Here is a 115,343-nt window from a genome sequence, read left to right as displayed (position 1 = left end):
AAAAAAATAAAGTTGAATTATTATAATCAGATAAACAGAAAGGCTTAAGGTGGAAAGAACAAGTAAAGTATAATATTGCATTCTTACCTATCTCTGTTGAGCCTAAATTAAGAATAAGAGCTTTACGTTTATGAATAATTTATTAAATATATAGAGTTAGTCAGTTAGTTGCCGTTATTTTGTATTCTGTTTTCCAGATAATTAGAATCGACTTTTCTTTAAAAATAAATAAACAGATTAATTGAAGTCTGTAATTATGGATTAAAATTTATGTAAACACTTTTAAACCAAATGAAATATTAATTAAACTATATTACCTAAGCGTATAACTCAGTAAATATATTTGAAGCAAATAATCATACTATTAAGTTTGATTACAGTCGTTGTCATTGTTTTAACCCCTATAAAACAAGAGTATTCTTTTAAATTTCGATTATTAATTAAGCGGTTAATTTTTTCATTATAATTAGGTTTTTATCAGCATTCCATTTTTCCATTGGTGTTATTCGTCCCAATAAGCCGTTTAGCCTTCTATTGTTATAAAATTTCACATACCGTTTTAGTATCTGTTCTATTTCTCCAAAATATTGGTAGTCGAACCTTTTAAAAACTTCTTTTTTTAATATTCCGTGATAGGCTTCTATATGTGCATTTTCCTCTGGTGTTGCAATGTGTGTAAATTCAAGACCGTTGCAAGGAAGTGCCTAAAAAAAAAACAAAAATGACACGTAATTATTTATGTTAAATATTTAATTGTAAGTGTATTAATTTGTAAATTTAGTGTGTGAAAATACAAAAACAACCAACTTTAGCCGATAGCATTTGTGATTTACGAGCAAGAAAAATTAAAAAGACATTTTTCACCCAAATAAACACCCTTATCGATTGGGATACGATCTCTATCCTAATAAATAATGATTATTTAAAAGGAAAAAGTGCCACTGGCAAGCCTTCTTATGATGGGACATTACTTTTTAAAATGTGTCTTTTACAAAGTTGGTATGGTTTAAGCGATTATGAAGTTGAAGACCGAATAAATGACAGTCTTTCCTTTAGTTATTTTTGTGGGATGACCATTGAACAGGTTGCTCCAGATCATAGTACTTTAAGTAGGTTTAGAACCGCATTAACCAAAACACAAACCTTCGAAAAATTATTTACCTCCATAAACAAACAGCTAGAAGCACATAATATCATTGTAAAAACAGGTTTAATAATAGACGCTAGTGTAATAGATACGCCACTTAGACCAAAAGGAAAAACAAATTTTAAGGTAACCGAAGACCGCTGTGCAGACCAAGTAGAAGTACACAAAGAATATCCAGATAGTGTCGATAAAGAGGGTACTTGGTTAAAGAAAAGAGGAAAGTACCATTTTGGGTTTAAAAAGCATCATGTAACGGATAACGAAGGACTCGTTCTAGGAGTACTAACCACAACTGCCAGCAAAAATGAGATTGCAAATTTGGAGGAAGTTCTAGAAACTGTAAATGTGGTATTACCAAAAGACATCCCTCTAAAGGCAGATAAAGGGTACCAATCAAAGAAAAATGTTGCGATTTTAAAGAAGCGTAATTTAAAGAATCATATCCTTAAAAAGGCGGTAAAAAATAAACCGTTAACAAAATGGGAAACTAGATTCAATAAATTAATAGGAAAAACAAGGTTTAAAGTAGAACGTACTTTTGGAGGAATAAAATTATGGTTTAAAGGTGGAATTGCAAGATACAGAGGGATGAAAAAAATGCATACACAAAATTTGATGGAGGCAATGTGCTACAATTTATATCGAAGTCCAGGGATATTTGCGTCTAATTGTAAAAATTAAGGAAAAATGAAGCCTAAAAAAGGCATTTACTCACTTAAAATAGAAAAAAAATAGCATAATCGATGTTGTAGCTAAAAAAAAGGGAACTCTAAAAAGTAAAATTAATTAAGTTCGCTTTTTGCAACGGTGTTAAGTTAAGAGTTTACAACAACCCTAAAACACAAAAAAGCTACACCAGTTATCCCTGGGGTAGCTTTTTAGGTATCTAAACAATTCCTAATTTACTTAATAAGTACCTTTGATGTAGAGGTGTTATTATCTTGTGATACTTTAAGAAAGTAAATACCACTCTTAACAGCTTCAACATTTAATACATTCGATGTTAAGTTCGTTTGTAATACACTGCGTCCAGAAGTATCAAACAACTCCACTTTCTTTAAGCCGTTAGAGGCAGAAATGATTGTTAATTCTCCATTAATTACAGGGTTTGGATACATTGCAAAGACAGCGAATACATCTTCTTTAATATTTAAAACAGAACTCCCATCAATTTTAAGACCTGGCGAAAAGGCTACCCCATTTACCGTTGGATGTAAAATAAATTCACCTGTAATATCTGGACTTCTTGTTACAGAAACTTTAGCGCCCGTGCTTACGGATAAAGTGCTTGCATCTAGCGTAGCAATTGCTGTTCCTGATGCATCTCTTACAATAATTACTTCGAGAGAATTACTAAACCCTAAGGTACCTGAAGATGCTACAACCACAGTAGAAACTCCAAAACTTCCAGCACCAGTGCCAGAAGCAGTTGGTGTTCCTCCTCCAAAAACAAGGTAAACACCACCAGCCGGAAGTACTGTATTACCAGGAACTACGTGTCTTATTATGGTTGCGGTATAGCTGTCTTCAATAGTGTAGCCACTAATATCTAACGCAGTTGCCCCTGAATTTACTAATTCAATAAACTCATCATTGCTCGCGCTTCTAGTTCCGTCTCCATTTGCATCACCAGTGATATCAGGCGCGGGATCAAACAATACTTCATTAATAATTAACTGTGCAGACATTGTGCTGCTAAATAAAGCAATTGCAAGTAGTAAAAAGTAAAATTTTTTCATAATTGTTAGTTTTTAATAAACAGTTTTCCTGTCTATGGTTAAAGATTTATTGATTTGGATTATTAAAATTAGTTTTTAATAATTTTTTTTATAACGCTGCTATTACCTGTATTTATTTTAAGAAAATACATACTCTTAGCAAGGTCTTCTATATTAATTTGTACCGCATTTTCTTGGATATTATTGGTATAGATGTGCATCGATTTTCCTAAAATATTTATAAGCTCTACAGATTTAATTTTAGCGGCTCTTATTTCAAGAATAGTACTCACCGGATTTGGATATATGGTAATACTTGTCTCTAAAATATTTTCGTCGAGCCCTAATGTACTTGTAAAAACACTCTTTAAGGCATTGCTCATTTTTCTCCAGTCTTTTACGCTATCTCGTAACTTTTCTTTCTCTTGTTCAATATGAATAAAACGACCAGAAGTAGCCGTTGCATCGGTACTACAAGCATTAGAAGAGTTGTTAATAAATCGCCCTTGTGTATTTGTAAATGCGGTTAGGCGCGTCCAATCTGTATCAATATGCGCGAGTTTAAAGGTTAAACTAGGGTCTTCTTGTAGCAAGGCGTTTTTTATTTGTACCGCATAATCGACACTTGGTGTTTTATTCGTGCCATTGCTCATGATCACATAAGGATCATTGCTTTGTTTTGCAAAACCATGCAGTTGAACAAACACAGCATTAGCGATGCTACTATACAATACTTCTGTCGTTATTTGAAACATTGAAGTGGTATTGTGTGCTTGATCAGAAATTTTATAATTGCCCGTAGATCCGCAGACACTTGTTGTGCCATAACAATTGCTACTTGTAAATGAATTGCAACGATGTGTACCGTTTATAAATACAGCTTTGGCTAATGTATTTTTAAAACAGTATATCGCTTGATTGCCTGTATTCGTGTCAAATTTTGAATGAGGAGCCGCAATAATTAAATTGTTTCTTGCTGGATTTTTACTAAATATATATGTTCCCCAGTATCGATTTTGTATCGCTTTCTCCTCCAAAACATAAAATATCTTATTCGGATTTAAAGAAGTGTCTGTAAATTCTGTTATCTGATAGTTTATAGGACTGGCAATAGCTCTTGCATCTGTAAGATTATCCGATAAGATAAAATTAATTATAGATTTCCAAGTTGCTAGGTTCGCTGTTGTAGGTTGTATATAGTTATTAACAGAACTTCCAGGCATCCTATTAATAATACTTTCAGCATAATTTTCTATATCTCCCGAAGCTGTTTGCGCATGTAAGCTTAAAAAATTAAGTAATAAAAAAAGAATAAGTACTGTTTTTCTCATAATTTAAATTTAAAAGGAATGCATCGTATTGATAAATTTGAGCACAATTGGTCTCTTTTTTTTAAGTTAGCTATAAAGATTACTCTAAAGGCTCATAGAAAATAACATTGTCTATATAAAAATATTCTGGTGTTGCGCCACTAGAAATCTCAATTATAAGCTGATAAGAGCGAATATTTTTTAAAAACCCAGTGTTAAACTCGTTCCATTTTCCTGCTATATTTTCGATATCGTCATCAAAAAGACGCACGATTTCAATAACTTCATTTCCTGAATCTTTGGTTACATTTAAGTAAGCAACAATTCCGTCTTTTTCTTCCCATGAAGTATCTCCAAAAAAAGCTTGAAAAGAAACCCCAGAGTTTGCTTGTCCTGCAGGAACATTCACGGTATCAAATGTAATTTTTATGGTTCCATCTGCATCTTCTGAATGAAATCCTTGTTTACCATCTGGATACGCCACAAAATTTTCTAAGGATGCTGTTACTCCAATTCGTTCAGAAGAAAACCCTAAACTGCTAGAACTTATTCCTGGCGACGCAACATATTCTGAATTAAAACCTAATTCATTTTCAACAGAAGAACCGGCAGCCATAAAATCTACAAAAGGAGGATTTGTACCATTAATTAAATCTAAGGTTTCATCCTCACCTCCGTTTCTAGTATAGACTGCATCATTTGCGCCAACAGCAACTTCTTCAAAAGAAGTCCTTCGGATGGTTTTTGCAGGCGGAAGAAAAAAGGTAATATCAAACTCTACCGCGTTCATAAACTCAGGATTTTTAAGACGTGTTGAAGTATTTCCTCCTAAGCCACCATCAATAGGGGATAAGCCAGAAAATACGCCTGTTGGAGTAGTAATCGTAGCTACTAAAGTAAATTTAGTGCTTAAATTGATATCATTACTCGTAAGCCCTGAGGCAGCAATAATTGTACTTAACGGGATTTCTAATGCAGCCGGAAAAGAGGTTAAGACTACAATATTTTCTACAACGGTGCCATTGTAATGCAGCGCTAAAGAATAGTTCGTAATATTATTATTAGGATCTATTAAACTTCCAATAACTTTTTCATTATCTATATTTAATATATTGAAATTAAGAATTGGCTTTGTGGTAAACTGCGCATAACCGCCTCTAAAAGCAAAGTCATCGGGTAGGTTACTGTTTTCAGCACATGAAAATAAGAGTAGAAAACAAGCAGCGTATTTTATATATTTTATCATATTACTATCTTTTATTTATTTAATAAACCCAGCTGGATTTGTATCCCAAAACACTTTATCCGTATTTTGTTTTTGAGAAATTGAACTATTATTCATAACTGCAATCGCAGAATATGGAAAACTTCTTGGAAATGTTGGGTTTGAATCTGTAATAGGTATTTGAATATTTGAGGGATATCCTGTTCTTCGATACGCATTGTAAGCTTCTATAGAGTTTCCAAAACCTGCTAAATAATATTCTGTAATAATAACATCTAATCGTTCTTCGACTGTTGTAGCATTTTCATAGTTACTAAGTACTTCAGCAACATAGTTTTCAATATCTATAGCATTGGATGTATAAGGAGAACTTGAGTTTCTAAAATTTAAAACTTTGGCAATGGATGCTCTTACTGCTTCTTCTAACAATGTCTTTGGATTACCGTTTGTGCCGATAGTAAGTGCTGCTTCCGCTGCTAAAAACTTTGCAAACGAAGAGGTTAAGATTGGCATAATTCCGGCGCCTAATAATGAACTATTTTGAATCGTTGTGCTTGTTGCATCTTTAAATTGATCTTCATCAAAAACTCCACCAGCGGGATAAACTCCATAGACAGTTCTTAATAAATTATCTCCACGACCTGTTCTTTCTTCACCTTGGTCTAATCCCCAATACCCATCACCTACATAACAATAAGTTACGGTTGGATCTCCTTGGCAAGCAAGATAAACTCTTGGACTAAAAGGATCTATATTTGATTGACGATACAAATAATATCTAATTCTTGGGTCTCTTATGCTTTTAGAATCTTTAAGCATAAACATAAAATAGTTACAAATATATTGCGAGAAGCCTTCTACATAACTTCTTTGATAATAAGGATGTCTGCTTTCTGGGGATGCGGAATTTGAATAAGAATACACAAAATCTTCTGATGATGCATCTATTATTGGTCCTGATAATAAGGTGTTTATTTGTCCTTTTAAATCGGTAACTCCAATAGCAGAGCTATTAAGTCGCGTTTGAACTAATATTCTTAATTTAAAAGTATTGGCAAAAGCAATCCAATTTTCTTTATTCCCTTTGTAAAACAAGTCCGAAGAAACATTTACTTTAGCTGCATTTATAGCACTAATTGCTGCATCAATATCTGTAAGAACCATTTTATACAAATCTGCTCCAGTGTCTAATTTAGGGTTGCTAAATTCATTTGGTTGAGAAGCTTCTGAATAGGGAATATTACCTACATAATCGACCATCGTCACGGTTAAATATCCCATAAGAAGTTTGTTTACAGCATTATGAAATATTAATCCATCATTAGAACTTGCTAAATTTGTAATCGTTTTAGAAATGCTTAGCGCTTCAAAATAGCGTTCCCATTCTGCATCTAAAACATCGGAATCTACAATGTCTCCATAATTGCTAGTTAAGGCTTCATAGCGCATTACATCATCTGTATTTATATTCATGTCGCCCATAATATCTTGAAACAAATATTGTAATTCATTTAAAAGAAATTCTGGGTCTGCGCTACTCGGCGTTAGTAAGTTTGGGTTGTCTTGTAAATCAAAATTAGTGACTTCGCAGGATAAGAATAATGAAAAGATCATTATGCTTAAGCTAAAATATTTTAATCTTTTTTTCATGTTCTGTATTTTTAAGAAAGTTAAAAGGTTATTGATAAACCTAAAGAAAATCGTTTTGTAGAAGGAACATTTGTTCTTCCTAAACCTCCATCGCTTTCAGGATCAAAATTTACATATTTGGGAAAATTAGGTGCTCTGTGCCAAAGATTACGACCTATAAAAGTAATATCAAGTTTTTCAAATGGTAATTTTTGATCTTTTTTCGTTTTAAAAGAATATCCGAAGGAAATTTCACGTAAACGAAAAACAGAAGTATCCCACATGCTTAAATCTTTGGCATTATAATAGTTTCCAAATAAAGTTCTTATTCCGTTTAATTGTATGGTGTTCGGTATTTTATCGCCATTACCATCTAATAAAGGTTCTCCCGTTTGATGATTTGCTAAAAATCCAGGAATTACAAAAGAACCCGCTCTATTTTCTGTATCTCTGGTTACACCTCTTTCTAACATATCTTCTACAGCTAACGAAGATATTTCGCCACCATGTGTATATTCGATTTGGGCAGAAAGCCTGAAACTTTTATAAGTAAGACTATTTATTGTGGTTAACCTCCATTCTGGATTTGGGTCTCCAATCACTTTTGGATCTAAACCAATGTCGCCACTATTTAATAGTTTACCATAAGTGGTGCTAGAACCTGTGCCGTCGATAAGTAAATTACCTTCAGTATCTCTTAGTGCATAAATACCAATAATTGTATTTAGAGGATATCCTTCAACTGCAAAACGGTCTGCGCCTAATTCTATATTTCCACCAGTTGGTGTTGTTTCTACTACTAAAGATTTTTCTGCGGTAAAAATATTTCTAAGATTCCAGTTAAACTCATTATTTTTAAGGATATCAAACCCTAAATCTATTTCTAAACCTTGGTTGTCGATGCGACCTAAATTAATAAATTTACTATCAAAACCAGTAGAAGGAGCTAAAATGGATTCTACAATTTGATCTTTAGAAACTCTAGAGTAATAAGAGGCTTCTAAGCTTAATCGGTTTTTAAAAAGTTTGGTTTCGATACCAATTTCAAATTCTTGGTGTATTTCTGGTTTTAAATCCGGATTCCCAAAAACTCGGCTAAACCTGTTCGTAACGGGCTTCGTTCCGTCTGCCGCCACAAACCTGTTCGTATCTATAATTAATGCGTTTCTAGTTCTGTATTGATCTGGATATCCCGAAGAAGTAGCGTAGGCTGCTCTTAGTTTTAAATAATTTAAAACATCTCCTTTAATATCAAATGCAGAAGTTGGGATAAACGAGACAGAGGCGCCAGGATAAAACAACGATTGATTTTCCTTTTCTACACTTGCACCAAAATCATTTCTACCAGATAGGGTTGTATACAAATAGTCCTTATATGTTACTTGAACCTGTCCAAAAATACCTGCAATATTGCGATCTTCTGCGTAATAAAAACTTTCTGAAGCTGCGAAATTATTTGGATTCAGGAAGTTATATACAATTTGTTGATCAGAATCTGAAGATTGACTTTTTATTTTGGTCAGTTTAGAGTTGGCACCTATTTGAGCTTCTAAACTAAAGTCATCATTTAGATTTTTATTGTATCCCAAAAGAAAGGTTTGATCTACCGTTACTTCTTTTCGGTTAGATAAGTTTAAATATCCAATAATATAATCGCCATCTTTTCCTCCTCGGTTTGAGTAATTTAAATCATTTCTATGTTCACTATCGTATCCTACTCTGTAGGTAAAGTTTAAATTATCATTAAATACATAATTTGTATTGAAGGTTCCAAAAACTCTTGTAATATCATCTGTACTTCCAGCATTTTTTAACAACCATAAAGGGTTCGTTTCTGTATTTCGATAATTTACAGACTCTCCTGTAACCGTATTTTGATAAGGGAGTTCTGTTAAATCGATACTTCTGGCTAAGTAAAAAACGCGGTTAAAAACATCTCTTGCTTGTATGCGATTTACTTTTCTAGTGGAGTAGTTTAGGGTTGCTGAAATATTAAGTTTTTCACTTACTTGCGCAGCGCCACCTAAACCAATATTAAAACGTTTTAAATTATTGTCACCAATAATTCCCAACTCATCTGTATAACCTGCAGAGATATTAAAAGCTACTTTATCTTTAGAAGTTGCTATTGATAAGGAATGTATTTTACCAACACCCGTATTAAAAAGGTTTTTTACGTTATTTGGTTTTGCCTCGTAAGGCACCATAACATTTTCATATTCAGGAAAAATACTACTTAAATCAGCGTAAGGATGAGGTACTTCCGCTAAAGATGAAAATTCAGGACCACCATGAGAAAGGTTCGATAAAACATAAGATCCTTCTGCACCTTGACCTATTATATTTTGATAATCTGGTAATTGAGATACTATATTTAAATAACTTGTTGAAGAAAATGAAGCGGTAGTCTTACTTTTGCCTAAGGTAGCATTACCACTTTTAGTTTGAATAAGTATTACACCATTTCGACCTTCACTACCGTACAAAGCTGCTGCATTTAATCCTTTTAAGATATTCATGTTTTCAATATCATTAGGATCTATATCCGATAGAACACCGCTAAAAGGTACATTATTTAATACAATTAAAGGTGCATTAGATTGGTTTATAGACACAGACCCTCTAATTCTAATCGAAGAGGTTGCTCCGGTTTCTCCATTAGTAGCAGAAATACTAACCCCAGAAATTTTACCTTGTAATGTTCTTGCTACATCAGCTTCTGGTCTTTGTTCTACATCAGCACTATTTAAACTTGTTATTGCGTACCCTAATGCTTTTTTTGATTTTTTTATCCCTTGGGCGGTCACAACAATTTCTTCTAAGGCTTGGGCACTTTCCTCTAAAGTAACATTAATTATCTTTTGGTTGCCAACTTCTATTTCCACCGTTTTATACCCTAAATAGTTTATTTGTAAAATACTAGTGCTTTCTACTTTTAAACTAAATTTGCCGTCAAAATCTGTGGATGTTCCTGTTGAAGTTCCTTTAATAGTTATGCTAACTCCTGGTAACGGAATACCAGTATTGTCTTTTACAACACCTGTTATTGTTTGCTGCTGTTCCGCTTCCTCTTCTATCAGTTTATTAAAAACCTTTTCTTTAATAATGATGGTATTATTTTTAGCCAACTCAAATTGAAGATTGTTGCTTGCTAAGCATTTCTCTAATAATTTTGTTACTTTAATTTCACCAGCATTCAATTCTACTTTAGAAGCTTTTTTGAATAAATTTTTTGGGTAAATAAAGCGATAATCAGTTTGTTCTTTGATAATTTTAAACACTTGATCAACAGTAGCTAACTGAGTTTTATCAATAGTAACATTTTCTTGAGAAAATATGTTATCTGAATTCATACTAAATACAGATGTGCACAATAAGAATATAAATACTTTCATAACTGTAAAAACAAGCCGTTTCTTTGAAAGATAACGAATTTTAATTAGTTTAAATTTCATAAATTTGTTCAGTGTTAGTTAAAATTAATTAATACATATTTAATTGAGGGTACAGAAGTTAGATGCTACGAAATATCAAAACTTCTTGCCCTTTTTATTCTAATATTATTATTTTATCCCTTATAGTATAGCTTTTTACCAAACCAAAATTTTTAATACTTTTTAAAATATCTTCTATATTTTGATTTTTTGAAAGCACTCCAATAAATTCTTCTTCTTTTATTGCATCATCTTTAAACACAACTTTAACGTCATACCAGCGAGATAAAACTCTCATGATTTCAAAAAGAGATTTCTCATCAAAACTAAACACGCCATCTTTCCAAGATATTGCATTATACACATCTACTTTTTGAATTATTGCTGTTTTTGTTTCTAAATCAAGGTTTAATTGATCATTAGGTGATAAGTTTTTTTGAGTTTCTTTAAAGCTTACGGCAACGTTTCCTTCAACCAAAGTGGTGTAAATACTAGATTCGTCTTTGTAAGCTTTAATGTTAAATGTAGTACCTAAAACTTGTATATCTTGATCTTTATGATGTACTTTAAAAAGTGATCCTTGATGATTTGTACTTGGTGAAACATCAAAAAAAGCTTCTCCATAAATGAGTTCAACAACACGAATTTTACCTTTGGTAAAACTTACAGGATATTTTAATTGAGATTCTGAGTTTAGCCAAACTTGAGTTTCATCACTTAATTTTAGATAAAATTGACCACCTCTAGGCACTGTTAAATAGTTGTACGCAATTTTATTTGACTCTTTGTTAGTGCTATTTAAATAGATAAGTTTTTCACCATTACTTTGCGCATTTTTATTATTAAAAGAAGCGCCTTTTTCTAGAGAAACAATAGTTCCGTTTTCTAAGGTTAAGGTTGCTTTATCTTTACCTGTTTGAATACTTTCTACTAAAATTGGTGCATTTGTGCTTGTGTCTTTACCTACATTAAAAAAGTAACTAACCATTATTAGTCCAATAAATACAGCCGCATATTTTAAATAATTACGGAACCTTTTTACGCGAATAGTTTGTTTTTCTTGAGTAATAAATGCTAGCAGTTTTTTGCTAGAAAGGCTAGTATTATATTTATTTAATGAAGAATCAATTAAATAGTTCGTTTTAATAAACTCTTTAAAAACTTTCTCATTTTCACTATCTAAAAGCCATAATTCTAGCGCTTCTAATTCAGAAAAAGAGGCCTGATTTAGAAGGTACTTGGTAATGATTTTTTCTATTTTGTTAGACAACATAAAACTTGTGTATATTAGTAAGACGAAACAAATTTATATTACCCTAATGTTTTTTGTATTTTTTTTTATTTAAAACGGATAAAAAGTTTAATGAGCCCTTTTTAGGATGCTTTCAGGCCTAAAAAAGTCAGTATCTAGTTAATGGAATTAAAAAGAAAGCACTTCTAATGGATGTCATTTTTTGGTTTAAACGATAAAAAGACATCTTATTTTTTTTCTTTCAATAAAATTTTCATCATTTGCTCAGCAGATATTTCTCCTATTAATTGAATCTCATTTTTGGGTGTTTTGTCGCCAATTTCATAGGTTATACCAACCGCATTATAACCATATAAAAACCATCCTTTAGATACTGGTTTATTGCTGTTTCCAGCAGCTTCATTAACTTTATAATTAGGGATATTGACTTCTAAACCAGCAAACCAATCTTCTATAAAATTAGGTAAAGTGGTTTCAGTTCTGCTCTTGTTTGTATAAAAAACATCATGCCAAGTAGAATGAAAATCTAGTCCTAAAACTATTCTTGAATTGTTCTTTTTTAATGTTTTTTGAATGTACTTAACTGTTTTTTCTATTTCTGGTTGATGGTATTCAGACCAATCCCTGTTAGTATCCACACCATTCGAATTATGTCGCCAATTGCCTAAATCCACACCATCAGGATTTAGCAGCGGAAAAGCTAAAACATGGTAGCGATTTAGAAATTCTTTTGCTAAATCAGAATCACCTAAAATAGTTTCTAAAAAATACTGAAAGGCATAATAACCTGTAACTTCTGGTGGATGTTGTCTTGTTAAAAGCACAATAATATCTTTCCCTTTCGAACTGTTTTTATAGATATTTAAAACAGCTAATTTCTTTCCTAAAGGTGTTTTTCCATAATTTTTCAAGTGCACTTTATTTTCTTTTCCCTCAATAAGTTTCGTATACCAATGCTCCACATCTTTTGATGATTGTACTTCTTGGGCAGCCACCGTAATTGGTATTTTTGTTAACTGAAGTTTAATCGTAATAATACTATCTTTTATAAAAACATCAGTACTATCAATAATAGACCATTTGTTATTAATTTTTAATTTAGGAATGTATCTATTTTTAAAACCTGTTGGATATTTAAATGTAAAATAGAAAAATTTTGAAGTAGTAGACCAAGTTTGAAAAGCATAATAAGCACTGTTATTTATGGGTGTATTTTCTGGCGATATTGTAACTTGAGCTGTACTATCATTTACTTGCTCAAAACCGTTAAGTCGCGCACCTTCGAATGTATTACTGGCAAAAACTCCTGCTTCTTTTAGGCTGTATATTTTTTTAACTTGTTTTATTATTTTTCTGTTTGATGTATCTACGGGCGTTTTAAAAGGTACTTTTTCAACAGAATAACAACCTAAAAGTAAAAAGCAAAGTACAGCGTAAAAAAAAACTGATTTCATAAGAATGTAGTTTATTAAGTATTAAAAATATTTTTTGATTTTATTTTACCGAATGAAATTAGAAAAGGGAGAAAAATCAATCAACTTATTAAATATTTAGTTTTTTTTACTACTTTGAATAGTATCGAAATAAAAAAACCACTAATTATGAGGGTTTAGATTCTTCAATTGATATCATAAAATATAGTTAACTAATTATACTCAAACCTTCTTTAAATATTTGTTTTTTCTACCTTTAAAAATAAAATAAAATAAATTTTTCTTATTTATTACTTTTGTTTATATAGCTAAAACGTTATAATTTTAAGGAACCCTAACTGTTACAGTATTTTTTTCTACATTCGTCACGGATAAATTTAAAATTTATGATATTCTAGAATGAAAGCTACTTTTTTAAAGGATCTAGATTTAATAATTGCACTAAAAAAAGGAGATACCAATGGTTATACTTTTTTAGTGAATTTATATCATAAAAAATTGTGTACATATGCTTTTGGTTTAACTAATGATTATGATTTAGCCGAAGATATTGTTCAAAATGTTTTTATGAGTATTTGGAAAAATAGATTTAAACTAAAAGAAGAATTTGTAATTAAAAGTTACTTATATAAATCTGTTTACAATGAGTTTATCGATCAATATAGAAAAAATAAAAAAGTTTTAGTTCTCGATAAAAAATATATTGATGCACTCACATATATTGTCGAAGAGGAGGATGAAAACTCTTTAGAAAGATTAATGAAAATTGTAAAAAAAGAAATCGAAAATTTACCGCCTAAATGCAAACAAACATTTTTATTGAGTAAAGAAGAAGGTCTTTCTAATATAGAAATTGCAGAACATTTAAATGTTTCTATAAAATCTGTAGAAGCACATATTACAAAAGCTTTTTGTACTTTGAGAATTTCCCTTGGAGACAAAACCGAGGGTATCCTATTTTTATTATTTGGAAGAAGTATTAAGACTAAATCATTTAAATAAAAAAGTTGTGTTTCATTAACAAATTGATGGAAACCTCTATAACGAAACTTTAGAACTTAGTGTAAACCAGTTAAAAAAAACTTACGGTTTTTGTAAATTAGAAAGTGAATCTATTTCAATCGTTTTTAGAGGAAGAGTAAGAATAGAATCTGATAATTTAATACCGATATCAAAAATGGAATCCTTAAATCTTCGTTGCATTATATAAGTGCTATCTGTTTTTGCAAATTCAATAGCTTCCGAAGGACTCATTTCTAAAAAAGGCGGACAATCAAAGTAGTCTTTTTCATACACAAAGTTCGTAAGCATAGAAGTGTTCCAAGCGCTCATCGCTTTAAACACAGACGCAACCATAGGCAAGGCAGTGTTAGCACCAGAACCCATATTTGTGGTTTTAAACTGTACTCTCTTATCATACGTTCCTACCCAAGAACCCACTACAATCTCGGGAGAACAAGCAATAAACCAACCGTCTCCGTTATTTTGAGTGGTACCCGTTTTTCCAATTAAATTATTAGGAATTCCGTACCCTTGTATGCGACCTGCGGTTCCCTCGGTAAGCACACTACCCATCATTTGTTGCAAACGTTTGGTATTGACTTCACTTGCTACACGATCTCCATAAGGTGGTTTTGCTTGGTATAAAACGGTACCATTATTATCTTCAATGCGTTCAATAGCAAAGGGTTGCACGCGTCTGCCACCATTAGAAATACTAGCATAGGCAGTAACCATTTCAAAAAGCGATATATCGGCAGTTCCTAAAACGATAGAAGGCCAAGAAGGCAGGGTAGTAGTAATACCCATATTTTTAGCTAAGGCTTTTACGGGTTCAATGCCCGTTTCAATCTGAATTCTTACAGATACCGTATTAATAGAATTTGCCAATGCACCATGCATACTATAGCTGCCGCCATACTGCCCATTTGAATTTCGAGGTTTCCAATCTTTATAATCTGCGTAAGAAACCAAATTATTATCGTAATAATTACACGGATTTTTGCCTTTTTCTAGGGCAGCAAGATAGGTAATCGGTTTAAAGGTAGAACCTACTTGATTTTTTTCTAAAATATTATCTCTCTGGCTCATTCCGTAATCAATGCCCCCAACATAGCCCATAATTCTTCCGGTTTGACTGCTAATCGTAAGTAAACCAGTGTGTAATCTATTAATAGCACCCACAATAGAATCTTTTAAAGATTGTACTTTTGGTATGTTACCGTCTCTTAGCGTCCACTGAATTCTAGATTTCTTAACAGCAATCAGTTTTTGAATTTCAAGATCGCTTTTTCCTTGCGCTTTCCATTGTTTCACGGATGCAGTTTGATTCAATAATTTTTTAAGTAACGCTTCTTTACCACCTTCTGTGCTTAACGCATCCCAATGTTGGTTCATTAATTTTTGAAGGCTCTCCATTTGTCTCAACATTGCTTTTTCGCTAGATTTTTGTACGGAGGTATTTAGCGTAGAGTATATTTTTAAACCATCACTTTCTAAATTATAGATATGACCGTCTGCCGCCGGATTTTCTGCCGCCCATGCGTTAAACTCTTTTTCTACATATTCCTTAAAATAGGTAGTTAAGGAAGATAATTTTTTAGGTTCTTGGTACTTAAGTTTTAAAGGAATTTGAGCGGTCTTTTGTTCTTCTGGCGTTAAATAGTTGTATTTAACCATTTGTTGCAATACCACATCACGCCTTATAGTTGCTCTATCTGGGTGCACTCTTGGACTGTAATAAGTGGGTGCTTTTAGCAAACCAACAAGCGTTGCAGATTCAGAAACAGATAATTTTTTAGCTTTTTTATTAAAAAAACGCAGAGCCGCTTTTTCTATTCCGTATATGTTCTCACCAAACGTAACCGTATTTAAGTACAAGAGTAATATTTCATCTTTTGTATAGATTTCCTCTAATCTTTTTGCAATAAAAACTTCCTTGATTTTATTAATAGGCGTGGTTAACATAAAATGTCGCTCTCTACCAAAGGTGTTTTTTGCTACTTGCTGTGTAAGTGTACTACCACCACCAGCATTTTGTCTTAGAATTACAGTCTTTATAAAAACACGACCATAACTTTTATAATCAATACCGTTATGTTCATAAAATCGATTGTCTTCGGTAGCTATTAGTGCATTTTTTAGAGCTAAAGGTACGTCTATACTATCCACATTCGTCCTATTTTGAAGAAAGTACAAGCCAATTTGCTCTTTATTACTTGCGTAAAGCGTAGAGGTAAGCGGGGTTTTTAATTGTAATAAGAAATCTTTAGAAGGTAATTTACCAAACGCACCTACGTAAGTTAGCAAAACTAATAAGATCGTAAAAGACAAACCTGTTAGCATCGCATAAAAAACACTTTTAAAAGGATGTTTCCTTACAAATGAAACAGGTCCTTTAGACCTGTTTTTTAATTCTTTTAAATAGTTAGCCCACATACAATTTATTCTTTAATTGCTTTATTAATATATTCACTACTGGTAAGTAATTTCGTTTAGCGTTTTACTTTACACTTTTTTTAAAAACACATGCTATTTACGATCATCAGTAGGGTAAATAATTACCATATACTACTAATAATTGAACACTTTTGACTTTGCAGGTGCTACATTTTTTGTATGCTATTTTACAATTATATAAATGTACCTATTTGAAATACAAATGGTTATCAGCTACTTTTAAAACCTTAGCGCAACGTACTATTCGATTGCAATATACATCAAACCATTGATTTTTAAAATTGATTTATCATCTACTATTTTATTTTACGCAAGGTGCACTATCTATGTGTTTGTGTTTAATAATCAGTTAGTTAAGGCTTTATAAATAAAGTGTCTACTTATATAGTGTACTTCACCTTTATGTCAGACTCAGAAATAAATTTGTGTTTTTTGAAAACTATATACTGCAAACCTATTTAGTAGAAATATATAATAGAGTTAGATAGTTAAATAAATGCTGTCGAAAAGTTAAAAAGAGATAATCCTACTTTTGATAATTCATAATTTTTTATTTGAGCTCAAAATAAAAAGACTTCAGAAATATATCGTAAGTTTTTATCGGGGTGGTAGGATGATAAGAAGCATGAAATAACTTTTAAACGCTCACTGAAAAATATGATTCGCAGCATGCTTTTTTTATTTTTATAATTCAATAGCTATAAAATTATATTTCTTAAGAAAGAATGTGTTAATTTGTTTTTCTATTAAATAGTACAATATTTCTAGTTCTTATTGATTCTGAAATATTTTATGTAATTTACTATCAATTCCATCATTAATTAGGGAATTAATTTTTTTTATTTAGAATCAGATTGCATCAATTTGATATTTATTTTAACTTTAAAAAAAAACAAAAATAGCAAGAAAAGTATTCTAACTTATTTTATTTAATTCTTTTTAAGCAATTAATAATTTAAAGTGTCTAATTCATCATAAAAATGAGAAAATTGTTAAAAAGCAATATAAACATCATATTGCTATCAATATTATTTATAAGCACTGATTTAGTAGCGCAATACACGCCATACTTTAAAAACTACAATGTATCAGACTATAATGCTGGAAATCAAAACTGGGACATTTCTAAATCTGAAAACGGCAAAATATATGTAGCAAATAATAATGGATTATTAGAGTTTGATGGCATTAAATGGACTCTTTGGGAACTACCAAATAAAACAATTATTCGTTCTGTTTTATCTCATAATAATAAAATTTATACGGGTTCTTATAAAGAATTTGGCTTTTGGTCTAAAAACGAAAAAGGGCTTTTAGAATATTTTTCGTTAAGTAAAAAATTGAAAGATGAAATTTCATCTAATGAAGAAATTTGGCAAATAGAAGCGTATAATAACAGTATTATTTTTAGATCTTTTGGGAATGTTTATATTCATGAAAATGGAGATACTAAAAAATATAATTTACCATCTACCATTATTTCTTGCAATTTTATTGATGGTAATCTATATGCTTCCACTTTAAATGCTGGAATTTTTATAAAAAAGAACAATGAATTTATCCCATTTATAAACAATCCGGTTTTTAACAATACCAAAATTATAGCCATTTCAAATTTTAATGGTGGTTTTCTTATTTCTACTTCTTTAAAAGGATGCTATTTTTTAAAAAATGGTACACTATCAATTTACAAATCAGAAATTAATACAATTTTAAAAAAGCATCAATTAAACAGTTTTTTAAAACTAAAAAATGATGATATGGTTTTTGGAACCATAAAAAACGGTGTGTATATAACGAACAAGAACGGGAAGGTTTTATATAATATAAATAAAGAAAAAGGCTTGTTAAACAACACTGTTTTAGGAATGTCTTTAGATAGTAATAATGAGCTTTGGGTAAGCCTAGATCAGGGATTATCTAGCATTAGTTTTGATAATGTATTTACTTTTTACAATGATATTAGTGGAAAATTAGGGGCTGTTTATGATGTGGTTTTATATAAAGATGTTATTTATATTGGCAGTAATACAGGTGTTTATTATTTAAATTCTAAAAATGAATTAGAATTCATAGAGGGTTCTCAGGGTCAGGTTTGGGATTTAGATGTTATAAATGGCGAATTATTTTGCGGGCACAATAACGGAACTTATATTATAGAAAATAATAAACTAAAAATGGTTTCTAGCGAAACTGGTGGTTGGACTTTAAAGAAAGTGCCAGAATCTGATGATACTTATATACAAGGCACCTATTCTGGTTTGGTAAAGTTTAAGAAGATAAAGAATAACTGGCAAGTAAAGCATTTAAATAAAACAACAAGTCCTATTAAACATTTAGTTTTTGAAAGTAATAATACTGCTTGGGCTGCGGACGCTTATAAAGGACTTTATAGAGTAACCTTTAATGAAGATTATGAATCCATAAAAAATATTCAAGAATATAACGCAAAGGGGTTGTCATCAGATTACGGAATTCAAGTTTATAATTTGAATAATAATATTGTTTTTAAAACAAATAAAGGATGGCAGAAATACGAGTCTATATTAGATAGTATTATAGATTATCCGTTATTAAACCAAACTTTTGGTAAAGATTCCTACATAATTTCTGAACCAAATACAGAAAAATTAGCTCTTAAAAATAATCGACTAATCAACTTTTTTAGTTTATCAACTTTTGAAAACACAATTTCTATCCCAAATAAATATTTAGAGAATAGATTTATCGTAGACAATGAAAATGTTTCAATTTTAAAAGATTCATTATACACCTTAAGTTTAATGAATGGCTTTTTAATTATAAATGCTCAAAAAAAACAAGTAAGTACAGATTTAGAAAAACCCAACATAGAGAGCATAATTGTTGATAAAACAAGAATTAACATCAGTAATGCATCACCCATAGAAATACCTTTAAATAAAAATAATTTAGAAATTTCTTTATCTGCGCCTAAATCAGAAAATTATTTTTTTGAATATACTTTTGAAAATAGTGATAGTGCTATTTGGAATAAAATTGATAAAGAGAAACTAGAGTTGTCCAATTTAACTGATGGCAGCTATACACTATTAGTAAGAACTACTAATTTTCTAAACAAGCACTCAGAAACCAATCGTATAAAATTAAAAATTCTTCCTCCTTGGTATAAATCTAAAATAGGATTCTTTTTATATGCAGGAATTCTACTTTTTATTTTAGTACTATTTTTTATTCTTCATAAAAGAAAAATTAATAAAGAACAAAAAACGCTCGAACAAAAGTATCAAAAAGAACAAGAAAAACTTGTGAAAGAGCAGGTAATAGAAAATGATAAGCAGCTTATCAAGCTAAAAAATGCAGCTTTAAAGAACGAATTAAAATTAAAAAGTAAACAGTTAGCAAATACAGCAATGGCTTTGGTAAAAAAGAATGAATCTTTATTAATTTTAAAGGAGGAACTTCTATTAAACAAAAATAGTTTTGAAAATTCATATTCATTTAGAAAATTAGTTAAAAAAATTGACAGCTCGATTGGAGGTGATGACGAGTGGGAAATTTTTGAATATAATTTTAATCAAGTTCATGAGGAGTTTTTTAGTAGCTTATCCGCTGTATTTCCTATGCTATCAAAAAAAGATTTAAAGACAAGTGCTTACATCAAAATGAATTTATCTACCAAAGAAATAGCGCTTTTAATGAATATTTCTGTAAGAGGCGTAGAAACAATGAGATACAGGTTAAAAAAGAAGTTAAACTTGCAAAATGACAATTCTCTAGTTGATTATTTGCTAAACTTCAAAAATATACCTAGTTAAAATACGAAATCAGTATTTTAATTGTACGTCATAACTACGTCATTCTATCTTTAAAAGCCTTTTTTATCGATTATTCTTCCTTTAAAATATACGTCATTTATTGATTTTACCAACTTTTTTAAAGCTTGACGTATTTAAAAAGGGGTGTTAATTATTTGTTAATTAAAAAACCTTTGTAATTTTAACTCGAACAAAAAACTTTTAAATCGATATGAAAACTAGGATTATTTTTTTATTAACAATTCTTTTGTCAGTAGCTATTTCTGCCCAAGAGATTAAAATTACGGGAACAATTTCAGATTCGACTGATAATTTACCAATACCGGGTGCAAGTATCCTAATAAAAGGAACTAGTAAAGGGTTAAGTGCAGATTTTGATGGTAATTATACTATTAAAGCAAATAAAGGAGACGTTTTACAATTTAGCTCAATTGGTTTTAAAACAATGGAGGTTATTGTTAAAAATCAAACAATTATTAATGTTGTTTTAGAAGGAGATGTACAGTCTTTAGATGAGATTGTTGTGGTAGGTTATGGTTCTCAACGTAAGGCTGATTTAACAGGATCTATAACTACAATTAAAGCTCAAGAAATACAAAAAACTCCAACAGGTCAAGTAATGCAAGCCCTACAAGGTAGAGTTGCTGGACTTCAAGTAGTAAGTTCAGGAAGTCCTGGGCAAGGTCCAACGATACGTATTAGAGGTATTGGATCCTATTCTGGAGGTGCTTCAGGACCATTATATGTTGTAGATGGTATGTTTTTTGATAATATAGATTTTTTGAACTCACAAGATATTGCTACAATATCTATTCTTAAAGATGCTTCTGCTTCGGCAATTTACGGTGTTAGGGCTGCTAATGGAGTCGTTCTTATAGAAACAACTTCGGGTAAGAAAAATCAAAAAGCTCAAATTACGTATGAGGGTTATTCAGGAGCACAAGTTGCTCAGAATGTTTTAAAACTTGCAAATACAGAACAATTTACTACGTTAGCTTTAGAGTCTGGTTCAGCGCCAGATGCGCAATTTATTTTAAATGCTATGCAGCGTTATGGAAGAAGCCGTATAAATCCAAATGTTCCTGATGTGAATACAGATTGGTACAAAGAAGTTATTAGACCTGGTATTATTACAAGTCATACAATTGGTGCTTCAGGTGGTTCAGAGAAGGCTACTTACTCTGTAGGTGGGAGTTATTTTTCGCAAGAAGGGATTCTTAACATGAAAAATCAGTATGAACGTTTTAATTTAAGGAGTAAATTCGATTTCCAAGTAAATGATTGGATTAAAGTAGGTACAAATACTATTTTTAGTAATGCTACAAGATATGACGCACAAGGATCGGCTTGGAGAGGTGCTTATTTTGCGGTACCAACGATGCCAGTTTATGATCCTAACTTATTAGATTATCCTGCTGTTTTTCCTAAAAATTATTCAAATGCACAAGATTTAGGATATAGAGGTGGTCAAAATCCTTTTCCTACTATGGATTTAAATGAAACTAGAATTAAACTAAGAAAGACGCTATTTACATTTTACACGGAGTTAAACTTAATTCCTGAGAAATTATCTTTTAGATCTTCTTATAATCAAAATTTTGAAGCTACTGAATCTAGAAATGTAAGTCTTCCTTACTTTGTTGGAAACAATTTTCAAAACGTAAATGCTTCTTTAAATAAATCGAATGTTACGGTCTCTAATCAAATTTGGGATAATATATTAACGTATAATGAATCCATAGGAAAACACAAGTTAACAACTTTATTAGGTACTTCTTTTAGAGATGAATCTTACCAATTTTTAAGTGCACAAGGTTTAAATTTCCCACTTTCTGGTGAAGAATCCTATTATTTAAGTCAATCAGAAACAACTCCAGAGCAAGGTGTAGCAGATGATGGAGCAAGAGAATATGGTTTTTCTTATTTTACGAGATTGGCCTATAATTATGATGACACCTATTTATTATATGCTACTTTTAGAGCAGATGGTACCAATAAATATCAAGAAAAATGGGGTTATTTTCCTACAGTAGGTGCTGGTTGGGTAGTTTCAAATGAGTCTTTTATGGATGATTCAAATTTCTTTAATTACCTTAAACTTAGAGGAAGTTGGGGGAAGTTAGGAAATGATAAAGTAGCTTCTAGTAACGGATCTATTACTTCGCAAACGGTTACCACAGCGTTAGGAGACACTCCTTATAACGGAATTATTACTTCAAGTGATTTTACTGCTTTAAAATGGGAAGTTACAGATGAAACTACCGTTGGTTTAGAAGCAAGAATTTTTGATAATAATTTGTCTATTGAAGCAGAATACTATACTAGAGATACCGAAGATGCAGTTATTCCGGTCGAAAGACCTTTAATTCCTGGATCAACGAGACAAAATATTGGAAAAATAAGAAACGCTGGTTTCGAGTTAGCTTTAAATTGGGATAAAAGAATTTCAGACAAATTTAGTTATACTATTGGGGGAATTTTTCAACATTAAAAAATGAAATATTAAATTTAGGAAATGCTATTTATTTAGATGCTGGTTCTGCCGAATTTAGACAACGCTCTATGGTAGGAGAATCTATTTTTGCCTTTTTTGGTCGTGAAGTCGAAGGTGTATATCAAAACCAAGCAGAAATAGATGCAGATCCTGTGGCGGTTGCTAATAATTTAGTTCCTGGAGATTTTAAATATAAGGAAAATGGTGGAGATCCAACAACAATCGACGACGACGATAGAGTTGGCTTAGGCTCTTATTTACCAACATACTCTTTTGGATTTAACGTAGGTGTTACGTATGATAATTTTGATTTATCTCTAAATGGTTTTGGCCAAGGAGGAAACAAAATTTTAAATAGAAAAAGAATGGAAGTTATTTTTACGAGTGATACTAACTGGGATAGAGATTTTGCTATCAATCGTTGGCACGGTGAAGGAACTACAAATTCATATCCATCAGCAGCAGCAGTGAGAAAAAGTTGGAATCAAAAGTTAAATGATTATTATGTTGAAGACGGAGGTTATTTTAGAATTCAAAATATAACTTTAGGATATACTATTAAAACTAAAAAAGGATTTCCAGAAACAAGAATATATTGTACTGCAGAAAAACCTTTAACAATATTTAGTTACAACGGATTTAATCCAGAAGTATCTAACGGGGTAGATAACCAAACATATCCAGTACCTGCGACTTATATATTTGGTTTAAATATTAAAATATAAAAAATAATGTTAAAAAAATGAAGAAAACTATATTATTTGCAGCATTAATGATTTTATCATTAGTAGGTTGTACAGAAAAATTAGATGAACCACAGCTTAATAATAATTTTGCTGGAAGCACAGACTTTACAAAAACTGAAAATATGAAACTCTCTATTATTGGAGCTTATGAAGCTTTTCAATCTAGAGGATGGGAACAACCGTTGTTAATTTCTGTAAGAGGAGATGATGTGAACTCTGGTGGCTTAGGAGATCAGCAAGATTTTACAGAAACAGATCTTTTTAATTATAATAAAGATTATTGGATGTATAACTCTTTATGGGAAAACATATATGTAGATGTAGTTTCTACCCATACAGCTATGGATTTAATTAAAAAATATCAAGAATTTGCAGGCCCTACAGGGGTTGCACTTGGGGACCAATATATTGCAGAAGCAAAGGTTTTAAGAGCAATTATGTTATTTGATATTTCGCGTGTTTGGGGTGATGTTTTTTTAACAAAAACTTCGGATACATCAGAGTTGTTAAACGTTACAGTAGTTCCTACAAAGGCAGAGGTAATGCAGCATTTGTCAGATCAAATGGATGAAGCAATACCTATGTTACCAGATATGCACCCAAATCAAAGACAAGATTTGCCCGGTGGTGTAACTAAGTATACAGCGTTAGCAATTAAAGCATTAGCAAACCAGGAATTAAAAAATTATCAAGCGGTAGCAGAAGCTACTGGTCAAATAATAAATTCTGGAAAATTTGCTTTGTTTTCAGATTTTTACGAATTATTCAAAACTCCAGGTAAATTAGCGAATGAAAATATTTTAGAAATTCAATATTCAGATTTTAATAAGGGTACAGGAGATCGTGAAGCACATTTATATGCGCCTTATGGACCACAAGGATGGACTCCAATAATTGCAGGTTCAGAAAGTGGTTGGGGTTTTTACGAGCCAAGTATGAAATTTATTAAGTTTATGCTAGATCGAGGAGAAACTGTAAGATTAGAAACAAGTGTTTTATTTACCAATCGTGGAATTGCAGAAATTCAAAAAGATGCAGCATACGCCACTTTGCCAAGTTTTGTTAAAAATACAACAAGAGATGGAGATAAAATAAATGATTATGCGCGTGCTTTCTTCGCAAGCGGAAAACACTATTTACCATCTAAACAGTTAATTACTGGTAGAACTTCTTACGGAAGTAATAAAAATTATACTATAATTAGATATGCAGAGATTTTGTTAACGTATGCAGAAGCTTTAAAGCAAGGTGCTTCTCAAACGGCAATTTCAGCAGATCAAGCAGTAAATCTTGTAAGACAAAGAGCTGGTTTAATTCCTATTTCTGGAGTAACCTTAGACAATATTTTAGATGAAAAATTTGCTGAGTTAGGCATGGAGTGGGGCAAACGTTATTATGATATGATTAGATTAGAACGTTATTCTGAATTGAGCTATGATGGTAGAACTTTTACTGCGGATAAAAAATACTTACCATATCCTCAAGGACAAGTTGATCAATTTCCAGTTTTAGGTAAATAATAAATTTTAAAAATATATAAAATGAAAAAAATAAAATTCTCATACCTAAATGTTTTTATCTTTCTTCTTGCATTTATTTCTTGTAATGAAGGTATAGATCCACTTACACAAGTTGCAGCAGAACTAGATGCAACAGCACCTGTAGTTAAAATTTTGTATCCTACAGAAGGTCTTAAATTAAAAGTAAACGAACAAATAATACCTATCGATATAAAATTTGAAGTAACAGATGATATTGAAGTTGGCTCCATACTGGTTAAAATGGATGGAACTGAAATAGGATATTTTACTGATTTTAAAGATTATAGAAGAGTTCTAAACGAGTTTACATACAATAATGTAACTACAGGACCTCACGTATTAGAAGTAATAGCATTAGATTTAGATGGTAAAACAACCATATCTAAAGTAAATTTTGAAAAAGCTCCACCTTATCTACCTTTATTTTCAAACGAGGTTGCATTTTGGGCTTTTGATGGAGATTATACAGAGTTAATTAGTGTTACAAAATCAACAGTAGTAGGTGTCCCAGGTTTTGCGGGTGAAGCTGTTGTAGGCACAAATTCTTATGCTGGTGCAGCGGATTCTTATCTTACTTTATCTACTTCTACATTAAGTTTAGGCAACGAATTTTCTGCTTCTTTTTGGTACAAAGTAAATGCAAGTCCAGACAGAGCAGGCGTATTAGTAATAGGGCCAAAAGATGATGGTAAAGCCGATGACCAACAGAATAATAGAAAAAATGGATTTAGATTATTTAGAGAAAATGCTGGAGGAAAACAACGTTTTAAATTAAATGTTGGTAACGGAACTTCTGATACTTGGGTTGATGGTGGAGTTGCTGCAGACATAGATCCTGCTACAAATGACTGGGTACATCTATCATTTACAATTTCTTCAACGGAAGCAGTTGTCTATATTAATGGCCAAATGGCAAAACAAGTAACACTTGTTGGAGGTGTAGATTGGACTGGATGTGATATTTTATCAATAATGTCTGGATCACCACGTTTTAATGGATGGAATCATAAGTATGATAATAGTTCTATGGATGATTTACGCATGTTCAATAAAGCGCTTACTCAAACAGAGATTCAAAATATTATTGGTGTCACAAACCCTTACGGTCCAGCGGTTGGAGAAACTTTATACATGCCTTTTAATGATAATTATTCTAACTTAGTTACAGGTGCTTTGGCGACAAAAGTGGGTAATCCAGCGTATGCAAATGAATCTAAAAAAGGTAGTAATGCCTATGCGGGTGCAACGGATTCATATTTAACATTTCCTACAACAGGTTTGCAAGGAGAATCATTTTCAGCAACAATGTGGTATAAAGTAAATGCAACTCCAGATAGAGCAGGTTTATTAGTTATGGGACCTTTAGAGGTTGGGAATCCAGCTGATAATCAAAATAATAGAACTTCAGGTTTTAGACTTTTTAGAGAAAATGCAGGTGGTAAACAGCGCATTAAATTAAATGTTGGTACTGGTAGCTCAGATGTTTGGGTTGATGGAGGCTCTGCAGCGGATGTAGATCCTACTGCAAATGAGTGGGCACACGTTGCTTTTACAATTTCGCCAACAAAAGCCATTGTTTATATAAACGGAGAACTTGTTAAAGAGTCTGCTATTAGTGGAGTAGATTGGACTGGTTGTGACATCGTATCTATTATGTCTGGATCTCCGCGTTTTAATGGTTGGAATCATAAAGAAGATTTAAGCTTTTTAGATGAACTACACTTCTTTAACAAAGTGCTTACACAACAAGAAATTAAAGATATAATGTAGTTCTTAATTAATTTTAGAGCACATATTTCTTTTACTAAATATTATTTGAGTTTATGATTTTAAGCTGTATTTATAATGAATACAGCTTAAATGAATAAATATAACTCTAAGAATAACCTCTTTAATATGAAAATAATCTATTCATTTTTTTTACTTCTTTTCTTACTTAAAACTTGTAATATTAAAAAAGAAGTAAAAAAACGAGCACAGGAACCTGCAAAAAAAGAACTTTCTGATGAAAAATTATTAGACCTAGTTCAAAAACAAACTTTTAATTATTTTTGGGAAGGAGCAGAACCAAATTCTGCTTTAGCTAGAGAAAGACTTCACATGGATAATATATATCCTACAACTCCAAAAAATACAGTAACCATTGGTGGAAGCGGTTTTGGTTTTATGGCAATCTTAGTGGGTATAGAAAGAAATTTTATAACGAAAGGAGAAGCTATAGAACGCTATCATAAAATGGTAGATTTTTTAGCAAAAGCAGATAGGTTTCATGGTGCATGGCCACATTGGTTAAATGGTGAAACAGGAAAAACGGTACCTTTTAGTAAAAATGATGATGGTGCGGATTTAGTAGAAACAGCATTTTTAGTACAAGGTTTATTAACGGTTTCAGAGTACTTTAAAGGTGGTAGTCTACAGGAACAAGAATTAGTTGCTAAAATAGACAACCTGTGGCGAACCGTAGAATGGAATTTTTTTACTAAAAACGATGAAGATATTTTATACTGGCATTGGTCTCCAAACTATCAATGGGCAAAGAATTTTGGCGTAAAAGGCTATAACGAATGTTTAATTATGTACGTTTTAGCAGCAGCTTCTCCAACACATCCTATAAAATCATCCGTGTATCATAAAGGTTGGGCAAAAAGTGGAGACATTGTTTCGAATCAAAAATTGTACAATCATGATTTAGTTTTAAACTATTACGATCAGAAAACGGAACCTTTAACGGGACCTTTATTTTGGGCGCATTACTCTTACTTAGGATTAAATCCTACCGGATTAAAAGACAAGTATGCAGGTTATTGGAAGCTAGTACAAAATCATGCTAAAATTCATTACGATTATGCTGTGGAAAACCCTAAAAATTTCAAAGGATATGGAGAAGACTTTTGGGGATTTACGGCAAGTTATTCAATAAAAGGATACCACGCACACCAACCAAGTGACGATTTAGGAGTTATTTCTCCAACAGCAGCTTTATCATCATTTCCTTACACACCAAAAGAAAGTATGAAAATGTTGCGAAATTTGTACACTAATCACGATAGTTTAGTTGGTAAATATGGTCCCTATGATGCGTTTAGTTTAGAACACAAATGGTATGTAACTAGATATTTAGCTATTGATCAAGGGCCTATTCCTGTAATGATAGAAAACTACAGAACAGGGTTGCTTTGGAATTTATTTATGCAGAATACTGATGTAAAAAAAGGTTTAACAAAATTAAGCTTCAAAATTAAACAATAATAGTATGATAAAGAATTTAATTCTTTTTGGAGTATTTTCAATTTTATTTTTAGCATGTTCAGAGAAAGGTCCTGGATACCAAGAGCCTTATAATCCGGATCCCATAACTCCTACAATAGAAAAACTTTCAGATGAAGCCATGATGGATTTAGTTCAGAAAGAGACTTTTAAATATTTCTGGGATTATGCAAATACAGCTTCGGGCGCAGCAAAAGAAAGGTATCATCCTAATGATCCAACATTAAACCAAGAGGTAGTTACTACAGGAGGTACAGGTTTTGGTCTTATGAGTATTATTGTTGCCATAGAACGGGGCTTTATTACTAGAGAACAAGGTGTAGCTAGATTGCGTAAAATAGTTGATTTTTTAGAAACTGCGGATAGGTTTCACGGTGCATGGTCTCATTGGATAAATGGAGGTTCTGGTAAAGTACTTCCTTTTAGTGCAAAAGATAATGGAGGTGATTTAGTAGAAACTGCTTTTTTGGTGCAAGGACTAATCTGTGTAAAAGAATATTTAAAAAATGGTTCTACAACAGAAAAAGAAGTATCAACAAAAGCAGATGTACTTTGGAAAGGGGTAGAATGGGATTGGTACACTCAAAATAAAGAAGCTTTATATTGGCATTGGAGTCCAGATTTGGGTTTTGAAATTAATTTAAAACTAACTGGTTATAATGAAGTGATGACTAGCTATATTTTAGCAGCAGCATCCCCAAATCATAGCATCACAAAAGCCACATACGAAAAAGGATGGGCTAGTAGTGGAAATATTAAAAATACTAATTCGCAATATGGTTTGCCTTTAGTGTTAAATCATGCTGGTGGGTCAAATTTTGGAGGGCCATTATTTTTTAGTCATTATTCATTCTTGGGTTTAAACCCAAAAGATTTATCCGATCAATATGGCAATTATTGGAATGTTGCGGTTAATCACACTAAAATTAATCGTCAATACTGTATCAACAACCCTAAAAATTATGTGGGTTATAGCGAGAATACTTGGGGCTTAACCGCCAGTTATTCTAGAAATGCGGATGGTTCTAGAGGATATTCTGCTCACAGTCCAACAAATGATAAAGGTATAATCTCACCTACTGCAGCAATAAGCTCCATCGCTTACACACCCAAAGAATCATTACAAGTAATGCATTATTTATATCAAAATAAAGACAAAATGTTAGGTCCAGCTGGTTTTTATGACGCTTTTAGTCCGCATTATAATTTTTGGGTAACAGAAACCTATTTAGCAATAGATCAAGGGCCTCAAATTGTTATGATAGAAAATCATCGAACAGGTTTACTTTGGAATTTATTTATGCAAAATACGGATGTAAAAAAGGGATTAGACAAATTAGGATTTAATTATTAATTTTTTTTATGAAAAAATATTGCTACACTTTATTGCTATTACTTTGCTTTTCAAATAGTTTTTTTTCTCAAAAACATACAGATTTATATGATTCAAAGTCTTTGGTTTATAAAAACGACACATTGCAATATCGTATACTATTGCCTGAAAATTTTACAGAGGATAAACAATACCCTTTAGTTTTAGTTTTACATGGCGCTGGTGAACGTGGCAATAATAATAGTTCTCAATTAGTTCATGGAAGTAATTTATTTGCGTCTGACGAAAACAGAGAACAATTTCCTGCAATCGTTATTTTTCCGCAGTGCCCTAAAGGAGATTATTGGGCAAATGCCACGATCGATAGAAGTACAAAACCTATCAAACTAAAATTTTCTTTAGAGAGTAAACCAACCAAATCATTGGAGTTGGTAATGAACTTATTACAAACATATCTTCAGAAACCATTTGTGAAAAAGGAACAAATTTATGTTGGCGGCCTTTCTATGGGCGGCCTGGGAACTTTCGAAATTTTATATAGACAACCAAATACATTTGCAGCTGCATTTGCAATCTGCGGGGCAGGAAACCCAGAAGGAGCTAAAGAATATGCGAAAAATACCAATTTATGGGTTTTTCATGGCGCAAATGACGATGTTATAAATCCGCAAGAATCTATCAATATGGTGAGCGGAATTTTAAAATATGGAGGCAAACCAAATTTCTCTTTGTATGCAAACGATAATCATAATAGTTGGGATTCCGCTTTTGCAGAACCAGCACTTTTACCGTGGCTTTTTTCAAAATCAAAACGTATTAAAAATGACAAATAGAATCTTATCATTACTCTTAATTATAGTAACTTTTTTAATTACAATATCTTGTAGTAATTCAGAAAACACAGCAGTTAAAAAAAATAAATCGACGGTTTTTGATCAAAAAGTAGATTCTATTATGCAACTAATGACCTTGCAAGAAAAAATTGGTCAGACAGTAATGTTTAGTGGTAGTGGAGCCGTTACTGGTCCTACAGTAAACACGAACTTTAGAAAATTTATTAAAGAAGCTAGTGTTGGTGCAATGCTGAATGTGTATTCTGCAAAAGGTACCCGTGAGTTACAAAAATTAGCAGTAGAAGAAACACGTTTAGGAATTCCGTTATTATTTGGTTACGATGTAATTCATGGTTTCAAAACTATTTTCCCAATCAATTTAGGTTTGGCTGCAAGTTGGGATATGGCAAATGTAGAAAAAGGATCTCGAATTGCAGCAGAAGAAGCATCCGCAGCAGGAATTCATTGGACTTTTGCTCCAATGGTTGATGTTGGAAGAGACCCCAGATGGGGAAGAATTTCTGAAGGAGCAGGAGAAGATGTGTATTTAGGAAGCAAAATGGCGAAAGCATATGTAAAAGGTTTTCAAGGTGAAGATTTATCAAAAACAAACACAATTTTAGCCTGTGCAAAACATTTTGTTGGGTATGGAGCAGCACAAGCTGGTAGAGATTATCACACCGTAAATATGGGTGAAGGAGAATTAAGAAACGTCTATTTACCGCCTTTTAAAGCGGCAATAGATGAAGGTGTAGAAACTTTTATGACCGCTTTTAATGAGTTAAACGGAGTTCCTGCAACGGGTAGTAAATTTTTATACAGGGATATTTTAAGAGATGAGTGGAATTTTAGTGGCTTTGTAGTTACAGATTATACGGCAATTAATGAATTGGTGATGCATGGGTTTGCCAAAGACAATAAAGATGCAACACGCATAGCAATAAATGCTGGTATAGATATGGACATGATGAGTGATGCAAATCGTCTTTATTTGGCAGAATTGGTAAAAGAAGGGAAGGTTGATATAGCATTAATAGACGATGCTTGTAGAAGAATTTTATTATCAAAATACAAATTAGGTTTGTTTGATGATCCTTATAAATATGCTGATGAACAAAGAGAAAAAGAAGTAGTCTCTAAACCTGCGTTTTTAGAAGCGGCGAGACATTCTGCGGCCATTTCATCAGTTTTATTAAAGAATAATGACAAAAGTTTACCATTATCTTCAGATAAAAAAATTGGATTAATTGGTCCTTTAGCAAAAGATAAAGAGAATATTATTGGCAACTGGGCTGCAGCTGGTGATAGAGGAGGGGAAGCGATCAGTATTTTTGAAGGAATTCAAGAATATACAAAAGATGCGAATATTTTATACGTAAAAGGTTGCGAAATTGAAGGTGATGATGAAAGCGGATTTCAAGCGGCAATTAACGTAGCAAGAACATCTGATATTGTAGTAATGGTGATGGGCGAAGACTATGATATGAGTGGTGAAGCTGCTTCGAGAACAAATATCAATCTTCCAGGAAAGCAAACAAAATTAATTGAAAGTATCAGAAAAGCCGTGCCAAACAAAAAGATCGTGTTGGTGCTGATGAATGGGCGTCCGTTAGATTTATCGGCGGAAGATTTGCTAGCAGATGCTATTTTAGAAACTTGGTTTCCTGGAACTATGGGTGGAAATGGAGTTGCAGATGTGCTTTTTGGAAAATACAATCCTTCAGGAAAACTGACAGTTACTTTTCCTAGAAATATCGGACAGATTCCTATTTATTATAACATGAAAAATACGGGTCGTCCAATTCCTAAAAATAATCCGAAGGAAGATTATAAATCTAATTATTTAGATGTTGAAAATTCGCCTTTGTATGTTTTTGGCCACGGATTAAGTTATACAACATTCAAATATTCAAATGTTGAATTATCATCAGAAACTATAAGTTTTTCAGACACCTTAATAGCATCTGTAACCATTACAAATACAGGCGATTATGATGGGCACGAAGTTTTACAATTATACATCCATGATAGGTTTGCAAGTGCTACCAGACCTGTAAAAGAGTTGAAAGGTTTTGAGAAGGTATTCCTTAAGAAAGGAGAAAGTAAAACAGTTTCTTTTGAAATAAAGGTAGAAGATTTAAAATTCTACAATTCAGAAATGATTTTTGGTATTGAAGCGGGCGTTTTTGATATTGGTATTGAAGGAACGTCAGACTTTGAATTTAAAAAGACATTTACATTAACAGAATAAAACAATAACATGAAAAACTATCTTTTAATTTATGTCTTTTTCATTTCTTTTCAGCTTTTATCACAAGAAAAGACAACATATACGTATGCAGTTAAAGATGGAGATAGTTTACAATTGGATGTGTATTCGCCAATAAATATTTCAAAAACGGCAGAATTACCCGTTTTATTATGGATGCATGGTGGCGGTTTTTCTGGTGGAAAAAGAGATGACATAGACGAGATAAAGTTAATGGAATACATGACTACAAAGGGTTATGTAAGTATTTCTATCAGTTACAGTTTGTTAAGAAAAGAACAAGAAACTGGTTTTGGATGCAATTGCTTAAAAGAAGATAAAATGGAAACTTTTAAACAAGCAGCATTCGATTATTTAGACGCTACTAAATTTGTGATTGATAATAGTGAACTATTACAAATAGATACTTCTAAAATTATTGCTGGCGGAAGCAGCGCTGGTGCAGAAGGAGTTTTAAATGCAGTTTATTTTAGAGATTTTTTTGTAACAGAGCTAACAAAATATCAGAATATAAAATATGCAGGTGTATTTTCTTTAGCAGGTGCTGTTGTAAATGCAAATTATATCACTAAAAATAATGCCATACCAAGTGTTTTGTTTCATGGTACAGATGATCATTTAGTACCTTTTGCAACTGCGCCACATCATTATTGTAAGGAGTTAGAACCTGGTTATCTAATTTTAGACGGATCAGAAACTATCATTGAAAAATTAGATGATTTACAGACTTCCTTCTATTTTCGTAAAGTAATTGGTGGTAGACACGAGTTATCTTCTATTCCTTTTGATGAATTAGAAGATGTAGTTTCTTTTTTTGACAAAACGATTCTGAATTCAGAAATAATTCAAATCAAGAAAATAATCACTAAGAATAAAATAGAATAAGGATGAAAAAAATTATTTTGGCAACGCTTATTTTACTGGTTTTTCAAGGGGGTAAAAATCAAGATAAAAAAGAAGAAATCACAAAAATAAGACCAAACATCATCTTTATTATGGCAGATGATCATGCTACACAGGCAATTAGTGCGTATAGACATCCAATAAGTAAATTAGCACCCACACCAAATATTGATCGAATTGCAAAAGATTGCGCAATTTTTAAAAATAATTTTTGTGCAAATTCAATTTGTGGCCCAAGTAGAGCTGTTATTTTAACAGGAAAACACAGCCATATAAACAGATTACAGATTTTAATATTAGTAAAATTAATGATGAAGAAATTCGTTCTTATTGGGTTTCAGAAGCAAATAATGATTCCATTTTTGTAGCAATAGATTTGTTAAAAGCGATGAAAATTAGAGCACTTCAAATTAATTTTCAAAACTTTAATTCAGAAGTTTTTGGAAGACCAAAAGATTTAAAACAACAGTTTATTATTGAGGGTTCTTTGGATGGAAAAAAGTGGAATGTAATTGCAGATTATTCTAAAAATGAAAGAGATATGCCACACGCGTATATTGAGTTAAAGAAAACTGCGGAAGCAAGATTCGTGAGATATAAGCATGTTTATTGCCATAATAAATATTTAGCAATCTCAGAATTCAGAGTTTTTGGGAACGGGAACGAAGCAAAACCAGCAACTCCGAATAATTTTAAAGTGGCAAGACAAAAAGACAGAAGAAATACAAATCTTACCTGGGATGCCGTAAAAGATGCAACTGGTTATGTAATTTACTGGGGAATTGCAAAAGACAAATTAAATCTTTCTGCCTTGATATATAACAAACCAAACTACGAGTTAAGAGCGTTAACAACAGATCAAAAATATTATTATCAAGTAGAAGCTTTTAATGAAAACGGAATTTCAGTAAAAAGTGAAATTTTATCCACAGAATAATTTATAATTATGAAGCAACTTTTTTATTTTTTTTAGGATTTATACTGATAATTTCTTGTTCTTCGGATAAAGAAAATAGAACAACTGAAGTTATATCACCCAACAAAAAGGTGAAAGTTCAATTTTTACTTTCGGCAACCAAACAACCTTCTTATACCGTTCGTTTTAAAAACGAAACCGTCATTGATACTTCAAAAATGAGTTTCGATTTACAAAATGCACTTTCTCTAAAAGGAAATTTTGAAATTCTAAAAACCACCACAAATGCATTCAACGAAACCTGGAAAATGGTCTGGGGAGAAGATGAAGAAGTCGTAAATCAATACAATTCTTTGAAAATTGAGTTGCAAGAAACATCAACATTAAAAAGAAAAATCAACATTATCTTTAAGGTTTATGATGATGGAATTGGTTTTAGATATGAATTCCCAAAACAAGAAAATCTTTCTGAAGTTGTTATTACGGATGAAAATACCGAATTCAATTTAACAGGAAACCATAAAACCTGGTGGATTCCTGGCGATTGGGACATTTACGAATATCTCTATACAACCTCTCCTTTTTCTAAAATAAATGCATTTAAAGATTACATTCCGGGTTCTCATTTAGGGCAAACTTATATTCCAGAAAACGCAGTAAATACACCTGTTACTATGAAAACAGACAAGGGTTTGTATTTGAGTTTTCATGAAGCAGATTTAACCGATTATGCAGAAATGACTTTGGCTGTTGATACTGTTAATTATAATATGAAAAGTGAATTGGTTGGCAATGCAAAAGGAAAAAAAGTTATCCGAAAAACACCTTTTGAAACACCTTGGAGAACGATTCAAATTGCAGAAAAACCAGGGGATTTAATTGAATCTAAACTTATTGTAAATTTAAATGAGCCAAATACAGTTGATGATATGAGCTTTTTTAAACCTACAAAATATGTTGGTATTTGGTGGGATATGCATATTGGAACAGGAAATTGGGATTATGCAGGAGAAAACCACTCGGCAAACACAAAATATGCAAAAGAGTTAATAGATTTTGCATCAGAAAATAATATTCACGGAATGTTGGTAGAAGGTTGGAATATTGGTTGGGAGCAATGGTGGGACAAAAAAGCAAAGAAAGTTCATTTCGATTTTGTAACACCGTATCCAGATTATAATTTAAAGGAAGTTGTTGCGTATGGGAAATCTAAAAACGTAGAATTAATTATGCATCATGAAACTTCTGCGGATATAACTTTGTATGAGAAACAATTAGATACAGCTTTTGCATTGATGAAAGATTTAAAAATTCATGCGGTAAAAACCGGGTATGTTGGGAGTGTAATTCCTGAAGGAGAATATCATCATGGGCAATTTATGGTAAATCATTTTCAGAAAGTATTAGAAAAAGGAATTGAAAATGGCGTTGCTATAAATGCGCACGAACCAATAAAAGCCACAGGAAAAAGACGTACATATCCTGTCGCAATTTCTCGAGAAGGAATTCGTGGACAAGAATACAACGCTTGGTCTGAGGATGGTGGAAATCCCCCGGAACATTTAACTATTGTTCCGTTTACAAGAATGTTAGCTGGCCCTATCGATTATACGCCCGGTATTTTTAATACGTCATTAAAACCGTATAAAGAAAATAATCAGATCAATACCACTTTGGCGCATCAATTGGCGTTGTATGTTGTTATTTATAGTCCTGTGCAAATGGTGCCCGATTTAATAAAAAATTATAAGAACAACCCAGCATTTCAATTTATAAAAGATATTGGTGTTGATTGGAAAAAAACGAAGGTTTTAGATGCGGAAATTGGCGAGTTTATAACAGTTGCACGTCAAGAAAAATCCACAGAAAATTGGTTTATAGGAGGTATTACGGATGAAAATGCAAGGGTTGTAAAAGTGAAATTAAACTTTTTAGTTCCCAACAAAACATACACTGCTAAAATATATAAGGACAAATTAGATTCACATTATTTGCACAATCCAGAAGTCTATGAAATTTTAGAACAAGACGTAAATAGTAAAACTATTTTAGAATTAAACATGGCAGCTGGTGGAGGTTTTGCAATTTCTTTAATCCCAAAAAACTAAATCAATCAGATGAAAAATAATATTATTTTGCTCATTGTATTTTCTTGTTTTAACGTTTTAAACGCTCAAGATATTACGAAATTAATGACCTATAACATAAAGTTAGATTATCCAAAAGAAGGCGAAAATAATTGGGATAACCGTAAAGAGTTTATGATGAATCAAATTAAATTTTACGAACCTGATGTTTTTGGTGTTCAAGAAGCAATGCCTAACCAAATGACACATATGGATACTGCATTGGTTGCGTACAGTTTTGTTGGAGTTGGACGAGATGATGGGAAAAAATCTGGCGAATATTCAGCTATTTTTATAAAAAAGGAAAAATATCAGATTTTAAAAGAGGGTACCTTTTGGCTATCCGTAACACCAGAAGAGGTTTCTATGGGATGGGATGCAGTGTGTAATAGAATCTGTACCTATGTTCTTTTGAAAGAGAAAAAAACTAAAAAACAATTTTGGGTTTTTAATACACATTTAGACCATATTGGAAAAATTGCACGTACAGAAAGTCCTCAATTGATTTTGAAAAAGATACAGGAATTTAATGCCAAAAAACTTCCTGTATTTTTAATGGGCGACTTTAATTTAGAGCCACAAACTCCAAATATTAAATTTATAAAATTGCATTTTAATGATGCTAAAGGTGTTTCAAAGAAACCACCCTTTGGACCTTCAGGAACATTTAATGGATTCCATTTTGATAAACCTGTAACAACACGAATTGATTATATATTTACAAGTAAAAATAAAATTACAGTTCATAAATATGCCGTTTTAAGTGATTCTCAGAATTTAAAATATCCGTCAGATCATTTACCTGTTTATATTGAAGCAATAATTGAAAAGTAACGTATTATAACCATTCTGATTATTTTAAGATTCAATAATCGGTTCCATTCAATAACACACAATTAACACTAATTAGTATGCAATTTTTAACATTTATAGCATTTACAGTGCTTGTGGGCGTCATCTCTTACTTGGCGACAAGAAAAACAAAAGAATCAACATCAGACGGCTATTTTCTAGGTGGTCGAAGTTTAACAGCAGTAGTCATTGCAGGTTCATTACTTTTAACAAACCTGTCTACAGAGCAAATTGTAGGTTTAAATGGTTCTGCATACCAAAACGGATTGTCTGTAATGGTTTGGGAAACCTTAGCTGCGATTGCGATGGTGGTAACAGCTTTGTTTTTATTGCCCAGATATTTAAAAGGCGGACTAACAACTATTCCAGGTTTTTTAGAGAAAAGATATGATACATCAACAAAAACACTAACGTCCATTTTATTTTTATCAGGGTATGTCGTAGTGTTATTACCAGTGATATTGTATTCGGGCTCATTGGCTATTAGCGGTATGTTTGATGTACCTAAATTGCTAAATATTTCGCATGATCAATCTATTTGGATTTGTGTTTGGGGAATAGGAATTATAGGAGCTATTTATGCCGTTTTTGGAGGATTAAAAGCAGTAGTAGTTTCAGATTCTATAAATGCAATCGGATTATTAATAGGAGGAATATTAATTCCTTTTTTCGGATTATTAATTATTGGTGATGGTGACTTACTTAATGGATTATCTATATTAACTGCAGAAAATCCTGAGAAATTTAATTCCATTGGTACAAAAACAGATCCAGTTCCTTTTCATACAATTTTTACAGGGATGATGTTGGTGCAGTTATTCTATTGGGGAACAAACCAGCAAATAATTCAACGTGCCTTGGGAGCAAAAGATTTAAAAGAAGGTCAAAAAGGTCTTTTACTGGCTTCTTTTATAAAAATTTTAGGACCTATCATCGTTGTTTTGCCAGGTTTAATAGCATACCATATTTTTGAAGGGAATTTAGAAAATGTAGATAGTGCCTATCCAATGTTGGTTAAAGAAGTACTACCAAGTTCTTTTGTTGGTTTTTTTGCAGCTGTTTTATTCGGAGCAATATTAAGTTCTTTTAATAGTGTATTAAATAGTTCTGTTACCTTATTTGGAATAGATATTTACAAACAACATATTAATAAAAATGCAGAAGAGAAAACGGTTGTAAAGTATGGGAAAATATTTGGAATTTTTTTGGCAATTGCCTCAATGTTTATTGCGCCTCTAATAGCAAAAGCAGGAAGTTTATTTGATTATCTTCAAGAAATAAATGGTATCTACAGTATTCCTATCTTAACAATTATTGTGGTTGGTTATTTAACAAAAAGAGTACCTGCAATTGCTGCCAAAATAGGTTTAGCTTCTGGCTGTTTGCTGTATATAATTAGTCAGTTTATTCTGCAACCATATTTTGTTAGCAATGCTTTAGAAAGCGCTAAAAACTCTGGGATTACAGATAAAGCCGGTTTAGCACTCGTAGAAGCTCAGGCGTATCCTCATTTTTTAGATATTATGGCAATTCTATTTGTATTAAATATAATTATTATGTTGATTATTGGAAAAATAAAACCAAGAGAAATTGCCTATGTTGAACATTACACAGAACAAGTAGATATTACACCATGGAAATATGTAAAACAAGTTAGTATTGCAATTTGTGTTATTGTAATAAGCATATATATTTATTTTGCTTAAAGAAAAAATTAAATCATATTGAATCAACTCTTATTATAGCCTAAAAACCATAAAACCTTGTAAATCATACGATTTACAAGGTTTTAGTTTCTATTGGTCTTAATTTTAGTCGGGGTGGCAGGATTCGAACCTGCGACCTCCTCGTCCCAAACGAGGCGCGATGACCGGGCTACGCTACACCCCGAAAATGATTACTCATTTAAGGACTGCAAAGATACATTGTTTTTATACAAATGCAATTAATTGTTTCAAATATTCATCATTAAAAAACTTTAATTACATCTGCTTATGTTTTCATTATAAAAACTTATAAACATTCGATCTTATGAGAATCAAAAAACGATACTTTTGCGCTTCTAAATTGATACACAATAATTATGTCAGATACAATAGAAAAAATTAAATGTTTAATTATAGGATCTGGACCGGCAGGTTACACAGCTGCTATTTATGCAGCTAGAGCAGATATGAAACCAATAATGTATACAGGAATGCAAATGGGAGGTCAGTTAACAACTACAACAGAAGTTGATAATTTTCCTGGTTACGCAGATGGTACGGATGGACCAGCAATGATGGAAGACCTTAAGAAACAAGCAGAACGTTTTGGAACAGAAGTTCGTTTCGGAATGGTAACGAAAGTTGATTTAAGTGAAAAAGTTGGTGGAATTCATAAAGTGATTGTTGATGAAACCAAACATATTGAGGCTGAAACAATCATTATAAGTACTGGTGCAACTGCAAAATATTTAGGAATAGAAAGTGAGCAACGTTTAATTGGCGGCGGAGTTTCTGCTTGTGCTACCTGCGATGGTTTTTTCTATAAAGGGCAAGATGTTGTAGTTGTAGGAGCAGGGGATACGGCAGCAGAAGAAGCTACGTATTTATCAAATATTTGTAGTAAAGTTACTATATTGGTGCGTAAAGATTTTATGAGGGCATCTAAAGCAATGCAACATAGAGTTGAGAAAACTAAAAATATTGAAGTTTTATACAATACAGAAATTGAGGAGGTTTTAGGAACTAATGTTGTGGAAGGTGTTAGAGCAATAAATAATCAAACCAAAGAAGTCATTGAAATTCCTGTAACAGGAGTCTTTATTGCAATAGGGCATACACCAAATTCAGATTTATTCAAAGGTGTTTTAGAGATGGATAAAACGGGATATTTAATCACCAAAGGTAAAACTACAAAAACGAATCTACCAGGAGTCTTTGCTGCTGGAGATATTCAAGATAAAGAGTATCGACAAGCTGTAACAGCTGCAGGAACAGGCTGCATGGCTGCGCTAGATGCAGAACGTTATTTAGGTTCTTTAGAATAGCAATTTAGTTGCATTTTGATAAAAAAAAAAGAGATTACTATTAAAGTAATCTCTTTTTTTGCCTTATTGCCAGGAACAAAACAATCTTTATTTATGGATTCCTGCTTTTTGCAGGGAAGATAAAAGCTTAAACTTCTACAGAAGCTTTCATAGACTTTCGATAGATAAAAGAATTGAAAATATTTCTTTTACCAAAATTATTCATAGATTTAGCGTTCACAAACTTTCCGAATAAAATCTTACTAACTCCAAAATATTCGTATTTATTACCATCAGTAAATGTTACTTCTAACAACATACTTTTGTGATGCCAATCTGCTACTTGAAACTCTGTAATTGTAGTTTTGTATTCCTCTAAATTAGCGGCTTTAGTTTCAGGAGCAATACTTACCAGAAAATGATACCCATCTATAATTTGAGTGCTAACTATATCCGCCTCTTCTTTTTTAGCATCATCTTGAAATTTATCTGGATGCCATTCTTTAACTAAGCTTCTATAAGATGTCTTTAATTCTTTCAAATCAATAGCACCTTCTATTTTAAATAGTTTTTTGTATTCTTTTATACGCTTCATTTATGTATTTTCAAATTGCGTGCAAAAGTATTGATATTAAATGGATTGTGGTGCAAAAAATAAAAAATAAATTTTAAATAAAATTCTTTCCTTATTATTAGAATCTAAAAAATAATATTTTTAATAGGAATAATAAGAATTTGATAAAAATGAGATGTTCCAATTTTAAAAATCATCTTTTTTACTGATTAGGATCACTTTATTACTCCTTTTTAATGTCAATTTCAATCTCTTTAGGCTTGCTGGGGCTGCATAGAATTAATAAGGATGCAGCGATAGTTGAATAATATTTTTTCATTTTTGTTCTTTATTTGATGAACATTAAACAAAGATAAAAAAAAGACCATTTATTAAAATGGTCTTTTTGTACAAACAACTAATTTTAAAACTTTTATTAAGTTAAATATCGTTAAAAACAGTATTTATTTTCTGCTTTTAATTTTTCTGCAATGAAATTTCTTAACTCAATTACGTTAGGGTAGTTTGCGTATTTAGTAAAACGCTTTAAGCCCATTAATAACATTCTTTGTTCATCGCCCTCAGCAAAAGAAATAATACCTTCTTTACCATTTTTTGCAATAATATCTACAGCATTATATAAATACAGTTTTGCCATTGCAATTTGTCCGGCTTGTGCTTCTTCTCCAAAACGTTTTGCATTTTTCTCTGCACGTAAAAGTGTAGATTCGGCCATATAAACTTCATTTAAAATATCGGCAGTAGTCATTAATAACTGTTGATGACTATTTAATTCTGCACCATATTTTTGAATTGCAGAGCCTGCTACCATTAAGAAAACTTTTTTCAATTTGGCAATCATTTCTTTTTCTTCAGCAAATAATTGCGAATAATCTGGAGTATCAAAAGAAGGAATTCCCATTAATTCTTCGGCAACTGCAGTTGCAGGACCCAATAAATCTACATGACCTGTCATCGCTTTTTTAATTAGCATCCCTACAGAAAGCATTCTATTAATTTCATTAGTTCCTTCGTAAATACGTGCAATACGTGAATCTCTCCAAGCAGCTTCCATAGGTGTTTCTTCAGAGAAGCCCATTCCTCCAAAAATTTGAATTCCTTCGTCTGCACAAGCTTGTACATCTTCAGAAACTGTTACTTTTAGAATAGAGCATTCAATAGCATATTCTTCTACCCCTTTTAATTCTGCTTCTTGATGAGAGTTTCCTTGAGCTATTCTCATAGCAATTCTATCTTCAATATTTTTTGCAGCTCTATAACTAGCAGATTCACCAGCATACGTATTGGTTGCCATTTCTGCTAATTTTGATTTGATTGCACCAAAATCTGCAATGGCAGTATTAAATTGTTTACGCTCAGTAGCATACTTTAGTGCTGTTTCTAAAACTCTTCTTTGAGAATCTAAACAGGCTGCAGCTAATTTAATACGACCAACATTTAACGCATTTACAGCAATTTTAAATCCACCACCTCTTACAGATAACATATTCTCAGCAGGCACAACAGTGTCATTAAAAAATACTTGACGTGTAGAACTTGCACGAATTCCTAATTTGTGTTCTTCTTCGCCTAATGTAATTCCATTTGGATTCGCAGCATCATATTCCACGATAAAACCAGTAATATTTTTATCTTTTTCTATACGCGCAAAAACGATCATCAAATTACAGAAACCTGCATTTGAAATCCACATTTTTTGTCCGTTAATTTTATAGGATGTTCCATCCGCAGAAAGTTCTGCCATCGTTTTCCCAGAATTAGCGTCAGATCCTGCGCCTGGTTCTGTTAAACAATAAGCGCCCATCCATTCTCCTGTAGCTAATTTAGGTACATATTTTTGTTTTTGTTCTTCTGATCCATATAACGTAATTGGCATAGTACCAATTCCTGTATGTGCACCAAAAGCAGTACTTAAAGAACCGTTTCCACTAGAAATATATTCGCAAGTAATCATTGTAGAAACGAAACCCATTCCCATTCCTCCATATTCTTCGGGGACAGCAACACCTAAAAAACCAAGTTCACCTGCTTTTTTCATTACTTCTTCGGTAAGTGCATAATCTTTGGCTTCAAAACGATCTCTATGAGCAATGATTTCGCGTTCTGTAAATTCCTTAACGGCTTCTTTCATCATTATTTGCTCCTCTGAAAAATCTTCAGGAGTAAATACATCCTCACACTTTGTTTCAACTACAAGGAATTGTCCTCCCCTTAAGATTTCTTTATTTATTGTTTCCATTATATATGTTTTTAATCTTGTTTTTTTTAATTTAAAAATTCGAAAATACCTGCTGCACCTTGACCTGTTCCAACACACATCGTTACCATTCCGTATTTATTTTTCATATCACGCTTGCGCATTTCATCAAATAATTGAACCGATAATTTTGCACCTGTACAGCCTAAAGGATGACCTAAAGCAATAGCGCCACCATTTACATTTATAATATCAGGATTTAAATCTAACTCACGAATAACCGCTAAAGACTGAGAAGCAAAGGCCTCATTTAATTCAATTAAGCCAACATCATTTTGATGTAAACCTGCTTGTTTTAGTGCTTTCGGAATTGCAGCAACTGGGCCAATACCCATAATTCTAGGCGGTACACCTGCAGCAGCATAACTTACCATTCTTGCAATTGGTTCAAGATTTAATTCTTTTACCATGTCTTCGCTCATTACCATTACAAAAGCTGCACCATCACTCATTTGTGATGAATTACCAGCGGTTACACTTCCATCAGCAGCAAAAACAGGACGCAATCTTGCTAAACCTTCAAGGTTAGAACCTAAACGAGGACCTTCATCTTTATTTACAACATATGATTTTATTACTTTTTTCCATTCGCATCTACATACGTTTGATTTACAGTAATAGGTACAATTTGAGAATCAAAACGACCTTCTGCTTGCGCTTTTAATGCTTTTAAATGAGAATTTAAGGCAAACTCATCTTGGTCTTTTCTCGAAACATTAAATTCATTCGCAACTGCTTCTGCTGTATTTCCCATTCCCCAGTAATATTCTTCATGACCAGCGGCAACTGTATCATAATTTAATTCTGGTTTAAAACCGGTCATAGGAACAGAGCTCATGCTTTCTGCCCCACCTGCAATAATACAATCTGCCATTCCTGATTGGATTTTAGCAACCGCCATACCAATAGTTTCTAATCCTGATGAACAGAAACGATTTACAGTAACTCCAGGAACTTCTTCAATTTTTAATCCCATTAGAGAGATTAATCGTGCCATGTTTAATCCTTGAGCACCTTCTGGCATTGCATTTCCTACAATAACGTCATCAATTCTCTTTTTGTCGAAATCTGGCAATTCTTTCATCATATATTCGATGGTTTCTGCCGCCAATTCATCTGCTCTTTTAAATCTGAACAATCCTTTAGGTGCTTTTGCAACTGCTGTTCTATATCCTTTTACTATGTATGCTGTTTTCATTTTCTTAGTTTCTTAATGGTTTACCAGTTTTTAACATGTGTTGAATACGTTCTAAAGTTTTACGTTCTGTACATAAACTTAAGAAAGCTTCACGTTCTAGATCTAATAAATACTGTTCTGTAACTTTGGTTGGTTCTGATAAATCTCCTCCGGCCATTACGTACGCAAGTTTATTTGCAATTTTTTGATCGTGAGCAGAAATATATTTGCTATCATGCATAGAATCTGTTCCTACTAGAAACATACCCAAAGCTTGTTTGCCAAGAACTAAAACATCATCGCGTTTAACAGGTTGTGTATAACCAGCTTCTGCCATTATTAAAGCATGTTTTTTAGCCTCTGCAATTTGACGGTCTTTATTTACTACAACTACATCTTTTCCTTTTTGTAATAAACCTAAATCGAATGCTTCGTAAGCAGAAGTTGCTACTTTTGCCATACCAATTGTTAAGAAATGCTCTTGTAAAACGTTTAATTGAACATCGCCTTTGTGAAATAGATCGGATGCTCTTAAAGCCATTTCTTTAGAACCACCACCACCAGGGATTACACCAACTCCAAATTCTACTAATCCCATATAAGTTTCTGCTGCTGCAACTACTTTATCTGCATGTAATGATATTTCACAACCACCGCCTAAAGCCATTCCGTGAGGAGCAGAAATTGTTGGAATTGCTGAATAACGCATGCGCATCATTGTATCCTGAAAATACTTGATTGCCATGTTTAACTCATCATATTCTTGCTCTGCAGCCATCATAAATATCATGCCAATATTTGCACCCACAGAAAAGTTTGCTGCTTGATTTCCAATGACTAAACCTTGATAGTTTTCTTCAGCTAAATCAATGGCTTTGTTAACGGCAGCTAAAACATCACCACCGATTGTATTCATTTTAGATTGGAATTCTAAGTTTAAAATTCCGTCACCTAAATCTTCGATTACTGCACCTGAGTTTTTCCAAACTTCGTTTGATTTTCTAATATTGTCTAAAATGATAAACGAATCTTGACCCGGTTTTTTAACTTGTGATTTTGTTGGAATATCATAGTAATGAGTTGCGCCTTCTTTAATTGAATAGAAAGAAGTTTCTCCTTTTACTAACATTTCTGTTACCCAAGAGGCAATTTCATGACCTTCCGCTTTCATTAGCTCAACACCTTTGGCAACCCCAATGGCATCCCAAATTTGAAAAGGTCCGTGTTCCCAACCAAAACCAGCTCTTAAACCATCATCAATTCTATAAACTTCATCAGAAATTTCTGGAATTCTATTTTGAACATATGCAAACATTGCTGCGAAGCTTTTTCTATAAAATTCACCAGCCTTATCTTTTCCTGCAACTAAAACTCTAAAGCGATCAACAACATTATCAATCGTTTTCGTAAGTTCTAACGTTGCGAATTTTGCAGATTTTTTTTCTCTATATTCTAAAGTTTTTAAATCTAAGGATAAAATATTTCTATTTCCTTTAGCATCTTTGGTCATTTTATAAAAACCTTGGCCAGTTTTGCTACCTAACATTTTGTTTTCCATCATGTGGTTTACAAAATCAGGAATTACAAATTGGTCTTTCATTTCGTCATTAGGGCAATTGTCCTTTACACCGTTTGCTGTATGAACAAGTGTGTCTAAACCAACAACATCAATGGTTCTAAAAGTTGCAGATTTTGGGCGACCAATAACAGGACCCGTTAATTTATCTACTTCCTCTATAGTTAAATCCATCTCTTTTACAACATGAAATAAACTCATGATGCCAAAAATTCCGATTCTGTTTCCAATAAATGCTGGTGTATCTTTAGCTAAAACTGAAGTTTTACCTAAAAATGTATCACCATACATCATTAAGAAATCGGTAACTTCTTGCTTACAATTTGGTCCAGGAACCACTTCAAAAAGTTTTAAATATCTTGGTGGATTAAAAAAGTGAGTAACCGCAAAATGCTTTTGGAAATCATCACTTCTTCCTTCATTCATAAATTTAATCGGAATTCCAGAAGTGTTTGAAGTAATTAAAGTTCCTGGAGTTCTATATTTTTCTAATTTTTCGAAAACGACTTTTTTAATGTCTAATCGTTCTACAACAACTTCCATGATCCAATCTACATCAGCAACTTTAGCAATATCATCCTCTAGATTACCCGTAGTTATTCTACTTGCAAATTCTTGCTTATAAATAGGAGAGGGCTTCGACTTTAAAGAAGTCATTAAAGCATCATTTACTAAACGATTGCGGACTACTTTGTCTTTTAACGTAAGTCCCATTGCTGCTTCTTTGTCGTTTAATTCTCTTGGAACGATGTCCAATAAAAGAACTTCAACACCAATATTCGCAAAGTGACACGCAATACCAGAACCCATAATACCAGATCCAATAATTGCTACTTTTTTAATTCTTCTTGTCATTTGTTTATTGTTTGTTATACTACTTCTTATTTATCTTGGTTAACAGCTTCGTAAATCTCTTTATCTGCAATTAACTTGTTTATGGTAGAGATTACTTTAAAAAAGCTATCTAATTCTTTTTCTGTAATGTATTCTCTTACAACATTATTAAATTGGTACACATGGTTTTTAGAAAACTTACGCATTTCGAACCCATAATCTGTTAATTTAATGAGTACACTTCTACCATCATCAGGGTTTTTTTCTCTAGAAATTGCTCCTTTATCTTCCATCGATTTTAAAATTCTTGAAAGACTTGTAGGTTCCATTCCCATTAAAGGCCCTAAAGCTGTAGAAGGTGTTCCGTTTACTTTATCAATTGTTAATAATACAAATGCCATTGCCATAGTACTACCATAGTTTGCGGCCTGTTCATTATACATTTTTGCAACTGCTTGCCAAGTTGCTCTTAGTTGATGATCTATAGACTTATCTTTATCCATTTCCCAAAGATATAAAAATTTATTATGCGCGCATAGTAAATTTAAAAAAAGTTATGCATGCATAGTAAATTTTAACATTTTTTTAAAAAAGTAACCATTTAGAACTTATGCACACTAGTATTTATAAAATACCTAAATTTGTTGAAATTGAATTTTTATAAATAATCAAAAATTGTCAATGAAAAATTTACTAGAAATAAACAATGTTGTAAAAAATTATGGAGATTTTCGAGCATTGAATGATGTTTCTATCCATATTCCTAAAGGAAGTGTTTACGGGTTATTAGGTCCTAATGGCGCAGGAAAAACATCATTAATTAGAATTATTAACCAAATTACAATGCCAGATTCTGGCTCTATTATTTTAGATGGTGAGCCTTTGTCTCCCAAACACACCGCATATATTGGTTATTTACCAGAAGAACGTGGTTTGTATAAATCAATGAAAGTTGGTGAACAGGCTTTATATTTAGCACAATTAAAAGGTTTAAGTAAGTCTGAAGCAAAAAAACGCTTACATTATTGGTTTGATAAGTTTGATATTTCTGCTTGGTGGGGAAAGAAAATTGAGGAACTTTCTAAAGGAATGGCACAAAAAGTGCAATTTATCGTTACAGTGATGCACAATCCTAAATTATTAATTTTTGATGAACCTTTCTCTGGATTTGATCCTATAAATGCACAGTTAATTGCTAAAGAAATTTTACAACTGCGTGATGAAGGTGCAACTATTATTTTCTCTACGCATAGAATGGAATCTGTTGAAGAAATGTGTGATGAAATTGCGTTGATCAATAAATCAAATAAAATTTTAGACGGAAAGTTATCCGATATTAAGCGTCAGTTTAGAACGAACACTTTTCAAGTTGGTTTGCATACTGATCATCCAAAAGAAGTGGAAGCAAAATTGAAAGAAAATTTCGAGGTTTTTCCGGCGGATTTTAAATTGTTAGGAAATGAACTAACCTTAAATGTGAAGTTAAACCAAAATAACTCTGCAAATGAGTTGTTATCATTTTTAACAAGCAGGGGTCAAGTGCAACATTTTGTTGAATTGATACCAAGTGCTAATGATATTTTTATTCAAGCAGTAAATAAAAACAACTAAAAATGAGCAAGTTAAAATTAATTATACACAGAGAGTTTATTGCTAAAGTTCGTAATAAATCGTTTATAATGATGACTTTTTTAAGTCCGTTGTTATTAGTAGCTATGGGAGCTTTGGTATTTTTTCTGATGAAAAAAAATGACGAAAAAGTTAAAGAAATCGTTTATGTAGATAATTCGGGATTGTTTTCAAAAGACGATTTTGTAGATTCTGAATCAATTCATTATCAAGATTATACTTCATTTGGAATTGAAGAAACAAAGAAAAAAGTAGAATTAGGCGATTATTATGGAGCACTTATTATTCCTAAACAAGACAGTTTAGAGGTTTTAGCAAAATCAATCGAATTTTATTCGAAAGATTCTCCAGGAATGTCTGTCATAAATTCTCTAGAAACTAAAATTGAAACGAAAATCAGAAATGAAAAATTAAATGATTTCGGAATTGATCTTGCACAAATTAATGCGTCAAAAATCCCATCAAACATTAAGATGTATAATTTTTCGGGCGAAGAATCATCCAAATTAATAAATGGTTTAAAAATTGGAGTAGGCTTAATTGCTGGTTATTTATTAATGATGTTTGTAATTATTTATGGCACATCAGTAATGAGAAGTGTTATTGAAGAAAAAACAAGTAGAATTGTAGAAATTATTGTGTCATCCGTAAAACCCTTTCAATTAATGCTGGGTAAAATTATTGGTAATGCATCCGCAGGATTATTACAATTCTTAATTTGGGGAATTCTAATATTTATAATATCAACAATTGCGTCGGCTATTTTTGGGGTTAATATGATAGAAATGCAAACAGCAAATTTGCCAGCAGAACAATTAGAAGCTGCAAAACAAGCAGTAGGAGTGGATAAAATGCAATTGATAATTCAAGAAATTTTAAGATTACCAATTTTAAAAATGTTTGTGTTATTTATTTTTTATTTTCTAGGTGGTTTTATGTTGTACAGTTCGCTGTTTGCAGCCGTTGGTGCCGCGGTAGATAATGAAACAGATACACAACAGTTTATGTTGCCAATTATGGCGCCTTTAGTTTTAGGCGTTTATGTAGGTTTTGTAACGGTTATGAATGACCCTCATGGAGCAATAGCGGTGCTGTTTTCATACATTCCGTTTACGAGTCCTATTGTAATGTTAATGAGAGTTCCTTTTGGTGTTTCTTGGTACGAACTAGCAATTTCAATGACTTTATTATTAATAACATTTGTTTTTATGGTCTGGTTAGCCGCTAAAATTTATCGCGTTGGTATTTTAATGTATGGTAAAAAGCCAACCTATAAAGATTTATATAAATGGATAAAATATAACGGATAAATGCAGGATCAAATAGAGAAAGTTGCAAATAATATTGTTGATGAAGCAATATCAATTTTAGATTATTCCTTTACTTTTAGCGAAAAAATAAGCATTTCTGTAAAAGGTCTAATATTTATTATTGTTGCTTTAATGCTTTCAACGTTTTTATTAAAACTAGTGAGAAAAGTTAGCACTAGAAACATGCCTAAAAATGATCAACTTAAATTTGTAGGTGTTTTTAGTTACTTAAAATGGTTTGTATATTTAGTCATTTTTTTAGTTGGTATGCATACCTCTGGTGTAAATGTTACTGCTGTTTTTGCCGCATCAGCCGCTCTTTTAATTGGTGTTGGTTTAGCATTGCAGACACTTTTTCAAGATATTATTTCTGGAATCTTTATTTTGGTTGATCAATCTGTGCATGTTGGAGATATTATTGAACTAGAAGGAAAAGTTGGCCGGGTTTTAGATATTCGTCTAAGGACAACCAGAGCAGTAACGGTAGATAACAAAGTTTTGGTAATTCCGAATCATTTGTATTTAACAAATATTTTATTTAACTGGACAGAAAACGGAACGGAAACAAGAGAGTTTGTAGATGTTGGTGTTGCGTATGGTTCTGATGTTGAGCTGGTAAAAAGTATTTTATTGGATATTGCAAAAGCACAGCCTACCGTTTTAAAAAGCCCTGCACCAATGGTTTTGTTTACAGATTTTGCAGATAGTTCACTAAATTTTAGAGTAGCATTTACTTTAATTGATAGTTTTGATGTTCGATTTACACAAAGTAATATTCGTTTTGAAATTGATAAAGCATTTAAACAAAATAATATAGTAATTCCTTTTCCGCAGAGAGATGTGCATGTTTTCAAAGCGAAATGATAAGAATTGATTTAAGAAAAATAGATATTAATGGTTTTAATGAACTAATACTAGAGTTATTTGTTGTTTTTTTTCAACGGAAAACTTTAAAAATCGAAAACTTTAAAACTTTGAAACTAAAAACATGAATAGAATACTTGTTATAGAGGATGAAGCGTCGATACGAAGAGTGCTTAAAAAAATAATTTCTGAAGAAAATGAAGCCTATCAAGTAGAAGAAGCAGAAGATGGTTTGTTAGGTTTAGAAATGATTAAAAATAACGACTATGATTTGGTTTTATGCGATATTAAAATGCCCAAAATGGATGGTGTTGAAGTGCTAGAAAAAGCTAAAAAAATAAAACCTGAAATACCAATTGTAATGATTTCTGGTCATGGAGATCTTGATACAGCTGTTAATACAATGCGTTTGGGCGCTTTTGATTACATCTCAAAACCACCAGATTTAAACCGACTTTTAAACACCGTTAGAAATGCTTTAGAAAACAAAATTCTACTTGTAGAAAATAAGCGTTTAAAGAAAAAAGTTAGTAAGAATTATGAAATGGTTGGCGAAAGTGATGCTATTTCTCATATTAAAGACATCATAGAAAAGGTAGCAGCTACCGATGCAAGAGTTTTAATTACTGGACCAAACGGAACAGGAAAAGAATTGGTTGCGCATTGGTTGCATGAAAAATCTGATCGTTCTAAAGCACCAATGATTGAAGTAAACTGTGCTGCAATTCCATCTGAATTAATAGAAAGCGAACTTTTTGGACATGTTAAAGGTTCTTTTACAGGTGCGAATAAAGACAGAGCGGGTAAGTTTGAAGCGGCAAATACTGGAACTATTTTTTTAGATGAAATTGGTGATATGAGTCTTTCTGCGCAAGCAAAAGTATTACGTGCTTTGCAAGAAAGCAGAATTTCTAGAGTTGGTTCTGATAAAGATATTAAGGTAAATGTTAGAGTAGTAGCGGCAACAAATAAAAACCTAAAAGTAGAAATTGAAGAAGGACGTTTTAGAGAAGATTTGTATCACAGATTGGCAGTTATTTTAATTAATGTTCCTGCGTTAAACGACAGGAGGGAAGACATTCCTTTATTGGTAAATTTTTTCACCGCTAAAATATCTCAAGAACAAGGAACGCCTATAAAAACCTTTTCATTCGAAGCAATTAATCTTTTACAAGAATACGATTGGACAGGAAATATTCGTGAATTAAGAAACGTTGTAGAACGTTTAATAATTTTAGGTGAAAAAGAAGTGTCTGCAAATGATATAAAATTATTTGCTAGTAAATAGATTTTAGTAAAGAGGAGGTAAGAGAAGCAAGAGACTAGAAACGAAAACAAATCGTAAAAGCTAAACAGCCAAAATTATTTCTTTGGATAAAGAAATAATAATTGAAAACTAAAAAAGGGAATCAACATGTGTTGATTCCCTTTTTATGTATAAAATAGTTTTACTTATTTTTTAAGATCAAAGCGATCAAGGTTCATCACTTTTGCCCAAGCAGTTACAAAATCGTTTACAAAACGTTCTTTTGCATCATCTGCTGCATAAAATTCGGCAATAGCTCTTAATTCGGTGTTTGATCCAAAAATTAAATCGGCTCTTGTTCCTCTAAATTTAATTTCACCAGTTTTTCTATCAGCTCCTTCAAATAAAGCATCATCTGTAGAAGTTGCTTTCCATGTAAGACTAAAATCTAAAATATTTGTAAAGAAATCATTCGATAGCGTGCCAATATTTTCTGTAAAAACACCGTATTTAGAAGCGTCATAATTTGCTCCCAGAACTCTTAATCCACCAACTAAAACAGTCATTTCAGGAATAGAAAGTGTTAATAATTGTGCTTTATCAATTAATAATTCTTCTGCAGCTAATTTTAAATCTTTTTTGATAAAATTTCTAAATCCATCGGCTTTCGGTTCTAAATAACAAAAAGAAACTAGGTCAGTTTGTTCTTGAGAAGCATCTCCTCGTCCCGAAGTAAACGGAACAGAATTAGAATAACCTGCATTTTTTACAGCTTTTTCAACGCCAACAGATCCGCCTAAAACAATTAAATCTGCCATAGAAACGTTGCCATTAAAATCTTTCTGAATTCCTTCAAAGACTGTGATTACTTTGTTTAATTCGTACGGATTATTTACAGCCCAACTCTTATGTGGTTCTAAACGAATTCTTCCTCCATTTGCGCCACCTCTCATGTCAGATCCTCTAAATGTGGAAGCAGAAGCCCAAGCAGTAGTTACTAATTGAGAAATAGATAATTCTGAATTTGAAATAGCTTCTTTTAAAATTGAAACTTCTTGCTCAGAAAGCGCTGTTCCTTCAGGAATTGGATCTTGCCATAGCAATTCTTCTTTCGGAACTTCCGGACCTAAATAACGAGAAATTGGTCCCATATCTCTGTGGGTTAATTTATACCATGCTCTTGCAAAAGCATCTTCAAAAGCTTTGTGGTCATTATGAAAGTGTTTAGAAATTTTTAAGTATTCAGGATCTACTTTTAAAGCGATATCCGCAGTAGTCATCATTAAACCTTGTGTACCATTTGCATCACCAGCTTTTGGTGCTTTTTTAGCATTGGAAGCTGCTGTTGGTTTCCATTGATGTGCGCCAGCTGGACTTTTAGTTAATTCCCAATCATAATTTAATAAAACATCAAAATAATCATGATCCCAAGTTATAGGGTTAGGTGTCCAAGCGCCTTCTATTCCACTTGTAATTGCATCATCTAAAACACCGGATTTATAAGCGTTTTTCCATCCAGTGCTCATTTCTTCTATAGGAGCTCCATGTGGTGAAGGTCCAACATACTTATTAGGATCTGCCGCACCATGCGCTTTACCAAATGTATGTCCGCCAGCAGTAAGAGCTACTGTTTCTTCATCATTCATTGCCATTCTACCAAAGGTTTCTCTGATATTTTTTGCAGATCCCATTGGATCTGGATTTCCGTTAGGTCCTTCAGGATTTACATAAATCCAACCCATCATTACAGCGCCTAGCGGATCTTCTAACTCACCCTCTTTATAACGTTCTTCATTCTCTCCCATAACGGTTTCAGAACCCCAATATATATCTTGTTCTGGCTCCCAAACATCTTCTCGTCCCCCTGCAAAACCAAAGGTTTTAAATCCCATAGATTCCATGGCACAAGTACCAGCAAGTATCATTAAATCTGCCCAAGATAATTTAGCGCCGTATTTCTTTTTAATTGGCCAAAGCAATAAACGAGCTTTATCTAAATTACCATTATCTGGCCAACTATTTATTGGCGCAAAACGTTGTGAACCAGAACGCGCTCCACCACGCCCATCTCCAACTCTGTAAGTACCAGCACTATGCCATGCCATACGGACCATAAAAGGACCATAATTACCATAATCTGCTGGCCACCAATCTTGTGAATCAGTCATAAAATGGTTTACATCTTTTTTTAATTCTGCAAAATCTATGCTATTAAAAGCAGCAGCATAATCAAAATCTTTGGTCATAGGGTTCGACGCTTCTCCGTTTTGACGTAGAATATTTAATTTTAATTCATTAGGCCAAAAATCTCGTACAGAAGTTCCGTTACCGGCTGTTTGTTTTTGAGTACCACCCATAAATGGGCATTTATTGATATCGCTGTTGTTTTCCATGATTAATTGATTTTAATTTCTGATTACAAATCTACATTAATTAGTTCAATAATTTTTATCTATAGTTTTTATTTTAGAATAGTTAAATCTTATTGCTAGTTATTTTCTAAAGTTACGTAATTTTTAAAGTATTTATTTAAAATAGTATGGATCAAATTTTATGGAGGTAAACTATAAGTAAACTTGATAATAATATAAAAAGTTATCATAAACATTTTTAGTTTTTTTTGGTTTCGTTTTATCTTTGCATCAGTAAAAAGAGAATATTAATAATTATAAAATTTATATAAAATGGCAACAGTAGTTGGTAAAAAATTTCCAGATTTAAATGTAAATGCAATGAATGAAATGGGCGATACATTTAAGTTAAATGTATTGGAAGAAGCAGTTAATAACAAAAAGAAAGTGTTATTATTCTGGTACCCTAAAGATTTTACATTTGTTTGTCCTACAGAATTACATGCTTTTCAAGCAGCATTAGGAGCTTTTGAAAAAAGAAATACAGTTGTAATTGGTGCTTCTTGTGATACTGCAGAAGTACATTTTGCATGGTTAAGCACCGCTAAGGAAAATGGTGGAATTGAAGGTGTAACATATCCTATTTTAGCAGATAGCAACAGAAACTTATCTTCAGTTTTAGGTATTTTGGATATTACAAATGAAATTTTTAACGAAGAAACAGGAACTGTTCAAGTTGAAGGAGATAATGTAACTTACAGAGCAACGTATTTAATTGATGAAGAAGGAACTGTTTTTCACGAAGGAATTAATCATATGCCAGTTGGTAGAAATGTAAATGAATTTTTGCGTTTAATTGATGCGTATGCACATGTACAATCTCATGGAGAAGTTTGTCCTGCAAATTGGGAAGAAGGAAAAATAGCAATGGCGCCAAATGCCAAAGGAACAGCTGAATATTTAGCTGCTCATTTAAACTAATTAGTAAGTATGGTTCAAGAATTAAGTGAAGATAATTTAGCACAAATAATTTCTGATAACAAAAAAGTAGTAGTACAATATTCTGCTACTTGGTGTGGAAACTGCAGAATTATGAAGCCAAAATTTAAAAAATTGGCTTCAGAAAATGAACAAGTTGCATTTGTTATTGCGGATGCAGAGAAGTTTCCAGAAAGCAGAAAATTTGCAGATGTTAGTAATTTACCAACTTTTGCAACTTTTGTAGATGGTAAATTAGTAAACCAAACACAAACTAACAAGTTTGATGTTTTAATCGATTTAGTAAAAGAAGTTATTTAATCATGAAATTACCAGTTATAAAACATTTAACTTCTTTTATTGAAGAAAATGATCAAGATTACATTCTAGAAACGATAGAAACGTTAGAAGCATTAACGGAAGTTCCGTCTTTAAAAGATGAAGAATTAGATGTTATTGGTGAGTTAATTTCTAATATGTATGGTGCTTTAGAAGTTGATAAAATGATTAAAGAAGGTACGCCTAAAAAAGATGCACTAAATATCTTTATGAAACGTGTTTTAGGTTCTATTGATAAATAGTTTCTCTATAAATAGATCTTTAAATCCTAAGCGAGAGCTTAGGATTTTTTTTATTTACGAATAATGTATGGACAAGAGCAGTCAGGATTCTTCTAACCTTTTTAATTCCCTCGAGAAGATAAAGCTTATTGATAATTGAAATAAAATCTATTGAAAGCTGCTTTTTAATTGTTCTAAAACTTGGTTTCCCCTATAAATGGCGCCCTCCATATAACCACCATATTTAGGCGAAGTTTCTGATCCGGCAATTATTAATTTTCCGTTTAAGAATTCTTGCTGATAAATTACATGTCCATTGTTAAAATGAGGAGTTATAAAACTGTCGTCTTTAAAATTAACCAATTGATCTTCATTCCAAACTTTTTCTTCGTACGAAAGATATTTTTTCCCGTCTTCACCAAAAAATTTAAAAAGTTGTTCTTGAATTTTTTCTTCTCGGTATTCTTTGGTTTCATTTGCTAAACCTCCATTTAAAAATCCCATTAAGGCAAAATGAGTATTCTCAAAATCTGAATGATCGTACATTTCTGTAAATGGTCCAACATTGCTAAAACCAGTTCCAGACAATCCTTTTTCCTTCCAAAAAGGCGTTTTATAAACGAGGGCAAACTTTATAGAATCCTTCATCCAGGTATGCGTGTTATTTGCAATTTGTTTAAAATCTGAATCTAAATCCCAAGAAAAATGAACGGTGTTTACTAGTACTTGAGGCGGAATTGTAGAAATTACAAAATCGACAATAAAAGTGGAAGTTTTAGTAGTTACTTTTAAAGTAGTTTCTTCCTCGTCAATTTTTAATACTTTTTGGTTTAGTTCAATTTGATCTTCGGTAAAAGTTGCTTTTAGTTTGTTTAAAATTTCAAAGGTTCCACCAACAATTCGATAGCTAATTTCTTGGTTTTTTGGAACTTGAAAATGTTGAGGTGTACTACTTTTCAATGCTTCAAATAAAGCATCTCCATCCATGTTTTGTTCAAATAATGAAATATTTAAATCGTTGCACACCTTTAATAAAGCTGGGTTATATCTCCAAAGCCAAGTTGCGCCCAATTCTACGTTTGTAGTATGACTGTTTTTAGTGTAAATTCTTCCTCCTATTCTATCATTTGCTTCCAATAATTTTATTGAAAAGCCTTCTTTTTTTAGCAGATATCCTAAATAGATTCCAGAAAGGCCTCCACCAATAATTAGTATTTTTTTCTTCATTTTAGCAAAGCCTAACGTTAAAAATTAATAGTTATAACAGGAAATTTCTATTCTAATGATGTGTTAATTGTGCAATAATTTTTGCGTGTTTTGGAAACTCTTTTGAAAGATATTTACAACTCGGAAGTACAAAATCTTTAAAGTCAAAACCAGGAGAAACGGTGCATCCTATAAAAGAAAAAGAATGTTTTTCTAAAACTTCTGCAGCAAAATAATGTTGAGCAGGAACTGTAAATTGCGGAATTTCTCCTTTACTAAAATCGTTTCCAATCAATACAAAGTTGTAAACTCCTTCAGGTGAAATCATATGCAATTTTAAAGCAGTTCCTGTGTAGAAATGCCAAATTTCATCTTGATTTATTTTATGAAAAGTAGAGAATTTATCAGCAGTCAATAAAAAATAAATACTGGTGCAATAATTTCTATTTCCTTCAAATTGGTCTCCTAAATCTTTGGATAAAATTTCTCCTTTACTTCTATAAGTCTCTTTGTAATACCAACCTTCAGGATGTGCAATTAAATTAAAATGATTTATAATTTCTGTTGCTTTCATTGTTTAATTTTTTTTGTGTTCACAATAAATTCGCCAATTTCCTTTCCCCAAATTTGATAGGTTAATTTAGAAGGATGAACGCCGTCACTAAAATATATTTTAGGATTACTAGTATCTAAAGAATGCTTTTTACTCCATTCTTTTAAGGTAATAATTTCATCACAATAAAATACATTTTCTTTATTTTTAAGGTTGTTATGTAGTTCTTTACCTAATATTTCTACCAAATTACCAATCACAAATTTTATAGTTTTTGTAAAAGCAGGAAACTCTTTTATAGGTGGCATATTTGTGAAAAAAATAGGCGTTTTTGGATATTTATGTTGCAGTAAATCAATTAGATTATTGATGTCAGAAATCCAATTTTTTGGTGAGTTTAACGTAAATGCATCATTTCCACCCATTCCAACTACTATTATATCTGCAGAAGTTTCTTTAATTTTAGGAATAATTTTTTCGCAAACTTGTTTTACGGTGTAGCCACTTTTTGCATAAACGTGCCAATTTACGTTGCTCTTTAATGCCGTAGAAAGTGTAGTTGCTAAAGTACCTGTAAATCCGTTTTTATGAAAATCAATTCCAACTCCTGCAATGGTACTTTCGCCTATAGAAAGAATGTTTATCGTTTTATTAAAACCACCATTTACAACACCTTTTGGTTCTTTAGCTTCAGGAAGTTGAGGTACTTTTTTTCTAATATTTTTTCCCTGAAAATACATCAAAGGTAAAAGAGGAACAGTACCAATTACCCCTAAATAATATTTAAAGTTCATCACTATTTTGTTCGTTTTTTTGCTCGTTCACTTTTTTAATAAGCGCTTTTAAACGATCTTTAGTTCGTTGTTTTTCTAGTTTTACTCTATTGATTTTTTGAGTCATCAACTTTGTATGCTTCGCTTTATTTAGAGTGTTTTTAGCTTTTCCTTTTTTGGGCATTTTATATTTGTTATACTGCAAAATTAAGGAATTTTATCCCAAAAAAGGAATTAAGTAATTTTAAAAAGTTATGATAAATTTATCATTTTAGATCAGAAATGCTTGACTAAAATCAATTGAAACCAGACTATTTTTTTTATCTTTAAAGATTAATTAGATTGATGATGAATTTAGAAAAATATAAAGTTGTTGATGCAATTTCTTTGAAAGATTTTTCTACAAAAGAAGTTGTCGAGGACGCAAAAAAAAACCTTAAAAAAAGCAGAAAAAAGTTAAGTAAATTACAAGATGCTATGTATGCAGAGGGTAAATATAGCGCGCTAATTTGCTTGCAAGGAATGGATACCTCCGGCAAAGATAGCTTAATTAGAGAAGTTTTTAAAGATGTAAATGCACGTGGAGTAGTGGTGCATAGTTTTAAAGCGCCAACAGGTTTAGAGCTAAAACACGATTTTTTGTGGAGACATTATATTGCATTGCCAGCAAAAGGAAAAATGGGCGTTTTTAACAGAACGCATTATGAAAACGTTTTGGTAACAAGAGTGCATCCAGCATATGTTTTTGGCGAAAACATTCCTGCTGTAAAAAGTTTGGACGATTTAGATGCTACCTTTTATGAAAACAGAATGGAAAGAATTAACCATTTTGAAAATCATTTAGCTAAAAACGGAACCATCATTTTAAAGTTCTTTTTAAATGTATCAAAATCTGAGCAAAAAAGCAGGTTGTTAAGGAGATTAAACTTGCCAAGTAAAAACTGGAAATTTTCTGAGGATGACTTAAAAGAACGTAAATTATGGGATACCTACCAATTTTGTTACGAAGATTTGTTGAATAGAACCTCCAAAGAAAATGCGCCTTGGTATATTATCCCTGCGGATGACAAAGATTCGGCAAGAATTATTTTAGCAAAAATTTTAGTAAAAGAATTAGAAAAATATAATTTTAAAGAACCAACTTTGTCCGATAAATTAGTAGCACAATTAGACGATTTTAAAGCACAATTAAATAAAGAATAAAGAATAAAGAATAGTTGTAAAGTTGAAAGTTTAAAAGTTATAAAGTTTTGGAAACAGAACTTCAACTTTAAAAACATTAAAACTTTAAAAACATTAAGAATTAGCATAATGAACTTAAACCTAAAAAAACCAATCGTATTTTTCGATTTAGAAACAACAGGAGTAAATATTGCAACCGATAGGATTGTAGAAATATCAATTTTAAAGGTGTTTCCAAACGGAAATAAAGAAAGTAAAACTTGGTTGGTAAATCCAGAGATGGAAATTCCGAAAGAATCTTCGGAAATTCACGGAATTACAAACGAACAAGTGTCTACAGAACCTACTTTTAAAGAGCTTGCGCAAAAAGTAAATGAAATGGTTGTAGGTTGCGATTTAGCAGGTTTTAACTCAAATAGATTCGATATTCCTTTGTTGGCAGAAGAGTTGATGCGTGCAGGAATTGATTTTGATATGAAGAATAGAAAGGCGATTGATGTGCAAGTAATTTTTCATAAAAAGGAGCAAAGAACATTAGGTGCTGGATATCAATTTTATTGCGGAAAAGAATTAGAAGGCGCTCACGGGGCAGAAGCAGACACGAATGCGACCTATGAAATTTTGTTAGCACAGTTAGATAAATATCCAGATTTAGAAAATTCTGTAGCCGCTTTAAGTGAATTTTCAACACACGGTGAAAGAGCAGATTTTGCTGGTTTTATTCTGATGAATGACGAAAAACAAGAAATTTTTTCTTTCGGAAAATACAAAGGAAGAACCGTAGAAGAAGTGTTTATTGAAAACCCAGGATATAATAATTGGATTCAGAATGCAGATTTTCCATTATACACAAAAAAGGTGTTAAGAGAAATAAAAGAAAGAATGTCTGCGCCAAAAGACACGATGTCTGATGCTGAAAAATTACAAGCTTTACAGCAGAAATTTAATTTAAGATAGGTTTTAAACGCTTAGAAAGCTAGATGTGCAGAAGTCAATCGATATAAATATCTAAGAATCAAATAAACTAAAAAACATGTTTACAGAATATAAAAATTTACCAAACAATTCTCGTGTTTGGATTTACCAATCAGAAAGAGAATTCAATCAAAAAGAAATTGAAATTATATCTGCAAAAGCAGAAGAATTTATCAATTCTTGGACGCGACATGGGGATAATTTAAAAGGCTCATTTACTATTAAATACAATCAGTTTTTAGTGTTGGCTGTTGATGAGAGTTTTAATACTGTTTCTGGTTGTTCTATTGATAGTTCTGTGCGTTTTGTGCAGCAATTAGAAAAAGAATTACAGCTAGATTTAATGAATAAAATGAACATCACTTTTAAAGATAATGAAACCATTAATTTAGTAAAACTATCAGATTTTCAGCAATTTGCGAAAGACAAGAAGATTTCATTAGAAACTATTGTTTTTAACAACATGGTAAATACCAAAGAAGACTTTGAAAATAAGTGGGAAATACCGGCAAAACAAAGTTGGCACAAACGCTTTTTGGTATAAAAATTGTTTTTGATTACAAAAAAAAGTTAACAAATAAGCTGCGTTAAGGATTGAAATGACATCCTTTTTTGAGGTACGAAAAAAAGATACAATGGAAAGCCTGTTAAAACGCCCAAAAAAATATTCAAAAATTATAATGAAGAAAGAGTTACTAATTGTCCTTTTAATAGGTTTTGTATTTAAAGTATCTGCTCAAGGAGTCGATCCTTTAATTACAAAAGATTTTGAAGCCCAAGAAATTTGGGTGAATACTATTTTAAATAGAATGACTATTGATGAAAAAATTGGTCAGTTATTTATGGTACAAGCGTATTCTAATCTCGATAAAACACACGAAGATTTTATTACTGAAATGATTACAAAATATCATGTTGGTAATTTAATTTTTATGCAAGGAACTCCAGAAAAGCAAGCGGAATTAAATAACAAATATCAAGCTGCTTCTAAGATTCCTTTAATGATTGGTTTTGATGGCGAATGGGGTTTGGATATGCGTTTACAAAACACGTATCGATTTCCATGGAACATGACTTTAGGCGCAATTCAGGATAATACCTTCATAGAAAAATTTGGAGAACATTTGGGGAAACATTGCAAACGATTGGGAATTCATATTAATTTTGCGCCTGTTGTAGATATTAATACAAATCCTGATAATCCTATTATTGGGAATCGTTCTTTTGGAGAAAGTAAAGAAAATGTTACTCAGAAAGCAATTGCTTTTACACAAGGAATGCAAAAATACGGAGTGATGGCAAATGCAAAACATTTTCCAGGTCATGGCGATACTGCGACGGATTCTCATCATACGTTGCCCGTTTTAAATTTTGATAAAGCACGTTTAGATTCGGTTGAATTATATCCTTATAGAAAGATTTTTGATGCGGGAATTGGGAGTGTGATGACTGCGCATTTAAGCATACCAAGTTTAGAACCGAATGCAGCTTTGCCAACTTCGTTATCTAAAAATGTGGTCACCAATTTATTAAAATATGAGTTAGGTTTTAATGGTTTAATTATTACGGATGGTTTAAATATGAAAGGTGCTGCCAATTATGCAACATCCGCAGAAATTGATTTGGCTGCCATTCAAGCCGGAAATGATTTGTTGTTAATTCCGCAAAATGTGCCTGCAACTGTTAATTTGATAAATAAAGCAATTGCATTAAAAACGCTTAGTATAGAGCGAATAGATTTTTCTGTTCGTAAAATTTTAAAAGCTAAATATTGGATGGGTTTAAATACCTATAAACCTGTTGTTTTAGTAAATTTACAAGAAGATTTAAATACAATTGATGATGAATTGTTACACAGAAAATTAGTAAAAAATTCACTTACAGTTTTAAAAAATAGTCAGCAAAATATACCCTTAGCTAATTTAGAAAACAAGAAAATTGCCTATGTAAATTTAGGCGATGATTCTGGAGAATATTTTTTAGAAATGCTTAAAAATTATACAAAGGTTGACGAAATTTTTGATGAAAATTTAGACGGATTAATGCTGAAATTAAAACCATATACACAGGTAATTATAGGGTTTCATAAATCCAATTTACATCCTTGGAAAAGTTATAAGTTTAAAGAAAAAGAGTTGGTTTGGTTGCAAGAAATTGCACGTCAAAAGAATGTTATTTTAGATGTTTTTACAAGTCCTTATAGTTTATTACAATTAAAAACATTTACCAATATAGAAGGTGTAATTGTTTCTTATCAGAATAGTAAAATAGCGCAAGAATTGTCTGCACAACTAATTTTTGGAGCATTTGAAGCCAAAGGAAAATTACCAGTTTCAATAGGAGAAGAATTTAAAGTGGGGTTCGGTGCACAGACGTATAGTTTAGGTAGATTTGAATATACGATTCCTGAAGAAGCAAATTTATCATCAAAAAAATTAGCACAGATAGACCGATTCGCAGATACTATTTTAAAAGATAAAATGGCGCCAGGATTCCAAGTTTTAGTTGCAAGAAACGGTAAAATTGTTTTTCAAAAAAGCTACGGACATCACACGGATAAAAAATCACTCAAAGTCAAAAATTCTGATGTGTATGATTTGGCTTCATTGACCAAAATTTTAGCTTCCTTGCCTTTAATGATGAAGGCGGAAGAAGAGAAAGTAATAGCACTATCAGCGAGCGTAAAAGATATTTTGCCAAGTTTTGACAACTCTAACAAATCATCCGTTTCTGTAATGGAAATTCTTTCACATTATGGTAAACTAAAAGCATGGATTCCTTTTTATAAAGACACGCAAGATAGTTCTACACATAAAAATTTACCAATATTTTATAGAGATAAAGAATCTACTGTTTTCGATGTAAAAGTTGCAGATAATTTATACATCAATAAATCTTATAAAGATAGCATTTACAAGCACATTAAAGATGCAGATCAATTAGATATCAAAGGTTATAAATATAGCGATTTAGGATATTATATTTTTAAGGAAGCGTTAGAAACAGCATATCATAAACCTTTAAATAAATTGGTTGATGAAGAGTTTTACAAGTCTTTAGGTGCAGATAGAATGACTTATTTACCGCTTGAAAAGTTTAATAAATCAGAAATTGTACCAACAGAAATAGACGATTATTATAGAAATCAGTTAGTGCACGGTTATGTGCATGATATGGGCGCTGCAATGTTGGGCGGAGTTGGCGGTCACGCAGGATTATTTGCGAATGCAAACGATGTTGCAAAAGTTATGCAAATGTATCTACAAAAAGGGTTTTATGGAGGTCGACGTTATTTAAAAGAAGAAACTGTAAATAAGTTTAATCACCGTTATTACGCTAATCAAAAAGTAAGAAGAGGTTTAGGTTTCGATAAGCCAGAATTAAACCCAAGCGTAAAAGCAACTTGCGGTTGTGTTTCTGATGAAAGTTTTGGGCATTCTGGGTTTACTGGCACATATACTTGGGCAGATCCTAAAAGCGGAATTGTATATGTTTTTCTGTCAAACAGAGTGTATCCGCATGCAAGTAATATTGGTTTGATAACAAGCAATGTTCGTACAAAGATTCAACAAACAATTCAAGACGCAATTATAAATTAGAAGCTATTTCCTGCTTTCACTACTCGCTTTTTTTATTCCAAAAAGGGAATAAAAAAGAGCTCAAACAGACCGTTCAATCAGGGCTAAGTCTCTTTGCAAGCTTTTTTAAATACTCCTCATTTTCAGTATTTGTTGGCGAAAACTTTGAATAGATTAAAATTAATAAAAGAGAAATTATTAAATAAGAAAATGCAATTTTCCAATCGAAAAAGAAACTAAGAATCCAAGTTTGTAAACCATAAAAAATAGGAAAAGTAAGCACGTTTATTGCAAATCTAAACGTATCTACAAATTCAACTTCGTCAATTTTTTTAGCAATTTTTATCCAAATTAACATGGGGAAGAAACTGTTTAAAAGGATGATGTAATATAAAGTTTTTAAAAAGTTAGTTTTTCTTCTATTTTTGGCAGTAAAGTTGTTTTCTTTAATCATTTGGTTTACCAAATCGACATTCGTAAAATCGACATTTAAATTGTTTAACTTCGATAAAATTGCATTGTAATTTTCATCATCAGCAATATGAACACTCAGATTTTTTAACTGATTACTAACTTCTTCTTTTAAATTATTAATGGAAATATTGAGTTCATTGATGTTGTAAAACGTATCAACAGCAATTGGTTTTCCATAATTTACAGCAACTTTAGAAGGATAAAAAGAGGCATTTTGGTAGGTTAATCCAACTGGAATAATAGTAATTTTTAAATCGGAATATTTTTCTAAAGCACCAAAAACAATTCTAGTGAAACCCTTGCTCAGCGGTCTAATTGTTCGTTTTCTATTGTGACTCGCTTCTGGATAGATTAGCAAGGTTTCTCCTTTTTTAAAAAGTTCAAAACAGTTTTCAAAAATTTCTTTATTTTTTCCAACTTCACTAACACCGTCTTTCATTCGGTAAATTGGCATTAGGTTTAAGCTTCCCAAAAATCTCTTCACTAAAGGATTGTTAAAGGCTGCAGCTCTTACTAAATAATAACTTTCTCGCGGACAATTTGTGGTAATCATTAAGGGATCTATTAAACCATCTGGATGATTAGCACAAAACAAAACGGCTCCTTTTTTAGGGATATTTTTAGCGCCAGAAACGCGTATCTTTTTGCTGTAAAAATACAATCCTATTTTTACTAAAAGTCTAAATAAGTTGTACCAAATTTTTTGTAACATATCCATTATGATTTCGTTTTTCGTCCCCAAAAAGTAGCCAAAGCCATTCCAGAAAAAACATCCCAAATACCCCAAAAGGCTGCTAATAAAGCCATTCCTCCTAATCCATCAAAAAAACCAAAAATTAAGAGTAACCCTAAACCACCATTTTGTATTCCTGTTTCCATAGAAATTGTTTTGCAATCTTGTTTGTTTAATCCAAAGCTTTTAGCCGTGAAATACCCAAGAATAAATGCAAAAATATTATGAAAAATAACTAAAAATAAAACATTGTGAATATGATTTACAAACACCTCTAAATTTTGTGAAAATGCCACAAAAATTAAGACTATAAAAACCGTCATAGAAATTGGTTTCAGCAATTTTTCTATCTTAATAGCCATTTCTGTATGATAATGTTTGATTAACATACCTGCTATTAACGGAATTCCTAAAATTAAGGAAACCAGTTTAAATAAATCAAACGGATTTAAAGAAACCGTTTTTAAAATTTCGTTTGTTGGTTCATATAAACTTCCCCAAAACTGCAAATTAAGAGGCGTCATAAAAATACAAATTAGTGTTGCAAAAGCAGTTAAGCTCACAGAAAGTGCTGCATTTCCTCCAGCCATATTACTAAAGAAATTTGACACATTTCCTCCCGGACAGGCGGCGATCATCATCATTCCTAAAGCAAAACTTGGGTGAGGTTCTATAAGTAGGATTGCTAGAAAAGTAAAAGCGGGTAGCAAAATAAATTGCGATAAAACGCCTACAAAAAGTGTTTTCGGATTTTTTAGCAGCAGTTTAAAATCATCAATTGTAATGCCTAGAGCCACACCAAACATAATGATGGCAATAGCGATATTTAGAACCCACAAACCTTCTGTATCAAAGTTTATTTTAATGTCATCAATGTTTATATTGTTTTGCATGCTTATAGGTTCAGGATTTTAAGTTCAAAATTTATTGCCGTTTTTATCCTTTTAATTTTAGACTTAAGTCAATTTATCTTCAAAATTTCAAATATTAAGTTTGTTCTCTTCTCTCGTCTCTCGTCTTTCGTCTCTCGTCTCTCGTCTCAAATTCAATTTACTTCAAAAATCATCTCTTTTCAACTATATCAAAACTCAATTTGTAAACGCATATTCAATAATATTAGAACCCATTTTTAAGGCTTTTTCTCGCACTTCTTTAGGATTGTTGTGTATAATTACATCTTCCCAACCATCACTTAAATCGGTTTCATAATCGTAAAAAACGATTAAGCGTCCTTCGTAAAAAAGTCCAAAACCTTGCGCTGCTTTTTTATCATGTTCATGAATTTTAGGTATTCCGTTAGGGAATTTAAAAGTCTGATTATAAATAGGGTGATTGCTCGGTATTTCTTGTAATTCTAATTCTGGAAACATTTTTTTAAGTGCTGGTCTAATAAATTTATCTAAACCATAATTATCAGAAATATGCAAAAATCCGCCTGAAATTAAATAGTTTTTTAGGTTTGTTGCTTCTTCATCAGAAAATAGAACATTTCCATGTCCCGTCATAAACAACATCGGAAAGTTAAAAATATCTTCGCTTTCTGCGTTAATCGTTTGTGGATTTTTAGAAATAGTGGTTTTTATAGTTGCATTTGCAAAGGCAATTAAATTAGGAATTGCTGTAGGATTCGCATACCAATCTCCACCACCATTGTATTTTAAAATGGCAACATCTTGGGCGTTTATTGATAGAAAGGTTGAAAATGTAAATAGGATTAATAGTTGCTTCATAAATACGATAGAAATGAATTTGAGGCAAGATAGTAAAAAATGATTTTATTGATTGATAAAAGATACGTTTTGTACCGCAACTAAACCTGCAGTTTCTGTGCGCAATCTACTTTCACCTAAAGAAATAGGAATGAATTTTTTACCTAATGCTTTTTCAATTTCCTGTGATGAAAAATCGCCTTCTGGCCCAATTAAAATAGTTGTTTTTTCTGATGGATTTACAACCGATTTAAGTGTATTTTTCTGCTGGTCCTCACAATGAGCAATACAAATGGTACCGTCAAAATCCTGATTGATAAAATCGGTAAACTTAACAGGTTGATTAATTTTTGGAAGCGTAAACTTTAAAGACTGTTTCATGGCAGACTGAATAATTTTTTCAAAACGATCTAGCTTTATAATTCTGCGTTCAGAATTGCTGCAAAAAATTGGTGTAATTTCATCAATACCAATTTCTGTTGCTTTTTCTAAAAACCATTCTGTTCTATCATTCAATTTTGTAGGTGCAATTGCAATATGTAGATAGTATTGCCAAGGTTTTGGTTTCTCTTCAACAGAAATTATTTCTGCCAAACATTTTTTATCGCTGGCAATCGTAATTTTTGCCTCAAACAAAAATCCGAATCCGTTTGTAATATGCAAAATATCATTTTCTTTTTTTCTTAAAACACGCACAATATGTTTGCTTTCAACTTTATCAAAAGTTATTTGTGTGGTACTTTTTGTGATTTCAGGATTGTAAAATAGTTGCATGCTTAGGTGTTCAATGTTTAAAATTCTAAATTTTTATTTTGCAAATTGTTACTGAAAACTGAGACTGAAAACTATTTACACAATATCCTTTCGATAGGTTCTTCTTCTTTTATGCGTAATCGGTTTAAAATCTGCCCAAATTTTTCTGATTGATTCATTATCTTCTAATTCTGGAGTTCTAATACAATTTACAATACCTTTTTTTGTAAAAGTTTTGGTGTATTGATCAAAAATAATAGCAGTAACACCTTTGTTTTGATAATCTGGATGTACACCAATTAAATAAAAAGTTACGTCTTTTGCGTATCTCTTAGCTTGTAGCATTCTTAAAATTCCTAATGGAAATAATTTTCCTTTTGATTTCTGTAAAGCCTCTGAAAAAGAAGGCATTACAATGGCGAAAGCAATTATTTTATTGTTTTCATCCATCACGAATTTTATATATTCGGGGTTGATGAAAGAAATATATTTTTTCTTAAAATAGGTTACTTGTTCAGGAGTAATTGGTACATAAGTAGAGAGTCTTGAGTAGGTTTTGTCAAACACCTCAAACATTTCATCCACTAAAGGTATAATGTCTTTTGTTCTTTTAAAGTCTAGTGCTTTTAGCCTAAATCTCGATTTTAAAATTTTACTTACTCTATCATAATAAGCGGCATCAACATTTTGAAATTTAAACTTATTTTCTAGGTATTCTTTTTCTTTTACGTAACCTAATTGTTCTAAATGATCTTTATAATAAGGATGATTGTACCAAGTAATCATGGTTCCTAATTGATCAAAACCTTCAATTAAAACGCCTGTTTTATCCAAATTATTAAAACCAACAGGCCCTTCTATAAATTCAAGATCATTTTGTCGACCAATTTCATGAACTTTTTCTAGTAAAATTTTGCTCACCTCAAGGTCATCAATCATATCATACCATCCAAAACGAATTTTTTTAATATTTTGCTGATTAACTTCAGACCAATTGATAATCGCAGCAATTCTTCCAACAATTTTTTTGTCTCTATAGGCTAAAAAAAAATGAGCATCTGCACTTTTAAAAACTGGGTTTTTCTTTGGATTAAAATTATCTACTTCTTCCTTTATAATTGGCGGGACCCAAAATTTATTATTCTTATACAGCGAGAACGGAAACAATACAAATTGTTTCATTTCTATTTTATTAGTAACTTGTTTTAAGGTAATCATAATTACTTAGGGATTTAATTATTCCTTTTTCTTCGCTTTCTAGTAGTTTTTTGGAATTATTTTTTGTAAAAATACCAAAAAGTCTCTTAAAAAAACCGTTTTCTTTCTTATTGTATCGCTTAATAGGTGTGTCCTCTAAATCATTTCCACTTTCATTAATTTCTTTATACGAATCTTGATGCCTATTAATTCGATAAGAAATTCCTAAACCACCATAAAATCCTTGTGCTTTTCCTTCCAAAAGAAATCTTGCAGAAGTATTTACTTGTAAATCTTTACTGTATAAATAAGCCAAACCTGTTCCTAAATTTGTGTTATTTTGATGTTTTTGAAACACTGTTTGATTTTCAAAAAATGCAGACCATTGATTGCTTAAGGTATAGGTTCCTGTAATAATGTATGAATATTCAAAAAATTTTGTTCCGATTTTATCATAGAAAAAATTTGAAACTAAATTAAAATCAGTGCTTAAGTTTTGCTGAAATAATAAGCCTAATTTAGGAGACATATTTCCTGTTTTATAGATGTCGTTTATAAAATCAGTATTTATACCTACATAAATGGCAATAGAAGGTATTAATCTATTTGTATCAAAAGACATTCGTTTTTTCCAACTTCGTACTTCTTTACTTTTATCATCATATTCTTGCTGAAAAAATAAATATTTGGCTCCTATGGTAAATTCACGAAACTCTGCAGAAGAATAATCAGATGTGAAAATATTTTTAAAAGCAACTTTATCTCTTTGATAACTAATCTGGGTATTAAGCTCTAATCTTTCTATTAAAAAACCAGTTCTAAAAAGCAGATCAAAACCCAAAGATTGCGGAATGGAAAACGTAGGTTCTATAGATGTATTTCTTAAAAATAAATTACTTTCAAATTGATAAACACCTGTGCCAACACTATAAGGGCTCTCTGAAAAACCAGGTTTATTAGAATTTATAACCTCTGTATACTGACTGTAAATTGAAGAGAACCCAAGTAGAAATAACAAAAAGAAGAGTTTCAGTTTAGGGTTTTTCATTAGCCAAAAAAAGATTTTAAATTTTAAAATGATTTGTAAAACAAACATAGAACAAAAATGCTGTTTTTAAAAGTAATGTATACTTTTTTACTTTTGTTAAAGTTTTATAGTTTCTTAACGGTAAAATTGTTCTCAAATTGTTACTTTTGATTGATTTTTATAAATAAAACTATTATAAACAAAACTATGTTAGCAGGATTATTTAAGACAATTCTTTACATTTTAGTATTTTACTATGTCTTTACATTTTTAGCGCGTTTATTGGCTCCTTTTTTGATTAAAAAGGCTGCAGAAACTATAAAGAAGAAAGCTGAGCAACAATTTGGTAATCAGCAGCCTAAAAACGGTGTAAAAGAGGGGGAAACGATTATTGACAAAGCACCAAGAAAAGGTCAACAGAGTAAAGACTCTGCAGGCGAATACGTAGATTTTGAAGAAATAGATTAGCATTACTTTAGCATTTAGCATACTTGGCTAATTGATTTTCTTATAGAAAATTGTGCTGTTATTTTTTAAATTAAAACTAAAAAATGTGAAGTCAAAGAAAATTGTACCATATAGTATTGCAATCGCAATATTTATCATAGCATCTTTAATTTATTTTTATCCTGTTTTAAAGGGACAAAAAATAGGGCAATCAGATATTACACAGTTTCAAGGAATGGTTAAAGAAATTAACGATTATAGAGCTGATAAAAACACAGAACCTTATTGGACAGGAGCTTCTTTTAGCGGAATGCCAGCGTACCAAATAAGTGCGTATTATCCGAATGATTTTGTTAGATCTTTGGATAAAATAGTACGTTTTTTACCAAGACCTGCAGATTATACATTCTTGTATTTTTTAAGTTTCTTTGTATTGATGTTGTCCTTAAAAGTAGAATGGAGATTGGCAATTTTAGGCGCGCTTTCCTTTGGGTTTTCAACCTATTTAATCATCATTTTTATTCCTGGTCATAATGCAAAAGCACATGCAATTGCATATATGCCTTTAGTGTTGGCTGGAGTTTTATGGGTTTTCCAGAAAAAATATGTACTTGGTTTTTTTGTTACGGGTCTTGCAATGGCGCTTGAAATCTACGCAAACCATATACAAATGACTTATTATCTTGGTTTTTGTTTGTTGATTTTGGGAATCGTAGAACTCATTAACGCGATAAAAGAAAAGAAATTACCAGTTTTTATAAAACAATCGCTTGTAATAATTGCTGCAGTTATTTTAGGAATAGGAGCAAATTCATCCCGCTTGATGGCGATGAAAGAATATACAGACTTCAGCACTCGAGGAAAATCTAAATTAACAATAAATGCCGATGGAACAAACAAAGCAGCCACAAAAGGTTTAGATAAGGAGTATATTACACAATTTAGTTACGCAAAATTAGAAACATTTAATTTATTTATTCCTCGTTTTATGGGCGGAGGAACCGTAGAGAAATTAAATAAAAACTCTAATTTTTATCAATTAATAGAAAAAAATGCAGGTAAAAAAGTTGCTGATGATTATTCTAAGCAGGTGCTTACTTATTGGGGAGATCAGCCGATTGTAGAAGCACCGGCGTATATTGGTGCTGTAATTTTCTTTCTTTTTTTCTTAGGAATTTTCTTAGTAAAAGGAAGATTAAAACAATGGTTAGTTGCAGCAACAGTGTTTTCAATTTTATTAAGTTGGGGCAGAAATTTTGAAGGATTGACTAACTTTTTTATAGATTACATTCCGTTATATAATAAGTTTAGAGCGGTTTCATCGATACAAGTTATTGCCGAATTGTGTGTGCCAATTCTTGGTGTTTTAGCATTAAAAGAATTCTTTTCAGCTAATGTTACCGCAAAAAAGAAAAGAAAATCTTTAGAAAAAGCAGCCTTTGTTTTTGGAGCATTTATAGTTCTTGGTTTCATTTTGGCACATAGTTTTTCAACTTTTGAGGGTTTAAGAGATAGTAATTATAAAGATTTACCTGGTTTAATAGATGCGGTAATCGCAGATAGAAAAGCGATGTTATTGCGAGATACTTTGCGTTCTTTGGCTTTAGTTTTGGTATCTGCAATAACCTTGAGATTCTATTTAAATAATAGGTTAAAACAAAAATTTGTAATTATAATTTTCGTTGGGTTTATTTTGTTGGATTTAATACCTATAAACAAGAGATATGTAAATGCAACTGATTTTAAACCATCAAGAAAAGTAGAAAAACCGTTCACAGCTTCAAGTGCAGACAATTTAATTTTGCAAGATAAAACACATTTTAGAGTAGCAAACTTTACGGTAGATCCAATGCAAGACGGAGCTACTTCTTATTTTCATCAATCAATTGGTGGGTATCATGCTGCAAAAATGGGACGCTATCAAGAGTTGTTTGATTTTCAGATTGCAAAAAATAATTTGGAAACATTAAACATGTTAAATACCAAATATTTTATCATTGCTGATAATAATGATGAAAAACAAGCACAACAAAATCCGGATGCAAATGGTAATGTTTGGTTTGTAGAAAATGTAATTCTAGTAAATTCAGCGAACGAAGAAATGAAAGCGCTAGATTCTTTAAGTACAAAAATAACTGCTGTTTTAGATAAAAGTAAAGTATATGAAAATAGTAATTTTATTTTTGAGAAGGATTCAATAGCAACAATTAAATTAGTAAAATATGATGTTACTGAATTAATTTATCAATCAAAAACATCCAAAGAACAGTTTGCGGTTTTTTCTGAAATCTATTATAAAGATGGTTGGAATGCCTATTTGGATGGTGAATTAACGCCTCATTTTAGAGTGAATTATGTTTTAAGAGGAATGAAAATTCCGGCAGGAGAACATACAGTTGAATTCAAATTTGAGCCTAAAGTGATTCAGCAAGGAGGACTTATATCGCTATCTTCTTATATTATTTTGATTTTAGCTTCTTTAGTCGGATTTGTTTATAGTAAAAAGAAGACGGTAAAATTAGGATGAGAATAGGAATGATACTTGATGCATCTTTTCCCCCTGATCCAAGGGTGGAAAATGAAGCAGTTTCTTTGGTGAAATCTGGCCACCAAGTCTATCTTTTTTGTTTAAAATATGGGGATGAAAAAGTGTCAGAAATCATCAACGGAATTCAAGTTAAAAGATACAAATCGTCTAAATTGGAGTTTAAATTTTCGGCACTTGTTTACACAGTTCCTTTTTATACTTTTTTGATGCAAAAGAAAATTCATCAATTTATAACAGAGACAGAAATAGAAGCTTTACATATTCACGACATCAGAATTGCACAAGCGGTTTTTAATGCTAATAAAAAATTTAATTTACCTGTTGTTTTAGATTTGCATGATAATATGCCAGAAGTGATGAAATTGTATCCTCATCTTCAAAAATTTCCAGGAAAGTATATTATTTCGCCCAAAAAATGGAAACAGAAAGAAGAAGAATTTATTAAAAAGGCAACAAAAGTAATTTCAGTTTCACCAGAATTTATAGAAATATTACAAACGAGATTGCCATCAGAAAAAGAGAAGTTTATTTTAGTTCCAAATACCATTAGAGCTTCTTTTTTTGAAGAATATACGGTTGATGCATCAATTATAGAAAAGTACAAAAATAAGTTTGTTATTTTGTATTTGGGTGACACACATGTAAGAAGAGGTTTGCAAACTGCAATTTCAGCGGTAGAAAAATTAAAGGATAAAATTCCGAATATAAAATTAGTTATCGTTGGCAAAAACACTACAGATGTTGTTTTGAAACAACAAGTTAAAGATTTAAAATTACACGATTTTGTAGATTTCGAAGGATGGCAAAACGTTGCCCTTTTTCAGTCTTATATACTTTCTAGTGCCGTTTGTATTTCTCCTTTGCATAGAAATTTACAACATGATGTTGCCTATGCAAATAAAATTTTTCAGTACATGAGTTTAGGGAAATCTTTGCTGGTAAGTGATGCAATTGCTCAAAAAAGATTGATAGAAAGAATAAATTCAGGTTTGGTACATCAAGAAAAGGATGTTGAAGATTTTTCAGATAAAGTATTGAAACTATTTTCTGATGAAAAACTTAGAACTGAATTAGGCGAAAACGGAAAGAATTTTGTTAGAAATGAATTTTCTTGGGAACAAACATCAAAAAAACTCTTACATTTATATGATAATCTTCTAAATTGAAAGTATTAATAATTACATATTATTGGCCTCCTGCAGGTGGTTCTGGCGTTCAGCGTTGGTTGAAATTTGTAAAATATTTACAAAATTTTGATATTGAACCAATTGTATATACAGTTGATAACGCCAATTATCCAAAAGAGGATAAAACCTTGCTACATGAAGTTCCTACTAATATAAAAATTTTAAAACAGTCAATTTGGGAGCCAACCAATTTGTTGTTTTGGAAGAAAAAAGAAGCACAAAAAGGTGATGTTTCTAACGCTGTCAATAATAGTTTCTTATCATTTATAAGAGGAAACTTTTTTATTCCAGATCCAAAAATATTTTGGGTGAATTCCTCGGTGAAATTTTTGCATCAGTATTTAAAAGAGAACAAAGTGGATGTTGTAATTTCTACAGGTCCGCCGCACAGCATGCATTTAATTGCGCAGAAACTGAAGCAAAAAAACAACATCAAATGGATTGCAGATTTTAGAGATCCTTGGTCTAATTTGTATTATAACGAAGAGTTTAAGCAATTGCCGTTTGCTAAAAAGAAGGACGAAAAGTTAGAAAATTCAGTTTTTAAAAATGCGGATTGTATTTTAACGGTTAGTAACTCTTTAAAAAAGGAATTTGATCAAAAGGCAATAAGAGTAGAAGTGATTACAAACGGTTTTGATGATGAAGTAGTAACCAACACTTTGATAACATTAGATGAAAAATTCTCTATTTCTTACATTGGTTTGTTACCAAAACAAAGTAATCCAAAATTGTTGTTTAAGGTTTTAAGCACATTATGTTTAGAAGACGCAGATTTTAAAATCGATTTAAAACTCAATTTTATTGGTGATATTTCTGAGGATGTAAAACAAGAAATTATAAATAATAGCTTACTAGAAAATACTAATTTCATTGGTTATGTCTCTCATAAAGAAGCGATAGAATATCAGAAAAAAGCACAGGTTTTGTTGCTGTTAATTCCGAATGTAGCCAAATCCGAAGGTATTTTAACAGGTAAACTATTTGAATATTTAACAGCGAAAAGACCTATTTTAGCAATGGGTCCAGAAACGGGCGATTTATCAGAAATATTAAAAAACACAAGTTCTGGTGTTGTTGTGGGCTTTGATAATGAAGCGAAATTAACATCAGAAATTCGTAATTTATATCAGCAATATAAAACAGGAAATTTACAAGTCAATTCTAAAAATATTGAGCAATTTCATAGAAAAGAGCTGACTAAAAGTTTATCCGAAATCATTAAAAATCTATAAATTAAATGGGAATTGTATTAAAACAATCTGTTAAAAACACCCTCTTTATTTATTTAGGTTTTGCCGTTGGCGGTATCAATACCTTGGTTTTATATACTCGTTTTTTAGAAGACGAATATTATGGTTTGGTTACTTTTTTGCTAGCAACGTCTAATTTGTTAATGCCTTTAATTGCACTAGGAATTCATCATACAATTGTAAAGTTTTTCTCAAGTTATTTCACGAAAATAGATAAGGATAAATTTCTATCATCTGTATTGTTTTTGCCTTTATTGATTGCGATTCCGATTGGTTTTTTTGGAGATCTTTTTTACGAACAAATAAGCAGTTATATATCCGAAAAAAACCCAATAATAAAAGATTATACATTTGTAATTTACCTAGTAGCTTTTACCTGTGCATATTTTGAAGTGTTTTACGCATGGGCAAAAGTGCATTTTCAAACTGTTTTTGGTAATATTTTAAAGGAACTATACAACAGAGTTGCAGTAATGATTTTGCTTTTTGCTGTCTATTTAGAGTGGATTACAAAAGCCGAATTTATATACTATTTAACGGCTTCGTATTTTTTAAGAATGTTGTTAATGATGGTCTATGCGTTTAGATTGTATTTGCCGAAATTTACTTTTGAGAGACCAAATAACTATAAAGAAGTATTGCGTTTTTCGATTTACATTATTATGGCAGGGAGTGCTGGCGCAATTATTTTAGACATCGATAAATTTATGATTCCGGGTAAAGAATCTTTAGAAACAGCCGCTTATTATGCTGTAGCCGTTTTTATTGGATCTTTTATTGAGGCACCAAGTAGAGCAATGTTAAATATTTTACAACCTTTAACTTCTAAAACTTTAAATGAAGAAAATCACACAGAAGTTGCATCCTTGTATAAAAAAAGTTCTATTAATCTACTTTTAATTAGTGGTTTTTTCTTTGTTATAATTAATGCAAATATTAATGAGCTTTTTAGGCTACTTCCAATTCAATATGCTGGTGGAGCTTTGGTAGTTTTTATGGTTTCACTACTAAAAATGTACAACGGTTTTTTAGGAAATAATGGTGCAATTATTAATAACTCAAAATATTATAAAATCACTTTACCTTATAGTTTAATAATGGCTGTTTCTGTTTATTTTTTAAATAAACTATTTTACTATGAGTTAGATATGGGCACAGATGGATTAGCTTTGGCAACTTTAATTGTAATATTTGCAGCAAATACAGGTAAAATATTTTTTGTAAAAAGAAAATTTTCAATGACACCTTTTACAGATAAATCAGTAACTATGATTTTAATAATTGCTGTTTTGTATTTGGTATTTAACTTCTGGGATTTTTCTATAAGTAATGTATATGTTTTTAAACTTCCAATTCATCCCATCATAAACATTATTTTAAAAAGTATTTTAATCACTTTGATCTACTTGTTTTTGATTATTAAATTTAATGTGTCAAATGAAATAGCGAAGATTTTTAAACGATTTTATAAATAACAATCTATAAGATCTGTGAGCATATGAAACAATAATGCAACCGCAATTATTCTTGTTTTCTTAAAGAGCAGTCCTATAAAATAAATACTTATCGCAAAATAAGAATGCAATGGATGAAAATTTATACTGCATCTATTTTTCTGGAAAATAGGATTTGCCAGCAAATGATCTAAATCGACCAACATCGAGCACAAAAAAATTAGATAAACAATTTTCCATTTTTTTTTAAAAAACAGCCTGGATAGTAGTAAAGGAAGTAAAAAGTGAAATCCATAATGAACGGTAAATTTCAGCATTTAAAAGAGTTTTTTATAAATAACTAATAGCATTTGGCCCTCCATAAATAAAAGGTCTAAAATTGATAAATTAGGTATAAAACCATGTTTATCATCAAACATTTGAATGTATTTTTCTACTAATTTTTCTGGTTGTTGTTTTATTTCTGCCAACAATCTAAAGTCTTTTCCGGTAGGTTCAAATTTGTATTCTTGGGTCTTAGAAAAGGTAGTCTCTATTTGTAGCGCATCCGTTAAAAACAAAAAAGTATCGATATTTAAATCCTGAAGATAGGTGTATTTTTTTTCAAAAATAGGAGCAAGATCATCTTCAAAAAACTCAAAAAACGGGGAAGTTCTATAGGCAATTTGTAGCGATTTAAAATGTTGGTCTTGCCAAGGAAAATCATTTTCTACTAATGTATCTTTTGTTTTTTTTCGACTATCTTTTGTTAGATGTTTTACAGGCACACTTAGTAGTTGTTTACCATTACTATTATATATATAACAACGATTTCTATAGCTTTGCTTCTGGAAATTATCATCTATTTCAAAAATTAGTTTATCCGTTTTTACAATCTCTGAATATTGAGAAATAGGAGAGAAGTATGTTGGTATAAATAGTGACATGGTTTTTAGTTAGCAGTTTTCAGTAAACAGTCTTTAATTTGAAGTCAAAAAAAAGTTTAATTTTTTGTAATTAGTTCAATCAGATTTTAAAATTTTGCCAAAAGCCAAAAGATACTGAAACCTTCTATTGGAAACTATTTTTTAACTTTTTTTCCTTTATAAAAACTCCACCCAATATAAAGCGCAATGATTGCCAAAACAAAATATCTGTAAGAAATAGGCTCTCCATCTCCACCAACAGTTGTAAACATTCTATCCCATCTTATAGATTTTAACTTAGCAGTTAAACTTGGTGCATTTGCATCCCAACTAAACCAAATCATTACTGGTTTTCCTAAAACGTGGTCAAAAGGGGTATAACCAAAATAACGAGCATCTAAAGAGTTATGTCTGTTATCTCCAATCATATAAAAATAGTCTTGTTTAAAGGTATACGAATCTGCTTTTTCTCCGTTGATAAAAATATCATCCCCATTTACGACTAAATCATTGTATTCATAATTTTTGATGATTTGCCTGTAAAAAGGAAGAGATTCTGTATCTAATTTTACAGTGGCTCCAGCTTTCGGAATGTAAATAGGACCAAAATTATCTTGGCTCCATTGATTACTTTCTATGTGAGGAAAAATAGCATTGTCTGGCGCATGATTTATTTTTTTAACAGAAACGGTAAGAGGATATTTTTCAAGTCTTTCAACTTCCTCTTTTGTTAAATTAATGTTGATCTTATTATCAATATTAATCATTTTTAAACGCTGTGCAAATTGAGGATTCACACCCCCGGCAACTTCTGTATATAATGAATCTGAGCCAATTTTGGTAAGATTACCATTTAGTTTTATAGCTTCTTGCACTTTATCATTAGTCCAATATTCTGATAAAATCTTATAAACGCCTGTTCTTTCTTTATCTAATAAAAACTTTGGATAAGTGCTTTGATCGATTGGTTCTTTACATTCAAAGGTATAATAAAATTGCAATTTTGCTCTGTAAGGCAATATGTTCTTTTTACCGTTAATGTAAAAATAACCATTTCTCATTTCAAGAGAATCGCCAGCAATACCAACGGAACGTTTTACATAATTCGTTTTTTTATCAACAGGTTTATACGTAAATTTTCCAGAAGTATCTCCCCACATTGTTGCTAAAGTATCGGCAGGCCAGTTAAAACAAACAATATCATTATTTTTAACTTTTTGTAAACCAGGCAAACGAGTGTAAGGTAATTGTGGTCTTTTAAGATAAGAAGCTGTCCCCGTGAAAGGCAAAGAATCATGCACCATTGGAGCTGCAATTACTGTAGACGGTACTCTTGCGCCATAATGAAACTTGCTTACAAATAAATAATCACCAACTAATAAAGATTTTTCTAATGAAGAAGTCGGTATTGTAAAAGGCTGCATAAAATAGGTATGTACTAAAGTTGCAGCAATAATGGCAAACGCGATAGAACTTACCCATTCGCCAAGTTCAGACTGCGGTTTTACACTTCTTTCTGCATTGTATTTTGCGTCTGTTGCATAGTTGATATAAAAAATATACAACCCTAAAGTTACAATTGCTAAAAGGGAATCTAATTTCTTGTAAAAACCAAAAGTTCTAATTGTTTCAATCCAAATAACAGGAAACATTAATAAGTTTACAATAGGAATAAATAATAGAATAATCCACCATTTTGGTCTGTTTATAATCTGCATTAAAACAATTCCGTTATAAATTGGCAAGGCAGCTTCCCAAGCTTTTCTACCTGCTTTTACATAGAGTTTCCAAGTTCCTAAAAAATGTAGCACTTGTACCGCTAAAAAAAAGATAAACCATTGAGTATATGTCATAATTTCAATATTTTTAAAATCCTTTGAAAGGATGGAATTTTAATATTTATAAGGCGTAGAACTGAAAATTTGTTACAGTATTTAACGGATGTTTAACACATCTTCCATAGAAAAAACGCCAGTTTTATCTGCAATCCATTCTGCGGCAATCACAGCGCCTAAAGCAAATCCTTTTCTGCTGTGAGCTGTATGTTTAATTTCTATGGTATCAACTTCAGACTCATAACAAACAGTGTGTGTTCCTGGCACATCTGGAATTCTTTTTGCCACAATTGCGATGTTTTCTTCGGATGTTTTTTCTCCTAATTCCCAATTATTTTTAGACGAGTTTTCTATAATTCCTTCAGCTAAAGTTATAGCTGTTCCGCTAGGAGCGTCTAACTTTAATGTGTGATGAATTTCTTCCATAGAAATGTTATAACCTTCAATGGTATTCATCATTTTAGCGAGTTGTTTGTTTAGTTCAAAAAATATATTTACGCCTAAACTATAATTAGATGCATAAATAAATGCGCCCTTTTTTTCTTTACACAACGCAACTGCGTCTTTATAGTTCTCTAACCAACCTGTAGTTCCAGAAATTACGGGAACATTGTTGTTTAAACAATTTGAAATATTGTTAAATGCTGAATTCGGAACACTAAAATCGATAGCTACATCAGCTAAAGTAATTTCAATTTCGTCATCAACATCTTTTTTAATTACTATTTCATGACCTCTAGAGATTGCAATTTTTTCAATCTCTTTTCCCATTCTGCCGTAACCTAAAAGTGCAATTTTCATTTTAAAAGTTATATTTTATTACCAATCCAACAGAAGGTGTTTCAAATCTAATGGGATTCATTATTAGTGCAGGTTTAAATGATAAATTATCATCCGTATTAAATTGAAGCAAATGTGCATTTACACTGGCTTCAACAATTTGTAATATGTAAATAATTACCCCAGATAATAAAGACATATCCCTATTTTCTCTTAATTGTTTTTGTGCCGTTTCTAAAGTTTGCAAAGAAACAGAAGAGATTCCATTATCCGATGTAAACTCGTCTTGCAAACCATTTTTTCGCAACTTATAAGCTGTTCTGAAACGTTTATAAGCGCTATTATTTACCTGATAATAATACGTTGGTATCGCTAAAGCCGCCCAAACAATTGGTGCTTTCCAATATTTTTCATTATACATCTGGCCCATTCCTGGAAAAATTGCGGAATAAAATGCTGCTTTAGAAGGTGATAGAGGATTGTAAACACCTTCTGTAGTGCTTATATTTCCTTTAATTTTTATATCTTTCAATTTTACTCCTGTAGAATCTTTTTGCGCAAAAAAAGTAGCAGAATAAAATGCGATTGCAAGAATTAATATGTTTTTTTAAAAAACACTTATTTTAATAAGTTTTTTATTCGGTTAAAATCTTCTTCTGAATGAAAAGGAATTGAAATTTTTCCTTTACCATTAGTACCTACTGTAATGTCTATTTTGTGGCCAAAATAATCACCAATATCTTTTAAACTGTCCTTTATATAAGGAGGTGTAATTTTCTTTTTGGTTTTGCAATGGCGCCAAATTTTAATATTTTAACTAAATCTTCTGTTTGTCTTACGGATAATTTTTCTCTTAAAATTTTCTCGTAAATAGCTAATTGATCTTCAGTGTTCTCAACATTAATCATTGCACGACCATGACCCATGGATATAAAGCCATCTCTCATACCGGTTTGTAAAATTGGATCTAATTTTAACAAGCGTAAGTAATTCGTTACGGTTGAACGTTTTTTACCAACTCGCATGCTCAAATCTTCTTGTGTCAATTGAATTTCATCAATTAAACGTTGGTAAGAAAGTGCTACTTCAATTGGATCTAAATTTTTACGCTGAATGTTTTCAACCAAAGCCATTTCTAGCATTTCTTGGTCGTTGGCAAGTCTAATATACGCAGGAATTGTAGTGCTTCCTATTAATTTTGATGCTCTAAAACGACGTTCTCCAGAAACTAATTGGAATTTATTTCCTTCTAATTTTCGAACTGTAATTGGCTGAATCACACCTAATTCTCTAATAGAACTTGCTAGTTCACGCAAAGACTCCTCATCAAAATAAGTTCTTGGTTGAAAAGGATTCATATCAATTGAACTTAATTCAATTTCAATAATACTTCCCACAACTTTGTCTGCATTTTTATCTGATGCAGAATTGATATTTGATGATTCTTGTAATAAAGCAGATAATCCTCTTCCTAAAGCTTGTTTCTTGGTTGCTTTTGCCATTTACCTATGCTTTTTTATAATTTCTTGAGCTAAATTTAAGTAGTTTACAGCACCTTTACTAGTGGCGTCGTAAGCAATAATGCTTTCACCATAACTAGGCGCTTCTCCTAAACGTGTATTTCTTCTAATAATTGTGTCAAAAACCATGCTAGAAAAATGCTTTCTAACTTCATCAACCACTTGATTTGATAAACGTAAACGAGAATCGAACATGGTCAATAATAAACCTTCAATATCAAGGTCTGGATTATGAATTCTTTGAATACTTTTTATTGTATTTAATAATTTTCCTAAACCTTCTAATGCAAAATATTCACATTGAATAGGTATAATTACTGAATCAGCGGCAACCAAAGAGTTTAAAGTTATTAAACCTAAAGAGGGTGCACAATCAATTAAAATATAATCATACTCATCTTTTATCTCAACTAATGCTTTTCTAAGCATATATTCTCTGTCCTGCTTATCAACCAATTCAATTTCTATAGCAACTAAATCTATATGAGCGGGAATAAGGTCAACGTTAGGAGAGGTCGTTTTTACAATAACATCTTTTGCAGAAGCAGTGTGCTCTAAAACTTGATACGTTCCAATTTCTACTCCATCAACAGTTATCCCTAACCCAGAAGACGCATTCGCTTGAGGATCAGCATCTATTAGAAGAACTTTTTTTTCTAAAACTCCTAAAGAAGCTGCTAAATTTATGCTTGTTGTAGTTTTACCTACACCACCTTTTTGATTTGCGATTGCAATTATTTTGCCCATTAAAAAATGATATTTTTAGGGAGTAAAATTACAATTTATTATCTTTTAATAAAATGAAAGATGTTAACAAAAATATAAATTTTTAAAATACTGATAATAAGTAATTTAAATTTGTGGTGTTAAAGTTTTTAAACAATTTTAAAGGATGAAACTTTGCCGTTTTTAATCAAAATTTAAGTATCGTCTAAGCGTTCTTTTTAGGGATATTTTTAAGGATTTCAAGTAACAATTTCCAGAATTTTTGGGTTGATGAAATTTGTGCTCTTTCATCTGGAGAATGCGCTCCTCTAATCGTTGGTCCAAAAGAAACCATATCTATTTCTGGATAATTTTGACCTAAAATCCCACATTCTAATCCTGCATGACAGGCTGCAACTTTTGGATTTTCTTTAAATAAATCGTTATAAACAGTAGAAACAATTTTTAAAATTTCGGAATTCAAATTTGGTAGCCAACCAGGATACGTTCCAGAAAGGTCAACTTCAAAACCTGCCAATTCAAAACAAGAACGTAAAGAGTTTGCTAAATCCCATTTGTTTGTTTCTGATGAGGATCGTGCTAAGCAACCTACTTTAATAGCGCCATCTTTTAAAATAATTCTTGCAATATTATTTGAGGTTTCAACCAATCCTTGAACATCCGGACTCATTCTATAAACGCCATTTAAAGCAGCGTAAATTGCTTTTGTAAATCCTTCTTGAACTCCTAAGTCCATTACCATTTTAGGTGATGTAACTTCTTGAATTTCAATTAATAAATTCGTTTCTAATGTTGAAAACTCTTCCTTTATATTGTTAATAAGTTCATTCGTTTCAAACAAAAAAGGTTCTTTAGAAATGTTGTCAACTACAATAGTTGCAGCGCTTTCTCTAGGAATTGCATTCCGCAAACTTCCTCCATTTATTTCAGAAATTCTTACACCAAAATTAGCAAAACCATCAAACAAAATACGATTCATAATTTTGTTCGCATTTCCTAGACCTTTTATGATATCCATTCCAGAATGCCCACCATTTAAACCTTTTACAACAATTGAAAAAGCGGTCGTGTTTCCGGGAGTTTCTTCCTCTAAGTAAGTTCTTGTTGCAGTAACATCAACGCCGCCGGCACAGCCTATTCCAATTTCATCATCTTCTTCTGTGTCTAAATTTAGTAAGATTTCGCCTTCTAAAACGCCACCTTCTAAACCCATTGCGCCAGTCATTCCTGTTTCTTCATCAACAGTAAATAATGCTTCAATTTTTGGGTGTACAATTTCATTGGATGACAAAACAGCCATTATTGCAGCAACGCCTAAACCATTGTCCGCACCTAAAGTGGTGCCTTCTGCTTTAATCCAATCACCATCCACAAACATTTTAATTCCTTCTTTATCAAAATCAAAAATGGTATCAGAATTTTTTTGGTGCACCATGTCTAAGTGACCTTGCATCACAATTGTTTTCCTATTTTCCATTCCAGAACTTGCGGGCTTTTTAATGATGACATTACCAACCTTATCAACAAAAGTTTCTAAATGCAGTTTTTTGCCAAAATCAACCATAAACTGAATAACTCTTTCTTCTTTTTTTGAAGGACGAGGAACCGCATTTAAATCGGCAAAATGGTTCCAAACTATTGTTGGTTCTTGGTTTCTTATGTCTTGACTCATGATGATTTTTTCTTAAAATTTATGCTACAAAAGTACAATTTTTGAAGCCCAAAAAAAAACCTTCTGTTTAAAGAAGGTATATTATATTTTAGTGGATGCTTAATTTATTTCGATAATTACATCTTCGATATTTCTACGCACTTTTTTTAGATCTTTCATATAATCATCATCAGCTCTAAAACCAACTGGTAAAACCAAAATCGAAGTTAAATTATGAGCACCTAATTTTAATATTTCATCATATTTTTCGGGAACAAATCCTTCCATCGGACAAGAATCTATTTGTTCAGCAGCACAAACCGTTAATAAATTTCCTAAAGCTAAATAGGCTTGATTCTTATTCCAAATCAATAATTCCGCTGGTGTTTTTTTCTCAATTTCAGCGGTCAAAAATTTCTTAAACGGATTGATTACTACATCCGGAGTTTCTCTAATTTGTTTCACTAATTTAAAGTAATTTTCTACTTCCTCAGCACTGTATTTTGTTGGGATGCAAATTACTAAAAGATGCGACGCACTTACTACTTGCTGCTGATTCCAAGAATGTGCAACTAATTCTTTTTGAATATCTTTATTTTTAATTACAACTAATTTTAAAGGTTGTAAACCGTATGAAGTCGCTGTTAAATTAAAAGCTTCTTTTAACGTATTTATTTGTGTTTTTGAAAGTGATTTATTTTCATTAAACTTTTTAACTGCATATCGCCATTGTAAACTTTCGATTGAATTCATTTTATTATTTTAGACTGCAAAAATAAATGAATAATTAGTACTAAAAATTCTATTTGTATTGGTAAAATTTATGAGGAAATAAATTTTTTTGTAACTTTAAACAAAAAAGCATGACAGAAGAATTTTTGTACCATATCTGGCAATTTAAACTATTTTCTAAAAGAGATTTATTTACAACCGATCATCAGGAAATAGCTATTTTAAAATCAGGAATTCATAATAAAAATTCTGGACCCGATTTTTTAAACGCTCAACTAAAAATAAATAAGCAATTTTGGGCAGGAAATGTTGAAATGCATGTAAAATCTTCTGATTGGTATTTGCATAAACATGAAGAAGACGTCAATTTTGAGGCTGTAATTTTACATGTTGTTTGGGAATATGATTCCATTATTTATATGAAAAACAACCAACCTTTGCCCACTTTTGAGCTTAAGAATTTTGTTGACGAAAAATTATTAACAAATTATAATCGTTTAATTTATAGCAAACAAAATTGGATTCCTTGCGATAAACAAATTCAAAATATTCCTAAGTTTTTAATTAATAATTGGTTAGAACGTTTATATTTTGAGCGATTAGAGCAGAAATCAGTTTTTATTAAAGAACTATTAGCACAAGCAAATCATGATTTTGAAGCTGTTTTATTTCAGCTAATTGCAAAAAACTTCGGATTAAAAGTAAATGGAGATTCGTTTTTACAATTGGCAAAATCTATTGACTTTTCTGTGGTTAGAAAAGAACGTTTTGACGAACAAAAATTAATTGCTTTATTTTTTGGTCAAGCTGGTTTTTTTGAGGAAGATATTCAGTGTGAATATTTTTCTTCATTAAAAAGCGAATATGAATATTTGAAGCATAAGTATAAATTGCAACCCATTTCTAGAAATAATTTTCAGTTTTTTAGAATGCGACCTCAAAATTTTCCAACAATTAGAATTGTTCAATTAGCAGCATTATTTTTTACGCATCAGAATTTGTTTTCAAAATTAATGAGTACTAGCAAAAAGGAAGATTTTTACAAATTGTTCTCTTTTGATATTCAAGAATTTTGGAAAACACATTATACGTTTGAAAGTGAATCTAAAAAATCAACAAAAAAGCTGTCAAAATCATTTATTGATTTATTGTTAATCAATACAATTATTCCTTTAAAATTTGTCTATTTACGGAGTAGAGGAGAAGTGGAAGAAGAATCTCTTTTACATTTAATCCAACAAATATCATCAGAAAAAAACAGTATTATTGATCAGTTTTCAGTATTAAAAATCAAATCGCAAAATGCGCTGGAAAGTCAGGCTTTAATAGAACTTAAAAACAACTATTGCACAAAGAAACGTTGTTTGCATTGTGCAATAGGTAATAATTTATTGAGAAAATAATTTTTATTAATTTTACTATTTTGTGACCACATAGGACACAGAAAACATAGTGCTATGTGTTTATTCAGTAATTTTAAAACATCTTAAAAGCAGGTTTTAAAGTCATGATAATAATAGTATACTAAATTATTTTTTTATTTATTTCGGGTCTAAAATTTCTTTAATAGTTACCAAGCAATCCCTGTAATGGTATTTTGTTATTCTATTTATTCTTCTATTTTTGGCAATCGTTAATTGAAAATCTAGCATTGCTAATTCTCCTCTTATTATTGAAGAAATATCAGTGTTTTTTGTTTCACTGGAAACTAACAGAACCCCTAATCTATCAATAAGAGACTTTTGTAAATTACGTCTAAAAAGATCTACATTTTTCACATAATTTGCTTCTGTAAAAATACCTGTTCTCAAATCTCTAATCATATCTGAAGCTGCATAGTAATCATCCTGAATTACTTCAGCATCAATCATTCTTTTTAAGGTATTTGGGTTTAATAATGAATACAATTGTCTGTTTTGTAAACTCAACATTAAATCTGCATATCCATCTTCTTTAAAGTTGGTTAATATACTTTTAGCTACTAACCAATCTTGTGTTTCAAAAGCATTTTTTTGAAGCCAAATTAAAGACTCTTTTTGTTTTTCTTTCGTTACAGGAATGTAAATATTTCCTGCCTGATTTGGTTTTTTATTGAATTCGTAAACTCCGCCAATATTGCCAGAAACATGACCAACATATCTGCTCCAGACACTTAGCAATTCGCCATACAATTCAGATAAATCTTCATAATTATTGGTTTGATCTGAAGTCCAATTTGGTAAGTTTTCCGCCACAATTTTTAGATTTTTTATTCCGTATGTAGAAGCTTTTACTTGATCATTTCCAATGCCTTCAGTTTGTGCAGAAGGATCAAAACGTTCGCCACCAAATCGGTATATTGGGTCATCTCCCTTTTCTTCAATCCATTTATCCAATGTGTTTACTTCTTGTTCTGGGTCTTTAATATTCGGAATTTTACGATATCCCCAATTAATAGCATAATGGTCATAAGGCCCTAATTGACGAATAAATCGGATGTTTTTATCGCCCGGTTGTGCAACATAATTGTAACGAGCATAATCCATAATTGTGGCTGCAATTCCCATTTTCTGCGTAAAAGTTCCAGAACGCAATGAATCTACGGGATAGGCATAACTTGCGGCCATATTGTGTGGTAAACCCAATGCATGGCCAACTTCGTGCGAAATTACCATTCGCATCATTTCGCCAATTTCTTCTGCAGGCGTATCTAAAGTTCTTGCAGACGGATTCGCTGCGCCAGTTTCTAATAAATACCTATTTCTGTAAGAACGCAAATGATTATGATACCAAATAATATCGCTTTCAATTATTTCGCCGGTTCTTGGATCAGAAACACTTGGTCCGGTTGCATTTCTTGTGGTACTTGCTACATATCTTATAGAAGAATAGCGAACATCTTCCATGCTAAATTCGGGATCTTCCTGCTCAGTTGGAGCATATTTTGCCATAATTGCATTTTTAAAACCAGCAGTTTCAAACACTTTTTGCCAATCGTCTACACCTTGTTTGATGTATTTTTTTAATTTGTCTGGGGTTGCAGGATCTAAATAATATACAATTGGTTTTATAGGTTCCACCAATTCTCCGCGATTATAAGCAGCCAAATCTTTTGGTTCTAAACGCCAACGCTTAATATATCTTTTATCATCAGCTTTTAAAGCTTCAGAGCCATAATCTACACTTCCTAGAGAAAAATAACCGACTCTTTTGTCGTAAACTCTTGGCATCATTTTATCTTCTGGTAATAAAATCATCGATTGATTTACGCGTAAAGTAATCGTATTTGTTGAGGAGTTACTTGGGGGTTCATCTGCATCAAAAGTAAAATCTTGAATAACTTCGATGTTGTTAGGATAACTTTTTATACTGTTGATAAAACTTCTAGAAGCATCTAGTTTTTTTACTTTGTAGGTTTTTCTAAAAGAATCTGGCAAGCCTGTAATTGCTTTAACATCTGAAGAAAAGAAATCTGAAACATCCACTAAAACTGCCGTAGAATCTGTATTTTGAGTTTTAATTTCAAAAGCATAAATGATTGGTTCTAGGTTATTTGCAACTACCGATTTGTAAATTGGCAAAGAATCGTTCGCAACAGCATTGTATGATTTTACTTTTAATAAAATTTTATTTTTGAATTGTTCCCAAACAATAACTTGTGTATTTATTTTGGATCCAGCATTTACATAACCGCCACCTAAACCTGCAGGAAGTTCTTTAATTCTTGTTACCAATAACATTTCTTTCCCTAAAAATGATTTCGGAATTTCGTATATAAATTGATTATTAGTTTCATGAACTTTAAAAACACCATCGTCTGTTTTTGTTTTTGATGTTATAAAATCATCATATTTCGGGGTTTTACTTTTTTCTGGTTTTGCTGTAGTTTGCTCGTTTTTATCTTTTTTTGATTTTTTTCGCTGTGCATTTATTTCTGATGTAAATGTAAATGCTAAAATTAAGCAGCATAGTAATAGTTTTTTCATAAGTGGATTATTTTTAATAGTTAAAAGTAATATAAATGAGTATATTTTAACTTATGGATTTTGTTAAAATTAGAAATTTCAAACCCGTTGTGCATTTAAACAATATTGACTTTTAAATTGTTTAAATGCACAACGGGTATAAATTATTCTTTCTTAATATATATTCAAGTTATCAAACTGATATGCATGTCAACAGAGAAGATTGTCAAAATAAAGTAAAAAAAATCAGATATAAGATTACAATGGGATCCAGATCATGATCCTTTTGGATCAAAATTAGATAGAAGAGCAATTTAAATAGGGATAATAAATAGGGAGATCGAAAAATACGCTAAAGATGATATTTTAGAGTTTGAAGATATCTCGGAGTTTGTAAAGAAACAACATTAATTTGTTCTAAATAGGGAACTTAATAACCTTCTAATTCCTGAAGAATTCCTTTTTAAACCTATAGACAACTTAACATTCAATCACTTAAAATTAAGTGAAGTATAATTATTTTAATACAAACTTTTAAATCTATTCGGATTAAACTCATGCATAATATCGTATATTTTTTCAAAAATATCTTCTGCAGAAGGTTTAGAAAAATAATCACCATCTGTACCGTAAGCAGGTCTGTGAGCTTTTGCGGTTAATGTAGTTGGTTTGCTGTCTAAATATTGATAGCCATTTTGATTTTCTAAAATCTCTTGTAAAATATATGCGGATGCGCCACCAGGTACATCTTCATCAATAACAATTAATTTATTTGTTTTTGCTAAACTCTTTACACAATCGTGATTTAAATCAAATGGCAATAAACTTTGCGCATCAATAATTTCTACTTCAATTCCGTCTTGTGCTAAATCTTTTGCAGCTTCTTCCACCAATCGCAAAGTAGATCCGTAAGAAACAACGGTAATATCTGTACCTTCTTTTATAGTTTCTACCACTCCTATCGGAGTTTTAAAATCCCCTAAATTTGTTGGTAATTCTTCTTTTAAACGATAACCATTTAAACATTCTATTACTACAGCCGGATCATCGCCTTCTAATAAGGTGTTGTAAAAACCAGCAGCTTTTGTCATATTTCTAGGAACCAAAACATGAATTCCTCTAATATTATTTATAATTCCGCCCATTGGTGAACCTGCATGCCAAATACCTTCTAAACGATGACCTCTAGTTCTGATAATTAAAGGTGCTTTTTGTTTGCCAAAAGTTCTGTAACGTAAAGTAGCTAAATCATCACTCATTATTTGCAATGCATACAATAAGTAATCTAAATATTGTACTTCTGCAATTGGTCTCAATCCTCTCATTGCTAAACCAATACCTTGACCAATAATGGTTGCTTCTCGTATACCAGTATCCGAAACTCTAATGTCTCCATATTTGTCTTGAAGCCCTTCCAATCCTTGATTTACATCACCAATAAGACCTGTATCTTCACCAAAAATTAGAACATCAGGATGTTTTTTAAGAATAGCATTAAAATTATCTCTCATAATAATTCTTGCATCCACTAAATTCTTTTCTGGGGAATAGATTGGTTTTCTTTCTACTTCATTTAGCACACTTGAATCAGAATCATTTACTAAATGTGTTGAGTATCTTTTATAGCCTTCATTTACAGACGCTTTTATGAAATTTTGTAATTCTATTTTTGCGCCAAAATGCTCCTCTTTTAAATATCGTAAACATTTTCTAGCAGAAGATATAATCTCTTTTCTTGTTGGTTCTGCCGTTGCTAATAAATCATTTTTGTGCTTATTGATAAACGTTCCGTTAACACTTTTGCTGGCAACATTTTCAAGTATTTCTGCAGCGATTAAAAGTTCTGCTTTTATTTCATTTAAATAGGCATTCCAAGCGTTTCTTTTGGCTTCTGTAACTTCTTTTTTAACTTCTTTTTCTATGATTAGTAGCTCTTCTTCAGAATCTACAAAACGTAAAATATCTCCTGTTTCTGTTTCTAATTCAAAGTTTAAAATCCATTTTCGCATTTTCGCAATACAATCGTGGTCTTGTTCCCATTGCAATCTTTCTTTGTCTTTATATCTTTCGTGAGATCCAGAAGTTGAATGACCTTGCGGCTGTGTTAATTCTTTAACATGAATTAAAACGGGCACATGTTCTTCTCTAGCAATTTTTGCTGCTTTTTGATATACATCAACCAATTTTACATAATCCCAACCATTTATAACAAATATTTCATATCCATTTGTATCATTTTCTCTTTGAAAACCTTTTAAAATTTCTGAAATATTTTCTTTTGTAGTTTGATGTTTTGCGTGTACTGAAATTCCATATTCATCATCCCAAATACTCATAACCATTGGCACTTGTAAAACTCCGGCAGCATTTATGGTTTCAAAAAAAACGCCTTCACTTGTGCTTGCATTCCCAATTGTGCCCCAAGCAACTTCATTTCCGTTTTTAGAAAACTTAGTTTTATGTTGCACACTTTTTTCGTTTCTATAAATTTTTGATGCTTGCGCTAATCCTAATAATCGTGGCATTTGACCTGCTGTAGGGGAGATATCTGCACTAGAATTGTATTGTTCAGTTAAGTTTTTCCAGCTTCCATTTTCATGTAAACTATGAGTTGCAAAATGTCCTCCCATTTGTCTACCAGCCGACATTGGATCTTCTTTAATATCTGAGTGCCCATATAAGCCTGCAAAAAATTGCTGTGCAGTTAATTCGCCAATTGCCATCATTAAAGTTTGATCTCTATAATAACCAGATCTAAAATCACCTTTTTTAAAGGCTTTTGCCATAGCTAATTGCGGAACTTCTTTTCCGTCGCCAAAAATTCCGAATTTTGCTTTACCAGTTAAAACTTCTCGGCGTCCTAACAAGCTGCATTCTCTGCTAACTTTCGCAATTCGGTAGTCATTTAGTACCTCGGTTTTAAAATCATTAAATGTAATTTCCTGAGTATTAGAAGCAACCTTTTCTTTCAGCATGGTTTTGTGAGTTTTTTAACTATTGCAAAGATAGTTTTTTTAATCGATATTTAAAAATATCTTGATTGTTTGAGAATACGTTAACGAAATTAACATAAATACATGTTTTGTTAGGAATTACACAAAACAATTTAATTTGTTTGAATATTATAAGAATCCTCTTCTAAAGAAATTATAAATCGAATTTACATCGGCAGTTAATGTAAATCTAATTTTTTGCGGATAAGCTCCTTGAGAGATTTCCCATCCATTATTTGAATATAAAGGAAAATAAACTTCAAATATATTGTGAACGAAATTAAATCGGATTCCGTTATTATATCCAAAGTAAATAGGATTGTTTTTATTTTTTAGAAAAGCAACATCATTATAAAATTCAATCCATCGCCATAAACCAAAACTAGAATTAAAAGCAAACATGTATTGATTTGCAAATCTTGTGGGTAAAACTGATTTAAATCCGCCTTCAGCGATAATAAATTGTTTGCTAAAAAAACCGGTGTCTTCCGATCGTCCATAATAATTAAGCTGAAATAAATAGTCATTGGCTCTGTCTAAACCAAAACTAAAATAATCTCCTTCTGTTTTGTTATTTAAAAAAGCACCCGCAAAAAATCTAAAATCTAATTGTGTATCTGAAGTTGATAAAGAACGAAACCTTAAATCGACAGCAAGTTTAGAAAATTTTTCAGCAGCTTCTAAACTGAAATTATACCTAAATTCTTTAATGATATCAGGGTTCACATAATTATAACTTAAATTAAAAATGCTGTAATTATCTAGATCTGTTCTAATTGCTGTTGGTGCAACTTCTTTATCAATATGAACCAATTTTGCTATTAAAGATTCTGAAGTGGCATCTCTTAACGATTTTCTTTTAAAAACGATATTTACAAAAGGAACAAAAGCTCGGTAAGATAACTCTGGAGCATAATCTAACGTAACACCAGAAATTCCGTACATTATTTTGTAAACTTTAGTTTCTTCTAAATATTGATTGTATAATGCAGAAAACTTACCAATTACAGTATTACTTTTTGTAGCGTAAGAAGGTGCGAATTTGAGCTCTAAATTTCTTTTAATTAAAGGTTTGTTGTGCAGCTTAACACCTAAAATAATACCGTTGTAAAAGTTGTAATTAACATCTGGTTGATAAAATATTTGCGTATAATAAGGGTCTTGAATATCTTTTATTAATGTAAACTTTAAGGGTTTATTAAATATTTTATTTTCTAAACTTTTCCAATTATCTAATGTATTTAACTCAGGATATAAGTCTTCATAATTTAAAGAAACTTTATTAAAATCTTCTTTAGGAATGGTAACTGTTTTTGAATTTTCGATGTCTGTAAACCATCTTTTATATTTAATTTCTTTGTCTTTTAGACCATAAAGTAAAACAGGGGCGGTAATATTTCTCTTGTTTCTGATGGTTACTTCTAAACTGTCGCCTTTTACTAAAACATCATCAATTGTATAATCTATTTTTTTATTAGTTTTTATAAAATCGTTGAAAAACCAATCAATTTCTTTGCTGGTTTTTGATGAAAGTATTTTTCTAAAATCTGCACTAGAAATTGTTTTTGTACTATGATTTTGATAAAATTCTTTAATGCTGCTATTTAAAATACTGTCTCCTAAATAACCTTTTAAATATCTAAAACCCAATCCAGCTTTGTATTTACTCGCTATTTTTCTGTTAAAGTTTGATAAAGAATCGGCCGATGTTGTCAATGCTTGGTCTAAAAATGTTCTTGAAACGAACTGATGTATTAAAGGATATTTATCATTAAAATTTTGTTTTGAAATATGATAATTTTTTAAAAACCATTTGTTAGATATTTCGCCCAATAACTTAGTATCTGGATAAAATTCTTGAACATATTCTAACATTAAATAATTTTGTAATCCGTCTAAAATCCAATAATCATCTCTTTTGTTTAGGAGTAAAGTATTCTCAATATATTTTCTGCTTAACGCTTTAAACATGGTAACATCCCATTTAAAAGAATCAGAAAAAGGACGCAAAAAGCTGGGTAATTGACTTAAACCATACACTGGATCCTTCGACTGTGTAATTTTGTCTACATAAATTTCATTATGCGGATATTTGCCCAAGAATTTTTCTATAAAAAGCAACTCTCTATTTAAAATGTTCGTAGCAGCATCGTAGTCAATTTCAAGAGGAAAAAGATCTGTATAAACTGTGGTGCTTTTGGTTTTAAAAGTTTTTAGTTGCCTGGTTTTATTTATACTTAGAATAATATCAGTTTTGTTTTTACCAATTAAATAATAATTCGTAAAATTTTCTTTTTCTGTTTTGTATTCATATAGATTACTCTCTACAACATAATTTTTTGGAACATCAATTTCAACAATAAAATCGGTTGGACATTCATACAAATCATCAATATTTAAGTTGCTCATTAATTGCCAACCATTATTGTAAACTGCCGGAGTTATATACCAAAAACGCAAATGATAACCTTCTTTCGTTTTACCGTAGGATGTAAACGCGGCACTCGGAATTTTTACAATATATGTTATCTCTATTTGCGCACTATCCTTTGGTTTTAAGGATTTCAACAAAGGCACATTGATGATGTCTGCATGTTTTTCTACTTCAAAAAATCCTGTATTTTCGTAGTTTACACTTAGGTTTTTTATGGTTGTTTCCCCTAAAGCCTTTTCATTAGCAAAATATAAATTCTTCCTAAAATCTTTGATTAATCTTTTTGACAAGGGCGTTTTTCTATCTCTAAAACTATTTGCCCAATTATGAAGGTAAATGTTTGTCAAGATAGAATCGGATGAGTTATAAAAAACAATTTCTTGTTGTATTAATAACTCATCCTTATCAGGGTTAAAAGTTGATTTTATAGAAATTTTGTTCTCTTGTGCAAACGAAATTACAGATATTAAAAAACAAAATACAATGATGTTAAAGTAGTTTTTCAAATTAGAGTCTCATAAATTTTGATGGACGAAAATAAAATATTAAATTTAAAAATTTGGCTTTAATTTATATTTTCCATAGAATTTATTCAAGTGTTCTACAGCTTCATCTGCCGTGTCAACAATTCTAAAAAGATTTAAATCTTCTGCACTAATATTACCTTCTTCTATGAGTGTATTTTTAATCCAATCCATTAAACCTCCCCAAAATTTTGATCCCACTAGCACAATAGGAAAACGACCAATCTTTTTAGTTTGTATTAAAGTAATTGCTTCAAAAAGTTCATCCATAGTTCCAAAACCACCAGGCATTACAACAAAACCTTGAGAATATTTTACAAACATTACTTTACGAACAAAAAAGTAATCGAAATCCAAACTTTTACCTCTATCAATCCAAGGATTGTCGTGTTGCTCAAAAGGTAACTCTATATTTAAACCAACAGAAACTCCTTTTCCTCTATTTGCACCTTTATTACCAGCTTCCATAATTCCTGGTCCACCACCAGTAATAACTCCAAAACCATTTTGCGTTAATTTAAAAGCAACTTCTTCTGCTAGTATATAATGAGGGTGATCTGGTTTTGTACGCGCAGAACCAAATATAGAAACACAGGGGCCAATTTTACTTAAACGTTCGTACCCATTAACAAATTCTGCCATAATTTTAAATATAGCCCAAGAATCTTTTGTTTTTATTTCGTTCCAGGTTTTTTGTTTCAGTTTTTCTTTTATTTTTCTATCGTCATTTGTCATAAATAGGTAATTTTTAAATCTTATTTTTTAATAAGAAAGCGTGCTAAATTAGTTCTTTTTTTAAGAAATTAATTAAGAGAAGAGATATGTTTACCAAAATATTTTAAATTTGTTCAATTAAAAATTAAAATTTATTTATGAAAATTGCTAATTTTTCAATAGGAATAATCTTCCTTTTTTTACTGTATTTAATGTAAGTGCTCAATATAATTCTAATAATTATTGGAATAGTATGTTAGAAAACAACAATAAAGAGGCGTATAATACTTTTACAAAATCTTAAAAGGAGTATGAAAAATCAATAGAACTTTTAATTACCAATGAAATCTTAAGAAATGAAAATGGTTTAATTGATGGTGCTTCCAAGGATATTTTAAATCAGGATAATTTCGAATTGGTTAAAGAAGATATTTTACAAGATTTTAATCAAAGAATAGTTGAGGGGCTGGTTTTAGATACGATTCAGAATATTTCTGCACAAAAAGGAACTGAATTTTTATCCTACACCACTAAAGTGCATTTAAATGATAAAATGAATGAAATGGGGGCTATGACTTTTTTTAAATTACCAATAGTTTCGCATGGATACAATGCGGGTATTATTAGTTTAGAAGAAAGAAAATATGCAATAGATTATCAAAGTTATGAAAACTCAAATTTTTATAATACTATTTATAATTTAGAAATCCCGACGGGCAAAAAGTTCATAGAAATACCCGAAAACAAAAAGTTTACATACAAAAAACATACTTTCGAAGTTATTTATAAGGCTGTTTCAGAAAACCAATTACAAATAACAATTGCAGCAGCCACAGATTTAAGTGATATTTCCCAAAATGAGTATATAGACTTTAAAAGTTATGTTGAAAAGGTATTAAAATCAAAAGATATATTAATCGGTTATAAATAAGAGGTTTCAAGTTTTTTCTTCAAAAATTGGGCGGTATAACTTTTTTTATGTTTGGCAACTTCTTCTGGAGTTCCTGTGCATAAAATAGAGCCGCCTTTTTTACCGCCTTCCATACCAACATCAATAATGTAATCTGCTAATTTTACAACGTCTAAATTATGCTCAATAATTAAAACAGTATTTCCTTTATCGGCTAATTTATTTAAAACATCCATCAAAACTCTAATATCTTCAAAATGAAGTCCTGTTGTGGGTTCATCTAAAATATAAAAAGTGTTTCCGGTGTCTCTTTTAGATAATTCTGATGCCAGTTTTATACGTTGCGCTTCACCACCAGAAAGCGTGGTAGATTGCTGACCAAGTGTAATGTAGCCCAAGCCAACATCTTTAATTGTTTTTAATTTTCTATGTATTTTAGGAATCAACTCAAAGAAATTGGTAGCATCTTCAATGGTCATGTTTAAAACATCCGAAATTGATTTTCCTTTGTACCTAATTTCTAAAGTTTCTCTGTTAAAACGTTTTCCTTGGCAAGTTTCACATTCTACTTGCACGTCTGGTAAAAAGTTCATTTCTATTACTCTAACTCCGCCACCTTGACAGGTTTCACAGCGACCGCCCTTTACATTAAAAGAAAACCTTCCAGGTTTATAACCACGAATTGCCGCTTCTGCAGTTTTTGCAAATAAGCTTCTAACTTCAGAAAAAGTGCCAGTATACGTTGCAGGATTTGATCTAGGAGTTCTACCAATCGGTGATTGATCAATATCAATTACTTTATCAACATGTTCTAAACCTTCAATTTTTTTATAAGGCATTGGTTTTTTAACACCTCTATAGATATGAGCATTTAAAATAGGATACAAAGTTTCGTTAATTAAGGTCGATTTTCCACTTCCAGAAACTCCCGTAACACAAATCATTTTTCCAAGAGGAAATTCAACAGAAACATTTTTTAAATTGTTTCCTGACGCTCCTTTTAGTTTGATGAATTTTCCGTTTCCTTCTCTACGTTCTTTAGGTACTGCAATAACTTTTCGGCCAGTTATATAATCTGCAGTTAACGTATTTTGTTTCTTTAAATCTTCAAAAGTTCCTTCGCTAACAATTTGCCCGCCATGTCTTCCTGCTCCAGGACCAATATCGAACACAAAATCTGCGTGTTCCATCATGTCTTTGTCGTGTTCAACAACTAAAACAGAGTTTCCAATATCACGTAATTTAAGTAAAGAATCTATTAATTTCTGATTATCTCTTTGATGCAAACCAATACTTGGTTCATCTAAAATGTATAAAACGCCAACTAATTGCGATCCAATTTGAGTAGCCAAACGAATTCTCTGTGCTTCTCCTCCAGACAGCGATTTCGAAGTTCTATCTAAGGTTAAATAATCTAAACCAACATCTAACAAAAACTGAATTCTAGTTCTTATTTCTTTGATAATTTCTGAGGCAATAATTAATTGTTTTTCTGATAAATCTTTTTCAATGTTTGCAAACCATTTAGCCAATTCAGTAATATCTAATTGGGCTAAATCACTAATGTTTTTGTCGGTAATTTTAAAATGAAGTGCTTCTTTTTTTAATCTTTTTCCTTCACAAGCAGCGCAAGGAACTTCATCCATAAAAGCTTTTGCCCAGCGTTTTATACTCGTGCTTTCTGCATTTATATATTGATTGCTGATAAAAGCCAAAATACCTTCAAAGTCAATTTTGTAATTTCTAGTTACCCCAACGGTTTTAGATTCTATGGCAAAAGATTCATTGCCACCATTTAAAATAATGTCTAAAGCTTCTTTTGGAATGTCTTTAATTGCATCTGTAAGTTTAAACTGATAGCGTTCTGCAATATTCTGAATTTGTTTAAAAATCCAGCTACTTTTTTCTTCTCCTAAAGGGATAATTCCACCCTTTTTTATAGAAATACTATTATCAGGAATTACTTTTTTTAAGTTGATTTCATTATTGATTCCTAGTCCATTGCACGTATCGCAAGCTCCTTTTGGCGAGTTAAATGAAAAATTATTTGGCTCAGGATTAGGATATGCAATTCCGGATGTTGGGCACATTAATTCACGGCTAAAATATCGAGGTTTTTCGTCATCAATATCGATAACCATCATAATGTTATTACCAGAATATAAGGCTGTTTTTATGGTTTCCTCTAAGCGGCTTTCTGCAGATTCATTAATTAATAATCTATCAATTACAACTTCTATATCATGCGTTTTATACCTGTCTAAACGCATTCCTTTTTCTATTTCTTTAATTTCGCCATCAACTCTAACTTTTACAAAGCCTTGTTTAGAAATTTGTTCAAAAAGTTCACGATAATGTCCTTTTCTCGATTTGATTAAAGGCGCTAAAACAGCAATTTTTTTATCAGCAAAATCAGTAAGAATAAGCTCTTTTATTTGCTCATCAGAATAACTAACCATTTTTTCATTTGTATTGTAAGAGTAAGCATCTGCTGCTCTGGCAAACAATAATCTTAAAAAATCGTAAATTTCTGTAATTGTCCCAACGGTAGACCTCGGACTTTTATTTGTCGTTTTTTGTTCTATGGAAATTACAGGCGAAAGGCCATCAATTTTATCAACATCTGGTCTTTCTAAACCTCCTAAAAACTGTCGTGCATAGGCAGAAAAGGTTTCTATATAACGTCTTTGCCCTTCGGCATAAATGGTGTCAAAAGCTAAAGAAGATTTTCCACTTCCGCTTAAACCAGTAATAACGACTAGTTTTTCGCGTGGAATTTTTACATCAATATTCTTTAAATTATGAACTCGTGCTCCGTAAACTTCTATGTATTCTTGGTCTTTCAAAAAAAGGTTATTTTTAGAAAGGTGCAAAGTTAATCAATATTAAATCAAATTTGATTGAAAAGTATTTAACAAATGATATAGTTTTTAGTATCTTGCAGTAAAAAGAAATAAGGTGAATTTAATATATTCTGTGCGTCATTTTTTTGAAAGACATGGTTTTGGGGTTTTCTCAAGACTTGCAGATAAATTAGGGATGCGTGCAAAAAATGTGCGTATTTTTTTTATTTATATTTCTTTTGTAACAGTAGGTTTGTCTTTCGGTTTATATTTAACATTAGCCTTTTTACTGCGATTAAAAGATATGATTCACACAAAAAGAAGTTCGGTTTTTGATTTGTAGTTTATAATGATGTTAGGCTCAAAAATATATAAAATTATAGTGCTTGTTGTCTCTATAATAACCTTGGGAATAACAGGCTATATGTGGCTCTCAAATTATTCGTTTGTAGATGCCTTGTATATGACCGTAATTACTGTAACCACCGTTGGTTTTGGAGAAGTAAAACCATTTACACCCGAAGAGAAAATATTTACAATTTTCTTGATTTTAACAAGTATTACGGTTTTTGGATACGCAGTTTCTGCTTTTTCAGAATTTTTAGTGAGTGGAAAATTATTTGATCATTTTAAACATAAAAGAGTGGAAAAACAAATAAATAAATTGGTAGGTCATACGATTGTTTGCGGTTATGGTAGAAACGGTAAGCAAGCTATTTCGAAACTTAAAAATTACGGAAAACAATATGTGGTCATCGAAAAAAGTAAAGTTGTAATAGAAAAATTAGATCTTGAAGGGGTTTTAAATGTGGAAGGAGACAGCACCACAGACGAATTTTTATTAAAAGCAGGAATATTGAAAGCAAGTAATCTAATTACGGCTTTGCCTTCTGATGCCGATAATTTATTTGTAGTTTTAAGTGCAAGACAATTAAATAAAGGCTGTAAAATTATAAGCAGAGCATCTAAAGAAACTTCATATAGTAAATTAAAAATTGCTGGTGCCGATAATGTAATTATGCCAGATAAATTAGGTGGCGATCACATGGCTTCTTTAGTAGTAACTCCAGACGTAATTGAGTTTGTAGATAGACTAACAATAGAAGGTGAAACAACGGCTAATTTAGAAGAAATTGATGTGGATGAATTGCCTAAGATATATTTAGGTAAAACTATTTTAGATTTAGATTTAAGAAAAAAAACAGGCTGCACTGTTATTGGATTAAGAAATCCGGATAAAGATTATATTATAAATCCTGAAGCAGATTCGATACTTATAAAAGGCTCTCATTTAATCATTTTGGGCAGACCCGAACAGATAATAAAATTAAGAGAATTATTTTAATCCGAAATACTTTCTAAGGTTTACCCTAATTCTTCATTGAAATTATCATTCCTGTGAACACGGGGATTTAAATAATTATAAAAAAAGGAAACTATTTACAAATGATAAAAGTTGTACTTACAGGAAGTAACGGTTTATTGGGGCAATCTTTAGTAAAATTATTACTTCTGGAAAAAGAAAAATACCAAGTTTTTGGTTTTTCAAAAGGAAAAAATAGAAGTGGAAGGGAAGATTTTACATACATTTCTATTGATATTACAAATGAGCCAGAACTCAAAGAAAAGTTAATAAAAATTCAACCAAATTTTATAATCAATACGGCGGCAATGACGCAAGTTGATGATTGTGAAGACAATAAAGAGGCCTGCGATTTGTTAAATATAACCGTTGTTAAATGGTTGTCAGAAATTTCTGAAGCAATAAACGCGCATTTAATTCATCTTTCTACTGATTTTATTTTTGATGGAAAAAAAGGCAACTACAAAGAAACAGATACTCCCAACCCGTTAAGTTATTATGGACTTTCTAAGTTAAAATCCGAAGAAATTTTAATCAACTCAACAATAGATTTCACGATTTTAAGAACTATTTTAGTATATGGTAAAGTGTTTGATATGAGTAGAACAAACATTGTGCTGTGGGTAAAAGAGATGCTAGAAAAGGGAAAAGAAATTACGATTGTGGATGATCAATATAGAGCACCAACCTATGTAGAGGATTTGGCTAAGGCATGTAAAATTTCTATGGATAAAGGTGCGATAGGCATCTATCATATATCATCAAGTACATTGTTAAGTGTTTTTGAAATTGCGCAACAAATTGCAGAAATTTTTAATTTAGATAAAGGTTTGATATTACCTATTTCAGCATCCACTTTAAACCAAAAAGCACAAAGACCACCTATAACTGGTTTTGATTTGAGTAAAACAAATACTGAGTTAGAATTTTATCCAAAATCATTCAAAGAAGATTTGCGAAAATTTAAAGATATGATAATGTAAAAATCACTTTTATGGCTCAAAAGTTGTCTTAAGCGCAATTTTTTATGATATTGCAGGTTACTAATTGAAAAATTAACAATAGATGAATATAAAGAAAAGAATTCTTTCAATGCTTGTATTTGCAATACCAATGTTAACATTTGCACAAGAATTAACAATTGATGAAAAAATAGAAGAAAAATTTAAACCTTTCGCTGATGTTGTGAGTTCAGTCGTTTTTTATCCAATTTCAATTGTTGGTATAGATGTACCAATTGTAGTAATTCTTTTGTTATCTGGGGCTTTGTTCTTTACATTGTATTTTAAGTTTTCTAACATCACTTTATTGGGGGTTGCCATAAGAGCGACTAATGGAAAGTATGACGATGTTGATCACAATTCAGTGGATGAAATGGCTGGTGATCCTACTCCAGGTGGTAATATTTTTGAAACAGTAAAGGCAGATGACGTTATAGGAGAAGTTACCCATTTTCAAGCTTTAACAGCTGCGTTATCTGCCACCGTAGGTTTAGGAAATATTGCAGGAGTTGCAGTTGCAATTGCAATTGGAGGTCCAGGAGCAACCATATGGATGATTCTAGCTGGATTTTTAGGAATGTCTACAAAATTAGTAGAAGCTACTTTAGGTGTTAAGTATAGAGAAGTTGGTGAAGACGGGAAAATATATGGAGGCCCAATGTACTACTTAAAGAAAGGATTAAAAGAAAAGAATCTAGCTGGATTGGGAAAAGTTTTAGCTGTCTTATATGCTGTTTTTGTAATTGGAGGTTCTTTTGGAGGTGGAAATATGTTTCAAGCGAACCAAGCAGCTGCACAATTTAAACAACTCTTTGATATCGAATCTGGGTTTATATTTGGACTTGTAATGGCAACATTAGTTGGTGTAGTAATTATTGGTGGAATTAAAAGAATAGGTAGAGTAACAGAAAAAATAGTACCATTTATGGCAATTATGTTTGTAGGTGCTTCTATAATTATACTTGCAATGAATTTTAGTATAATACCAGAGGCGATGGGTCAAATTTGGGATGGCGCTTTTAAACAAACTTCTGTAGTAGGAGGTTTAATTGGGGTAATGATTGTTGGTTTTCAAAGAGCTGCTTTTTCAAATGAAGCAGGTGTTGGGTCGGCATCTATTGCACACGCAGCAGTAAAAACTAAATTTCCAGCCAGTGAAGGTATTGTAGCTTCAATAGGGCCGTTTGTGGATACTGTAATTATTTGTTCAATGACCGCTCTGGTAATTGTGGTTACCAATTTAAGAAGTAATTTATTTACCTATGGTAATTTAGATTCAAAGAGTAATGTGCTATTAAATGCAACCAACCAACCTATAAATGGTGTCGATTTAACTTCAGTCGCGTTTGATTCTGCAATTCCCAATTTTTCTATATTGCTAACAGTAGCAGTAATTTTATTTGCTTTTTCATCGATGCTTTCTTGGTCTTATTATGGAATACAAGGATGGACATATTTATTTGGAAAAGGTAAATTAGCAGATATTACATACAAAGCATTGTTCTTGGGTTTTGTTGTAATTGGTGCATCTAGTACTTTAGGGTCTGTAATTGAATTTTCTGATGCAATGATATTTGCAATGGTATTTCCTAATATTATAGGCTTGCTTCTTTTAGCTCCAAAAGTTAAAGTTGAGTTGGCTAGATACCTAAATGCAATTGGTCATAAAAAGAAAAAATAAATTTAAATAAAGTATTTTTTTTGGAATCCAATTTCTGTTGAATATAAATCAAGGAAATTGGATTTTATTTTTGATTATAATTTTAGTAATTTTTCAAGTTTTTTATGATATTAGCAATCTAATAATTAAAAATATTAATTAAATAAAAATTATGAACAAAAAATTTCTTTCATTGCTCTTATTAGCAATTCCTATGTTGACATTTGCACAAGAAAAAGGATTAGACGAACAGGTAAATGATGCATTTATGCCTTTTGCAACTTGGTGGGAAAACTTAGTTTTAACCACAGTGCCAATTGCAGGTTATAATATTCCATTCGTAGTTTTATTATTAGTCTTGGGGGCAACTTTTTTCACTTTTTACTTTAAATTCCCGGGTGTTACAAAGTTTATTACTGCTATAAATACTGTTAGAGGTAAATATGTAGATATCGAAAAACATGGCGTTGATAAACTATATAGTAATGATGAGGCTTTAGCGGAAGAAGATATTGCAGATACAATCCGTGACGAAAGCGCTCATGGTGAAGTTTCTCATTTTCAAGCATTAGCAACAGCAGTTTCTGGAACTGTTGGTTTAGGAAATATTGCAGGTGTTGCAGTAGCAATTGGGCTTGGTGGACCAGGAGCAACTTTCTGGATGGTAGTATGTGGCTTACTAGGAATGTCTACTAAATTTGTTGAATGTACTTTAGGTGTAAAATATAGAGATGTTGGCGAAGATGGAACGATATATGGAGGTCCAATGTATTATTTATCAAAAGGATTTAAAGAAATGGGTTTTGGTGCTGTGGGTAAAGTTTTAGGAGTGCTATTTGCTATACTTTGTGTGGGTGCTTCTTTTGGAGGTGGTAATGCATTTCAATCTAATCAAGCTGCTGTTCAAATTAGTTCTTTGTTTAATTTACAAGGCGGTTCTACAGGAGTAATTATAGGTATTGTTCTTGCAATTTTAGTAGGTATCGTAATTATTGGTGGTATTAAGCGTATTGCTAAAATTACTGAAAAAATTGTGCCTTTTATGGCAGGATTATATATCGTAGCATCGTTGGTAATTATTTTTGCAAACTTTAGTGATATCGGTTTTGCTTTCCAATTAATTATGGATGGAGCATTTTCGCCGATGGCTGGACTTGGTGGTTTAGTAGGGGTATTAATTGTTGGTTTTCAAAGAGCAGCATTTTCTAATGAAGCTGGTGCAGGTTCTGCTGCAATTGCGCACTCTGCTGTTCGTACAAAATATCCTGCATCCGAAGGTGTTGTTGCACTTTTAGAGCCGTTTATTGATACAGTAGTTATTTGTACAATGACAGCTTTAGTAATTATTTTCTTTAATATTAATGGTACAGACCCTCAATCGGTATTTAATTATACTGCAGCGCACGGAAGTAGCGTAATTTTAAATTCTACTGGTGAAACAATTAATGGTGTAGATTTAACATCAATGGCATTCGATTCTGTAATTCCGCATTTTTCTTATGTATTAACTGTTGCAATTGTATTATTTGCATTCTCTACAATGATTTCTTGGTCGTATTATGGTTTACAATCTTGGAAATATTTATTTGGTAAAGGAAAAGCTGCGGATATAACGTATAAAATATTATTTTTAATATTTGTTGTTATTGGAGCTGCTGCAACTTTAGACGCTGTAATTAAGTTTTCTGATGCTATGATATTAGCATTGGTTTTCCCAAATATGATTGGATTATTATTCTTGTTCCCAAAAGTAAGACAAGAAATGAAACGTTATTTAGGTGCAATTTCTATTAAGAAAGAAGCAATTCAAGATGGTGCAATAGATGTAACTAAACACATGTAAAACAATATTTTTATGAACATATTTAAATCCCATTTCTGGTATAACAAAAGCCAAAGGAATGGGATTTTCTTTTTAATTCTTTTGATACTTCTTCTTCAAGGATTTATTTTTTTTGATGTTTTTTCTTCGGATGAAATTATAGACACGAATAAGTCAAAAATTCTAGTTTTTCAAAGTCAAATAGATAGTTTAAAATCTGTAGAGATCGAAAATAGAAAGCCTAAAATTTATCCTTTTAACCCAAATTATATAACAGACTATAAAGGAGAACAATTAGGAATGTCTTTAGCCGAGATTGATCGATTATTAACTTTTAGAAAAACAAATAAATTTATCAACTCCCAAGATGAATTTCAGCAAGTAACTAAAGTGTCAGACTCTTTGTTAAGTGCAATTGCTCCGTATTTTAAATTTCCAGATTGGGTGGTAAATCAAAAACAGAATAACTCTAGTTTTAATAAGCAATCTCGTTATAAAAACAGCGTCATTTCGAGCGCCGTTAAGAGGTCAAGCACAGACATCAACGAAGCAACAGCGTCAGATTTTAAAACAATTAGTGGAATTGGCGTGGCGTTTTCAGAACGAATTATTCAGTATCGTTCTAAATTACAAGGATTTACTTATGAAAACCAACTCTATGAAGTTTGGGGATTAGATAAAGAAGTTGCAGATAAAGTCTTATCAATCTTTAAAATTGTTGATAAACCAATCATTGACAAAGTAAATGTAAATACGGTTACTTTCAAGGAATTACTCAAAAATCCGTACATTGATTATGAGTTGTGCAAGAAAATTTTTAACTACAGAGATGAAGTTGCCGAGCTTCAGTATATTTTAGAATTAAAAAATATCAAAGATTTTCCTTCAGCTAAGTACGATAGAATAGTCTTATATTTGTATGCTAATTAATTTAATAAATTACAAACAAATTTTTCGCTTATGAACAGTATGTATTTTACTGAAGAACATGAAGCATTTCGCTTGAGTTTTAAAGAGTTTTTACAAAAAGAAGTGGTTCCTCACATAGAGAAATGGGAAAAAACGGGAACGATTGAACGTTTTATTTGGAAGAAATTTGGTGAAATGGGTTATTTTGGATTATCAACTCCCGAAGAATATGGAGGAATTGATCTTGACCTTTTTTATACAGTCATTTTTTTAGAAGAATTACAAAAAATAAATTCAGGCGGATTTGCAGCTGCAATTTGGGCACATGAATATTTAGCAATGACACACCTAAATAAAGAAGCGAACGAAGCTACCAAACAAAAATATTTAGTACCAAGTGTAGAAGGAGATTTAATTGGTTGTTTGTGCATTACAGAACCTTTTGGTGGAAGTGATGTTGCAGGAATGCGTTCCACAGCAATCAAAACTGGAGATAAATATATTTTAAATGGCTCTAAAACCTTTATTACAAATGGTGTTTATTCAGATTATTTAATTGTTGCAGCGAAAACAGATCCATCAGATAAATATAAGGGAATCAGCATTTTTATAGTCGACAGGGACACAAAAGGAATCTCTGCAACCAAATTAGATAAGTTAGGTTGGCGCGCATCCGATACAGCAGAAATTGCTTTTGATAACGTAGAAATTCCTTTAGAAAACTTATTAGGAGAAGAAGGAAAAGGTTTTCCATACATTATGCAGCATTTTGCTCTAGAGCGTTTAATTATGGGTGTAAATGCACATGCAAGAGCAGAATTTGCTTTAGATTATGCTGTAAATTACATTAAAGAGCGCGTGGCTTTTGGTAAATCTTTAGATAAATTTCAAGCACTTAGACACAAGATTGCAGAAATGGCAAGTAAAGTTGATATTTGTAGAGAATATAATTATTCAATTACAAAGCGTTTAAATGACGGGCAGTATGTTGTAAAAGAAGCAAGTATGTCTAAATTATTATCAACAAAAATGGCAGACGAAGTTATTTATGACGCACTACAAATGTTAGGCGGTTATGGTTATATGGAAGAGTATCCGATGGCGCGTTTATTAAGAGACAGTAGATTGGGGCCTATTGGTGGCGGAACATCAGAAATATTAAAAGAGATTATTGCAAAAATTGTAATCGATCAGAAAGAATACAAACCAGCAACATAATTTTTTCACATATTAATAAATATAATTCTACAAGATTTAAAAATTTTGTAGAATTTTTCTTTTAGCTAAACATTGATAATTGAGTACTGACAACTGATAACTCTTTTACAGGGCGTTCCCTAAAAATGGCGAGCTTTGTACTGTATCTTTTTGGTGAAAAATAAAAAAGTATTCCGTTTCAATCTCAAACGCAAATTAAGTTTGTAAAAAGAAATAAAATTTTAATTTTTAATTGTTAATTAATACTTACATTTGCAATCCAAAAATGAACCAATAGTTTAACTACTATTCAAAATATAAAGATACGATGAAGGGAGGTGCATACTTATGTTAATTATACCTGTAAAAGAAGGAGAAAATATCGATAGAGCTTTAAAGCGCTATAAGAGAAAATTCGACAGAACCAAGACAATGAAGAACTTGCGTAGCAGAAAAAACTTTATGAAGCCATCTGTAGCGAATAGAGCTCAAAGAATTAAAGCGTCTTACGTTCAAAAATTAAGAACACAAGAAGAGGTAGGTTAGTAATAACTTATTTTAAGAGTATAAATCTCGTAACACATTTTGTGTTACGAGATTTTTTATGCGTTAAATTTTGTAAATTTACCAATAACCAATAACCAATAACCAATAACCAATAACCAATAACCAATAACCAATAACCAATAACCGATAACCGATAACCAATAACCAATAACCAATACCTTGATAGATTCATTTTTAGATTACGTATCGTTAGAAAAAAAATATTCTTTACATACATCAATAGCGTATAAGAATGATTTAATCTCGTTTAGAGACTTTTTAATCACGGAATACAACCAAGAAGAACTGGTAGCGGTAAACTATGGGCAAATAAGAAATTGGATCGTTTCTTTGGTTGATAGTGATATTTCAAATAGAACAATCAACAGAAAAGTGAGTTCACTAAAATCATTTTATAAATTTCTTCAGAAAAGCGAACAGATAAAAGTAAATCCACTTTCAAAACATAAAGCATTAAAAGTTGCAAAAAAGGTACAAATTCCGTTTACATCCAAAGAAATTAATTCAGTAATTGACATTGTTAGTGAAGAAAATGATTTTATATCTGTAAGAAACAAATTAATTGTAGAGTTGTTTTATTCTACAGGAATAAGAAGAATAGAGCTTATTAATATAAAAGAAAGAAATATTAGTTTTTCAGAGAACACTATTAAAGTTTTAGGTAAAAGAAATAAAGAGCGTTTTGTGCCTCTTTTGCAGTCTGTTGTGCCAACGTTAATAAACTATTTAGAGCTTAAAAGAGAGTTCTCTTTGGGGCTTGAAGAGCTTTTTATTACCGTAAAAGGAAATAAAATTTATGAAACGCTTGTCTATAGGATTATAAATTCATACTTTAGTAAAGTATCTTCGAAGGTAAAAAAGAGTCCTCATATTTTAAGGCATTCTTTCGCAACACACCTCTTAAATGAAGGCGCAGATTTAAATTCAGTTAAAGAATTGCTAGGGCATTCCTCTTTAGCTTCCACTCAAGCCTATACGCACAATAGTCTTGAAGTTATAAAAAAAGTATATAACCGAGCTCACCCTAGGGGCAACATAAAAAAGAATGATTTATGAAAGTATTCACGCAATCAGTAAATTTTAACGCAGACAGCACGTTAATTAAGTTTGTAGAAAAGAAAGTAGAATCTTTAGAAAAGTTTCATGATAAGATTGTAGATGCTGAAGTTTTTTTAAAAGTTCAAAATACAAGTGATAAAGAAAATAAAATTACAGAAATAAAAATAAATATTCCAGGAAGTGAATTAATTGTAAAGAGAGAGACGAAAACCTTTGAAGAGGGCGTAAATGCTGCAGTTGATAATTTAAAAAGACAATTAAAAAGGGCGAAAGAGAAGCATAGAGACTCTTTAATTTCATAAAAATGAAAATAAATAGAAAAATAATTATAAAATGTTTTAAAAATTAAAATAAACTCTTTACATTTGCAATCCGTTAGAAATAGCGGGTTGTTTTTTTGCAACAAAAGCCGATGTAGCTCAGCTGGCTAGAGCAGCTGATTTGTAATCAGCAGGTCGTGGGTTCGAGTCCCTCCATCGGCTCTTAAAAAAAAATAAGTTCATTAAAATAGTAAATTTAGAGGGGAGATACTCAAGCGGCCAACGAGGGCGGACTGTAACTCCGCTGACTACGTCTTCGCAGGTTCGAATCCTGCTCTCCCCACAAAATTTACATATTGCGAAAGTAGCTCAGTTGGTAGAGCGTCAGCCTTCCAAGCTGAATGTCGCCGGTTCGAACCCGGTCTTTCGCTCAAATTAAATCCAACAAAGCCGGTGTAGCTCAGTTGGTAGAGCGCATCCTTGGTAGGGATGAGGTCATGGGTTCAAGTCCCATCATTGGCTCATTGTAATACGCATTATTAGACACTAAATATATTTAAACTAAAGAATTAAAATTAATAATCATGGCAAAAGCAAATTTTGACCGTTCGAAGCCACACTTAAACATTGGTACTATCGGACACGTAGATCACGGTAAAACTACATTAACTGCAGCTATTACTAAAGTATTATCTGATGCTGGTTTTTGTGAGGCAAAATCATTTGATCAAATTGATAATGCTCCAGAAGAGAAAGAAAGAGGTATTACAATTAACACTTCTCACGTAGAGTATCAGACAGCTAATCGTCACTATGCACACGTTGACTGTCCAGGTCACGCGGATTATGTGAAGAACATGGTAACTGGTGCTGCACAAATGGATGGAGCAATTTTAGTTGTTGCTGCTACTGATGGTCCGATGCCTCAAACTAGAGAGCATATTTTATTAGGTCGTCAAGTAGGTATTCCTCGTATGGTTGTTTTCTTGAATAAAGTTGACATGGTTGATGATGAAGAGTTACTAGAGTTAGTAGATATGGAGGTGAGAGAATTATTATCTTTCTACGAGTATGATGGAGATAATGGTCCTGTAGTTTCTGGTTCCGCTTTAGGGGCTTTAAATGGTGAACAAAAATGGGTTGATACTGTGTTGGAATTAATGGAGCAAGTTGATGTTTGGATTGAAGAGCCTTTAAGAGAGGTTGATAAACCTTTCTTAATGCCTATTGAAGATGTATTTTCTATTACTGGTCGTGGAACTGTAGCTACAGGTCGTATCGAAACAGGTATCGCTAATACGGGAGATGTTGTTGATATTATTGGTATGGGAGCTGTTAAGTTAACTTCTACGATTACTGGTATTGAAATGTTTCGTCAAATATTAAATAGAGGTGAAGCTGGAGATAATGCAGGTATCTTATTAAGAGGTATTGCAAAAGAAGACATTAAGAGAGGTATGGTAATTTGTAAGCCAGGTTCTGTAACTCCACACGCTAAATTTAAAGCTGAGGTGTATGTTCTTAAGAAAGAAGAAGGTGGTCGCCACACTCCATTCCATAACAACTATCGTCCACAGTTCTATGTAAGAACTACAGATGTAACAGGTACTATTAATTTACCTGCAGGAGTTGAAATGGTAATGCCAGGAGATAACTTAACAATTACTGTAGATTTACTTCAGCCAATTGCATTAAATGTTGGTTTACGTTTTGCAATCCGTGAGGGTGGTAGAACTGTAGGAGCAGGTCAGGTGACTGAATTATTAGACTAAGATTTATTAGTTTATTAATAAATAAATTATAAGGTGTTCCGTTTTTAACGGAACGCCTTTATCAATGTATAATAAACGGGCGTAGTTCAGCGGTAGAGCACTGGTCTCCAAAACCAGCTGTCGGGAGTTCGAATCTCTCCGCCCGTGCAATAAAAGATAAAAATAAGATGAACTTTATACAATATATCAAAGATTCTTTTGGTGAATTAAATAATCATATGACTTGGGTATCTAAAGAGGAAGCTCAGAAATCAACTGTTACTGTAGCCGTTTTTACAATTGTGTTTGCACTAGCGGTTGCTGGTATTGATTATGTTTTTCAAACTGGATTAGATAACTTTTTCAAATTATTTTAAGAAATAAATTATGGCTGATACAGTGATGAAATGGTATGTTGTTAGAGCCATTGGTGGACAAGAAAATAAGGTAAAGGCTTATATAGAAACAGAGATTTCTAGGGTAGGATTGTCTGATTATGTTAGTCAAGTAATTGTACCAACGGAAAAAGTAGTTCAAATTAGAAACGGAAAAAAAGTTAATAGAGAAAGAGTTTACTTTCCTGGATATATTATGGTGGAGGCAAATCTTTCAGGAGAAGTACCTCACGTAATTAAATCTATCACTGGTGTTATTGGTTTTTTAGGAGAAACAAAAGGCGGAGAGCCAGTTCCTATGCGAAAATCCGAAGTAAACAGAATGTTAGGTAAAGTCGATGAACTTTCAGTTCAAGATGATAACATTGCAATCCCGTTTAATATAGGTGAAACTGTAAAAGTTGTAGATGGTCCATTTAATGGGTTTGACGGAACTATTGAAAAAGTTAACGAAGAAAAGCGTAAACTTGAAGTAATGGTGAAAATATTCGGAAGAAAAACTCCATTAGAACTAAGTTATATGCAAGTAGAAAAGATATAATTGTTACACAAGGATATAAATACCGATTTGTTTTAAGCTTCGAAAATTAAAACAAATTATTAAACATTTTAAAATGGCAAAAGAAGTTAGTAAAGTAGTTAAGTTACAAGTAAGGGGAGGCGCAGCGAATCCATCGCCGCCGGTTGGACCCGCTTTAGGTGCTGCTGGTGTTAATATTATGGAGTTCTGTAAACAGTTTAATGCAAGAACGCAAGACAAACAAGGTAAAATTGTACCTGTTGTTATTACTGTTTTCAAAGACAAATCGTTTGATTTTGTTGTAAAAACTCCTCCTGCAGCAGTTCAGTTACTAGAAGTGGCCAAAATTAAAAAGGGTTCAGGAGAACCAAACAGAAAGAAAGTAGCATCAGTTACTTGGGATCAAATCAAAGTTATTGCAGAAGATAAAATGGTAGATTTAAATGCCTTTGAAATTTCTTCAGCAATGCGTATGATTGCAGGTACAGCACGTTCTATGGGATTAACAGTAAAAGGTAATGCACCAGCATAAACTTTATAAAAAGTAGTAAAATGGCAAAATTAACAAAAAAGCAAAAAGAAGCACACTCAAAGTTAGATCGTTCTCAATCGTATGATTTAGCAGCAGCTTCAGCGCTAGTCAAAGACATTACCAATGTAAAGTTTGATGCATCTGTAGATATAGCAATACGTTTAGGAGTAGATCCTCGTAAGGCTAATCAAATGGTGAGAGGGGTTGTAACATTACCTCACGGAACTGGAAAAGATGTAAAGGTTTTAGCATTAGTAACACCAGATAAAGAAGCAGAAGCTTTAGAAGCAGGCGCGGATTATGTTGGGTTAGATGAGTACCTTCAAAAGATTAAAGGAGGATGGACAGATGTAGATGTAATTATTACAATGCCAAGTGTAATGGGTAAATTAGGTCCCTTAGGAAGAATTTTAGGTCCTAGAGGTTTAATGCCAAATCCAAAAACTGGCACTGTAACTATGGATGTTGCAAAAGCTGTGCAAGATGTAAAAGCTGGTAAAATCGATTTTAAAGTTGATAAAACAGGTATCGTACACGCAGCAATTGGAAAAGTATCTTTTGATGCTAAGAAAATTGAAGAAAATGCAAACGAGTTAATTCAAACAATTATTAAATTGAAACCAACAACAGCAAAAGGAACGTATGTTAAAAGCGTTTTTATGTCTAGTACTATGAGTCCTAGTATCGCTGTTGAAGTAAAAACTGTTTAATACGTTAAATACTTATAATTATGACGAGAGAAGAGAAATCACAGGTAATACAAGATTTAACAGCAGTATTAGCAGGAACAAATACTTTATATTTAGCTGATATTTCAGGACTAAATGCTCAAAGTACATCAAACTTACGTAGAGCTTGTTTTAAAGCAGGTGTTCAGTTATCAGTTGTTAAAAATACATTGCTTGCAAAAGCTATGGAGGCATCAGACAAAGATTTTGGGAATCTTCCATCAGTATTAAAAGGCAATACTTCAATGATGATTGCCGAGGCTTCTAATGCACCTGCAAAATTAATAAAAGACTTTAGAAAAAAGTCTAAAAAACCTTTATTAAAAGGAGCATTTGCAGAAGAGTCTGTATATATTGGAGATGAGCAATTAGATGCTCTTATAGATATTAAATCTAGAGAGGAACTTATTGGAGAAATCATTGGATTATTACAATCACCAGCTAAAAATGTTATTTCAGCATTACAGTCAGGTGGACAAAAACTTTCAGGTATTTTAAAAACATTATCTGAAAAATAAGTACGCGCACAAATAAACTATAATAAACAAAAATTTTTAAAAACAATTAAAATGGCAGATTTAAAAGATTTCGCAGAGCAATTAGTTAACTTAACAGTAAAAGAAGTTAATGAATTAGCTACTATTTTAAAAGACGAATATGGTATTGAGCCAGCAGCAGCAGTAGCAGTAGCAGGACCAGCAGCAGCAGAAGGTGATAGTGAAGCTGAAGAGCAAACTGAATTTGATGTAATTTTAGTAGCAGCAGGTGGTTCTAAACTAGCAGTTGTTAAATTAGTTAAGGAATTAACTGGTTTAGGATTAAAAGAGGCTAAAGGTGTTGTAGATAGTGCACCAGCACCAGTTAAAGAAGGTGTATCGAAAGCTGAGGCTGAAGGTCTTAAAGCAGCTTTAGAAGAAGCAGGAGCTGAGGTAGAGCTTAAATAAGCTTTTAATCCTGATTACGCATTAGTGTAGCAGGAAAACAAATTTAGGTTTAGGCACTAAAAACTCGTTTTTAGGCCTAAACCATTTTGTGTATATATTCGTTCTTTATTTTAATTCAGATTTTAATCAAAAAAATATTCTCTTTTGGCAACGAAAAACACTACTGAAAGAATCAACTTCGCCACTTCTAAAATGATTAAGGAATATCCAGACTTTTTGGATATTCAGGTTAAATCTTTTCAAGATTTTTTCCAACTTCAAACAAAAGCAGAAGAAAGAGGTGAAGAAGGTTTGTATAAAACCTTCATGGATAACTTTCCAATTACAGATACAAGAAATCAATTTGTATTAGAATTTTTAGATTACTTTGTAGACCCTCCAAGATATTCAATTCAAGAATGTATTGAAAGGGGACTTACGCACAGTGTGCCTTTAAAAGCACGACTAAAATTGTACTGTACAGATCCAGAACATGAAGATTTTGAAACGATTGTTCAAGATGTTTATCTTGGTACAATTCCTTATATGACAAACTCAGGTACCTTTGTAATAAATGGTGCAGAGCGTGTTGTGGTTTCTCAATTGCACAGGTCTCCTGGTGTATTTTTTGGGCAGTCTTTCCATGCAAATGGTACAAAATTATATTCAGCAAGAGTAATTCCTTTTAAAGGTTCTTGGATAGAATTTGCTACTGATATCAATCAAGTAATGTATGCTTATATTGATAGAAAGAAAAAATTACCAGTTACAACATTATTCAGAGCTATTGGTTTTGAAAGAGATAAAGATATTTTAGAGATTTTTGACCTTGCAGAAGAAGTTAAAGTTTCTAAGGCTGGATTAAAGAAAGTATTAGGTCGCAAATTGGCAGCTAGAGTTTTAAAAACTTGGCATGAAGATTTCGTGGACGAAGATACTGGTGAGGTTGTATCAATCGAAAGAAATGAAATCATTTTTGATCGTGATACAATTCTTGATAAAGAACACATAGATGAAATAATAGATGCAGGTGCTAAAACGGTTTT

The 115,343-nt window shown here is 31.6% G+C and carries 90 protein-coding genes, 6 tRNA genes and 3 pseudogenes (1 of these 99 only partly in view); 59 read left to right on the top strand and 40 right to left on the bottom strand.

All coding sequences use genetic code 11. The annotated features are described in order from the left end of the window. Window positions 1–440 precede the first annotated feature (440 nt). A complete protein-coding gene (locus BST83_RS11295) occupies window positions 441–671 on the bottom strand; it encodes an IS3 family transposase (protein ID WP_302849486.1) in 231 nt (76 codons plus the stop codon). Window positions 672–784: 113 nt separating this feature from the next. On the opposite strand from BST83_RS11295, the gene BST83_RS11290 reads away from it, so the two are divergent. After that, entirely contained in the window at window positions 785–1,828 is a 1,044-nt protein-coding gene (locus tag BST83_RS11290) for an IS5 family transposase (protein WP_104808182.1), read from the top strand. Between the two features lie 221 nt (window positions 1,829–2,049). On the opposite strand, the gene BST83_RS11285 is transcribed toward BST83_RS11290, so the two are convergent. The 7 genes from BST83_RS11285 to BST83_RS11255 form a co-directional block, all read right to left on the bottom strand. After that, window positions 2,050–2,886, bottom strand: coding sequence for a lamin tail domain-containing protein (locus BST83_RS11285; protein ID WP_104809878.1), 837 nt, complete (start codon window positions 2,884–2,886; stop codon window positions 2,050–2,052). Window positions 2,887–2,954: 68 nt separating this feature from the next. Next, window positions 2,955–4,196, bottom strand: a complete 1,242-nt coding sequence (locus BST83_RS11280; RefSeq protein WP_104809877.1) for a T9SS type A sorting domain-containing protein — start codon at window positions 4,194–4,196, stop codon at window positions 2,955–2,957. 79 nt (window positions 4,197–4,275) lie between these two features. Beyond that, window positions 4,276–5,421 (bottom strand): hypothetical protein, encoded by a 1,146-nt coding sequence (locus BST83_RS11275; RefSeq protein WP_104809876.1) that lies wholly within the window; start codon window positions 5,419–5,421, stop codon window positions 4,276–4,278. 15 nt (window positions 5,422–5,436) lie between these two features. Then, complete coding sequence (locus BST83_RS11270; protein ID WP_104809875.1) at window positions 5,437–7,050, bottom strand: SusD/RagB family nutrient-binding outer membrane lipoprotein; 1,614 nt, start codon at window positions 7,048–7,050, stop codon at window positions 5,437–5,439. Window positions 7,051–7,070: 20 nt separating this feature from the next. Continuing rightward, the gene (locus BST83_RS11265; RefSeq protein ID WP_170062778.1) at window positions 7,071–10,424 is read right to left on the bottom strand and encodes a SusC/RagA family TonB-linked outer membrane protein; all 3,354 of its coding nucleotides are present in this window, start codon (window positions 10,422–10,424) and stop codon (window positions 7,071–7,073) included. 154 nt (window positions 10,425–10,578) lie between these two features. Then, complete coding sequence (locus BST83_RS11260; RefSeq protein ID WP_104809873.1) at window positions 10,579–11,736, bottom strand: FecR family protein; 1,158 nt, start codon at window positions 11,734–11,736, stop codon at window positions 10,579–10,581. Between the two features lie 206 nt (window positions 11,737–11,942). Beyond that, complete coding sequence (locus BST83_RS11255; RefSeq protein WP_104809872.1) at window positions 11,943–13,169, bottom strand: M14 family metallopeptidase; 1,227 nt, start codon at window positions 13,167–13,169, stop codon at window positions 11,943–11,945. Between the two features lie 378 nt (window positions 13,170–13,547). On the opposite strand from BST83_RS11255, the gene BST83_RS11250 reads away from it, so the two are divergent. Next, window positions 13,548–14,150: an RNA polymerase sigma factor gene (locus BST83_RS11250; protein ID WP_104809871.1), complete on the top strand. Its 603-nt coding sequence runs from the start codon at window positions 13,548–13,550 to the stop codon at window positions 14,148–14,150. An 81-nt stretch (window positions 14,151–14,231) separates the two neighbouring features. On the opposite strand, the gene BST83_RS11245 is transcribed toward BST83_RS11250, so the two are convergent. Next, window positions 14,232–16,586: a transglycosylase domain-containing protein gene (locus BST83_RS11245; RefSeq protein WP_104809870.1), complete on the bottom strand. Its 2,355-nt coding sequence runs from the start codon at window positions 16,584–16,586 to the stop codon at window positions 14,232–14,234. 1,001 nt (window positions 16,587–17,587) lie between these two features. Between BST83_RS11245 and BST83_RS11240 the strand changes: the two genes are divergently transcribed. The 15 genes and pseudogenes from BST83_RS11240 (at window position 17,588) to BST83_RS11175 (ending at window position 39,390) form a co-directional block, all read left to right on the top strand. Beyond that, window positions 17,588–20,404: a helix-turn-helix and ligand-binding sensor domain-containing protein gene (locus BST83_RS11240; RefSeq protein WP_104809869.1), complete on the top strand. Its 2,817-nt coding sequence runs from the start codon at window positions 17,588–17,590 to the stop codon at window positions 20,402–20,404. A gap of 211 nt (window positions 20,405–20,615) precedes the next feature. Beyond that, window positions 20,616–22,895 (top strand): SusC/RagA family TonB-linked outer membrane protein, encoded by a 2,280-nt coding sequence (locus BST83_RS11235; RefSeq protein ID WP_367889160.1) that lies wholly within the window; start codon window positions 20,616–20,618, stop codon window positions 22,893–22,895. Window positions 22,896–22,966: 71 nt separating this feature from the next. Continuing rightward, window positions 22,967–23,623, top strand: coding sequence for a SusC/RagA family TonB-linked outer membrane protein (locus tag BST83_RS21470; protein ID WP_367889159.1), 657 nt, complete (start codon window positions 22,967–22,969; stop codon window positions 23,621–23,623). 17 nt (window positions 23,624–23,640) lie between these two features. Further along, a complete protein-coding gene (locus BST83_RS11230; protein ID WP_240614731.1) occupies window positions 23,641–25,164 on the top strand; it encodes a RagB/SusD family nutrient uptake outer membrane protein in 1,524 nt (507 codons plus the stop codon). Between the two features lie 21 nt (window positions 25,165–25,185). Beyond that, on the top strand, window positions 25,186–26,955 hold the full coding sequence (locus BST83_RS11225) for a LamG domain-containing protein (RefSeq protein WP_104809867.1): 1,770 nt from the start codon (window positions 25,186–25,188) through the stop codon (window positions 26,953–26,955). A 126-nt stretch (window positions 26,956–27,081) separates the two neighbouring features. Continuing rightward, window positions 27,082–28,434: a glucoamylase family protein gene (locus tag BST83_RS11220; protein ID WP_104809866.1), complete on the top strand. Its 1,353-nt coding sequence runs from the start codon at window positions 27,082–27,084 to the stop codon at window positions 28,432–28,434. Between the two features lie 4 nt (window positions 28,435–28,438). Then, on the top strand, window positions 28,439–29,806 hold the full coding sequence (locus BST83_RS11215; RefSeq protein WP_104809865.1) for a glucoamylase family protein: 1,368 nt from the start codon (window positions 28,439–28,441) through the stop codon (window positions 29,804–29,806). Between the two features lie 122 nt (window positions 29,807–29,928). Then, a complete protein-coding gene (locus BST83_RS11210) occupies window positions 29,929–30,618 on the top strand; it encodes a carboxylesterase family protein (protein ID WP_240614730.1) in 690 nt (229 codons plus the stop codon). Beyond that, window positions 30,608–32,869: a glycoside hydrolase family 3 N-terminal domain-containing protein gene (locus tag BST83_RS11205; protein WP_104809863.1), complete on the top strand. Its 2,262-nt coding sequence runs from the start codon at window positions 30,608–30,610 to the stop codon at window positions 32,867–32,869. The genes BST83_RS11210 and BST83_RS11205 overlap by 11 nt, the downstream gene beginning before the upstream one ends. A gap of 9 nt (window positions 32,870–32,878) precedes the next feature. Then, a complete protein-coding gene (locus tag BST83_RS11200; RefSeq protein WP_104809862.1) occupies window positions 32,879–33,772 on the top strand; it encodes a carboxylesterase family protein in 894 nt (297 codons plus the stop codon). Window positions 33,773–33,774: 2 nt separating this feature from the next. Then, window positions 33,775–34,068 (top strand): annotated as a pseudogene (locus tag BST83_RS11195) (sulfatase-like hydrolase/transferase); the annotation flags it as partial. Window positions 34,069–34,070: 2 nt separating this feature from the next. Continuing rightward, a complete protein-coding gene (locus BST83_RS11190; protein WP_104809861.1) occupies window positions 34,071–34,727 on the top strand; it encodes a discoidin domain-containing protein in 657 nt (218 codons plus the stop codon). Beyond that, window positions 34,715–36,814, top strand: coding sequence for a glycoside hydrolase family 97 protein (locus BST83_RS11185; RefSeq protein WP_367889193.1), 2,100 nt, complete (start codon window positions 34,715–34,717; stop codon window positions 36,812–36,814). The genes BST83_RS11190 and BST83_RS11185 overlap by 13 nt, the downstream gene beginning before the upstream one ends. A 9-nt stretch (window positions 36,815–36,823) precedes the next feature. Further along, a complete protein-coding gene (locus BST83_RS11180; protein ID WP_104809859.1) occupies window positions 36,824–37,666 on the top strand; it encodes an endonuclease/exonuclease/phosphatase family protein in 843 nt (280 codons plus the stop codon). A gap of 77 nt (window positions 37,667–37,743) precedes the next feature. Beyond that, a complete protein-coding gene (locus BST83_RS11175) occupies window positions 37,744–39,390 on the top strand; it encodes a solute:sodium symporter family transporter (protein WP_104809858.1) in 1,647 nt (548 codons plus the stop codon). Between the two features lie 109 nt (window positions 39,391–39,499). On the opposite strand, the gene BST83_RS11170 is transcribed toward BST83_RS11175, so the two are convergent. Further along, window positions 39,500–39,574: transfer RNA gene (locus BST83_RS11170), tRNA-Pro, on the bottom strand. Window positions 39,575–39,767: 193 nt separating this feature from the next. Between BST83_RS11170 and trxB the strand changes: the two genes are divergently transcribed. Continuing rightward, window positions 39,768–40,715 carry a thioredoxin-disulfide reductase gene (gene trxB / locus BST83_RS11165; RefSeq protein WP_104809857.1) on the top strand — a complete coding sequence of 316 codons (948 nt, stop codon included), beginning with the start codon at window positions 39,768–39,770 and terminating at the stop codon, window positions 40,713–40,715. Window positions 40,716–40,842: 127 nt separating this feature from the next. Here trxB and BST83_RS11160 read toward each other — a convergent pair whose 3' ends face one another. The 5 genes and pseudogenes from BST83_RS11160 to BST83_RS11140 form a co-directional block, all read right to left on the bottom strand. Further along, the gene (locus BST83_RS11160) at window positions 40,843–41,289 is read right to left on the bottom strand and encodes a KTSC domain-containing protein (protein ID WP_104809856.1); all 447 of its coding nucleotides are present in this window, start codon (window positions 41,287–41,289) and stop codon (window positions 40,843–40,845) included. A 409-nt stretch (window positions 41,290–41,698) separates the two neighbouring features. Then, window positions 41,699–43,507, bottom strand: coding sequence for an acyl-CoA dehydrogenase FadE (locus BST83_RS11155; protein WP_104809855.1), 1,809 nt, complete (start codon window positions 43,505–43,507; stop codon window positions 41,699–41,701). Between the two features lie 26 nt (window positions 43,508–43,533). After that, a pseudogene (locus BST83_RS11150) lies at window positions 43,534–44,723 on the bottom strand (acetyl-CoA C-acyltransferase). Between the two features lie 4 nt (window positions 44,724–44,727). Continuing rightward, window positions 44,728–47,133, bottom strand: a complete 2,406-nt coding sequence (locus tag BST83_RS11145; RefSeq protein ID WP_104809854.1) for a 3-hydroxyacyl-CoA dehydrogenase/enoyl-CoA hydratase family protein — start codon at window positions 47,131–47,133, stop codon at window positions 44,728–44,730. A 26-nt stretch (window positions 47,134–47,159) separates the two neighbouring features. Continuing rightward, entirely contained in the window at window positions 47,160–47,615 is a 456-nt protein-coding gene (locus tag BST83_RS11140) for a MarR family winged helix-turn-helix transcriptional regulator (protein WP_104809853.1), read from the bottom strand. 178 nt (window positions 47,616–47,793) lie between these two features. Between BST83_RS11140 and BST83_RS11135 the strand changes: the two genes are divergently transcribed. From BST83_RS11135 to BST83_RS11120, 4 genes are all read left to right on the top strand, one after another. Next, window positions 47,794–48,723 (top strand): ABC transporter ATP-binding protein, encoded by a 930-nt coding sequence (locus tag BST83_RS11135; protein WP_104809852.1) that lies wholly within the window; start codon window positions 47,794–47,796, stop codon window positions 48,721–48,723. A 2-nt stretch (window positions 48,724–48,725) separates the two neighbouring features. Beyond that, complete coding sequence (locus tag BST83_RS11130) at window positions 48,726–50,051, top strand: ABC transporter permease (RefSeq protein WP_104809851.1); 1,326 nt, start codon at window positions 48,726–48,728, stop codon at window positions 50,049–50,051. Continuing rightward, window positions 50,052–50,915 carry a mechanosensitive ion channel family protein gene (locus BST83_RS11125; protein ID WP_104809850.1) on the top strand — a complete coding sequence of 288 codons (864 nt, stop codon included), beginning with the start codon at window positions 50,052–50,054 and terminating at the stop codon, window positions 50,913–50,915. 124 nt (window positions 50,916–51,039) lie between these two features. Then, the gene (locus tag BST83_RS11120; protein WP_104809849.1) at window positions 51,040–52,203 is read left to right on the top strand and encodes a sigma-54-dependent transcriptional regulator; all 1,164 of its coding nucleotides are present in this window, start codon (window positions 51,040–51,042) and stop codon (window positions 52,201–52,203) included. A gap of 164 nt (window positions 52,204–52,367) precedes the next feature. Here the strand turns inward: BST83_RS11120 and katG are convergent, their stop codons facing one another. Next, entirely contained in the window at window positions 52,368–54,554 is a 2,187-nt protein-coding gene (gene katG, locus BST83_RS11115) for a catalase/peroxidase HPI (protein WP_104809848.1), read from the bottom strand. Between the two features lie 291 nt (window positions 54,555–54,845). On the opposite strand from katG, the gene BST83_RS11110 reads away from it, so the two are divergent. Genes BST83_RS11110 through BST83_RS11100 form a run of 3 tightly spaced genes read left to right on the top strand, consistent with a single transcriptional unit; the run spans window position 54,846 to window position 56,071 of the window. Continuing rightward, the gene (locus tag BST83_RS11110; RefSeq protein WP_104809847.1) at window positions 54,846–55,493 is read left to right on the top strand and encodes a peroxiredoxin; all 648 of its coding nucleotides are present in this window, start codon (window positions 54,846–54,848) and stop codon (window positions 55,491–55,493) included. A gap of 9 nt (window positions 55,494–55,502) precedes the next feature. Beyond that, window positions 55,503–55,811, top strand: coding sequence for a thioredoxin family protein (locus tag BST83_RS11105; RefSeq protein ID WP_104809846.1), 309 nt, complete (start codon window positions 55,503–55,505; stop codon window positions 55,809–55,811). Between the two features lie 2 nt (window positions 55,812–55,813). Further along, complete coding sequence (locus BST83_RS11100; RefSeq protein ID WP_104809845.1) at window positions 55,814–56,071, top strand: DUF6952 family protein; 258 nt, start codon at window positions 55,814–55,816, stop codon at window positions 56,069–56,071. Window positions 56,072–56,218: 147 nt separating this feature from the next. Here the strand turns inward: BST83_RS11100 and BST83_RS11095 are convergent, their stop codons facing one another. From BST83_RS11095 to BST83_RS19910, 4 genes are read right to left on the bottom strand one after another with little or no spacing between them, the layout of a single operon-like run. After that, entirely contained in the window at window positions 56,219–57,277 is a 1,059-nt protein-coding gene (locus BST83_RS11095; RefSeq protein WP_104809844.1) for a flavin monoamine oxidase family protein, read from the bottom strand. A 52-nt stretch (window positions 57,278–57,329) separates the two neighbouring features. Beyond that, window positions 57,330–57,830, bottom strand: coding sequence for a cupin domain-containing protein (locus BST83_RS11090; protein WP_104809843.1), 501 nt, complete (start codon window positions 57,828–57,830; stop codon window positions 57,330–57,332). After that, window positions 57,827–58,603: an SGNH/GDSL hydrolase family protein gene (locus BST83_RS11085; protein WP_104809842.1), complete on the bottom strand. Its 777-nt coding sequence runs from the start codon at window positions 58,601–58,603 to the stop codon at window positions 57,827–57,829. Before BST83_RS11085 ends, BST83_RS11090 begins: the two co-directional genes overlap by 4 nt. Continuing rightward, window positions 58,593–58,766, bottom strand: coding sequence for a hypothetical protein (locus tag BST83_RS19910; RefSeq protein ID WP_170062777.1), 174 nt, complete (start codon window positions 58,764–58,766; stop codon window positions 58,593–58,595). Before BST83_RS19910 ends, BST83_RS11085 begins: the two co-directional genes overlap by 11 nt. A gap of 164 nt (window positions 58,767–58,930) precedes the next feature. On the opposite strand from BST83_RS19910, the gene BST83_RS11080 reads away from it, so the two are divergent. From BST83_RS11080 to BST83_RS11065, 4 genes are all read left to right on the top strand, one after another. After that, window positions 58,931–59,785 carry a PPK2 family polyphosphate kinase gene (locus BST83_RS11080; RefSeq protein WP_104809841.1) on the top strand — a complete coding sequence of 285 codons (855 nt, stop codon included), beginning with the start codon at window positions 58,931–58,933 and terminating at the stop codon, window positions 59,783–59,785. A 108-nt stretch (window positions 59,786–59,893) separates the two neighbouring features. Further along, complete coding sequence (locus BST83_RS11075; RefSeq protein WP_104809840.1) at window positions 59,894–60,721, top strand: 3'-5' exonuclease; 828 nt, start codon at window positions 59,894–59,896, stop codon at window positions 60,719–60,721. Between the two features lie 76 nt (window positions 60,722–60,797). Next, the gene (locus BST83_RS11070) at window positions 60,798–61,283 is read left to right on the top strand and encodes an ABC transporter ATPase (RefSeq protein ID WP_104809839.1); all 486 of its coding nucleotides are present in this window, start codon (window positions 60,798–60,800) and stop codon (window positions 61,281–61,283) included. Between the two features lie 136 nt (window positions 61,284–61,419). Continuing rightward, window positions 61,420–64,338, top strand: coding sequence for a serine hydrolase domain-containing protein (locus tag BST83_RS11065; RefSeq protein ID WP_104810852.1), 2,919 nt, complete (start codon window positions 61,420–61,422; stop codon window positions 64,336–64,338). A gap of 73 nt (window positions 64,339–64,411) precedes the next feature. Here the strand turns inward: BST83_RS11065 and BST83_RS11060 are convergent, their stop codons facing one another. The 6 genes from BST83_RS11060 to BST83_RS11035 form a co-directional block, all read right to left on the bottom strand. Next, on the bottom strand, window positions 64,412–65,503 hold the full coding sequence (locus tag BST83_RS11060) for a lysophospholipid acyltransferase family protein (RefSeq protein WP_104810851.1): 1,092 nt from the start codon (window positions 65,501–65,503) through the stop codon (window positions 64,412–64,414). Between the two features lie 5 nt (window positions 65,504–65,508). After that, on the bottom strand, window positions 65,509–66,417 hold the full coding sequence (locus BST83_RS11055; protein ID WP_104809838.1) for a bile acid:sodium symporter family protein: 909 nt from the start codon (window positions 66,415–66,417) through the stop codon (window positions 65,509–65,511). Window positions 66,418–66,612: 195 nt separating this feature from the next. After that, window positions 66,613–67,254 carry a DUF4159 domain-containing protein gene (locus BST83_RS11050; protein ID WP_104809837.1) on the bottom strand — a complete coding sequence of 214 codons (642 nt, stop codon included), beginning with the start codon at window positions 67,252–67,254 and terminating at the stop codon, window positions 66,613–66,615. A 45-nt stretch (window positions 67,255–67,299) separates the two neighbouring features. Continuing rightward, window positions 67,300–68,007, bottom strand: a complete 708-nt coding sequence (locus BST83_RS11045; protein WP_104809836.1) for a 16S rRNA (uracil(1498)-N(3))-methyltransferase — start codon at window positions 68,005–68,007, stop codon at window positions 67,300–67,302. A gap of 75 nt (window positions 68,008–68,082) precedes the next feature. Beyond that, window positions 68,083–69,204: a GTP cyclohydrolase gene (locus BST83_RS11040; RefSeq protein ID WP_104809835.1), complete on the bottom strand. Its 1,122-nt coding sequence runs from the start codon at window positions 69,202–69,204 to the stop codon at window positions 68,083–68,085. Beyond that, window positions 69,179–70,231: a transporter gene (locus BST83_RS11035; RefSeq protein ID WP_104810850.1), complete on the bottom strand. Its 1,053-nt coding sequence runs from the start codon at window positions 70,229–70,231 to the stop codon at window positions 69,179–69,181. Before BST83_RS11035 ends, BST83_RS11040 begins: the two co-directional genes overlap by 26 nt. A 186-nt stretch (window positions 70,232–70,417) precedes the next feature. Between BST83_RS11035 and BST83_RS11030 the strand changes: the two genes are divergently transcribed. The 5 genes from BST83_RS11030 to BST83_RS11010 all read left to right on the top strand — a co-directional run bounded on the left by BST83_RS11030 (window position 70,418) and on the right by BST83_RS11010 (window position 77,120). Beyond that, on the top strand, window positions 70,418–70,678 hold the full coding sequence (locus tag BST83_RS11030) for a DUF4834 family protein (protein ID WP_104809834.1): 261 nt from the start codon (window positions 70,418–70,420) through the stop codon (window positions 70,676–70,678). A gap of 85 nt (window positions 70,679–70,763) precedes the next feature. Further along, window positions 70,764–73,184 carry a YfhO family protein gene (locus tag BST83_RS11025; protein WP_146092153.1) on the top strand — a complete coding sequence of 807 codons (2,421 nt, stop codon included), beginning with the start codon at window positions 70,764–70,766 and terminating at the stop codon, window positions 73,182–73,184. A gap of 8 nt (window positions 73,185–73,192) precedes the next feature. Beyond that, window positions 73,193–74,371 carry a glycosyltransferase family 4 protein gene (locus tag BST83_RS11020; protein WP_240614729.1) on the top strand — a complete coding sequence of 393 codons (1,179 nt, stop codon included), beginning with the start codon at window positions 73,193–73,195 and terminating at the stop codon, window positions 74,369–74,371. Further along, window positions 74,368–75,627, top strand: a complete 1,260-nt coding sequence (locus tag BST83_RS11015) for a glycosyltransferase family 4 protein (RefSeq protein WP_104809832.1) — start codon at window positions 74,368–74,370, stop codon at window positions 75,625–75,627. Before BST83_RS11020 ends, BST83_RS11015 begins: the two co-directional genes overlap by 4 nt. 5 nt (window positions 75,628–75,632) lie before the next feature. Continuing rightward, a complete protein-coding gene (locus BST83_RS11010) occupies window positions 75,633–77,120 on the top strand; it encodes a lipopolysaccharide biosynthesis protein (RefSeq protein ID WP_104809831.1) in 1,488 nt (495 codons plus the stop codon). Here BST83_RS11010 and BST83_RS20680 read toward each other — a convergent pair. The 9 genes and pseudogenes from BST83_RS20680 to BST83_RS10965 all read right to left on the bottom strand — a co-directional run bounded on the left by BST83_RS20680 (window position 77,111) and on the right by BST83_RS10965 (window position 85,269). Next, entirely contained in the window at window positions 77,111–77,416 is a 306-nt protein-coding gene (locus BST83_RS20680; protein WP_104809830.1) for a DUF6122 family protein, read from the bottom strand. The two genes, BST83_RS11010 and BST83_RS20680, sit on opposite strands and share 10 nt — an antisense overlap. After that, on the bottom strand, window positions 77,417–78,025 hold the full coding sequence (locus tag BST83_RS11000) for a WbqC family protein (protein WP_104809829.1): 609 nt from the start codon (window positions 78,023–78,025) through the stop codon (window positions 77,417–77,419). Window positions 78,026–78,159: 134 nt separating this feature from the next. Next, complete coding sequence (gene lepB, locus BST83_RS10995; RefSeq protein WP_104809828.1) at window positions 78,160–79,857, bottom strand: signal peptidase I; 1,698 nt, start codon at window positions 79,855–79,857, stop codon at window positions 78,160–78,162. Window positions 79,858–79,938: 81 nt separating this feature from the next. Beyond that, a complete protein-coding gene (dapB, locus tag BST83_RS10990) occupies window positions 79,939–80,640 on the bottom strand; it encodes a 4-hydroxy-tetrahydrodipicolinate reductase (RefSeq protein WP_104809827.1) in 702 nt (233 codons plus the stop codon). Between the two features lies 1 nt (window position 80,641). Further along, window positions 80,642–81,151 carry a DUF5683 domain-containing protein gene (locus BST83_RS10985; RefSeq protein ID WP_240614728.1) on the bottom strand — a complete coding sequence of 170 codons (510 nt, stop codon included), beginning with the start codon at window positions 81,149–81,151 and terminating at the stop codon, window positions 80,642–80,644. Window positions 81,152–81,237: 86 nt separating this feature from the next. Further along, window positions 81,238–82,121 (bottom strand): annotated as a pseudogene (locus tag BST83_RS10980) (ParB/RepB/Spo0J family partition protein). Beyond that, complete coding sequence (locus BST83_RS10975) at window positions 82,122–82,886, bottom strand: ParA family protein (protein WP_104809825.1); 765 nt, start codon at window positions 82,884–82,886, stop codon at window positions 82,122–82,124. Between the two features lie 184 nt (window positions 82,887–83,070). Next, a complete protein-coding gene (locus BST83_RS10970; protein ID WP_104809824.1) occupies window positions 83,071–84,537 on the bottom strand; it encodes an aminoacyl-histidine dipeptidase in 1,467 nt (488 codons plus the stop codon). Window positions 84,538–84,636: 99 nt separating this feature from the next. Beyond that, window positions 84,637–85,269, bottom strand: coding sequence for an NAD(P)H-dependent oxidoreductase (locus BST83_RS10965; RefSeq protein WP_104809823.1), 633 nt, complete (start codon window positions 85,267–85,269; stop codon window positions 84,637–84,639). 110 nt (window positions 85,270–85,379) lie between these two features. On the opposite strand from BST83_RS10965, the gene BST83_RS10960 reads away from it, so the two are divergent. After that, a complete protein-coding gene (locus BST83_RS10960) occupies window positions 85,380–86,651 on the top strand; it encodes a DUF2851 family protein (protein ID WP_104809822.1) in 1,272 nt (423 codons plus the stop codon). Between the two features lie 138 nt (window positions 86,652–86,789). On the opposite strand, the gene BST83_RS10955 is transcribed toward BST83_RS10960, so the two are convergent. From BST83_RS10955 to BST83_RS10940, 4 genes are all read right to left on the bottom strand, one after another. Next, complete coding sequence (locus tag BST83_RS10955) at window positions 86,790–89,213, bottom strand: zinc-dependent metalloprotease (RefSeq protein ID WP_104809821.1); 2,424 nt, start codon at window positions 89,211–89,213, stop codon at window positions 86,790–86,792. Window positions 89,214–89,713: 500 nt separating this feature from the next. After that, a complete protein-coding gene (locus tag BST83_RS10950) occupies window positions 89,714–92,167 on the bottom strand; it encodes an alpha-ketoacid dehydrogenase subunit alpha/beta (RefSeq protein ID WP_104809820.1) in 2,454 nt (817 codons plus the stop codon). 147 nt (window positions 92,168–92,314) lie between these two features. Then, window positions 92,315–95,125, bottom strand: coding sequence for a gluzincin family metallopeptidase (locus BST83_RS10945; RefSeq protein ID WP_104809819.1), 2,811 nt, complete (start codon window positions 95,123–95,125; stop codon window positions 92,315–92,317). A 45-nt stretch (window positions 95,126–95,170) separates the two neighbouring features. Beyond that, entirely contained in the window at window positions 95,171–95,878 is a 708-nt protein-coding gene (locus BST83_RS10940) for an LOG family protein (RefSeq protein WP_104809818.1), read from the bottom strand. A gap of 394 nt (window positions 95,879–96,272) precedes the next feature. On the opposite strand from BST83_RS10940, the gene BST83_RS10935 reads away from it, so the two are divergent. Continuing rightward, window positions 96,273–96,788, top strand: a complete 516-nt coding sequence (locus tag BST83_RS10935; RefSeq protein ID WP_104809817.1) for a DUF3858 domain-containing protein — start codon at window positions 96,273–96,275, stop codon at window positions 96,786–96,788. On the opposite strand, the gene uvrA is transcribed toward BST83_RS10935, so the two are convergent. Next, the gene (uvrA, locus tag BST83_RS10930) at window positions 96,779–99,613 is read right to left on the bottom strand and encodes an excinuclease ABC subunit UvrA (RefSeq protein WP_104809816.1); all 2,835 of its coding nucleotides are present in this window, start codon (window positions 99,611–99,613) and stop codon (window positions 96,779–96,781) included. The two genes, BST83_RS10935 and uvrA, sit on opposite strands and share 10 nt — an antisense overlap. A 112-nt stretch (window positions 99,614–99,725) precedes the next feature. Here uvrA and BST83_RS10925 point away from each other — a divergent pair, with 112 nt between their 5' ends. The 23 genes from BST83_RS10925 to rpoB all read left to right on the top strand — a co-directional run. Then, window positions 99,726–99,953 (top strand): PspC family transcriptional regulator, encoded by a 228-nt coding sequence (locus BST83_RS10925; RefSeq protein WP_104809815.1) that lies wholly within the window; start codon window positions 99,726–99,728, stop codon window positions 99,951–99,953. A gap of 9 nt (window positions 99,954–99,962) precedes the next feature. Beyond that, window positions 99,963–100,955, top strand: coding sequence for a potassium channel family protein (locus BST83_RS10920; RefSeq protein WP_104809814.1), 993 nt, complete (start codon window positions 99,963–99,965; stop codon window positions 100,953–100,955). A 101-nt stretch (window positions 100,956–101,056) separates the two neighbouring features. Then, a complete protein-coding gene (locus BST83_RS10915) occupies window positions 101,057–101,956 on the top strand; it encodes an SDR family oxidoreductase (RefSeq protein ID WP_104809813.1) in 900 nt (299 codons plus the stop codon). An 82-nt stretch (window positions 101,957–102,038) separates the two neighbouring features. Further along, window positions 102,039–103,655 carry an alanine/glycine:cation symporter family protein gene (locus BST83_RS10910; protein WP_437438453.1) on the top strand — a complete coding sequence of 539 codons (1,617 nt, stop codon included), beginning with the start codon at window positions 102,039–102,041 and terminating at the stop codon, window positions 103,653–103,655. 151 nt (window positions 103,656–103,806) lie between these two features. Beyond that, window positions 103,807–105,477, top strand: coding sequence for an alanine/glycine:cation symporter family protein (locus tag BST83_RS10905; protein ID WP_104809812.1), 1,671 nt, complete (start codon window positions 103,807–103,809; stop codon window positions 105,475–105,477). Between the two features lie 12 nt (window positions 105,478–105,489). Beyond that, window positions 105,490–106,386 (top strand): ComEA family DNA-binding protein, encoded by an 897-nt coding sequence (locus tag BST83_RS10900; RefSeq protein ID WP_104809811.1) that lies wholly within the window; start codon window positions 105,490–105,492, stop codon window positions 106,384–106,386. A gap of 30 nt (window positions 106,387–106,416) precedes the next feature. After that, entirely contained in the window at window positions 106,417–107,583 is a 1,167-nt protein-coding gene (locus tag BST83_RS10895) for an acyl-CoA dehydrogenase family protein (RefSeq protein ID WP_104809810.1), read from the top strand. A gap of 327 nt (window positions 107,584–107,910) precedes the next feature. Further along, the gene (gene rpsU / locus BST83_RS10890; protein WP_104809809.1) at window positions 107,911–108,108 is read left to right on the top strand and encodes a 30S ribosomal protein S21; all 198 of its coding nucleotides are present in this window, start codon (window positions 107,911–107,913) and stop codon (window positions 108,106–108,108) included. A gap of 180 nt (window positions 108,109–108,288) precedes the next feature. Further along, complete coding sequence (locus BST83_RS10885; protein WP_240614727.1) at window positions 108,289–109,185, top strand: tyrosine-type recombinase/integrase; 897 nt, start codon at window positions 108,289–108,291, stop codon at window positions 109,183–109,185. Next, the gene (gene hpf / locus BST83_RS10880; RefSeq protein ID WP_104809807.1) at window positions 109,182–109,490 is read left to right on the top strand and encodes a ribosome hibernation-promoting factor, HPF/YfiA family; all 309 of its coding nucleotides are present in this window, start codon (window positions 109,182–109,184) and stop codon (window positions 109,488–109,490) included. Before BST83_RS10885 ends, hpf begins: the two co-directional genes overlap by 4 nt. A gap of 106 nt (window positions 109,491–109,596) precedes the next feature. Then, a tRNA-Thr gene (locus BST83_RS10875) sits at window positions 109,597–109,670 on the top strand. A gap of 39 nt (window positions 109,671–109,709) precedes the next feature. Next, a tRNA-Tyr gene (locus tag BST83_RS10870) sits at window positions 109,710–109,791 on the top strand. Window positions 109,792–109,806: 15 nt separating this feature from the next. Then, window positions 109,807–109,879 (top strand) — tRNA-Gly (locus BST83_RS10865). Between the two features lie 18 nt (window positions 109,880–109,897). Continuing rightward, window positions 109,898–109,970 (top strand) — tRNA-Thr (locus tag BST83_RS10860). Between the two features lie 62 nt (window positions 109,971–110,032). Next, window positions 110,033–111,220, top strand: coding sequence for an elongation factor Tu (gene tuf / locus BST83_RS10855; protein ID WP_104809806.1), 1,188 nt, complete (start codon window positions 110,033–110,035; stop codon window positions 111,218–111,220). Window positions 111,221–111,295: 75 nt separating this feature from the next. Beyond that, window positions 111,296–111,367, top strand: a tRNA-Trp gene (locus tag BST83_RS10850). Between the two features lie 20 nt (window positions 111,368–111,387). Then, on the top strand, window positions 111,388–111,576 hold the full coding sequence (gene secE / locus BST83_RS10845) for a preprotein translocase subunit SecE (RefSeq protein WP_104809805.1): 189 nt from the start codon (window positions 111,388–111,390) through the stop codon (window positions 111,574–111,576). Window positions 111,577–111,586: 10 nt separating this feature from the next. After that, complete coding sequence (nusG, locus tag BST83_RS10840) at window positions 111,587–112,135, top strand: transcription termination/antitermination protein NusG (RefSeq protein WP_104809804.1); 549 nt, start codon at window positions 111,587–111,589, stop codon at window positions 112,133–112,135. 73 nt (window positions 112,136–112,208) lie between these two features. Then, window positions 112,209–112,646 carry a 50S ribosomal protein L11 gene (rplK, locus tag BST83_RS10835; protein WP_104809803.1) on the top strand — a complete coding sequence of 146 codons (438 nt, stop codon included), beginning with the start codon at window positions 112,209–112,211 and terminating at the stop codon, window positions 112,644–112,646. A 20-nt stretch (window positions 112,647–112,666) separates the two neighbouring features. Next, window positions 112,667–113,356: a 50S ribosomal protein L1 gene (rplA, locus tag BST83_RS10830; protein ID WP_104809802.1), complete on the top strand. Its 690-nt coding sequence runs from the start codon at window positions 112,667–112,669 to the stop codon at window positions 113,354–113,356. A 20-nt stretch (window positions 113,357–113,376) separates the two neighbouring features. After that, window positions 113,377–113,892: a 50S ribosomal protein L10 gene (gene rplJ / locus BST83_RS10825; protein WP_104809801.1), complete on the top strand. Its 516-nt coding sequence runs from the start codon at window positions 113,377–113,379 to the stop codon at window positions 113,890–113,892. Window positions 113,893–113,943: 51 nt separating this feature from the next. Then, window positions 113,944–114,318 (top strand): 50S ribosomal protein L7/L12, encoded by a 375-nt coding sequence (gene rplL / locus BST83_RS10820; RefSeq protein ID WP_104809800.1) that lies wholly within the window; start codon window positions 113,944–113,946, stop codon window positions 114,316–114,318. Window positions 114,319–114,462: 144 nt separating this feature from the next. Beyond that, window positions 114,463–115,343, top strand: partial view of a DNA-directed RNA polymerase subunit beta gene (gene rpoB, locus BST83_RS10815; protein WP_104809799.1) — the 5' portion only. Its footprint extends 2,929 nt past the window's final position; only the first 881 of its 3,810 coding nucleotides appear in the window; the start codon lies at window positions 114,463–114,465; the stop codon falls past the right edge of the window.

Origin of the sequence: Polaribacter filamentus (genome assembly GCF_002943715.1) — a bacterium.
Lineage (GTDB): Bacteria > Bacteroidota > Bacteroidia > Flavobacteriales > Flavobacteriaceae > Polaribacter > Polaribacter filamentus.
Note: the sequence above shows the minus strand (reverse complement) of the source record. Positions and strands in the feature narration are given on the sequence as shown.

What these genes read in the sequence shown, in the direction of transcription:
- BST83_RS11285 (WP_104809878.1), bottom strand. Translation starts at nt 2,886, where the DNA reads ATGAAAAAATTTTACTTTTTACTACTTGCAATTGCTTTATTTAGCAGC.
- BST83_RS11280 (WP_104809877.1), bottom strand. Translation starts at nt 4,196, where the DNA reads ATGAGAAAAACAGTACTTATTCTTTTTTTATTACTTAATTTTTTAAGC.
- BST83_RS11275 (WP_104809876.1), bottom strand. Translation starts at nt 5,421, where the DNA reads ATGATAAAATATATAAAATACGCTGCTTGTTTTCTACTCTTATTTTCA.
- BST83_RS11270 (WP_104809875.1), bottom strand. Translation starts at nt 7,050, where the DNA reads ATGAAAAAAAGATTAAAATATTTTAGCTTAAGCATAATGATCTTTTCA.
- BST83_RS11265 (WP_170062778.1), bottom strand. Translation starts at nt 10,424, where the DNA reads ATGAAAGTATTTATATTCTTATTGTGCACATCTGTATTTAGTATGAAT.
- BST83_RS11260 (WP_104809873.1), bottom strand. Translation starts at nt 11,736, where the DNA reads ATGTTGTCTAACAAAATAGAAAAAATCATTACCAAGTACCTTCTAAAT.
- BST83_RS11255 (WP_104809872.1), bottom strand. Translation starts at nt 13,169, where the DNA reads ATGAAATCAGTTTTTTTTTACGCTGTACTTTGCTTTTTACTTTTAGGT.
- BST83_RS11250 (WP_104809871.1), top strand. Translation starts at nt 13,548, where the DNA reads ATGAAAGCTACTTTTTTAAAGGATCTAGATTTAATAATTGCACTAAAA.
- BST83_RS11245 (WP_104809870.1), bottom strand. Translation starts at nt 16,586, where the DNA reads ATGTGGGCTAACTATTTAAAAGAATTAAAAAACAGGTCTAAAGGACCT.
- BST83_RS11240 (WP_104809869.1), top strand. Translation starts at nt 17,588, where the DNA reads ATGAGAAAATTGTTAAAAAGCAATATAAACATCATATTGCTATCAATA.
- BST83_RS11235 (WP_367889160.1), top strand. Translation starts at nt 20,616, where the DNA reads ATGAAAACTAGGATTATTTTTTTATTAACAATTCTTTTGTCAGTAGCT.
- BST83_RS21470 (WP_367889159.1), top strand. Translation starts at nt 22,967, where the DNA reads ATGGTAGGAGAATCTATTTTTGCCTTTTTTGGTCGTGAAGTCGAAGGT.
- BST83_RS11230 (WP_240614731.1), top strand. Translation starts at nt 23,641, where the DNA reads ATGAAGAAAACTATATTATTTGCAGCATTAATGATTTTATCATTAGTA.
- BST83_RS11225 (WP_104809867.1), top strand. Translation starts at nt 25,186, where the DNA reads ATGAAAAAAATAAAATTCTCATACCTAAATGTTTTTATCTTTCTTCTT.
- BST83_RS11220 (WP_104809866.1), top strand. Translation starts at nt 27,082, where the DNA reads ATGAAAATAATCTATTCATTTTTTTTACTTCTTTTCTTACTTAAAACT.
- BST83_RS11215 (WP_104809865.1), top strand. Translation starts at nt 28,439, where the DNA reads ATGATAAAGAATTTAATTCTTTTTGGAGTATTTTCAATTTTATTTTTA.
- BST83_RS11205 (WP_104809863.1), top strand. Translation starts at nt 30,608, where the DNA reads ATGACAAATAGAATCTTATCATTACTCTTAATTATAGTAACTTTTTTA.
- BST83_RS11200 (WP_104809862.1), top strand. Translation starts at nt 32,879, where the DNA reads ATGAAAAACTATCTTTTAATTTATGTCTTTTTCATTTCTTTTCAGCTT.
- BST83_RS11180 (WP_104809859.1), top strand. Translation starts at nt 36,824, where the DNA reads ATGAAAAATAATATTATTTTGCTCATTGTATTTTCTTGTTTTAACGTT.
- BST83_RS11175 (WP_104809858.1), top strand. Translation starts at nt 37,744, where the DNA reads ATGCAATTTTTAACATTTATAGCATTTACAGTGCTTGTGGGCGTCATC.
- trxB (WP_104809857.1), top strand. Translation starts at nt 39,768, where the DNA reads ATGTCAGATACAATAGAAAAAATTAAATGTTTAATTATAGGATCTGGA.
- BST83_RS11160 (WP_104809856.1), bottom strand. Translation starts at nt 41,289, where the DNA reads ATGAAGCGTATAAAAGAATACAAAAAACTATTTAAAATAGAAGGTGCT.
- BST83_RS11155 (WP_104809855.1), bottom strand. Translation starts at nt 43,507, where the DNA reads ATGGAAACAATAAATAAAGAAATCTTAAGGGGAGGACAATTCCTTGTA.
- BST83_RS11145 (WP_104809854.1), bottom strand. Translation starts at nt 47,133, where the DNA reads ATGACAAGAAGAATTAAAAAAGTAGCAATTATTGGATCTGGTATTATG.
- BST83_RS11140 (WP_104809853.1), bottom strand. Translation starts at nt 47,615, where the DNA reads ATGGATAAAGATAAGTCTATAGATCATCAACTAAGAGCAACTTGGCAA.
- BST83_RS11135 (WP_104809852.1), top strand. Translation starts at nt 47,794, where the DNA reads ATGAAAAATTTACTAGAAATAAACAATGTTGTAAAAAATTATGGAGAT.
- BST83_RS11130 (WP_104809851.1), top strand. Translation starts at nt 48,726, where the DNA reads ATGAGCAAGTTAAAATTAATTATACACAGAGAGTTTATTGCTAAAGTT.
- BST83_RS11125 (WP_104809850.1), top strand. Translation starts at nt 50,052, where the DNA reads ATGCAGGATCAAATAGAGAAAGTTGCAAATAATATTGTTGATGAAGCA.
- BST83_RS11120 (WP_104809849.1), top strand. Translation starts at nt 51,040, where the DNA reads ATGAATAGAATACTTGTTATAGAGGATGAAGCGTCGATACGAAGAGTG.
- katG (WP_104809848.1), bottom strand. Translation starts at nt 54,554, where the DNA reads ATGGAAAACAACAGCGATATCAATAAATGCCCATTTATGGGTGGTACT.
- BST83_RS11110 (WP_104809847.1), top strand. Translation starts at nt 54,846, where the DNA reads ATGGCAACAGTAGTTGGTAAAAAATTTCCAGATTTAAATGTAAATGCA.
- BST83_RS11105 (WP_104809846.1), top strand. Translation starts at nt 55,503, where the DNA reads ATGGTTCAAGAATTAAGTGAAGATAATTTAGCACAAATAATTTCTGAT.
- BST83_RS11100 (WP_104809845.1), top strand. Translation starts at nt 55,814, where the DNA reads ATGAAATTACCAGTTATAAAACATTTAACTTCTTTTATTGAAGAAAAT.
- BST83_RS11095 (WP_104809844.1), bottom strand. Translation starts at nt 57,277, where the DNA reads ATGAAGAAAAAAATACTAATTATTGGTGGAGGCCTTTCTGGAATCTAT.
- BST83_RS11090 (WP_104809843.1), bottom strand. Translation starts at nt 57,830, where the DNA reads ATGAAAGCAACAGAAATTATAAATCATTTTAATTTAATTGCACATCCT.
- BST83_RS11085 (WP_104809842.1), bottom strand. Translation starts at nt 58,603, where the DNA reads ATGAACTTTAAATATTATTTAGGGGTAATTGGTACTGTTCCTCTTTTA.
- BST83_RS19910 (WP_170062777.1), bottom strand. Translation starts at nt 58,766, where the DNA reads ATGCCCAAAAAAGGAAAAGCTAAAAACACTCTAAATAAAGCGAAGCAT.
- BST83_RS11080 (WP_104809841.1), top strand. Translation starts at nt 58,931, where the DNA reads ATGAATTTAGAAAAATATAAAGTTGTTGATGCAATTTCTTTGAAAGAT.
- BST83_RS11075 (WP_104809840.1), top strand. Translation starts at nt 59,894, where the DNA reads ATGAACTTAAACCTAAAAAAACCAATCGTATTTTTCGATTTAGAAACA.
- BST83_RS11070 (WP_104809839.1), top strand. Translation starts at nt 60,798, where the DNA reads ATGTTTACAGAATATAAAAATTTACCAAACAATTCTCGTGTTTGGATT.
- BST83_RS11065 (WP_104810852.1), top strand. Translation starts at nt 61,420, where the DNA reads ATGAAGAAAGAGTTACTAATTGTCCTTTTAATAGGTTTTGTATTTAAA.
- BST83_RS11060 (WP_104810851.1), bottom strand. Translation starts at nt 65,503, where the DNA reads ATGTTACAAAAAATTTGGTACAACTTATTTAGACTTTTAGTAAAAATA.
- BST83_RS11055 (WP_104809838.1), bottom strand. Translation starts at nt 66,417, where the DNA reads ATGCAAAACAATATAAACATTGATGACATTAAAATAAACTTTGATACA.
- BST83_RS11050 (WP_104809837.1), bottom strand. Translation starts at nt 67,254, where the DNA reads ATGAAGCAACTATTAATCCTATTTACATTTTCAACCTTTCTATCAATA.
- BST83_RS11045 (WP_104809836.1), bottom strand. Translation starts at nt 68,007, where the DNA reads ATGCAACTATTTTACAATCCTGAAATCACAAAAAGTACCACACAAATA.
- BST83_RS11040 (WP_104809835.1), bottom strand. Translation starts at nt 69,204, where the DNA reads ATGATTACCTTAAAACAAGTTACTAATAAAATAGAAATGAAACAATTT.
- BST83_RS11035 (WP_104810850.1), bottom strand. Translation starts at nt 70,231, where the DNA reads ATGAAAAACCCTAAACTGAAACTCTTCTTTTTGTTATTTCTACTTGGG.
- BST83_RS11030 (WP_104809834.1), top strand. Translation starts at nt 70,418, where the DNA reads ATGTTAGCAGGATTATTTAAGACAATTCTTTACATTTTAGTATTTTAC.
- BST83_RS11020 (WP_240614729.1), top strand. Translation starts at nt 73,193, where the DNA reads ATGATACTTGATGCATCTTTTCCCCCTGATCCAAGGGTGGAAAATGAA.
- BST83_RS11010 (WP_104809831.1), top strand. Translation starts at nt 75,633, where the DNA reads ATGGGAATTGTATTAAAACAATCTGTTAAAAACACCCTCTTTATTTAT.
- BST83_RS20680 (WP_104809830.1), bottom strand. Translation starts at nt 77,416, where the DNA reads ATGCTGAAATTTACCGTTCATTATGGATTTCACTTTTTACTTCCTTTA.
- BST83_RS11000 (WP_104809829.1), bottom strand. Translation starts at nt 78,025, where the DNA reads ATGTCACTATTTATACCAACATACTTCTCTCCTATTTCTCAATATTCA.
- lepB (WP_104809828.1), bottom strand. Translation starts at nt 79,857, where the DNA reads ATGACATATACTCAATGGTTTATCTTTTTTTTAGCGGTACAAGTGCTA.
- dapB (WP_104809827.1), bottom strand. Translation starts at nt 80,640, where the DNA reads ATGAAAATTGCACTTTTAGGTTACGGCAGAATGGGAAAAGAGATTGAA.
- BST83_RS10975 (WP_104809825.1), bottom strand. Translation starts at nt 82,886, where the DNA reads ATGGGCAAAATAATTGCAATCGCAAATCAAAAAGGTGGTGTAGGTAAA.
- BST83_RS10970 (WP_104809824.1), bottom strand. Translation starts at nt 84,537, where the DNA reads ATGAGTCAAGACATAAGAAACCAAGAACCAACAATAGTTTGGAACCAT.
- BST83_RS10965 (WP_104809823.1), bottom strand. Translation starts at nt 85,269, where the DNA reads ATGAATTCAATCGAAAGTTTACAATGGCGATATGCAGTTAAAAAGTTT.
- BST83_RS10960 (WP_104809822.1), top strand. Translation starts at nt 85,380, where the DNA reads ATGACAGAAGAATTTTTGTACCATATCTGGCAATTTAAACTATTTTCT.
- BST83_RS10955 (WP_104809821.1), bottom strand. Translation starts at nt 89,213, where the DNA reads ATGAAAAAACTATTACTATGCTGCTTAATTTTAGCATTTACATTTACA.
- BST83_RS10950 (WP_104809820.1), bottom strand. Translation starts at nt 92,167, where the DNA reads ATGCTGAAAGAAAAGGTTGCTTCTAATACTCAGGAAATTACATTTAAT.
- BST83_RS10940 (WP_104809818.1), bottom strand. Translation starts at nt 95,878, where the DNA reads ATGACAAATGACGATAGAAAAATAAAAGAAAAACTGAAACAAAAAACC.
- BST83_RS10920 (WP_104809814.1), top strand. Translation starts at nt 99,963, where the DNA reads ATGTTAGGCTCAAAAATATATAAAATTATAGTGCTTGTTGTCTCTATA.
- BST83_RS10915 (WP_104809813.1), top strand. Translation starts at nt 101,057, where the DNA reads ATGATAAAAGTTGTACTTACAGGAAGTAACGGTTTATTGGGGCAATCT.
- BST83_RS10910 (WP_437438453.1), top strand. Translation starts at nt 102,039, where the DNA reads ATGAATATAAAGAAAAGAATTCTTTCAATGCTTGTATTTGCAATACCA.
- BST83_RS10905 (WP_104809812.1), top strand. Translation starts at nt 103,807, where the DNA reads ATGAACAAAAAATTTCTTTCATTGCTCTTATTAGCAATTCCTATGTTG.
- BST83_RS10900 (WP_104809811.1), top strand. Translation starts at nt 105,490, where the DNA reads ATGAACATATTTAAATCCCATTTCTGGTATAACAAAAGCCAAAGGAAT.
- BST83_RS10895 (WP_104809810.1), top strand. Translation starts at nt 106,417, where the DNA reads ATGAACAGTATGTATTTTACTGAAGAACATGAAGCATTTCGCTTGAGT.
- rpsU (WP_104809809.1), top strand. Translation starts at nt 107,911, where the DNA reads ATGTTAATTATACCTGTAAAAGAAGGAGAAAATATCGATAGAGCTTTA.
- hpf (WP_104809807.1), top strand. Translation starts at nt 109,182, where the DNA reads ATGAAAGTATTCACGCAATCAGTAAATTTTAACGCAGACAGCACGTTA.
- tuf (WP_104809806.1), top strand. Translation starts at nt 110,033, where the DNA reads ATGGCAAAAGCAAATTTTGACCGTTCGAAGCCACACTTAAACATTGGT.
- secE (WP_104809805.1), top strand. Translation starts at nt 111,388, where the DNA reads ATGAACTTTATACAATATATCAAAGATTCTTTTGGTGAATTAAATAAT.
- nusG (WP_104809804.1), top strand. Translation starts at nt 111,587, where the DNA reads ATGGCTGATACAGTGATGAAATGGTATGTTGTTAGAGCCATTGGTGGA.
- rplK (WP_104809803.1), top strand. Translation starts at nt 112,209, where the DNA reads ATGGCAAAAGAAGTTAGTAAAGTAGTTAAGTTACAAGTAAGGGGAGGC.
- rplA (WP_104809802.1), top strand. Translation starts at nt 112,667, where the DNA reads ATGGCAAAATTAACAAAAAAGCAAAAAGAAGCACACTCAAAGTTAGAT.
- rplJ (WP_104809801.1), top strand. Translation starts at nt 113,377, where the DNA reads ATGACGAGAGAAGAGAAATCACAGGTAATACAAGATTTAACAGCAGTA.
- rplL (WP_104809800.1), top strand. Translation starts at nt 113,944, where the DNA reads ATGGCAGATTTAAAAGATTTCGCAGAGCAATTAGTTAACTTAACAGTA.